The 111,721-nt window shown below is 65.4% G+C and carries 102 protein-coding genes and 2 pseudogenes (1 of these 104 only partly in view); 45 read left to right on the plus strand and 59 right to left on the minus strand.

The window, feature by feature from the left end; genetic code table 11:
* Window positions 1-23 precede the first annotated feature (23 nt).
* Window positions 24-461, plus strand: coding sequence for a CBS domain-containing protein (locus tag ARADN35_RS0105805; RefSeq protein ID WP_010460036.1), 438 nt, complete (start codon window positions 24-26; stop codon window positions 459-461).
* Window positions 462-688: 227 nt separating this feature from the next.
* Here ARADN35_RS0105805 and ARADN35_RS0105810 read toward each other — a convergent pair whose 3' ends face one another.
* From ARADN35_RS0105810 to ARADN35_RS0105825, 4 genes are all read right to left on the minus strand, one after another.
* Window positions 689-1,522 carry an ABC transporter ATP-binding protein gene (locus ARADN35_RS0105810; RefSeq protein ID WP_010460037.1) on the minus strand — a complete coding sequence of 278 codons (834 nt, stop codon included), beginning with the start codon at window positions 1,520-1,522 and terminating at the stop codon, window positions 689-691.
* A complete protein-coding gene (gene ntrB, locus ARADN35_RS0105815) occupies window positions 1,519-2,493 on the minus strand; it encodes a nitrate ABC transporter permease (RefSeq protein ID WP_029413442.1) in 975 nt (324 codons plus the stop codon). The genes ARADN35_RS0105810 and ntrB overlap by 4 nt, the downstream gene beginning before the upstream one ends.
* Before the next feature lie 36 nt (window positions 2,494-2,529).
* Entirely contained in the window at window positions 2,530-3,774 is a 1,245-nt protein-coding gene (locus ARADN35_RS0105820; protein ID WP_010460041.1) for a CmpA/NrtA family ABC transporter substrate-binding protein, read from the minus strand.
* Window positions 3,775-4,362: 588 nt separating this feature from the next.
* Complete coding sequence (locus ARADN35_RS0105825; RefSeq protein WP_029413446.1) at window positions 4,363-4,989, minus strand: ANTAR domain-containing response regulator; 627 nt, start codon at window positions 4,987-4,989, stop codon at window positions 4,363-4,365.
* A 206-nt stretch (window positions 4,990-5,195) separates the two neighbouring features.
* Between ARADN35_RS0105825 and ARADN35_RS0105830 the strand changes: the two genes are divergently transcribed.
* Both ARADN35_RS0105830 and tsaD read left to right on the plus strand, forming a co-directional pair.
* Window positions 5,196-6,362, plus strand: coding sequence for a branched-chain amino acid ABC transporter substrate-binding protein (locus tag ARADN35_RS0105830; protein ID WP_010460044.1), 1,167 nt, complete (start codon window positions 5,196-5,198; stop codon window positions 6,360-6,362).
* Between the two features lie 106 nt (window positions 6,363-6,468).
* Window positions 6,469-7,515, plus strand: coding sequence for a tRNA (adenosine(37)-N6)-threonylcarbamoyltransferase complex transferase subunit TsaD (gene tsaD / locus ARADN35_RS0105835; RefSeq protein WP_010460046.1), 1,047 nt, complete (start codon window positions 6,469-6,471; stop codon window positions 7,513-7,515).
* Between the two features lie 72 nt (window positions 7,516-7,587).
* Here tsaD and ARADN35_RS0105840 read toward each other — a convergent pair whose 3' ends face one another.
* From ARADN35_RS0105840 to ARADN35_RS0105865, 6 genes are all read right to left on the minus strand, one after another.
* A complete protein-coding gene (locus ARADN35_RS0105840) occupies window positions 7,588-9,039 on the minus strand; it encodes an aldehyde dehydrogenase (protein WP_010460048.1) in 1,452 nt (483 codons plus the stop codon).
* Window positions 9,040-9,089: 50 nt separating this feature from the next.
* A complete protein-coding gene (locus ARADN35_RS0105845) occupies window positions 9,090-9,800 on the minus strand; it encodes an ABC transporter ATP-binding protein (RefSeq protein ID WP_010460051.1) in 711 nt (236 codons plus the stop codon).
* Window positions 9,797-10,561, minus strand: coding sequence for an ABC transporter ATP-binding protein (locus tag ARADN35_RS0105850; protein WP_010460053.1), 765 nt, complete (start codon window positions 10,559-10,561; stop codon window positions 9,797-9,799). The genes ARADN35_RS0105845 and ARADN35_RS0105850 overlap by 4 nt, the downstream gene beginning before the upstream one ends.
* Window positions 10,554-11,492, minus strand: a complete 939-nt coding sequence (locus ARADN35_RS0105855) for a branched-chain amino acid ABC transporter permease (RefSeq protein WP_010460055.1) — start codon at window positions 11,490-11,492, stop codon at window positions 10,554-10,556. The genes ARADN35_RS0105850 and ARADN35_RS0105855 overlap by 8 nt, the downstream gene beginning before the upstream one ends.
* Window positions 11,493-11,642: 150 nt before the next feature.
* Window positions 11,643-12,521 (minus strand): branched-chain amino acid ABC transporter permease, encoded by an 879-nt coding sequence (locus tag ARADN35_RS0105860; RefSeq protein WP_007857639.1) that lies wholly within the window; start codon window positions 12,519-12,521, stop codon window positions 11,643-11,645.
* Window positions 12,522-12,527: 6 nt separating this feature from the next.
* Window positions 12,528-13,745, minus strand: a complete 1,218-nt coding sequence (locus ARADN35_RS0105865) for an amino acid ABC transporter substrate-binding protein (protein ID WP_010460062.1) — start codon at window positions 13,743-13,745, stop codon at window positions 12,528-12,530.
* Window positions 13,746-13,966: 221 nt separating this feature from the next.
* On the opposite strand from ARADN35_RS0105865, the gene ARADN35_RS0105870 reads away from it, so the two are divergent.
* Entirely contained in the window at window positions 13,967-14,938 is a 972-nt protein-coding gene (locus ARADN35_RS0105870; protein WP_010460065.1) for an AraC-like ligand-binding domain-containing protein, read from the plus strand.
* 164 nt (window positions 14,939-15,102) lie between these two features.
* Here the strand turns inward: ARADN35_RS0105870 and ARADN35_RS0105875 are convergent, their stop codons facing one another.
* Entirely contained in the window at window positions 15,103-15,492 is a 390-nt protein-coding gene (locus ARADN35_RS0105875; RefSeq protein ID WP_010460066.1) for an Hsp20/alpha crystallin family protein, read from the minus strand.
* Between the two features lie 92 nt (window positions 15,493-15,584).
* Between ARADN35_RS0105875 and ARADN35_RS0105880 the strand changes: the two genes are divergently transcribed.
* From ARADN35_RS0105880 to ARADN35_RS27220, 9 genes and pseudogenes are all read left to right on the plus strand, one after another.
* Complete coding sequence (locus ARADN35_RS0105880) at window positions 15,585-16,940, plus strand: branched-chain amino acid ABC transporter substrate-binding protein (protein WP_029413452.1); 1,356 nt, start codon at window positions 15,585-15,587, stop codon at window positions 16,938-16,940.
* A gap of 131 nt (window positions 16,941-17,071) precedes the next feature.
* Window positions 17,072-18,073 carry an LLM class flavin-dependent oxidoreductase gene (locus tag ARADN35_RS0105885; protein ID WP_029413456.1) on the plus strand — a complete coding sequence of 334 codons (1,002 nt, stop codon included), beginning with the start codon at window positions 17,072-17,074 and terminating at the stop codon, window positions 18,071-18,073.
* A gap of 39 nt (window positions 18,074-18,112) precedes the next feature.
* Window positions 18,113-19,471 (plus strand): LLM class flavin-dependent oxidoreductase, encoded by a 1,359-nt coding sequence (locus tag ARADN35_RS0105890; protein ID WP_010460072.1) that lies wholly within the window; start codon window positions 18,113-18,115, stop codon window positions 19,469-19,471.
* Window positions 19,471-20,676, plus strand: coding sequence for a M20 aminoacylase family protein (locus ARADN35_RS0105895; RefSeq protein WP_010460074.1), 1,206 nt, complete (start codon window positions 19,471-19,473; stop codon window positions 20,674-20,676). Before ARADN35_RS0105890 ends, ARADN35_RS0105895 begins: the two co-directional genes overlap by 1 nt.
* Before the next feature lie 27 nt (window positions 20,677-20,703).
* On the plus strand, window positions 20,704-21,291 hold the full coding sequence (locus ARADN35_RS0105900; RefSeq protein WP_010460076.1) for a GNAT family N-acetyltransferase: 588 nt from the start codon (window positions 20,704-20,706) through the stop codon (window positions 21,289-21,291).
* A 77-nt stretch (window positions 21,292-21,368) separates the two neighbouring features.
* A complete protein-coding gene (locus tag ARADN35_RS28670) occupies window positions 21,369-23,261 on the plus strand; it encodes an amino acid ABC transporter permease/ATP-binding protein (RefSeq protein ID WP_010460078.1) in 1,893 nt (630 codons plus the stop codon).
* A gap of 161 nt (window positions 23,262-23,422) precedes the next feature.
* Window positions 23,423-24,358 carry an ABC transporter substrate-binding protein gene (locus ARADN35_RS0105915; protein WP_010460082.1) on the plus strand — a complete coding sequence of 312 codons (936 nt, stop codon included), beginning with the start codon at window positions 23,423-23,425 and terminating at the stop codon, window positions 24,356-24,358.
* Between the two features lie 24 nt (window positions 24,359-24,382).
* Window positions 24,383-25,327: an ABC transporter substrate-binding protein gene (locus ARADN35_RS0105920; RefSeq protein WP_010460083.1), complete on the plus strand. Its 945-nt coding sequence runs from the start codon at window positions 24,383-24,385 to the stop codon at window positions 25,325-25,327.
* Window positions 25,328-25,329: 2 nt separating this feature from the next.
* A pseudogene (locus tag ARADN35_RS27220) lies at window positions 25,330-26,046 on the plus strand (LLM class flavin-dependent oxidoreductase); the annotation flags it as partial.
* Window positions 26,047-26,367: 321 nt separating this feature from the next.
* On the opposite strand, the gene mltB reads toward ARADN35_RS27220, so the two are convergent.
* From mltB to ARADN35_RS0105945, 4 genes are all read right to left on the minus strand, one after another.
* Window positions 26,368-27,327, minus strand: a complete 960-nt coding sequence (gene mltB, locus ARADN35_RS0105930) for a lytic murein transglycosylase B (RefSeq protein ID WP_010460088.1) — start codon at window positions 27,325-27,327, stop codon at window positions 26,368-26,370.
* Between the two features lie 253 nt (window positions 27,328-27,580).
* The gene (locus tag ARADN35_RS0105935) at window positions 27,581-29,608 is read right to left on the minus strand and encodes a transglutaminase TgpA family protein (protein ID WP_010460091.1); all 2,028 of its coding nucleotides are present in this window, start codon (window positions 29,606-29,608) and stop codon (window positions 27,581-27,583) included.
* Between the two features lie 112 nt (window positions 29,609-29,720).
* A complete protein-coding gene (locus ARADN35_RS0105940; RefSeq protein WP_010460093.1) occupies window positions 29,721-30,764 on the minus strand; it encodes a DUF58 domain-containing protein in 1,044 nt (347 codons plus the stop codon).
* A 3-nt stretch (window positions 30,765-30,767) separates the two neighbouring features.
* A complete protein-coding gene (locus tag ARADN35_RS0105945; protein WP_010460095.1) occupies window positions 30,768-31,688 on the minus strand; it encodes an AAA family ATPase in 921 nt (306 codons plus the stop codon).
* A gap of 101 nt (window positions 31,689-31,789) precedes the next feature.
* Between ARADN35_RS0105945 and ARADN35_RS0105950 the strand changes: the two genes are divergently transcribed.
* The 8 genes and pseudogenes from ARADN35_RS0105950 to ARADN35_RS0105985 all read left to right on the plus strand — a co-directional run bounded on the left by ARADN35_RS0105950 (window position 31,790) and on the right by ARADN35_RS0105985 (window position 41,178).
* On the plus strand, window positions 31,790-32,695 hold the full coding sequence (locus tag ARADN35_RS0105950) for a histone deacetylase family protein (protein WP_050812458.1): 906 nt from the start codon (window positions 31,790-31,792) through the stop codon (window positions 32,693-32,695).
* 140 nt (window positions 32,696-32,835) lie between these two features.
* The gene (locus tag ARADN35_RS0105955) at window positions 32,836-33,627 is read left to right on the plus strand and encodes an enoyl-CoA hydratase (RefSeq protein WP_010460099.1); all 792 of its coding nucleotides are present in this window, start codon (window positions 32,836-32,838) and stop codon (window positions 33,625-33,627) included.
* Window positions 33,628-33,632: 5 nt separating this feature from the next.
* Window positions 33,633-34,967 (plus strand): annotated as a pseudogene (locus tag ARADN35_RS25965) (mechanosensitive ion channel family protein).
* Between the two features lie 221 nt (window positions 34,968-35,188).
* The gene (locus ARADN35_RS0105965) at window positions 35,189-35,938 is read left to right on the plus strand and encodes an electron transfer flavoprotein subunit beta/FixA family protein (protein ID WP_010460101.1); all 750 of its coding nucleotides are present in this window, start codon (window positions 35,189-35,191) and stop codon (window positions 35,936-35,938) included.
* A complete protein-coding gene (locus tag ARADN35_RS0105970) occupies window positions 35,939-36,871 on the plus strand; it encodes an electron transfer flavoprotein subunit alpha/FixB family protein (RefSeq protein WP_010460103.1) in 933 nt (310 codons plus the stop codon).
* Window positions 36,872-36,941: 70 nt separating this feature from the next.
* Window positions 36,942-38,732 (plus strand): acyl-CoA dehydrogenase, encoded by a 1,791-nt coding sequence (locus ARADN35_RS0105975; protein ID WP_010460105.1) that lies wholly within the window; start codon window positions 36,942-36,944, stop codon window positions 38,730-38,732.
* Window positions 38,733-38,877: 145 nt separating this feature from the next.
* A complete protein-coding gene (locus ARADN35_RS0105980) occupies window positions 38,878-39,831 on the plus strand; it encodes an NAD(P)H-dependent flavin oxidoreductase (RefSeq protein ID WP_010460107.1) in 954 nt (317 codons plus the stop codon).
* A 213-nt stretch (window positions 39,832-40,044) separates the two neighbouring features.
* Window positions 40,045-41,178, plus strand: a complete 1,134-nt coding sequence (locus ARADN35_RS0105985; RefSeq protein WP_010460109.1) for an ABC transporter substrate-binding protein — start codon at window positions 40,045-40,047, stop codon at window positions 41,176-41,178.
* 116 nt (window positions 41,179-41,294) lie between these two features.
* Here the strand turns inward: ARADN35_RS0105985 and ARADN35_RS0105990 are convergent, their stop codons facing one another.
* Genes ARADN35_RS0105990 through ARADN35_RS0106000 form a run of 3 tightly spaced genes read right to left on the minus strand, consistent with a single transcriptional unit; the run spans window position 41,295 to window position 44,268 of the window.
* Complete coding sequence (locus ARADN35_RS0105990) at window positions 41,295-42,305, minus strand: cytochrome d ubiquinol oxidase subunit II (protein WP_010460110.1); 1,011 nt, start codon at window positions 42,303-42,305, stop codon at window positions 41,295-41,297.
* Window positions 42,306-42,316: 11 nt separating this feature from the next.
* The gene (locus ARADN35_RS0105995) at window positions 42,317-43,684 is read right to left on the minus strand and encodes a cytochrome ubiquinol oxidase subunit I (protein ID WP_010460113.1); all 1,368 of its coding nucleotides are present in this window, start codon (window positions 43,682-43,684) and stop codon (window positions 42,317-42,319) included.
* 2 nt (window positions 43,685-43,686) lie between these two features.
* Window positions 43,687-44,268, minus strand: a complete 582-nt coding sequence (locus ARADN35_RS0106000; RefSeq protein WP_010460115.1) for a GbsR/MarR family transcriptional regulator — start codon at window positions 44,266-44,268, stop codon at window positions 43,687-43,689.
* 187 nt (window positions 44,269-44,455) lie between these two features.
* Here ARADN35_RS0106000 and ARADN35_RS0106005 point away from each other — a divergent pair, with 187 nt between their 5' ends.
* On the plus strand, window positions 44,456-45,583 hold the full coding sequence (locus ARADN35_RS0106005; protein WP_029413470.1) for an acyltransferase family protein: 1,128 nt from the start codon (window positions 44,456-44,458) through the stop codon (window positions 45,581-45,583).
* Window positions 45,584-45,737: 154 nt separating this feature from the next.
* Here the strand turns inward: ARADN35_RS0106005 and ARADN35_RS0106010 are convergent, their stop codons facing one another.
* From ARADN35_RS0106010 to mdlC, 4 genes are all read right to left on the minus strand, one after another.
* On the minus strand, window positions 45,738-46,118 hold the full coding sequence (locus ARADN35_RS0106010) for a hypothetical protein (RefSeq protein ID WP_010460118.1): 381 nt from the start codon (window positions 46,116-46,118) through the stop codon (window positions 45,738-45,740).
* 178 nt (window positions 46,119-46,296) lie between these two features.
* Window positions 46,297-46,710, minus strand: a complete 414-nt coding sequence (gene rnk / locus ARADN35_RS0106015; protein WP_010460120.1) for a nucleoside diphosphate kinase regulator — start codon at window positions 46,708-46,710, stop codon at window positions 46,297-46,299.
* A 72-nt stretch (window positions 46,711-46,782) separates the two neighbouring features.
* Window positions 46,783-47,784 (minus strand): Bug family tripartite tricarboxylate transporter substrate binding protein, encoded by a 1,002-nt coding sequence (locus tag ARADN35_RS0106020; RefSeq protein ID WP_010460122.1) that lies wholly within the window; start codon window positions 47,782-47,784, stop codon window positions 46,783-46,785.
* Between the two features lie 94 nt (window positions 47,785-47,878).
* Window positions 47,879-49,504: a benzoylformate decarboxylase gene (gene mdlC / locus ARADN35_RS0106025; RefSeq protein WP_010460124.1), complete on the minus strand. Its 1,626-nt coding sequence runs from the start codon at window positions 49,502-49,504 to the stop codon at window positions 47,879-47,881.
* An 89-nt stretch (window positions 49,505-49,593) separates the two neighbouring features.
* On the opposite strand from mdlC, the gene ARADN35_RS0106030 reads away from it, so the two are divergent.
* The 5 genes from ARADN35_RS0106030 to ARADN35_RS0106050 all read left to right on the plus strand — a co-directional run bounded on the left by ARADN35_RS0106030 (window position 49,594) and on the right by ARADN35_RS0106050 (window position 54,275).
* Window positions 49,594-50,493, plus strand: a complete 900-nt coding sequence (locus tag ARADN35_RS0106030) for a LysR family transcriptional regulator (protein WP_010460126.1) — start codon at window positions 49,594-49,596, stop codon at window positions 50,491-50,493.
* Window positions 50,494-50,557: 64 nt separating this feature from the next.
* Entirely contained in the window at window positions 50,558-51,745 is a 1,188-nt protein-coding gene (locus ARADN35_RS0106035) for a PA0069 family radical SAM protein (RefSeq protein WP_010460128.1), read from the plus strand.
* Window positions 51,746-51,955: 210 nt separating this feature from the next.
* Window positions 51,956-52,654: an HAD-IA family hydrolase gene (locus ARADN35_RS0106040; protein WP_010460130.1), complete on the plus strand. Its 699-nt coding sequence runs from the start codon at window positions 51,956-51,958 to the stop codon at window positions 52,652-52,654.
* Window positions 52,651-53,874: an amidohydrolase gene (locus ARADN35_RS0106045; protein ID WP_010460132.1), complete on the plus strand. Its 1,224-nt coding sequence runs from the start codon at window positions 52,651-52,653 to the stop codon at window positions 53,872-53,874. The genes ARADN35_RS0106040 and ARADN35_RS0106045 overlap by 4 nt, the downstream gene beginning before the upstream one ends.
* A 47-nt stretch (window positions 53,875-53,921) precedes the next feature.
* Window positions 53,922-54,275: a cupin domain-containing protein gene (locus tag ARADN35_RS0106050; protein WP_010460134.1), complete on the plus strand. Its 354-nt coding sequence runs from the start codon at window positions 53,922-53,924 to the stop codon at window positions 54,273-54,275.
* Between the two features lie 115 nt (window positions 54,276-54,390).
* Here the strand turns inward: ARADN35_RS0106050 and ARADN35_RS0106055 are convergent, their stop codons facing one another.
* Window positions 54,391-54,987 carry a LysE family translocator gene (locus ARADN35_RS0106055; protein WP_029413480.1) on the minus strand — a complete coding sequence of 199 codons (597 nt, stop codon included), beginning with the start codon at window positions 54,985-54,987 and terminating at the stop codon, window positions 54,391-54,393.
* 16 nt (window positions 54,988-55,003) lie between these two features.
* Window positions 55,004-56,200 carry an aminotransferase class V-fold PLP-dependent enzyme gene (locus tag ARADN35_RS0106060; protein ID WP_010460137.1) on the minus strand — a complete coding sequence of 399 codons (1,197 nt, stop codon included), beginning with the start codon at window positions 56,198-56,200 and terminating at the stop codon, window positions 55,004-55,006.
* 76 nt (window positions 56,201-56,276) lie between these two features.
* On the opposite strand from ARADN35_RS0106060, the gene ARADN35_RS0106065 reads away from it, so the two are divergent.
* The gene (locus ARADN35_RS0106065) at window positions 56,277-57,083 is read left to right on the plus strand and encodes a helix-turn-helix domain-containing protein (protein WP_010460139.1); all 807 of its coding nucleotides are present in this window, start codon (window positions 56,277-56,279) and stop codon (window positions 57,081-57,083) included.
* Window positions 57,084-57,325: 242 nt separating this feature from the next.
* On the opposite strand, the gene ARADN35_RS0106070 is transcribed toward ARADN35_RS0106065, so the two are convergent.
* Window positions 57,326-57,622: a GNAT family N-acetyltransferase gene (locus ARADN35_RS0106070; RefSeq protein WP_341864654.1), complete on the minus strand. Its 297-nt coding sequence runs from the start codon at window positions 57,620-57,622 to the stop codon at window positions 57,326-57,328.
* Window positions 57,623-57,893: 271 nt separating this feature from the next.
* Entirely contained in the window at window positions 57,894-58,808 is a 915-nt protein-coding gene (locus ARADN35_RS0106075) for a LysR family transcriptional regulator (RefSeq protein ID WP_010460142.1), read from the minus strand.
* Window positions 58,809-58,894: 86 nt separating this feature from the next.
* Between ARADN35_RS0106075 and ARADN35_RS0106080 the strand changes: the two genes are divergently transcribed.
* Both ARADN35_RS0106080 and ARADN35_RS28190 read left to right on the plus strand, forming a co-directional pair.
* Window positions 58,895-59,638 carry a sulfite exporter TauE/SafE family protein gene (locus tag ARADN35_RS0106080; RefSeq protein ID WP_029413485.1) on the plus strand — a complete coding sequence of 248 codons (744 nt, stop codon included), beginning with the start codon at window positions 58,895-58,897 and terminating at the stop codon, window positions 59,636-59,638.
* A 7-nt stretch (window positions 59,639-59,645) separates the two neighbouring features.
* Window positions 59,646-59,816 (plus strand): hypothetical protein, encoded by a 171-nt coding sequence (locus ARADN35_RS28190; protein ID WP_010460146.1) that lies wholly within the window; start codon window positions 59,646-59,648, stop codon window positions 59,814-59,816.
* Between the two features lie 59 nt (window positions 59,817-59,875).
* Here ARADN35_RS28190 and ARADN35_RS0106090 read toward each other — a convergent pair whose 3' ends face one another.
* The 7 genes from ARADN35_RS0106090 to ARADN35_RS0106120 form a co-directional block, all read right to left on the minus strand.
* Window positions 59,876-61,060, minus strand: coding sequence for an NAD(P)/FAD-dependent oxidoreductase (locus ARADN35_RS0106090; protein ID WP_029413486.1), 1,185 nt, complete (start codon window positions 61,058-61,060; stop codon window positions 59,876-59,878).
* Complete coding sequence (locus ARADN35_RS0106095) at window positions 61,057-62,445, minus strand: FAD/NAD(P)-dependent oxidoreductase (RefSeq protein ID WP_010460149.1); 1,389 nt, start codon at window positions 62,443-62,445, stop codon at window positions 61,057-61,059. The genes ARADN35_RS0106090 and ARADN35_RS0106095 overlap by 4 nt, the downstream gene beginning before the upstream one ends.
* Entirely contained in the window at window positions 62,442-62,828 is a 387-nt protein-coding gene (locus ARADN35_RS0106100; protein ID WP_010460151.1) for a (2Fe-2S)-binding protein, read from the minus strand. The genes ARADN35_RS0106095 and ARADN35_RS0106100 overlap by 4 nt, the downstream gene beginning before the upstream one ends.
* A 78-nt stretch (window positions 62,829-62,906) precedes the next feature.
* On the minus strand, window positions 62,907-63,401 hold the full coding sequence (locus ARADN35_RS0106105; protein WP_010460153.1) for an Lrp/AsnC family transcriptional regulator: 495 nt from the start codon (window positions 63,399-63,401) through the stop codon (window positions 62,907-62,909).
* A gap of 96 nt (window positions 63,402-63,497) precedes the next feature.
* Window positions 63,498-64,901: an aspartate aminotransferase family protein gene (locus ARADN35_RS0106110; RefSeq protein ID WP_010460155.1), complete on the minus strand. Its 1,404-nt coding sequence runs from the start codon at window positions 64,899-64,901 to the stop codon at window positions 63,498-63,500.
* A 229-nt stretch (window positions 64,902-65,130) separates the two neighbouring features.
* Complete coding sequence (locus ARADN35_RS0106115; protein WP_029413487.1) at window positions 65,131-66,084, minus strand: 2-hydroxyacid dehydrogenase; 954 nt, start codon at window positions 66,082-66,084, stop codon at window positions 65,131-65,133.
* A gap of 66 nt (window positions 66,085-66,150) precedes the next feature.
* Window positions 66,151-67,047 carry a GNAT family N-acetyltransferase gene (locus ARADN35_RS0106120; RefSeq protein ID WP_035197303.1) on the minus strand — a complete coding sequence of 299 codons (897 nt, stop codon included), beginning with the start codon at window positions 67,045-67,047 and terminating at the stop codon, window positions 66,151-66,153.
* Window positions 67,048-67,316: 269 nt separating this feature from the next.
* On the opposite strand from ARADN35_RS0106120, the gene ARADN35_RS0106125 reads away from it, so the two are divergent.
* From ARADN35_RS0106125 to ARADN35_RS0106165, 9 genes are all read left to right on the plus strand, one after another.
* Window positions 67,317-68,798, plus strand: a complete 1,482-nt coding sequence (locus ARADN35_RS0106125) for an aldehyde dehydrogenase family protein (RefSeq protein ID WP_029413492.1) — start codon at window positions 67,317-67,319, stop codon at window positions 68,796-68,798.
* Between the two features lie 211 nt (window positions 68,799-69,009).
* Window positions 69,010-69,675, plus strand: coding sequence for a haloacid dehalogenase type II (locus ARADN35_RS0106130; RefSeq protein WP_010460163.1), 666 nt, complete (start codon window positions 69,010-69,012; stop codon window positions 69,673-69,675).
* Between the two features lie 34 nt (window positions 69,676-69,709).
* Window positions 69,710-71,002 (plus strand): NAD(P)/FAD-dependent oxidoreductase, encoded by a 1,293-nt coding sequence (locus tag ARADN35_RS0106135; RefSeq protein WP_010460164.1) that lies wholly within the window; start codon window positions 69,710-69,712, stop codon window positions 71,000-71,002.
* A 93-nt stretch (window positions 71,003-71,095) separates the two neighbouring features.
* Entirely contained in the window at window positions 71,096-72,715 is a 1,620-nt protein-coding gene (locus ARADN35_RS0106140) for an ABC transporter substrate-binding protein (protein WP_010460167.1), read from the plus strand.
* 36 nt (window positions 72,716-72,751) lie between these two features.
* Window positions 72,752-73,708 (plus strand): ABC transporter permease, encoded by a 957-nt coding sequence (locus ARADN35_RS0106145; RefSeq protein WP_010460169.1) that lies wholly within the window; start codon window positions 72,752-72,754, stop codon window positions 73,706-73,708.
* 25 nt (window positions 73,709-73,733) lie between these two features.
* Complete coding sequence (locus tag ARADN35_RS0106150) at window positions 73,734-74,615, plus strand: ABC transporter permease (protein ID WP_010460171.1); 882 nt, start codon at window positions 73,734-73,736, stop codon at window positions 74,613-74,615.
* A 10-nt stretch (window positions 74,616-74,625) separates the two neighbouring features.
* Window positions 74,626-76,272 carry an ABC transporter ATP-binding protein gene (locus tag ARADN35_RS0106155; RefSeq protein ID WP_010460173.1) on the plus strand — a complete coding sequence of 549 codons (1,647 nt, stop codon included), beginning with the start codon at window positions 74,626-74,628 and terminating at the stop codon, window positions 76,270-76,272.
* 32 nt (window positions 76,273-76,304) lie between these two features.
* Complete coding sequence (locus ARADN35_RS0106160; RefSeq protein ID WP_010460175.1) at window positions 76,305-77,393, plus strand: tartrate dehydrogenase; 1,089 nt, start codon at window positions 76,305-76,307, stop codon at window positions 77,391-77,393.
* A 95-nt stretch (window positions 77,394-77,488) separates the two neighbouring features.
* Window positions 77,489-78,958: an NAD-dependent succinate-semialdehyde dehydrogenase gene (locus tag ARADN35_RS0106165; RefSeq protein ID WP_010460177.1), complete on the plus strand. Its 1,470-nt coding sequence runs from the start codon at window positions 77,489-77,491 to the stop codon at window positions 78,956-78,958.
* A gap of 28 nt (window positions 78,959-78,986) precedes the next feature.
* Here ARADN35_RS0106165 and ARADN35_RS0106170 read toward each other — a convergent pair whose 3' ends face one another.
* The 11 genes from ARADN35_RS0106170 to ARADN35_RS0106220 all read right to left on the minus strand — a co-directional run bounded on the left by ARADN35_RS0106170 (window position 78,987) and on the right by ARADN35_RS0106220 (window position 89,601).
* Window positions 78,987-80,747 carry a phosphoethanolamine transferase gene (locus tag ARADN35_RS0106170; RefSeq protein ID WP_010460178.1) on the minus strand — a complete coding sequence of 587 codons (1,761 nt, stop codon included), beginning with the start codon at window positions 80,745-80,747 and terminating at the stop codon, window positions 78,987-78,989.
* A 131-nt stretch (window positions 80,748-80,878) separates the two neighbouring features.
* Window positions 80,879-81,733: an S-formylglutathione hydrolase gene (gene fghA / locus ARADN35_RS0106175; protein ID WP_010460180.1), complete on the minus strand. Its 855-nt coding sequence runs from the start codon at window positions 81,731-81,733 to the stop codon at window positions 80,879-80,881.
* A 90-nt stretch (window positions 81,734-81,823) separates the two neighbouring features.
* Window positions 81,824-82,939: an S-(hydroxymethyl)glutathione dehydrogenase/class III alcohol dehydrogenase gene (locus tag ARADN35_RS0106180; RefSeq protein WP_010460181.1), complete on the minus strand. Its 1,116-nt coding sequence runs from the start codon at window positions 82,937-82,939 to the stop codon at window positions 81,824-81,826.
* A 39-nt stretch (window positions 82,940-82,978) separates the two neighbouring features.
* Complete coding sequence (locus ARADN35_RS0106185) at window positions 82,979-83,245, minus strand: metal/formaldehyde-sensitive transcriptional repressor (protein WP_010460183.1); 267 nt, start codon at window positions 83,243-83,245, stop codon at window positions 82,979-82,981.
* 274 nt (window positions 83,246-83,519) lie between these two features.
* A complete protein-coding gene (locus ARADN35_RS0106190) occupies window positions 83,520-84,830 on the minus strand; it encodes a citrate synthase (protein ID WP_010460185.1) in 1,311 nt (436 codons plus the stop codon).
* A 63-nt stretch (window positions 84,831-84,893) separates the two neighbouring features.
* Entirely contained in the window at window positions 84,894-85,220 is a 327-nt protein-coding gene (locus tag ARADN35_RS0106195; protein WP_010460187.1) for an FAD assembly factor SdhE, read from the minus strand.
* 31 nt (window positions 85,221-85,251) lie between these two features.
* Window positions 85,252-85,956, minus strand: a complete 705-nt coding sequence (locus tag ARADN35_RS0106200; RefSeq protein WP_010460189.1) for a succinate dehydrogenase iron-sulfur subunit — start codon at window positions 85,954-85,956, stop codon at window positions 85,252-85,254.
* Between the two features lie 25 nt (window positions 85,957-85,981).
* Window positions 85,982-87,790 (minus strand): succinate dehydrogenase flavoprotein subunit, encoded by a 1,809-nt coding sequence (gene sdhA / locus ARADN35_RS0106205; protein WP_010460190.1) that lies wholly within the window; start codon window positions 87,788-87,790, stop codon window positions 85,982-85,984.
* 25 nt (window positions 87,791-87,815) lie between these two features.
* The gene (sdhD, locus tag ARADN35_RS0106210) at window positions 87,816-88,181 is read right to left on the minus strand and encodes a succinate dehydrogenase, hydrophobic membrane anchor protein (protein WP_010460192.1); all 366 of its coding nucleotides are present in this window, start codon (window positions 88,179-88,181) and stop codon (window positions 87,816-87,818) included.
* A 63-nt stretch (window positions 88,182-88,244) separates the two neighbouring features.
* Window positions 88,245-88,679 (minus strand): succinate dehydrogenase, cytochrome b556 subunit, encoded by a 435-nt coding sequence (gene sdhC / locus ARADN35_RS0106215; protein ID WP_010460194.1) that lies wholly within the window; start codon window positions 88,677-88,679, stop codon window positions 88,245-88,247.
* Window positions 88,680-88,812: 133 nt separating this feature from the next.
* The gene (locus ARADN35_RS0106220; protein ID WP_010460196.1) at window positions 88,813-89,601 is read right to left on the minus strand and encodes a GntR family transcriptional regulator; all 789 of its coding nucleotides are present in this window, start codon (window positions 89,599-89,601) and stop codon (window positions 88,813-88,815) included.
* A gap of 215 nt (window positions 89,602-89,816) precedes the next feature.
* Between ARADN35_RS0106220 and ARADN35_RS0106225 the strand changes: the two genes are divergently transcribed.
* The 5 genes from ARADN35_RS0106225 (at window position 89,817) to ARADN35_RS0106245 (ending at window position 98,016) form a co-directional block, all read left to right on the plus strand.
* A complete protein-coding gene (locus ARADN35_RS0106225) occupies window positions 89,817-90,803 on the plus strand; it encodes a malate dehydrogenase (protein WP_010460198.1) in 987 nt (328 codons plus the stop codon).
* Window positions 90,804-90,817: 14 nt separating this feature from the next.
* Window positions 90,818-91,885: an HpcH/HpaI aldolase/citrate lyase family protein gene (locus ARADN35_RS0106230; protein WP_010460200.1), complete on the plus strand. Its 1,068-nt coding sequence runs from the start codon at window positions 90,818-90,820 to the stop codon at window positions 91,883-91,885.
* Between the two features lie 32 nt (window positions 91,886-91,917).
* Window positions 91,918-92,547 (plus strand): hypothetical protein, encoded by a 630-nt coding sequence (locus tag ARADN35_RS0106235; protein ID WP_010460202.1) that lies wholly within the window; start codon window positions 91,918-91,920, stop codon window positions 92,545-92,547.
* A gap of 127 nt (window positions 92,548-92,674) precedes the next feature.
* Window positions 92,675-95,260, plus strand: a complete 2,586-nt coding sequence (gene acnB, locus ARADN35_RS0106240) for a bifunctional aconitate hydratase 2/2-methylisocitrate dehydratase (RefSeq protein ID WP_010460204.1) — start codon at window positions 92,675-92,677, stop codon at window positions 95,258-95,260.
* A gap of 191 nt (window positions 95,261-95,451) precedes the next feature.
* On the plus strand, window positions 95,452-98,016 hold the full coding sequence (locus tag ARADN35_RS0106245) for an ankyrin repeat domain-containing protein (RefSeq protein ID WP_010460205.1): 2,565 nt from the start codon (window positions 95,452-95,454) through the stop codon (window positions 98,014-98,016).
* Window positions 98,017-98,182: 166 nt separating this feature from the next.
* Here the strand turns inward: ARADN35_RS0106245 and ARADN35_RS0106250 are convergent, their stop codons facing one another.
* The 7 genes from ARADN35_RS0106250 to cyoA form a co-directional block, all read right to left on the minus strand.
* A complete protein-coding gene (locus tag ARADN35_RS0106250; RefSeq protein WP_010460207.1) occupies window positions 98,183-98,740 on the minus strand; it encodes a response regulator transcription factor in 558 nt (185 codons plus the stop codon).
* Between the two features lie 4 nt (window positions 98,741-98,744).
* Window positions 98,745-100,073, minus strand: a complete 1,329-nt coding sequence (locus tag ARADN35_RS0106255) for an ATP-binding protein (protein ID WP_010460209.1) — start codon at window positions 100,071-100,073, stop codon at window positions 98,745-98,747.
* The gene (locus ARADN35_RS0106260) at window positions 100,054-100,872 is read right to left on the minus strand and encodes an SURF1 family protein (RefSeq protein ID WP_010460210.1); all 819 of its coding nucleotides are present in this window, start codon (window positions 100,870-100,872) and stop codon (window positions 100,054-100,056) included. Before ARADN35_RS0106260 ends, ARADN35_RS0106255 begins: the two co-directional genes overlap by 20 nt.
* Window positions 100,873-100,880: 8 nt before the next feature.
* Complete coding sequence (gene cyoD, locus ARADN35_RS0106265; RefSeq protein WP_010460212.1) at window positions 100,881-101,306, minus strand: cytochrome o ubiquinol oxidase subunit IV; 426 nt, start codon at window positions 101,304-101,306, stop codon at window positions 100,881-100,883.
* Window positions 101,307-101,942, minus strand: coding sequence for a cytochrome o ubiquinol oxidase subunit III (gene cyoC, locus ARADN35_RS0106270; RefSeq protein ID WP_010460214.1), 636 nt, complete (start codon window positions 101,940-101,942; stop codon window positions 101,307-101,309).
* Window positions 101,935-103,938, minus strand: coding sequence for a cytochrome o ubiquinol oxidase subunit I (gene cyoB / locus ARADN35_RS0106275; protein WP_010460216.1), 2,004 nt, complete (start codon window positions 103,936-103,938; stop codon window positions 101,935-101,937). The genes cyoC and cyoB overlap by 8 nt, the downstream gene beginning before the upstream one ends.
* 65 nt (window positions 103,939-104,003) lie before the next feature.
* Complete coding sequence (cyoA, locus tag ARADN35_RS0106280; RefSeq protein ID WP_029413509.1) at window positions 104,004-105,059, minus strand: ubiquinol oxidase subunit II; 1,056 nt, start codon at window positions 105,057-105,059, stop codon at window positions 104,004-104,006.
* Between the two features lie 250 nt (window positions 105,060-105,309).
* Here cyoA and ARADN35_RS0106285 point away from each other — a divergent pair, with 250 nt between their 5' ends.
* On the plus strand, window positions 105,310-106,650 hold the full coding sequence (locus ARADN35_RS0106285) for an MFS transporter (RefSeq protein WP_010460220.1): 1,341 nt from the start codon (window positions 105,310-105,312) through the stop codon (window positions 106,648-106,650).
* A 127-nt stretch (window positions 106,651-106,777) separates the two neighbouring features.
* Here ARADN35_RS0106285 and tolA read toward each other — a convergent pair whose 3' ends face one another.
* The 8 genes from tolA to ribBA all read right to left on the minus strand — a co-directional run.
* The gene (gene tolA / locus ARADN35_RS0106290) at window positions 106,778-107,746 is read right to left on the minus strand and encodes a cell envelope integrity protein TolA (RefSeq protein WP_010460221.1); all 969 of its coding nucleotides are present in this window, start codon (window positions 107,744-107,746) and stop codon (window positions 106,778-106,780) included.
* A gap of 30 nt (window positions 107,747-107,776) precedes the next feature.
* Window positions 107,777-108,205 carry an ExbD/TolR family protein gene (locus tag ARADN35_RS0106295; protein WP_010460224.1) on the minus strand — a complete coding sequence of 143 codons (429 nt, stop codon included), beginning with the start codon at window positions 108,203-108,205 and terminating at the stop codon, window positions 107,777-107,779.
* Between the two features lie 4 nt (window positions 108,206-108,209).
* Window positions 108,210-108,926, minus strand: coding sequence for a protein TolQ (tolQ, locus tag ARADN35_RS0106300; protein WP_010460227.1), 717 nt, complete (start codon window positions 108,924-108,926; stop codon window positions 108,210-108,212).
* Window positions 108,923-109,342 (minus strand): tol-pal system-associated acyl-CoA thioesterase, encoded by a 420-nt coding sequence (ybgC, locus tag ARADN35_RS0106305; protein ID WP_010460229.1) that lies wholly within the window; start codon window positions 109,340-109,342, stop codon window positions 108,923-108,925. Before ybgC ends, tolQ begins: the two co-directional genes overlap by 4 nt.
* Before the next feature lie 6 nt (window positions 109,343-109,348).
* Window positions 109,349-110,545, minus strand: coding sequence for a pyridoxal phosphate-dependent aminotransferase (locus ARADN35_RS0106310; RefSeq protein ID WP_010460231.1), 1,197 nt, complete (start codon window positions 110,543-110,545; stop codon window positions 109,349-109,351).
* Between the two features lie 105 nt (window positions 110,546-110,650).
* Window positions 110,651-111,208 carry a transcription antitermination factor NusB gene (gene nusB / locus ARADN35_RS0106315; protein ID WP_010460233.1) on the minus strand — a complete coding sequence of 186 codons (558 nt, stop codon included), beginning with the start codon at window positions 111,206-111,208 and terminating at the stop codon, window positions 110,651-110,653.
* Window positions 111,205-111,669 (minus strand): 6,7-dimethyl-8-ribityllumazine synthase, encoded by a 465-nt coding sequence (gene ribH / locus ARADN35_RS0106320; RefSeq protein ID WP_010460235.1) that lies wholly within the window; start codon window positions 111,667-111,669, stop codon window positions 111,205-111,207. Before ribH ends, nusB begins: the two co-directional genes overlap by 4 nt.
* Window positions 111,670-111,683: 14 nt before the next feature.
* On the minus strand, window positions 111,684-111,721 hold the 3' end of the coding sequence (ribBA, locus tag ARADN35_RS0106325) for a bifunctional 3,4-dihydroxy-2-butanone-4-phosphate synthase/GTP cyclohydrolase II (RefSeq protein WP_010460237.1). 1,084 nt of this gene lie beyond the right edge of the window; only the last 38 of its 1,122 coding nucleotides appear in the window; its start codon lies off the right edge, out of view; the stop codon is at window positions 111,684-111,686.

Consider the following 111,721-nt stretch of genomic DNA (forward strand, 5'->3'; position numbering starts at 1 on the left):
CAGGTATACAGAGGGAGGTTCCCATGACCATCGTCGCCAAGATTCTTCAGTCCAAACCGGACGCCATCGTCCACACCATTGCCCCCGGCGCCTCGGTATTTGAGGCGCTCAAGCTCATGGCCGACAAGGGCATCGGCGCGTTGCTGGCGGTGGAGGGCGAGTCCATCGCCGGCATCTTTACCGAGCGCGACTACGCGCGAAAGATTGCCCTCATGGGGCGTACCTCCGCCGTCACGCAGGTCCGTGACGTGATGACCACCTCCGTGCTGTTTGTGCGGCCCGACCAGACCAGCGAGCAGTGCATGCAGATCATGAGCAACAACCGCCTGCGCCACCTGCCGGTGGTCGAGGGTGGCAAGCTCGTGGGCATGATCTCCATTGGCGATCTGGTCAAGGACATCATTTCCGAGCAGAAATTCATCATCGAGCAGCTGGAGCACTACATCACTGGAACTCACTAAGGACAACCCCCTGAGGCGCTGCGCGCCTTCCCCCTTCTCTCGCGCTGCGCGCGGGAAGGGGGACGCCCCCAGCCCGGCGGGGCGGCCCTTGCGCGGGGACAGTGGCTTGGGTTGTGCGCGTTCTGCGGGCGGTTTTCTTTGGCGCAACGCTGAAAAAAAAAGGGCTCTGACCGATCTGGTCAGAGCCCTTTTGTTTTGGGTGTCCGGGTCGCGGCCGACCCGGCCGCTCAAGCGGCTTTTTCGACATGCCCCTGGCGGGTGTAGAGGAAGTCGATCACTGCCTTGCGGTAGTGCACGTACTGCGGGTCTTCGGCCAGTTCCACACGGCGGCGGGGGCGGGCCAGGTTGACGGCCAGCACCTCGCCAATCGTGGCAGCGGGGCCGTTGGTCATCATCACGATCTTGTCGGACAGCAGCACGGCCTCGTCCACGTCGTGCGTCACCATCACCACGGTGCTCTGGGTGCGTGCCACGATCTCCAGCAGTTCATCTTGCAGCTTGGCGCGGGTCAATGCGTCCAGCGCACCAAAGGGCTCGTCCATCAGCAACACCTGGGGCTCCATGCTCAGCGCACGGGCAATGCCCACGCGCTGCTTCATGCCGCCCGAGATCTCGCCGGGGCGCTTTTGCCCCGCCGGCGTGAGGCCCACCAGCGCCAGCGCGGTATCGGTGCGGGCCTTGAGCTGGGCCTTGGTTTCCTTGCCGCCAAAAACGCGCTCCACGGCCAGATAGATGTTGTCAAAGCAGGTGAGCCAGGGCAGCAGCGAGTGGTTCTGGAACACCACGGCGCGCTCCGGCCCCGGGCCCTTGATCTCCTTGTTGGCGCACAGCAGCGCACCGTTGGTGGGCGTGGTCAGGCCCGCGATCAGGTTCAGCAGGGTGGACTTGCCGCAGCCCGAGTGGCCAATCAGCGCCACGAATTCGCCCTTGGCAATCGTCAGGTTGATGTCGCGCAGCGCAGGGAACAGGCCCTTTGCCGTCTTGAAGGTCTGCTCGACGCCATGGATCTCGATGAACTTGGTGGTCATGGAGGGATGTGTGGATGCTGCGGTGGGGTTCATGCTTTCACCTCTTCAAACGTAAATGCAGTGGCCAGCTTGATGAGTGCAAACTCCAGCACCAGCCCGACGATGCCGATCACGAAGATCGCGATGATGATGTTCTTGACGTTCAGGTTGTTCCATTCGTCCCACACCCAAAAGCCAATGCCCACGCCGCCAGTCAGCATTTCGGCGGCCACGATCACGAGCCACGCCGTGCCCACGGCCAGGCGCACGCCGGTCAGCATGTAGGGCAGCACGGCGGGGAACAGGATCTTGGTGGCAATCTTCCACTCCGACAGGTTGAGCACGCGGGCCACGTTCATGTAGTCCTGCGGCACACGCTGCACGCCCACGGCGGTGTTGATGATCATGGGCCAGATGGAGCAGATGAAGATCGTCCAGATGGCGGCCGGGTTGGCGCCCTTGAACACCAAGAGGCCAATCGGCAGCCAGGCCAAGGGCGACACGGGGCGCAGCAGGCTGATCAGCGGGTTGAACATGCGCGACAGGAAGTTGAAGCGCCCGATCACGAAGCCGGCCGGAATGCCCACCAGCGCCGCCATGCCAAAGCCCACGGCCACGCGTTCGAGCGACATCAGCACGTTCCAGCCCACGCCCTGGTCGTTGGGGCCGTTGCGGTAGAACGGGTTGCTGAAGATTTCCAGCGCCTGCTTCCAGGTTTCCACCGGGCCGGGAATGCTGTTGCCCGTGGTGGCTGACACCACGGCCCACAGACCCACCAGCAAGCCCAGGCCACACAGCGGCGGCAGCACCGCCATCCAGAAGCTGCGCGAAAGCGCCGCCCAGTCGCGGCTGGCTGGGGCCGCGGCAGTAGCCACCGCTGGTGCGGGGGGCGCCAGCGGTGCAGGTTTTAGCTGTTTTTGGCTTCTGGCGCTTGCAGGTAAAGCGCTGGTAGCTACATTATTAATAGCATTCTGTGCAACCACGGGGGCTGCATCCAACGGGGAGTGAAAGACGGCACTGACCATGGTGTTCTCCTGTGCTGGGTGGACGGGGCAGGGCGCTTACGCCTTGATCTTGAAGCTGTCGGCGTACTTGGCGGGGTCTTTGCCGTCCCACACCACACCGTCCATGAACTTGCTGCTGCGCATCTCGGTCTTGGGCAACGGCGTCTTGGAGGCCGTTGCGGCCTGCTTGTAGACGTCGATGCGGTTCACGGCCTTGGCGACACCCAGGTAGTCGGGGTGGTCCTTCATCAGGCCCCAGCGCTTGTGCTGCGTGAGGAACCACATGCCGTCCGTGAGGTACGGGAAGTTCACCGTGCCTTCGTTGAAGAATTTCATGTGGTTGGGGTCGTCCCAGGTCTTGCCCATGCCGTCCTGGTAGCGGCCCAGGATGCGCTGGTTGATCGCATCGACACCCGTGTTCACGTAGGCCTTGCCGGCAATGGTCTCGGCCATCTTGTTCTTGTTGGCCAGGCCTTCGTCGATCCACTTGCTGGCCTCCAGGATGGCGGCTGTCACGGCGCGCGCCGTGTTGGGGTACTTCTGCACGAATTCGGACGTGGTGCCCAGCACCTTTTCGGGGTGGTCCTTCCAGATGTCCTGCGTGGTGGTGGCGGTCACTCCGATGCCGTCCATGATGGCGCGGTGGTTCCAGGGCTCGCCCACGCAGAAACCGTCCATGTTGCCCACGCGCATGTTGGCCACCATCTGGGGCGGCGGCACGGTGATGACCTTGGCGTCTTTCATCGGGTCGATGCCATGGGCCGCCAGCCAGTAGTACAGCCACATGGCGTGTGTGCCGGTGGGGAAGGTCTGCGCGAAGGTGTATTCGCGCTTCTCGCTGGCCATCAGCTTGGCCAGGCCCGCGCCGTTGACGGCGCCCTTGTCGGCGAGCTTTTTGGACAGCGTGATGGCCTGGCCGTTCTGGTTCAGGTTCATCAGCACGGCCATATCCTTCTTGGGGCCAGCCAGGCCCAGGTGCACACCGTAGACCAGGCCGTACAACACGTGGGCAAAGTCGAGCTCGCCATTCACCAGCTTGTCGCGCACACCGGCCCACGAGGCTTCCTTGGTGGGGATGATGGTCACGCCATATTTCTTGTCGATGCCCAGCACCGAGGCCATCACCACGCTGGCGCAGTCGGTCAGTGGGATGAAGCCGATCTTGACTTCCTTCTTCTCGGGGGCGTCCGAGCCCTGGGCGTGGACCAGTGCACGCAGGGCGGGACTCACGCCCACGGCGCCAACGGTAGCGGCCTGCAGCACGGTGCGGCGGTTGAGACTGGTTTTCAACAGATCGGTCATGGGGCATTTCCTCGCGTCGTTACAAAGCAAAAAAGGCGTCCTCCCCTGGGCTGGTTGCATTTGCAAACCGGCCGCGGAGAGGGACGCCTTTGTCCATGGCAAAGCCCATTGGGGGGCTTTGAGCCAGCACCGGCCCGCCATTGGGTCAGTGCTGTCAGTGGTGGGACCGTCATTGGTCTCGCCATGGGTTATGCAAGCAGCGTGCCAGCATGGATTGCGCCATCGTGGGGCGCAAAGTGCTATGAATTAAATAGCTGAATTTGCTTTATGAATAAGCGCTGGCGGTCTGTTGTTCGTCAGAACTGCCGCCATGCACGTTTGTGAATAAGTTGCACTGCCTTTGTGCGGCGCACCATCCGGGCCGGGTGCAGCCGGGGTGAAACAGGAGGGCGTGAAGGCGAGAGTGGGCGCGGGGCCTTGGAGGCTGCTGGGCAGTGCCGCACGGGCGGCAATGTGTGACAAACCGGCCTCCGGCAGTCCCGGCTTGCATCCTGCGCCCGGGGTCTTGGCCCCTGCAGGGCATCCGCAGCGTTCGCCATCTACCGATGGTGCACCAACGCGGTTCCTTGGGAAATCGTGAACAGGTGCTCAGCCCAGCAAGTCCATCACGTCGAGCATGCGCTGGGCCACGTCCACCAGCTTGAGGCCCTTGTCCATGGCGGTCTTGCGCAGCTTTTCGTAGGCGGCCTGTTCGCTCAGGCCCTGGCGCTGCATGAGCAGGCCCTTGGCGCGGTCGATGGTCTTGCGGTCCTTGAGCTCGGTCTTGGCATCGGCCAGCTCGGCGCGCAGGGCTTGTTCATGCTGAAAGCGCGCCATGGCCACGTCCAGGATGGGGCGAATGCGCTGGGGGGCCAGGCCCGCCACGATGTAGGCCGACACGCCCGCCGCCACCGCGTCCTTGACGTGCGAGGTGTCTTCATCGTTGGTGAACATCACGATAGGGCGGCGTTCATTGCGCGTGGCCATCACGACGTGTTCGAGGGCGTCGCGGGCTTCGCTTTCGGCGTCCACGATGATGAGGTCGGGCTGCAACTGGGCGATGCGCTCGCTCAGAAAAACGTCAGCGGGCAGCGTGGCCACCAGGTTGAAATTGTTTTCCAGCAGCCCGATGCGCAGCGCCCGCGACCGATCCGCCTGCAGCACGGCATGCTCGTCGGCGGGGTCGGCGACCGCCAGATCCGGGGCAACCACCACGATGCGCAAAGACTCGTTCATACCCTGGAGCATAAGCAATTTTTACGCCATAAATTGGTGCATCGAAGCGGTGCATGCCAAGGGTTCTTCGCCCAGGGCAGGCTTTTTCACCTTGCGGGGCCTGAAACTTGCTAATAGTTTGGCGATGGGCAGGGCATACCCGATAGCACCTCCCTGGCTGCGTCGCATATACATCTGCTCACATTGACCTATTCAAGAGGATTTGCATGAACAAGCACATTGACCGGCGCCATATCTCTGCCGGCTTGGCCCTGACCACCGTGGCGGTATCCGCGCTGCTGGTGTTGACAGGTTGCAGCAAGGTGCCCGACACCATCAAGATCGGTGTGGCGCAGCCGCTGAGCGGCCCGCTGGGCGCGCTGGGGCAGGATTTGCTCAACGGGGTGAACCTGGCCGTGGCAGAGCTCAACAAGGGCGGCTACAGCGTGGACGGCAAACGCGTGACGCTGGAGGTGGTGTCGGTGGATGACAAGGCCGATGCCGCCACCGGCAAGACCGTGGCGCAGCAGCTGGTGGACTCGGGCGTGGTGGCCGTGATCGGGCATCTGAATTCAGGGGTGAGCATCGAGACCGCGCCGATCTATGCGGCCAAGGACATCCCCCAGATCGCCATCTCGACCAATCCCAAATTCACCCAGATGGGTTTTCCCACCACCTTCCGCATGGTGGCCAACGACACCCTGCAGGCACGCGCCATCGGCTCGTTTGCTGCGACGCAGCTGGGCGCCGCCCGCTACGCCGCGCTGGACGATGGCACGCCCTATGGCAAAGGCCTGGCCGACGGGGCCGCTGCGCAGCTCAAGGCCGAGAAAAAAGAGGTGGTGGTGCGCAAGTCGTTTGACGACAAGACCACGGCATTCGACGAACTCGCGGGCGAACTGAAGGCCGCCAAGGTGGAGGTGATCGTCTCCACCCTCAACGACTTCCAGGCCCTGGCACTGCTGGAGTCGCTGCGCAAGGTGGGCCACACCAAGGTCAGCCTGCTGGGCGGCGACACCATCAAGACCACCGACATGGCCAAGGGCGCCGGCATTGTCGAGGGGCTGTATGCTACGTCGCCCGTGCTCGAAGCCAAAGAGTTCACCACCGGCAAGCCCTTCCTTGAAAAGTACATCGAGGCCTACAAGAAGCCGCCCGCCTACGGCGGCCACTACAGCTATGACAGCACCTACGTGCTGACCGCGGCCATCCAGAAGGCCAAGTCTGCCGACCCCAAAGAGATCACCAAGGCCATGCACGGCATCAACGGCTATGCCCCCGTGATCGGCACCATGAGCTGGGACGAAAAGGGCGAGCAGCGCTACGGTGCCGTGGGCGTGTACGAACTGCGCAGCGGCAGCTGGGAGCTGCGCATGCGTTCGGACCGCTGGTAGCCGGCCGGTTCTTCAGGCGGCATGGCTTTGAACAACCCCTGCTGGCCAGCGCCAGCAGGGGTTTTTGCATCAGGCCCTGCGCGAGGCCGGGTTTTACACTCGGGGCATGAGCTTGCTGATACTCGGTATTGAATCTTCGTGCGACGAAACGGGCGTGGCACTGGTCCGTTCGACGGGCCATGCCGTGCCCACATTGCTGGCGCATGCGCTGCACAGCCAGATCGAGATGCACCAGGCCTACGGTGGCGTGGTGCCCGAGCTGGCCAGCCGCGACCACATCCGCCGCGTGCTGCCGCTGGCCACGCAGGTGCTCACCGAATCCGGCCAGACGCTGGCGGATGTGGATGTCGTGGCCTACACGCGTGGCCCAGGCCTGGCCGGTGCGCTCCTGGTGGGCGCAGGGGTGGCCTGCGCACTGGGGGCGGCGCTGGACAAGCCGGTGCTGGGCGTGCACCACCTGGAGGGGCATTTGCTCTCGCCCTTCCTGAGCGCCGACCCGCCCGAGTTCCCCTTCGTGGCCCTGCTGGTCTCTGGCGGGCACACCCAGTTGATGCGGGTGGATGGGGTGGGCCGCTACGAGATCCTGGGCGAAACCATCGACGATGCCGCCGGTGAAGCGTTTGACAAGTCCGCCAAGCTCATGGGCCTGGGCTACCCCGGCGGGCCAGCGCTCTCACGTCTGGCCGAGCAGGGCGACCCGGCGGCCTTCAAGTTGCCGCGCCCGCTGCTGCACAGCGGCAACCTTGATTTTTCTTTTGCCGGGCTCAAGACGGCGGTGCTGACGCAGGCCAAAAAGCTGGGTGACGAGCTGCAAGTGCGCAAGGCCGACTTGGCCGCCAGCACCGAGGCGGCGATTGTGGATGTGCTGGTGAAGAAGACGCTTACGGCGTTGAAGCAGACGGGCTTGAAGCGGGTGGTGGTGGCGGGTGGCGTGGGGGCCAATCGGCACTTGCGGGCGCAGCTGAATGCCGCCTGTGCCGCCGCCAAGGTGCGGGTGCATTACCCGGAGCTGCACCTGTGCACGGACAACGGCGCGATGATTGCCATGGCGGCGGCAATGCGGTTGCAGGCGGGGCAGCAGGAGGCCAGCAGCAACTATGCGTTTGATGTGAAGCCACGGTGGCCGTTGGATGCGATTACGGTTGCTGGGTGACTGGATTGCGATTAAAAATGGCCTCCAGCGCTTGATGAATAAGCGCCAGAGCCCAAAAGAACTACCAAAAAATCAGAACGGATAGTGCCGCGCCGTCGTCTGCACCGTAATCCATCGCAGCTCCGTAAACTCCCGCACCCCCGCCATCCCCCCAAACCGCCCGTACCCCGAACTCTTCACCCCCCCGAACGGCATCTGCCCTTCGTCGTGCACCGTGGGGCCGTTGATATGGCAGATCCCCGACTCAATGCGCGCCGCCACATTCCACGCCTTCGCCACATCGCGGCTGAACACGGCGGATGACAGGCCGAACTCGTTGTCGTTGGCGCAGGCAATCGCCTCCTCGACGCCGTTCACGCGCACCACGGGCTTGACCGGGCCGAACGACTCCTCGCGGTAGATGTCCATCTCCGCCGTCACATGGTCCAGGATGGTGGCGGCCATCAGCGTGTTCTCGCTCTTGCCGCCGCACACCAGCTTGGCGCCCTTGGCCAGCGCATCGTCAATGAGCGCATTGCAGCGGTGCACCGTGGCCATGTCCACCACCGACCCCAGCACCACCGGGCCCTTGCGCGGGTCGCCTAGGGGCAGTGCCTTGGCGCGCTCGCCCAGCTTGGCCACGAACTCGTCGGCCACGGCGTTGTCCACGATGATGCGTTCGGTGGACATGCAGATCTGGCCCGAGTTGGCGAACGATCCGAACACGGTGCCCGCCACCGCGGCATCCACATCCGCATCGTCCAGCACCACCAGCGGGGCCTTGCCGCCGAGCTCCAGCACCGTGGGCTTGAGGTACTTGGCGCAGGTCTGCGCGACGATGCGGCCGACCTTGGTCGACCCCGTGAAGTTCACGCGGCGCACGGCCGGGTGGGCCACGATGGCCTCGACCACGGCGCCGGCATCGGCCGGGGCATTGGTCACGAAATTCACCACGCCCGGGGGCAGGCCGGCCTCCTGCAGGGCCTCGATGATCAGGCCGTGCGTGGCGGGGCTCAGTTCCGAGCCTTTGAGGATCACCGTGTTGCCGCAGGCCAGCGGCGTGGCGATGGCGCGCACGCCGAGGATGATGGGCGCGTTCCACGGTGCGATGCCCAGCACCACGCCCGCGGCCTGGCGCACGCCCATGGCCAGGCTGCCGGGCACGTCGGACGGTATCACCTCGCCGGCGATCTGCGTGGTCAGGGCCGCGGCCTCCTGCAGCAGGCCGGCGGCCAGGTGCACGTTGAAGCCGGCCCACAGGCCCGAGGCGCCGGTCTCGGCGGCCATGGCAGCGGCAAAGGCCTCGCCCTTGGCTTCGAGCGCATGCGCGGCCTTGAGCAGCAGCGCACGGCGCGCATTGGGCCCCAGGGCCGACCAGGCCGGGAAGGCCTTGGCGGCTGCGTCTGCTGCGGCTTTGGCATCGGCCACGGTGGCGGCGGGCGCGGTGGTGGCCACGGAGCCGTCGAGCGGGTTGCGGCGCTCGAAAGTCGCGCCGCCGGTGGCTTGCACGCGCTCGCCGTTGATCAGCATGGAAATGGCAGTCATGGGAAAAGTCTCCTGGACAACAAGAAAAAAAGAGGGGGATAGGGCTGCGGCTAGGCTACGCCGAGGTAGGCCTGCCGCACTGCATCCGATTGCAACAAGGTCGCGGCCTCACCGGACGCCACGATGCGTCCGCGCTCCAGCACATAGCCGCGCTGCGCCACTTGCAGCGCCTTGCGCACGTTCTGTTCCACCATGAGCACGGTGACGCCCTGGGCCGCGATGCGCTGCACGATGGTGAGCAGTTCGTCCACCATGCGCGGTGCCAGCCCCAACGAGGGCTCGTCCAGCATCAACAGGCGCGGGCCGCTCATCATGGCGCGGGCCACGGCCACCATCTGCTGCTCGCCACCGCTCATGGTGCCGGCCAGTTGCTGAGCACGCTCCTTGAGGCGCGGGAAGTCCTCAAACGCCTGCGCCAGCCGCATAGCGCGCACCCGGGAGGGCACCAGCCAGCCGCCCAGCTCCAGGTTCTCGGTCACCGTCATCTGCGGGAATAGTTGGCGGCCCTCGGCCACCAGGGCCAGGCCGCGCTGCACGCAGGCCGTCGCATTGAGGGCCGGCACGGCCTGGCCGTCGAGCTGCACCGTACCCTGGCGCGGCAGCAGGCCGGCCAGCGCCTTGAGCAGCGTGGTCTTGCCGGCGCCGTTGGGGCCGACGATCACCGTGATGCCGGGCTGGGCTTCGAGCGACAGGTCCTGCAGCACCTGAAAGCCGTTGTAGCCCGTGGTCAGACCCTGTACCGTGAGGTGTGCGCCGCTCATGCCGTGGCTCCTTCGGGTGTTGCCTGTGTGCCCATCTCATCGCCCAGGTAGGCCTCGATGACCTCCTTGTTGCGCACCACCTCGGCGGGCGTACCGTCTGCGATCTTGCGGCCCTGGTGCAGCACCAGGACGCGCTCCACGTACTTGAGCAGGGTGGTCACCGCATGCTCGATCCACACCACGGTCAGCCCCCAGTCGTCGCGCAGGCGGCGGATGCGCTGGGCCATGGCGTCGACCTCGGCCTCGGTCAGACCGGCGGCCACCTCGTCGAGCAGCAAGAGGCGCGGGCGCGTGCCCAGCGCCATGCCGATCTCCAGCAGCCGCTGCTGCGAGGGCGTCACGTCGGCGGCAGGCCGCTCGGCCAGGATGGAGAGGCCCAGCATGGCCAGGATCTCGTCCTCATTGCGCAGGCCCGCAGGCCCCTGGCGGTGGCGGCCTGCGAATTGCATGCCGAAGCGCACGTTGTCGCGCACCGTCATGTCCGGGAATACGCGCGGCGTCTGAAAGGTGCGCGCGATGCCGTGGGCTGCATAGTGGTGCGGCCCTTTGCCGGTCAGGTTGTCGGCACCGCAGTGCAGCGTGCCCGAGGTCGGTGGCTGCACGCCCGAGATGGCGTTGAAGAACGTGGTCTTGCCCGCGCCATTGGGGCCGATGATGCCGATGAGCTCGCCGGCATGCAGGCTGGCGCTCACGCCGTCCACGGCGGTCAGCCCGCCAAAGCGCACGGTCACGCTGTCGATGGTCAGCAAGGCTTCAGACATGGCCGGCCTCCGCTGCAGGCGTGGCCGCCCGCTTGCGCTGCCACAGCGTGGCCAGCCCGTTGGGCAGGTACATCACGCACAGGATCAGCAGCAGGCCCAGCACCATCATGTAGCCATAGGGCAGCTGCAGGCGCAGCGTCTCGGCCAGCAGGCTGAAGACGATGGCCGCGAGCACCGGCCCGCCGATGCTGGCCGCGCCGCCGATCAGCGCGATCAGCACCGTCTGGAAGCCGATGAAGGGACTGAACACGGCGGCCGGCTCGATGTAGGTCCAGCGCACGGCCATGGCCGCGCCCACGGCGCCTGCAAACGCGGCTGTAATGCCGAAGCCCGCGATCTTGGCCAGGCGCGTGTCCACGCCCAGGGTCTGGGCACGCTGCTCGTCGGCACCGATGCCCGAGAGCGCCAGGCCGAAGCGGCTGCGCTGGATGGCGATGGCCGTGGCGATGGCCGCCGCCGCGATCAGCAGCACCGTGAGGTACACCGTCTCGTTGCTGGGCGCCACCGTGAGCACACGGCCCACGGTGCCCGAGACCTGCTTTTCGACAAAGGTCACCGCGTGGCGGATGAGCTCCGTCATGCCGAAGGTCAGCACCGCGAAATAGGTGCCGCGCAGGTGCAGCACGGCGGCCCCCATGACCACGGCCACCACGGCGGCGATCAGCGCGCCGGCCACGATCACCAACGGCCAGGGCAGCACTTCCAGCAATGTGGCGCTGGCATAGGCGCCGATGCCGAAGAAGGCCGAGGTTGCCAGCGAGAGGTAGCGCGTGGCGCCGCAGAACAGCGACCAGCTGGTGGCCAGCGCGATGTACATCAGGCAGCTGAGCAGCACCGAGGCCACGAACTCGGACACCAGCCAGGGCAGGGTGCCGACCACGGCCGTGCCCGCTGCCAGCGCGAGCCATGGTCTGGAAGATGGATTTTTCATGAAGTTATCTTTTGTGTTCAGCCCCGTAATGGGCGATCAAATCCGGCGCGGTCCAACTCAGTGCCACCGTGGAACTGGCTTTGCCAGGCCAGGGGTGGCGTCCCCCTCCCGAAGGAGAGGGGGAAGACGCGAAGCGGCTCAGGGGGTGTCTCATTTCTTTGAGAAGAGGCCGTTGGGGCGCCAGATCAGCACGCCGATGAACACCGCATAGCTCAGCAGCATCTTGAGAGAGGGGCTGCTGAAGTGCATGCCCAGGGCCTCGACCACACCCAGCAGCAGGCCGCCGGCCAGGCTGCCCGCCAGGCTGCCGAAGCCGCCCAGCGTGATCACGATCAGCGCCGTCACGGTATAGGGCTCGCCCATCGAGGGGGAAATCTCGTAGGTCATCGACAGCAGGGCCCCCGCCACGCCCGACAGGCCCAGGCCAATGCCGAACATCATGGGGTGCAGGCGCCGGGTGTTGATGCCCACCAGTTGCGCGCCCGTGGGCGACTGCATCAGCGCCCGCACGGCCTTGCCCAGCAAGGTGAGCTTGAGCAGCGCGATCAGCGCGGCCGACAGCGCCAGCGCCACGCCGAACAGCACCAGCTTGTTCTCGGTGAAGCGCATGCCCGCCACCTGCACCGGGTCGGCCAGGTACTCGTAGCCGCGCAGGTCGCCGCCCCAGATCAGCAGGGCGGTGTTCTGCACCAGGAACATCAGGCCGAAGCCCACCATCAGGCTGCGCGCCTCGAACACGTCCACGTTCGGCGCGCGCGCCGCCAGGCGCTTGAAGCACAGCGCATGCACCGCCACCCCCAGCACGAACAGCGCGATGAAGGCGATGGGCATCAGCAGCAGCGGCGACCAGCCCCAGGCGGTGTGCGCCCACCAGGTGATGAAGGCGCCGAGCATCAGGAACTCGCCATGCGAGATGTTCATGATGCGCATCAGCCCGTACTGCAGATTCAGGCCCATGGCCACCAGCGCATAGATGCCGCCGGTAATGAGGCCACTGGCGACCAGTTCGGCCCAGGAGGTCAGGGACATTCCGTGTTACTTCCAGGCAGGCTTGTTGGTGTTCAATTGCGCCGTGGCGCGGTCCTTGGGCCACACCACCTCGAAGTCGCTGCCCTGCCACTGGCTCACCGTGCCGGGGATGGACGCGTTCTCGCTGCCCGCAAAGCGGATGCCGCCCAGGATGGTCTTGAACTCGTTCTTGGCGATGTGCTCGCGCAGCGCCTTGCGGTCCAGGCCCACCTTCTCCACGGCCTGCTGCAGTATCTGCAGGCCCGCCCAGGCATGGCCGCTGGCCCAGCGGTCGGGCTCCTTGTTGAACTTCTTCACGTGGGCATCGAAGTAGGCCTTGGCCTCGGGGCTGGTCTTCACGCTCCACGAGCCCATGCCGATCACGCCCTCGGTGTTGGCCTGCATCACGTTCTTGTACAACTGGAAGGCCGTGCCCACCGAGGCGTAGAAGAACTTGGGGTTCAGCCCCACCTCGCGCGCTTGGCGGCTGGCCAGGATGGTGTCGGGCGGGTAGGTGATGCCGATGAAGGCATCGGGGTTCAGGTCCTTGATGCCGCGCAGCACGGGCGCCAGGTCCTTCACGCCCAGCGGGTAGCTCTTCCTCTCCACCACCTGGATGCTGGTCTTCTTGAGCGCGCTGTTCAGCGCCGCGAAGTTCTCGAGGCCGAACAGGTCGTCCATGTAGACGATGGCCACCGACCTCACGCCGTTGGCCACCAGCATGTCCACCAGCGCGCCCATCATCTTGTCGGGCTGCTGCAGCAGCGAGAAGAAGTAGGGCAGGTTCATGTCGATCAGCTTTCGCGACAGGGCTGTGGGCGCCAGCAGCGGGTAGCCGAAGCGGTTGGCCAGCGGCGCGATGGCGAAGTTGGCGCCCGAGCCCCAGGGCGGCAGGATCAGGTCCACCTTGTCGCTGCCCATGAGCTTTTCGAAGGTGCGCACGCAGGTCTCGGTCTCGCTGCGGTCGTCGTAGCCGATGAGCTCGATGGGGCGTTTCGCGCCCTTGATGCTCAGGCCACCCGTCGCGTTCACCTGTTCGGCCCACAGCAGGTAGTTGGGCTCCTGGCTGACCTGGGCACCTGCGGCCCAGGGGCCCGTGCGGGCAATCGCGTAGCCGATGCGCACGGGGTCGCTGCCGCTGCCTTGTGCGAGCAGCTGCGGCGCCACGGCCAGCGCGCCCACGGTGGCGGCGGCCCCCTTGATCCATTGGCGCTTGGAGGGTTGGGACGGTGAATGCGTTGTCATTGTGTGTCTCCTCGGATGGGAGGCCCGCGCAGTGCAGGCCGTACCCGGATCGTAGGAAGACGCCGCCTGGCACGCTGCGCTGAGCGTGCACAAAAGCCTTGTCCCAGCGTGCACGGCGCAGGGGGTTTACCCGGATTTCCGTGCCCGCCGCAGGAATAGCGGCGCGGCCGATAATCCCGCTGAGACAGGCGGCACCGTCTGCATGACGACTGGAGACACCCATGGCCCACCCTCTGACCGAGGTATCGACCGACACCGTGCCACCGCGCGACCGCCTGCACCTGTGGGGCGATGCGGTGTGGCGCCTCATTGGCGGGCTGGAGTCCGATGCCTTCGGCGACGAGGCCTTCGCGGGCCACATCACCTCGGGCCAGGCGGGCTACGTGAACCTGTGCCAGCTCGACGTGAGCCGCCACCGTGTGGTGCGCACCCCGAGCCTCATCCGCAGCAGCGACCGGGCCTACATCAAGGTGGTGGCGCAGCTCGAGGGGCGCGCCTGCTTCGAGCAGAACGGCCGCCAGGTGTGGCTGTCGCCCGGCGAGTGGAGCGTGTACGACACCACGCGCGCCTACGCCGTGAGCAACCCCGAGGCCGTGCGCCAGATGGTGCTGATGATCCCCAAGGAACAACTGCCCGAGCGCAAGCTCAAGCTCGACGACCTGATGGTGCAGCGCTTCTCCGGCACGTCGGGCGTGTCGCGCCTGGCGTGGGACACCATGCGCGCGGCGTTCGCCGAGCTGCCCAGCATGTCCGACGCCGCTGCCGACGGCGTGGCCGACGTGATCACGCACCTGGTGCAGCTGTCGCTGCTGGAGCGCAACGGCCAGCACAGCGCCGTGTCGCAGCGCGAGGCCCTGCGCGACCGCATCGGCCAGTTCATCGACCGCCACCTGGGCGACCCCGAACTCACCATCGACCGCATGGCGCAGGCGCTCAACTGCAGCAAGCGGCACCTGTACAACGCAGTGGCCGACGACGAGGAAACGCTGGCCGCCATGATCCAGCGGCGGCGGCTGGAGGCCTGCCTGCGCGACCTGCGCAGCAGCGCGCAGGCGCAGCGGTCAGTGACGGACATCGCGCTGTCCTGGGGCTTTTCGAACAGCGCGCATTTCAGCCGCGTGTTCCGCACCCATGTGGGCTGCAGCCCCAGCGAGTACCGTGCGCGGGCCCGGGTTCCTGCACTGCCACACTGAGCGCGCTCCCGGGCCGCTGCGCAGGCCTGTCGGCAGGTCGTTTCATAAGAAAAAGCGCCCCTACCGCTTGCGGTAAGGGCGCTTCCAGCTATTGAATCAATAGCATCGTGCGGGGTGCTGTCGGCCCGCCCTGTGCGGGCGGGCGACTGTGCAAGCGCAGCCGTTTACTGAATGCTCAGCGACGTGGCCCGGCTCACGGGCTCCAGGCGGGCCAGCGTCAGGGTCAGCACGCCGTTTTCCAGCTTGGCGGAGCTGTTGGCGGCATCGATGTCGGTGGCCAGCTCCCAGGCGCGCTGCACTTGGCGGGGCGCGCCTTCTACGCTTTGCAGGCGAACCTGGTTGCCTTCGATGCTGATGGACAGCTGCTCGCGGGCGAGGCCGGGTACATCCAGCTGCAAGGTGGTGGTCTTTTCGTCCTGGGTCACGGTGCAGCCGGCAGAGGTGGCAGCAGCAGGTGCGGCCAGTGCGCCCATCAGAAAACGCTGCAGCGCGAGGTCTGCAGAACGGGGGGATTGGGCGTAAGCGGCACGGCGGATCACGGGGGCGAAGATCATGGGTAACTCCTATAAACTGCGCGGCTCTCGACGTGGTCGCCGCATGCCAAGGAGTTGTGTGCGGCCGGGTTGCTTTTCAAGGGAAAAATGGCATGAATAAATTGCGTTCCGTGGGCTTGAAAACAGCCACAGCGGCATTACGTCAACCGGTTTTAGCGGCCGCCACAGCGCTGGTGTGCGCTCTGATGCCTTTGTCTGCCAGCCATGCCCAGGGCGCGCCAGGCGTCACTGCAGGCACAGCCCAGACGCAGGCCAAACCGGTCAAGGTGGCCCTCATCGAAAGCCTGTCGGGGGCCTTTGCCAACACCGGCGAGGCCGTGTACCGCAACGTGTACTGGGCCATGGAGCGTGTGAATGCGCGCGGTGGCGTGCAGCTGCCCGCCAGCAGCGGCGGCCCCCGCCCGCTGGCGCTGGAGCGCTACGACAGCAAGGGCCAGAACGAAGAAGCCTTGTCGGCACTGCGCGCGGCCATCGACGACGGCGCGCAGGTCATCCTGCAGGGCAATTCGTCGGCCACGGCGGCCGTGCTGATCGAGGCGATCAACAAGCACAACGAGCGCGAGCCGAACAAGCGCGTGATCTTTTTGAACTACTCGGCGGTGGACCCCATCCTCACCAACGAGAAATGCAGCTTCTGGCACTTTCGCTTCGACGCGCATGCCGATATGCGCATGGCCGCGCTCATGGAAGTGATGCGCGAAGACAAGGCCTTGAAGAGCGTCTACCTCATCGGCCAGGACTACAGCTTCGGCCAGGCCGTGCTGCGCGAGGCGAAGAAGCAACTGGCCGCTCAGCGCCCCGACGTGGCCGTGGTGGGCGACGAACTGCACCCCATCGGCCGCGTGAAGGACTTCGCGCCCTATGCGGTGAAGATCAAGACCAGCGGCGCGCAGGCCGTGGTCACCGGCAACTGGGGGAACGACCTCACGCTGCTGGTGAAGGCCGCACGCGAAGTGGGCTACGAAGGCAGCTTCTACACTTTCTACGGCAACGCCCTGGGTGCGCCCGCCGCCATCGGCGATGCCGGCATCGGCAAGGTGGTGGCCGTGGCCGACTGGCTGCCCAACGTGCCGGGCGCGCAGAGCGAGGCGTTCTACCAGTCGTTCCGCACGCGCTTTCCCAAGCCGCAGGACGATTACGTGCACATGCGCATGCAGCTCATGGTCGAGGCGCTGGCCCAGTCCATCGAGCGCGCGGGCAGTACCGACGCCGTGGCTGTGGCGCGGCAGATGGAGAGCGCCACCGTGCAGCTGTCGGGCCAGGGCGGCAGCATGCGCGCGGCTGACCACCAGTTTCAGCAGGCGCTGGTGGTGGGTGTGATGGACAAGAAGGGCGCGCCCGGGGTGAAGTTCGACGTGGAAGGCTCGGGCTACGGCTTTCGCGTGGTGCGGCAGATCTCCGCCGCCAAGGCCCAGCAGCCGCACAGCTGCACAATGCAGCGGCCCTGACCCATGGCGTGGGCGGTAGGCGGCGCAGCGCGCGCCGCATATCGATATGAAAAGTTAGCGCAACCGGTGCAGGCCGTCGGGCCACAGAATTTGTCGCATTGATCACCCATGCGCGAATCGCTGCCTCCACCGTGTCCTACGCCCTCTCTCTGCTCGACAAAAGTCCCATCCCCGAAGGGGCCACGGCGGCCGAGGCGCTGCAGCGCACCGTAGCGCTGGCCCAGCGCGCCGAGCAACTGGGCTACCGCCGCTTCTGGGTGGCCGAGCACCATGGCAACCCGGGCCTGGCCGGCTCGGCGCCGGAAGTGCTGGCGGCGCACCTGCTGGCGCGTACGTCGCGCATCCGCATCGGCTCTGGCGGTGTGATGCTGCAGCACTACAGCCCGTTCAAGGTGGCCGAGGCGTTCAAGGTGCTCGCGTCGCTGGCCCCCGGCCGTGTGGACCTGGGCGTGGGCAAGGCGCCCGGCGGCCTGCCGCTGTCCACGCGGGCGCTGCAGGTGCTGCACGATAAATCCAGGCCATCTGACTTCGGCGCGCGCTTTGCGGAGCTGGACGCCTTTCTGCACGGCACGCTGGAACCTGAGCACGCGCTGGCGGGTGCTGTGGCCTACCCCGCACCGCCCAGCCTGCCCGAGCGCCACCTGCTCGGCGGCAGCCCCGACAGCGCGGCGTTGGCGGCGCGCCATGGCTGGCACTTCACGTACGCGGGCCATTTCAACGGCGACCCCGTCAACATCGAACGCACGGTGCGCGTGTACCACGAGGCCGCGGGCCGGGCCCCCTCGCTGGCGCTCTATGCGCTCGTGGCCCCCACGCAAGCGCAGGCCGACAGCCTGGTGGGCGCATTGCGCGTCTTCAAGCTGCATTTGTCCACCGGGCAGAGCGTGAACCTGCCCAGCGCCCAGGCCGCCGCGGAGTTTGCGCGCCAGGCCGGCGTGGCGGACTACCGGCTCGAAGAAACCCGGCCCCATGTGATCGCCGGCTCGCCCGAGCATGTGCGCGAGCAGCTCGATGCGCTCAGCGAGCGCTACGGCATCGAAGAGTTCGTGGTCGACACGCCCGTCACAGGCTTTGCCGAGCGCCTGGCCTCGATCGAGCTGCTGGCGGGCGCCTATGCCACCGCCGAGGCCTGACCCGCCGGCCGCCCCTCCTTTTTCCCAGGAACAGACACCATGAGCAACACCCCATCCCCCATCCGCTTCGGCGTCATGCTGCACGGCGCGGGCGGCCACATGAATTCGTGGAAGCACCCCGCAGGCCCCGCGGACGCGAGCGTCAACCTCGACTTCTACATCGAGACCACGAAAAAGGCCGAAGCCAACGGCATCGCCTTCGCCTTCGTGGCCGACGGGCTGTTCATCAACGCGAAGTCCATCCCGCATTTTTTGAATCGCTTCGAGCCCATCTCCATCCTGTCGGCGCTGGCCGTGGCGACGTCGAAAATCGGGCTGGCCGGCACCATCTCCACCTCGTACAGCGAGCCATTCACGGTGGCGCGGCAGTTCGCGTCGCTGGACCTCATCAGCAAGGGGCGCGCCGGCTGGAACGTGGTGACCACGCCGCTGGAGGGCACGGCCAGCAACTACAGCCGCAGCCACCCCGACCATGCGCTGCGCTACGAGATCGCCGACGAATACCTGCAGGTGACGCAAGGCCTGTGGGACAGCTGGGACGAAGACGCCGTGGTGCGCAACCGTGCCACCGGCCAGTTCTTCGACCCGGCCAAGCTGCACACGCTGGACCACAAGGGCCGCTTCTTCCAGGTGGCGGGGCCGCTCAATATCGGCCGGTCGCCGCAGGGGCAGTCGGTGATCTTTCAGGCGGGTTCTTCGGATGCGGGCATTGGCCTTGCAGGCAAGTACGCCGATGCGGTGTTCACCCACTCGCCGTCGGTGGAGGAAACGCGCAGCTTTCTGCGCAAGGTCAAGGCCAGCGCCGTGGTGCATGGCCGCCAGGCCGACGATGTGAAGATCTTCCCCGGCATCGGGCCCGTGGTGGGCGCCACGCAGGAAGAGGCGGACGCCAAGTACCAGGCCATCCGCGAGCTGCTCACGGTCGATGAAGCGCTGGCTTACCTGGGCCGCTACTTCGACCACCACGACTTCAGCCAGTACCCGCTGGACGAGCCCTTTCCGGACCTGGGCGAGATCGGGCGCAACAGTTTTCGCTCCACCACCGACCGCATCAAGGCCGATGCCAAGGCTCACGGCCTGACCCTGCGCCAGGTGGCGCTGGAGGCCGCCACGCCGCGCTCGCAGTTCGTCGGCACCGGCGAGCGTGTGGCCGACGAGATCATCCGCTGGGTGGACGAGGGCGCGGCCGATGGCTTCATCCTGGGCTTCCCCGTGCTGTCGCAGGGGCTTGATGATTTCATCACCCATGTGATCCCGGTGCTGGAGGCGCGGGGCCGCTACCAGCGCACGCTGCCGGGCCACACGCTACGCGACCATCTGGGTCTGCCGCGCAAGGCCAGCCGGTATGCGCAGGCCGGTACGGACGCAGCCACGGCGCCAGAGAAGAAGGTCGCGTGATGGGCGCAGCATTGCCAGCAGCGGCTTCGGCGCATGACGTGCAGCGGGTGAAAAGTGTGGAAGAGGGCATTGCCGCCTTCATCCACGAGTTCCAGGCATTGCGCCGGGACCTGCACCAGCACCCCGAGCTGTCGTTCCAGGAGCACCGCACCTCGGCCATTGTGGCCGAGCGCCTGGCGTCCTGGGGCTACGCGGTAACCACCGGCATCGCGGGCACCGGCCTGGTGGGCACGCTGCGCAAAGGGCAGGGCACCAAGACCCTGGGCATCCGTGCCGACATGGATGCACTGCCCATCACCGAGGCCACGGGCCTGCCCTATGCCAGCCAGAACGCCGGTGTGATGCACGCCTGTGGACACGACGGGCACACCACGGTGCTGCTCGCGGCCGCGCGTTTCCTGGCCGAGTCGGGCCGCTTCGACGGCACGCTGAATCTGATCTTCCAGCCCGCCGAGGAGAACGGCGGCGGTGCACAGCACATGATCGCCGACGGCCTGTTCGAGCGCTTTCCGTGCGACGCGGTGTTCGGCCTGCACAACTGGCCCTGCGCGGGCGAGGGGCACTTTGGTTGCGTCACGGGGCCTGCCATGGCCTCGGTGGACCAGATCACCATCACCGTGCGCGGCAAGGGCGGCCACGGCGCCGCGCCGCACGAGACGGTGGACCCGGTGGTGGCCAGCGCGCACATCATCACCGCGCTGCAGACAGTGGTCTCCCGCAATGTCGATCCGCTGGACATGGGAGTGGTCACGGTGGGCTCCATCCATGGCGGCAACGCGCCCAACGTGGTGCCCGAGAGTGTGGAACTGAAGCTCACCGCACGGGCCTTCAAGCCCGAGGTGCGCGCAGTCTTGCAAGAGCGCATTCCGGCCATCGCCCGAGCGCAGGCCGAGAGCTTTGGTGCCACGGCCGATGTGTTGTACAGGCCCGGCTACCCGGCCGTGCTGAACCATGAGGCCGAGACGGAGCTGGCACGCAGTGTGGCCATCGACACCTTCGGCGCAGCCCGCGTGGACGCCGGCTTTCGCCCGCGCACGGCCAGCGAGGACTTCGCGTTCATGCTGCTCAAGCGCCCTGGCAGCTACGTGTTCGTGGGCAATGGCGATGGGGCGTCGCTGCACAGCCCGTACTACGACTTCAACGACGCCATCCTGGCGCCCTCGGCCACGTACTGGGTGCGGCTGGCCGAGCGGTTTCTGGACTGAGATTCCTTTCACGAGAAAGCCCTCCCCATGAGTGACAGCTTCATCTACACCTCGCCTGCCGATCCCCTGGCCCGCCCGCTCATCGACGAGCTGTCGCACGAGTACGAGTCGCGCTACGGCGAGTTCTACGACCGCGAGGGCGGGCAGCGCGAGATGGAGAAGTACCCGCCTGAGCTGTTCACGCCGGAGCACGGCGGCAGCTTCGTGCTGCTGCTGCGCGGCGGGCAGGCCATTGGCGGCGGCGCTTTCAAGCGCCACAGCGACGCGCACACGGCGGAGCTCAAGCGCGTGTGGACGCATTCGGCCCACCGCCGCCAGGGCCTCGCCGCCAAGGTGCTGCGGGAGCTCGAAGCGCAGGCGCTGCGCCAGGGCTATGCGCGGCTGTACCTCACCACCGGCTTTCGCCAGCCCGAGGCCGTCGGGCTGTATCTGGGCCATGGGTACACGGCGCTGTTCGACACATCGCTGCCGCACGAGACGTACCGCCATCTGCCGTTCGAGAAGACTCTGCGCGCCGTGGACGGCCTGGAGTCCCCCGCCACGTTGACGACGGCGCCCGCTACACCGCACGCCCTGGGCGCGGGGCGCGCCGCGGTCGTGGCGCAAGCGGCCTGAAAGCCGCCACGGACACCGGCCCCGCCTGCCCCTGCTTTTTTTCCACGAACCCCGACAGCCTGCGAGACCTCACCACCATGTCCACCTCCACCACCCTGGACGCCGCTGCCGGTCTGCCGCTGGGCCCCGGCCATGCCGCACCCCCTGGTGCCCATAGCCATGGGCCCGGCGCGCCTGCCCTCACACCCTCGTCCTCCCCGGTCCCTGCCCCGGTGAAAGGCGACTATTCACACTACAAAGTCGTGCCCGCGCGCTACCGGGCACGGGCGGCCGGCACGGTGTTTGCCGCCGTGGTCATCGCGCTGGTGCTGTATTCGGTGTTCACCAACCCGCGCTGGGGATGGAGCATCTTCGGCGAGTATTTCTTCTCGGAGCCCGTGCTGGTGGGCCTGGGCCGCACGCTGCTGCTGACCGCACTGGGGGCGCTGTTCGGCTTCACCCTGGGCACGGCCCTGGCGCTGGCCCGCGTGTCGCGCTCGCCACTGCTGGCGGGGCTGTCGTGGACCTTCATCTGGATCTTCCGGTCCATCCCGGTCATCGTGCTGCTGCTCATCATCAACAACCTGGGCTACCTGTACGAGACTGTGAGCCTGGGCGTGCCTTTCACCGGCTGGACGTTCTTCTCATACCCCACCACGCAGCTCATCAGCCCGTTCGTGGCGGCGCTGATCGGCCTCACGCTGAACCAGGCGGCCTTTGCATCGGAGATCGTGCGTGGCGGCATTTTGTCGGTGGACCAGGGGCAGTTGGAAGCCGCTGCCGCCCTGGGTTTGCCGCGCCGCCGCCAGGCGTTTCGCATCGTGCTGCCGCAGGCGATGCGGTCCATATTGCCCGCGGGCTTCAACGACATCATCGGGCTGGCCAAGGGCACGTCCAATGTGTACATCCTGGCCCTGCCCGAGCTGTTCTACACCATCCAGATCATCTACCGCCGCAACCTGGAGGTGATCCCGCTGCTGATGGTGGCCACCGTGTGGTACCTGGTGATCCTTACGGTGCTGTCGCTGCTGCAGTACTACATCGAGCGGCATTTTTCCAAGGGCGCGCTGCGCAGCCCGCCGCCGTCGATCTTCAGCGGCATTGCGCAGCGCCTGTGGCCTGCGCGGCGCGTGGCTGTCCAGGCAGATGCTGCAGTCGCGGCACCTGCAGCAGTGCCTGCTCCTGAACCCGCGGTTGCCAAAGTGCCGCGCTGGACGGGCGAGCGCAACCGCGGTGGCGAGGTCACCATCCACGGCGTGTCCAAGAGCTACGGAGCCCTGCGCGTGCTCAAGGACGTGACCCTGACCGTGCAGCCCGGCGCCGTCACGGTGATCCTGGGCCAGTCGGGCTCGGGCAAGTCGACCTTGCTGCGTACCATCAACCACCTGGAGCGCGTGGACGATGGCTTCATCGCCATCGATGGCGAGCTGATCGGCTACCGCCAGGACGCGGACACCCTGTTCGAGCTGGGCGAGAAGGACATCCTCAAACGCCGGGTGGACGTGGGCATGGTGTTCCAGAACTTCAACCTGTTCCCGCACCTCACGGTGCTGGAGAACATCGTCGAAGCACCGGTCACCGTGCGCAAGCTGCCGCGTGCAGACGCCGAGGCCCTGGCGCTGGAGCTGCTGGCGCGCGTGGGCCTGTCCGACAAGGCGCACAGCTATCCGCGGCAGCTCTCCGGCGGTCAGCAGCAGCGCGTGGCGATTGCCCGGGCACTGGCGCTCAAGCCCAAGGTGCTGCTGTTCGACGAGCCCACCTCTGCGCTGGACCCCGAGCTGGTGGGCGAGGTGCTCGATGTCATCAAGGAGCTGGCGCGTACCGGCACCACGCTCATCATCGTGACGCACGAGATCGGCTTTGCCCGTGAGGTGGCCGACACGGTGGTCTTCATGGAGCAGGGCCGCGTGCTGGAGACCGGCACCCCCGCCAAGGTGTTCGGCCAGCCCGACCACCCCCGCACGGCGGAGTTCCTGGCCAAGGTGCTCTGAGCGCCTGCCTCACTTTCCCCCACCCGAAGCGGCCTTCACGCTTCAGCCAGCCTGTAGCCTAGGCCGGGCTGCGGCATGGGCGCCGCTGTGATCTGCCCGATTTTTTGCTTCTTCCTTTGCCTGTTTTCCTGACCCATCCATTTCATCTACGGAGCCGATCCATGACCCTTGTGAACCGAACCCTCGCAGCCCTGGCACTGGCCGCTGCGTCCATCGCCGCACTGGCGCCCATCCACGCGGCTGCGCAGGCCATCGACCTGAGTCCCGAGCAGCCCACGCGTCCGCGTTCGCAGAAGGTGGATGAGGCGATCAAGCTCGTCGCCAAGGATTTCAAGTTCGCCAAGGACGGCGTGCTCACCGTGGGCACCACCACGGGCCGGCTGCCGTTTGGCGCCTATGCCACCGACAACAAGACGCCCGTGGGCAACGCGCCGGACATCGCGCAGCTGGTGGCCGACAGCCTGGGGCGCAAGCTGGAGCTGGTGTCCGTCGCCTGGGCTGACTGGCCGCTGGGCCTGCAGTCGGGCAAGTTCGACGTGGTGATCTCCAACGTCACCGTGACCGAAGAACGCAAGGAGAAGTTCGACTTCTCCACCTACCGCAATGACCAGCTGGGCGTGTACGTGAAGGCCGACAGCAAGATCACGTCCGTGAAGGAGCCCAAGGATGTGGCGGGCCTGAAGGTGGTGGTCGGCGCGAGCACCAACCAGGAGCAGATCCTGCTGCGCTGGAACCAGCAGAACATCGCCGCGGGCCTCAAGCCCGTGGACATCCAGTACTACGACGACGATGTGGTGCTGTACCTGGCGTTGGCTTCGGGCCGCGCCGACGCGTACCTCGCACCCAACGGCATCGCCGCCCACAACGCGCGCGATGGCAAGACGAAACTGGTGGGCACCTTCTCGGGCGGCTGGCCGCAGGCGGCCGAGATTGCCGTGACCTCGCGCAAGGGCTCGGGCATTGCCGACGCGATCACGGCGGCGCTGAACGCGCAGATCAAGAACGGCAACTACGCCAAGGCGCTCGAGCGCTGGAACCTGCAGTCCGAGGCCATCCAGGTCTCGCGCACCAACCCTCCCGGCCTGCCCAAGAAGTAAGGCTGCGGCCTTCAAGGACTGTTCATGACTCTCCATTCCCTATCGCGCCGCAGCGTGGTGGCCCTGGCCTCGGCGTGCGCGCTGTCCTGCGCGTGGACCGTGGCCAGTGCTGCCACTGCGTTTGATTTCAGCCCTGAGCAAAAAAGCCGCATCCGCGCCGAGAAAGACGCGGCGGCCGTGCAGGCCATTCCGAAGAGCTTCAAGTTCGTGAAGGAGGGCGTCTTCACCGTGGCGATCGCGCCGTTTGCGCCGCCCATCGCCACCTATGCCAGCGACGCCAAGACGGTGGTGGGGTTCGATCCGGACTATGCGCAGCTGATTGCCGACGCGCTCGGGCTCAAGCTCGAACTGCTGCCGATTGCCTGGGCGGACTGGCCGCTCGGTCTCACGTCGGGCAAGTACGACGCGGTGATTTCCAACGTGGGCGTGACGGAGCTGCGCAAGGAGAAGTACGACTTCTCCACCTACCGCCTGGGGCTGCACGGCTTCTACGTACGGGCCGACAGCAAGATCACCTCCATCAAGGAGCCCAAGGACATTGCCGGGCTGAAGATCATCACCGGCTCGGGCACCAACCAGGAGCGCATCCTGCTGGAGTGGAACAAGCAGAACATCGCCGCAGGCCTCAAGCCCGTGGAGCCCGTGTACTTCGACGACGACGCCGCGCGGCTGCTGGGCGTGGTGTCGGGCCGGGCCGACGCCAATTTCAACCCCAACGCGCCGCAGGCCTACCACGCGGCCAAGGACGGCAAGATCAAGCTCGTAGGCACGGTGAACGCGGGCTGGCCGCTCAAGTCCGAGGTGGCCATCACCACGCGCAAGGGCTCGGGCCTGGCCGATGCGCTGACGCTGGCGACCAACGGGCTCATCAAGAATGGCAAGTACACGCAGGCGCTGCAGCGCTGGAGTTTGCTGGAGGAGGCTTTGCCCAAGTCCGAAACCAATCCCCCAGGACTGCCGAAGTTTTGACCATGGCCATCGCGCATCTCGCATTCCTGACCCCTGGCAACTATGCCGAGGACAGCCCACTGCAAGGGCTGGAAGACACGCTGCGGCTGTTCGAGCACGGGGAAGCCCTGGGCTACCAGGGCGCGTGGGTGCGCCAGCGGCATTTGGAGCGGGCGGTGTCGTCAGCGGCCACGCTGCTGGCCGCCGCCACGCAGCGCACACGGCGCATCGCGTTGGGCACGGCGGTGATCCAGATGGGGTATGAGAACCCTTTTCGGTTGGCCGAGGACCTGGCCACGGTGGATGTGCTGTCGCGCGGGCGCCTGCAGGTGGGGCTGAGTGCGGGGGCGCCGCCATACGGACCGCTGCTGGGTGGGCGCTTGTTCGATGGCGATGCGCAGGCCATCGATTTTTCTCACGCGCGGGTGGAGCGGCTGCGCAGCAACCTGCGCGGTGATTTTTTCGGCGACGACGAATTTTTCGTGGAGTCGCCCGCAGGCCGCCAGCGCCCGCGGGTGCAGCCGCATGCGGCAGGGCTGGTGGAGCGCCTGTGGTACGGCGGCGGGTCGCTGAAGTCTGCGCAGTGGGCGGGCGTGCAGGGCTACCACCTGCTGATCGGCAACCTCAACCGCGGTGAGCAGACCGACGATTTCTTTGCGGCGCAGCGCAGCCAGCTCGAACTGTTCCACGCGAACTGGTCGGCGCCGTACGCGCCGCGCGTGGCGCTGGGCCGGGTCATCGTGCCGCTCGACAGTGCCGACGCCGCCACGCGTGCCCGCTACCGTGCCTGGGCTGCGCTCAGGGTGCCGCGCACTTTGGGACCGCAGGGCGACCGCCGCACGCTGTTCGCGCGCGACCTGGTGGGCACGTCGGACGAGATTCTGGAGAGCCTGCGCCAGGACCCCATCGTGCCCAGGGTGCAGGCGCTGCGGCTGGAGCTGCCGTACGACTTCAGCGTCGAAGACTATGCGCAGATCCTAAGCGACACCGCGCGGTACATTGCACCGGAACTCGGCTGGTCACCGGCTGATGCGGGGCCCGGGGCCCGGGGCCCCTGGCGGTCACTGCCCGGCGCGTGCGGCCGACACTTCGCGGCCCAGCTCGATCACGGCCATCGCGTAGTAGCTCGACCAGTTGTAGCGGGTGATGGCGTAGAAGTTTTCGGTGCCTGCCACGTAGCTGGCGGCATCACCGCCGTTTTGCAGTTCGATCAAGGCCAGGGGGCCGGTGTGCTGCGCGCCCGCAGCGTCCAGCACCGCGCCCTTGGCTTGCATGCTGGCCACGCTGAAGGTGGGCAGGATGTCGGGGGCCATCAGGTCATCGAGCTGCAGGCGTGCGGTGTCGAACTGCACGCCGAAGTGCGTGGGCATGCCCGGCGTCCAGCCGTGGCCGCGAAAGTAGTTGGCCACCGAGCCGATGGCGTCGGCCGGGCTCTTGAACAGATCCACGCGGCCGTCGCCATCGAAGTCGATGGCATAGCGCACCCAACTGGACGGCATGAACTGCCCCAGGCCCATGGCACCGGCGTAGCTGCCGCGGGGCTCGAACGGGTCGGTGTTGCTGCGGTTGGTGAGGCTCAGGAACTGCTCCAGCTCGCGGCGGAAAAATTCGGTGCGCTCTTTGGCGCGCGGATGGGCTGACGGGAAATCAAACGCCAGCGTGGCCAGCGCGTCCATCACACGGAAGGTGCCCATCTGCTGCCCGTAGATGGTCTCTACGCCGATGATGCCGACGATGATCTCGGCGGGCACGCCGTACTCGCGCTCAGCCCGCTCCAGCGTCGCCTGGTTCTCCTGCCAGAACCGCTGGCCGGCGCGGATGCGGATGGGGTCGATGAAGCGGCTGCGGTACACCCGCCAGTTCTTGGCTGTGCCTTTGGGCGGCGGCAGCATGAGCTGTGGGACCTGTGGCAGGAAGTGCGCCTGTCCAATGGCCTGGCGCACCCACTCGCGGTCCAGGTCGCGGCGTGCGGCCAGATCGTCGGCAAACTGCAGCGCCTCGGTGCGCGATGCGTAGAGCACCGCTGGCTTTTGCTTTGTGGTGGCGGTTTTAGAGGGTTTTTGGGGGCTTGCGCTTACTGGTATTGCGAAAAATGCTATTAAAAATATAGCAACCGTGGTCCATGGAGCTGTCTTCGTCATTTCGGGTGTTCGTTACTTTGTTGTGTCCCTGCGCCTCGAAACCGGCGCGACCCAGGCCAGGGCCGCCGCGCAAGGGCAGCCCCGTCGCGCCAGCGGCGTCCCCCTTCCCGGCGAAGCCGCTCAGGGGGATGATTCATCTCTTTGGCCAGGGCAAGGTGCGGAACTCGCGCCGCAGGGCACCCAGTTCAGAGTCGGGGTGGGGGGCGTAGCGCAGTCGCTCCAGCCGCAGCAGCCAGTCTGCTACTTCAGCGGCCGGCGCCCCGAATTGTGCACGCACCTGTTCTGCCATTGCGCGCGGGGGCAGGGTTTCTGGCAGTAGCAGGCCGGCGCGCGCCAGGCGTTGGCGCGTGCGGGCCAGCAGTCGCAGCCAGGGGTCGTGCTGGCTGCGTTCCCACAGGCTCCAGCCCATGCCGCCCAGTGCAGCCGCGATGACCAGGGTGCCCAGCACGGTAGTGAGGTCCTGCCAGCTGGGAGATTCAAACCCCAGCGCTTTGAGCAGGTCCATCTGGCGGCTCTGGGTGTAATTGAGCACCCACTGGTTCCAGCCATTGTTGACGGCTTCCCACACGGCCCGCAGGTTCTGCACCATGCCGGGGCTGAGGGTGCCCAGGGCGCTGGCGAACGCGCCTTGGGGTGCACGCAGGCGCTGGAACTGGCCCACGCGCCCCGGCGAGACGGCGCCTGTAGGGTCCACGCGCACCCAGCCGCGCTCTTCCATCCAGACTTCGGCCCAGGCATGGGCATCGGCATTGCGCACGGTCCAATAGCCATCCACCGGGTTGCGCTCACCCCCCTGGTAGCCCGTGACGATGCGTGCGGGCACATCCATGGCGCGCATCAGCACCACGAAGGCCGAGGCAATGTGCTCGCAGAAGCCCTCCTTGCGGTCAAACCAGAATTCGTCGGCGGTGTGTTCGCCAAAAACGCCTGGATCCAGGGAGTAGTTGTAGCCGCCCGTGCGCAGGCGCTCCAGCACCGCATTGACGAGCGTGCCGGTGCTGGCATTGGCCAGCGCGGGGTCGGCACGCATCTGCGCGGCCAGCGCCAGGGTGCGGGGGTTGAAGCCGGGCGGCAGCTCGGTGTACACCCGCAACTGGCGAACGGATTGCTGGGGGCCATGGCGGTACTCGGGGTAGCTCACGGCCTGGTAGCGCAGCGCCTCGGTAATGGGGCGTGTGGTCATCCACTGCAGGTCCTGGGTCATGTAGGCCTGCATTTGATTGGGCAGCTGTGGCGCCTCGGGCGTCGCCTCCAACACCATCAGCCAGGGTTGCCGCTGGGGTTCAAGCGTCACTTCGTAGCGCACCGCGGGGCCGCTGACCTGCAGGTTGGCCGGCAGGGCCGCGCGTGCGGCCCAGGCGCTGTCTTCGCGGAAGGGCTCGGCCTGCCATTGCCGGCCATCGAACGCCGTCATGACGGGGCCGCGAAAGTACAGCATTGATTGCTCCGGCACGTCGGTAGCCGCGCCCTCGAAGCGCAGGCGGATCGCAACGCGTTCGTCGAGCGCGATCTCGGCCATCTCGCCGATCTTCATGGTGCCCGACAGGCCGCTGCGCCCGGTGAGGTTCTCACTGGGCATGCCCCACAGCGGCGACATGCGCGGAAACAGCATGAACAGCGCCACCATGATGGGCGCCCCCAGCAGCGCCATGGCGCCCGCCATGCGGAAGGTCTGCGCCAGGGGCGGGCGCCCCACTGGCATGTGGGCATTGACCAGCGCCATGAGCAGGCCCAGCAGCGCCACCAGCATGGCGGCGGCGGTCAGCAGCGACTGCGAGAAGAAGAAATTGCTGAGCATCGTGAAGAAGCCCAGGAAGAACACCACCATCGCGTCGCGGCGCGCGCGCAGCTCCAGCATCTTGAGCGCGAGCAGCATGACGATGAGGGTAACGCCCGCATCCCGCCCGAGGATGGTGCGGTGCGTGAACAGCGTGCCCGCTACCGCCACTATCAGCAGGGCGGCCACGGTCCAGCGACTGGGCAGCGGGCGCCCCACCCAGGCCAGCCAGCCGCGCCACAGCAGCAGGCCGCTGGCCAGCAGGCTGGTCCACACTGGCAGGTTGGACACCTGCGGCGCGATGACCCACACGATCACGAACAGCAGAAAGAGCGTGTCGCGGGCGTCGCGCGGCAGGGAAACAAGGGTCTGGCGCAGGTTCATGGCAAAGGTTCACGCCCGGCTGGTGGGGATTGGTGTGCTATTGAAAATATAGCTATTGACGCATTGCTGGTAAGCGCTAAGTGCCAATTTGATGCGAATTTTGACGAGAGAATCAGCACAGTGCCAGCGCTTCCAGGCAATTTCTTCGGTGTGCGGCCCCCGTGTGCGGGGCGATCTCCACACCCGGCAGGCGCAGGCCATAGTCCAGCCCCAGCCGGTCGGCCTGCAGCACCCAGGCGGTCAGGCGCGAGATGCGGGCTTCATGGTCGGGCAGCGCCGCGCGGGCGAGGTCCAGCCACAGCTCGTGCCGCTGGGCCTGCTGGGCGTCGCGGCTCACCAGGTCGTCCGTGCCGGTGCCCAGCGATTTGGCGGCCTTCTTCCAGACCACCAGCTTGAGCGGATCACCCCGGCGGTAGGCGCGCACGCCGTCGAATTCGCCAATGCCCTGGGATTGCGCGTTGCCCGTGCCGCCCGCGCGGGGTTCGCCAGGGGGCAGGGGCGGTGCGGGGGTCTCGGGCGCAGGGTAGACCAGCACCTGGGCGGCGGGGCGCCAGTAGGTCCAGACGCGGAAGGTGCCGAGCGGAAAGCGCGTCTCGGCGGTCAATGTGGGCACACGGTGCAGGCCCCGGCGCGGCGGCCTGAAGGCCACCTGCACGCTGGACTGCCCCTGCGCAGGCACGTCGGTCCAGGCCCAGTGGTGCGCCTCTTTGCCCGTGCCGTGCACCGACAGCGCAATGCCGTAGCGCGGGGTCTTGCGTTCGCTGGACAGCTGGATGTCAAACGCCGTGCTGGTGCCCATGAAGTGCGGCTCGGGGGCCTTCAGGTGCAGCGTGAGGCCACGCAGGTTGGCGTGGCAGATGTGCATGCCCACCACGGCGCTGCCCGCCAGCAAAAAGGTGAGCAGGTAGCCCAGGTTGAGCTGGTAATTGATGGACGCAACCAGCAGCACGATCAGCGTCAATGCCAGCATCCAGCCCGAGCCCGTGGGCAGGATGTAGACATTGCGCTGGGTGAGCGCGAGCGTGTCGCTCAGCGGCAACCGCGCCTGCCACCAGCGCTGGAAGCGGCGGCGCAGTGGCGCAAAGGGATTCAGCCGGGCAGCCAGGCTGCGCCAGCGGGCAGTGGGTGACAGGGAGAGCGGGGCAGCGGATTCCATGGATCAGGGCAAGGGCACCGCTTCGACCATCGCTCGGACTTGCTCCACCGCGCCGCGCCCGGCGTCGCCCACGGGCACCAGGCGGTGGGCGATGGTCTGGGGCAGCACGGCCTGCACGTCGTCGGGGGCCACATAGTCGCGCCCGCTGATGAGGGCCTGCGCCTTGGCCGCACGCACCAGCGCAATGCCCGCGCGGGGCGACAGGCCCTGCAAAAACCACCGGCCCGAGCGCGTGGCGGCAATCAGGTCCTGCACATAGTTGAGCAGCGGGTCGGCCGTGTGGATGGCCTGCACCTGGCGCTGCAACTCGGCCAGCTCCTCGTCGGACAACAAGGGCAGCATGGTGTCCACCATGTCCCGCCGGTCGGCGCCCGCCAGCAGCACGCGTTCGGCCGCGCGGTCGGGGTAGCCGATGGAGATGCGCATCAAAAAACGGTCCAGCTGCGATTCGGGCAGCGCAAAGGTGCCCAGCTGGTCGTGGGGGTTCTGGGTGGCAATCACGAAGAACGGGTGGGGCAGGGCGCGTGTTTCGCCTTCCACCGATACCTGTTTTTCTTCCATGGCTTCCAGCAGCGCACTCTGCGTCTTGGGGCTGGCGCGGTTGATTTCATCGGCCAGCAACACCTGGGCGAACACCGGGCCGGGGTGGAACACGAAGGCCTCCTTGCCGCGTTCGTACACCGATACGCCGGTCAGGTCGCTGGGCATCAGGTCGGCGGTGAACTGCACGCGCGAGAACTGCAGGCCAAACGTGCGCGAAAGGGCGTGGGCCAGGGTGGTCTTGCCCACCCCCGGCACGTCTTCGATCAGCAGGTGCCCACCCGCCAGCAGGCAGGCCACGCAGTCCTGGACCTGGGCCTGTTTGCCCACGATCACCGTGTTAAGCTGATCCAGAAGTGATTTGATTTTGTGCTGTGCGTTCATGGCACGACGTTATCCGAAAAACCGAGAAAAATGCGACACGCGGGGACAAGACTGTGAGCAAGACGGGCTATTTCACCCATCGGGATTGTTGGAAGCACGAGATGGGCCCGGGTCACCCCGAATGCCCCGAACGGCTGGATGCGATTGAAGACCGCTTGCTGATCACCGGAGTGGGCGATGCCTTGGAGCGCTATGACGCCCCCGAGGCCTCGCTGGCGGATATTGAATTGGCCCACGGCCGCATGCACATCGCGGCACTGCGCGGCATGTCCGACCGGCTCAATGAAGAGCTGATGGCCGGTGGCCCCAACTACGCGCAGATCGACACCGACACCTCCATCAATGCCCACACCTGGAAGGCGTCGCTGCGCGCCGCCGGGGCAGCGCTGGCCGCCACCGACGCGGTGATGGCGGGCGAGGTGGAAAACGCGTTCTGCTCGGTGCGCCCCCCCGGCCACCATGCCTGCCGCGACAAGGCCATGGGGTTCTGCTTCTTCAACAACGTCGCCGTGGCGGCCAAGTACGCGCTGCAGCGCTACAACCTGCAGCGCGTGGCGGTGGTGGATTTTGATGTGCACCACGGCAATGGCACCGAGGACATCCTGGCGGGCGACCCCCGGGCGCTGATGGTCAGCATCTTCCAGCACCCGTTCTACCCCTACAGCGGCGACCACGATCCCGCGCCCAACATGGTCAATGTGCCCGTGCCTGCCTACACACGGGGCATGGACATCCGCGAAATCATCGAGATGATGTGGATGCCCCGGCTGGAGGCCTTCAAGCCCGAGATGATTTTTGTGAGTGCGGGCTTTGACGGCCACCGCGAGGACGACATGGGCCAGCTGGGCCTGACCGAGCAGGACTATGCCTGGATCACCCAGCGCGTGAAGGATGTGGCGCGCCGCTATTCCCAAGGCCGCATCGTGTCGTGCCTGGAGGGCGGCTATGTGATGGGACCGCTGGCACGCAGTGTGGAGGCGCATTTGCGGGTCCTGGCTGATCTTTGACTCCCCCTGAGCCGCCTGCGGCGTCTTCCCCCTGAAGGGGACGCCACCCGTGGCCTAGCGGAGCCAGCTCCACGGTGGCACTGGCCTCATGCGCGCCTGTTTCAAACGCCCCTCGCATTGCTGTGCACAGGAGAAACAACATGACGATTCCAAATTCTGACGAGCTGCTGCTGATCACCCGTGATACGCGCGGTGTGGTCACCCTCACTTTGAACGACCCTGCACGCTTCAATGCGTTGGGCTCTGAAATGCTGACAGCCTTGCAACAGGCGCTGGACGACACGGGCCGCGACGAATCTGTGCGCGTGGTGGTGCTGGCCGCAGCGGGCAAGGCCTTCTGTGCGGGGCACAACCTCAAGGACATGGCGGCGAACCCGGAGCTGGCGTACTACCAAAAGCTGTTTGCGCAATGCAGCCGCATGATGCTGACCATCCACAAGTTGCCCGTGCCCGTGATCGCGCGCGTGCAAGGCATGGCGACGGCGGCGGGCTGCCAGCTGGTGGCGCAGTGCGACCTGGCCGTGGCGGTCGACAGCGCGAGTTTTGCCACCAGTGGCATCCACTACGGCCTGTTCTGCGCAACGCCGAGCGTGCCGCTCGTGCGCAATGTGCCCGCCAAGCGGGCGATGGAAATGTTGCTCACCGGCGATTTCATCGATGCGCCCACCGCGCTGGCGCAGGGCCTGGTGAACCGTGTGGTGCCCGCCGACGCGCTGGATGCCGAGGTCGAAAAGCTGGTGGAGTCCATCCTGCAAAAGCCCCGTGTGGCCGTGGCCATGGGCAAGGCGCTGGTGTACCAGCAGCGTGAGCTGGGCATGGACGCGGCCTACCAGTTGGCAGGCCAGGCCATGGCCACCAACATGATGGACGACGCCGCGCAGGAGGGCGCGCGTGCCTTCGCCGAAAAGCGCCAGCCCACCTGGAAGCGCTGAGAGCCATGGCGACGACAGAAATTTCCATGCTCGAAGATGTGGGCCGCTGGGCCGAAGCGTTCCTTCGGCCCACGGTGCTGGTGGAATTGGCCGCCCTGGCCGCCTGCCTGGGGCTGGCCTGGTTGCTGGTGTCGCTGCTGCAGCGTGGACTGCACCGGGGTGACCCGCGCTCCATCCTGTTCGGCGCGCGGATTGTCGATGGCGCACTGTTTCCACTCGCGCTGCTGAGCCTCGCCTATGTGGCGCGAACCGTGCTGCTGCAATGGATTCCGCTGGCCGTGTTCAAGGTTGCCGTGCCGGTGCTGGTGTCCCTGGTGGTCATCCGCATCGGGGTGAAGGTGTTGCAGGTGGCATACCCGGAGGCTGCCTGGGTGCGGCCCATCGAGCGCTCTATCTCCTGGCTGGCCTGGCTGGGCATGGTGCTTTGGGTCACGGGGTTGTTGCCGCTGGTGCTCGATGAGCTGGACCAGATCCACTAGAAGGTAGGGGGCGCCACCCTGTCGGTGCGCACCATGATCGAAGGGGCACTGACGGCTGCTGCCGTGTTGCTGATCGCGCTGTGGATTTCTGCAGCCATCGAGTCGCGCCTGCTGCGCTCTGCCACCGGGGCCGAGCTTTCACTGCGCAAGGCGGTGAGCAATGCCGTGCGGGCGCTGCTGATTTTTGTCGGGCTCATCATGGCCCTGTCGGCCGTGGGCATTGACCTGACCGCGCTGTCGGTGCTGGGTGGTGCCGTGGGCGTGGGCATTGGCTTTGGCCTGCAGAAGCTGGCGTCCAACTACGTGAGCGGCTTTGTGATTCTGGCCGAGCGCAGCATGCGCATTGGCGACAACGTGCGGGTGGACAACTTCGAGGGGCGCATCACCGACATCAACGCGCGCTACACCGTGGTGCGCTCGTCCACGGGGCGCGAGTCCATCGTGCCCAACGAGATGCTGATCATCCAGCGGGTGGAGAACCTGTCGCTGGCAGACCCCCGGGTGTGGCTGTCCACCGTGGTGAGCGTGGGCTATGAAAGTGATGTGGATCTGGTCATCCGCCTGCTGGGCGAGGCAGCCCTTGCCAGCAGCCGCGTGCTGCGCGATCCGGCCCCCAGTGTGGCCTTGTCGGCGTTTGGTGCCGACGGGCTGGAGTTCACCGTGGGTTTCTGGATTGCCGATCCCGAGAACGGCTCGCTGGGCCTGCGTTCGGAGATCAACCGTGCCATCCTGAGTGCGCTGCGCACCCACAAGATCGATATCCCGTACCCGCAGCGGGTCATGCATGTGCAGGTCGAAGGGCCGTTTCCCGCCGCGATGCAGGGCGCGGCTGTGGGCCGGGCGGCATCCGGCACAGAGTAAGCCGTATCGCCCCTTGCCATGCTCCCGCCGGGTGCCCCAGGCGACAGCAAACTCTAGACAGATGCGGTGCTCACTCGCCTATAATCCACAAAAAGCACGATCGTTCGTTTTTTTTGATTGTGTGGTCTGTGTCCTGGCCCCGTAGCGCTTTCGTTGCAGTGCGGCATAGAATGTTCTAGTTTACGTAAACGTCAATTCAACCAACTCTAGGAGCCGCAGCAATGAAGGTCTTGGTCCCTGTCAAGCGCGTGGTGGACTACAACGTGAAAGTCCGAGTCAAGTCGGACAACACGGGTGTGGACATCGCCAACGTGAAGATGAGCATGAACCCCTTTGACGAAATCGCCGTCGAAGAGGCCGTGCGCCTGAAAGAAAAAGGCCTGGTGACCGAAGTCATCGCTGTCTCGTGTGGCGTGGCCCAGTGCCAGGAAACCCTGCGCACCGCCATGGCCATTGGCGCCGACCGCGCCATCCTGGTGGAAACCGACGTCGAGTTGCAGCCTCTCGCCGTGGCCAAGATCCTGAAGGCCCTGGTGGACAAGGAGCAGCCCGGCCTTGTGATCCTGGGCAAGCAAGCCATTGATGACGACGCCAACCAGACCGGCCAGATGCTGGCGGCCCTGGCCGACCTGCCCCAGGCAACGTTTGCCAACAAGGTGGAACTGTCGGCCGACAAGGTCAACGTGACCCGCGAAGTGGACGGCGGCCTGGAAACCCTGGCCTTGACCCTGCCTGCGGTCATTACCACCGACTTGCGCTTGAACGAGCCCCGCTACGTCACCTTGCCCAACATCATGAAGGCCAAGAAGAAGCAGCTGGACACCTTCAAGCCCGAAGACCTCGGCGTGGATGTGGCTCCCCGCCTCAAGACCCTCAAAGTCACCGAGCCCGCCAAGCGCGGCGCGGGCGTCAAGGTGGCCGACGTGGCCGCCCTGGTCGAGAAACTCAAGAACGAAGCGAAGGTGATCTAAATGTCGGTACTCGTTATTGCTGAACACGACAACGCCTCCATCAAGGGCGCAACCCTCAACACCGTGACGGCTGCCGTGGCCTGTGGTGGCGACGTGCATGTGCTGGTGGCCGGCCACAACGCGGGCGCTGCCGCAGCCGCCGCGGGCCAGATCGCTGGCGTTGCCAAGGTCATCCATGCAGACGCGCCTGGCCTCGAACACGGCCTGGCCGAAAACGTGGCGGCACAAGTGCTGGCCATTGCTTCCAGCTACAGCCACATCCTCTTTCCTGCCACGGCCAGCGGCAAGAACATCGCCCCCCGCGTGGCGGCCAAGCTCGACGTGGCTCAGATCAGCGACATCACCAAGGTGATTGCTGCCGACACCTTCGAGCGCCCCATCTACGCTGGCAATGCCATCGCCACGGTGCAAAGCGCCGATAGCGTGAAGATCATCACCGTGCGCACCACCGGCTTTGACGCCGCAGCCGCCACCGGTGGCTCTGCCGCCGTCGAAACCGCTGCCGCTACCGCTGATGCAGGCAAGAGCACCTTCGTGGGCAGCGAAATCGCCAAGAGCGACCGCCCCGAACTGACCGCCGCCAAGATCATTGTCTCGGGTGGCCGGGCGCTGGGCAGCAAGGAAAAGTTCGACGAAATCATGACTCCGCTGGCCGACAAGCTGGGTGCCGCCCTGGGCGCCAGCCGCGCAGCAGTGGACGCCGGCTACGCCCCCAACGACTGGCAAGTGGGCCAGACCGGCAAGATCGTGGCGCCCCAGCTGTACATCGCAGCGGGTATCTCGGGCGCGATCCAGCATTTGGCCGGCATGAAGGACTCCAAGGTGATCGTGGCGATCAACAAGGATCCCGAAGCCCCGATCTTCAGCGTGGCCGACTATGGCCTGGAAGCCGACCTGTTCACGGCGGTGCCAGAGCTGGTCAAGGCCCTGTAAGAACACCCCTGTGCATACAAAGGCATCGCTTGCGATGCCTTTTTTTTGACGAAATTTCCCGGAGACATCCATGAGTTACACCGCACCCCTCAAGGACATGCTGTTCGCCATCGAGCACCTGGCCAACATTGAACAGATCGCCCAAATCCCCGGCTTTGAAGACGCAGGGCTGGACACGGCTGCCGCCGTGCTGGAAGAGTGCGCCAAGTTCAATGAAGGGGTGCTGTCTCCGCTCAACTTTGAGGGTGACAAGAACCCATCGAGCTGGAAAGACGGTGTCGTCACCACCACCCCCGGCTTCAAGGAAGCCTTCCGCCAGTACGGTGAAGGCGGCTGGCAGGGGTTGCAGCACCCGGCCGACTTTGGCGGCCAAGGCCTGCCCAAGACCATTGGCGCGGCCTGCATCGAGATGACCAACAGCGCCAACATGAGCTTTGCACTGTGCCCGCTGCTGACCGACGGCGCCATCGAGGCGCTGCTCACGGCCGGCAGCGACGAGCTCAAGGCCACCTACCTTGAAAAGCTGGTGACCGGCGAGTGGACCGGCACCATGAACCTGACCGAACCCCAGGCGGGCTCGGACCTGGCCCTGGTGCGCACGCGCGCAGAGCCCCAAGCCGACGGCAGCTACAAGGTCTTCGGCACCAAGATCTTCATCACCTACGGTGAACACGACATGGCCGAGAACATCGTCCACCTGGTGCTGGCCCGTGTGGCGGGCGCGCCTGAAGGCGTGAAGGGCATCAGCCTGTTCGTCGTGCCCAAGTTCCTGGTCAACCAGGACGGCACTCTGGGCGCGCGCAACGACGCGCACTGCGTGAGCATCGAGCACAAGCTGGGCATCAAGGCATCGCCGACGGCGGTGCTGCAGTTCGGCGACCACGGTGGTGCGGTGGGCTATCTGGTCGGCGAGGAAAACCGCGGCCTCGAATACATGTTCATCATGATGAACGCCGCGCGCTACGCCGTGGGCATGCAGGGCATCGCGATCTCCGAGCGCGCCTACCAGAAGGCCGTGCAGTACGCCAAGGACCGCGTGCAGAGCCGCCCGGTGGACGGCTCCATTGCCGCCAGCGCTGCCATCATTCACCACCCCGATGTGAAGCGCATGCTCATGACCATGCGCGCCACGGTGGAAGGCTGCCGCGCCATGGCCACCGTGGCAGCTGCCGCGTTCGACGCCGCGCACCACCACCCGGATGCCGACACGCGCAAGCAGAACCAGGCGTTCTATGAATTCATGGTGCCGCTGGTCAAGGGCTACAGCACCGAGACCAGCCTGGAAGTGACCAGCCTGGGCGTGCAGGTGCACGGCGGCATGGGCTTCATTGAAGAAACCGGCGCCGCGCAGTACTACCGTGATGCCAAGATCTTGACCATCTACGAAGGCACCACCGCCATCCAGGCCAACGACCTGGTGGGCCGCAAGACGGCACGCGATGGCGGCCAGGTGGCCAAGGGCATCGCCGCGCAGATCGAGAAGACTGAAAGCGAACTGCTGGCCAGCGGCACCCCAGCCGCCCTGGCCGTGGCCAAGCGCCTGACTGCCGCACGCAAGGCGCTGCTCGACGTGATCGACTTTGTGGCCGGTGGCACCAAGGCCCAGCCCAACGCCGTGTTCGCGGGCAGCGTGCCCTACCTGATGCTGGCAGGCAATGTGGTCGCGGGCTGGCAACTGGCGCGCAGCCTGCTGGTGGCGCAGGAACTGTTGCAAAAGGGACAGGACGCAGCCTTCATGCGCGCAAAAATCACCACGGCCCAGTTTTATGCCGACCACATCCTGGTGAAGGCCCCCGGTCTGCGCGACAGCATTGTGGAAGGGGCCGCCAGTGTGACCGAGCTGGCGCTGGAAGCGTTCTGAGGGCCGCAGCCGCCAGCCGTTGAGGAGTGAGGCAAGGCCTGTACAGGGTACAGGCTTTTGCTATAAAAATAATAGCTACTTGCGCTTGTTGAATAAGCGCTAGAGGCTTATTTCAATCGAAAACCTGTTCCTGGAAGTTGTTGCCATGTCCAAACTGCCTCCCGTTTTGCAGAACCTCTCGCTCCCCGTCATCGGGTCGCCGCTGTTCATCATCAGCAACCCCAAGCTCGTGATCGAGCAGTGCAAGGCCGGCGTGGTGGGTTCCATGCCCGCGCTCAATGCCCGCCCAGCCGAGTTGCTCGACGAATGGCTGGCCGAGATCACCGAGACGCTGGCCGCCTACAACAAGGCGAATCCGGACAAGCCCGCCGCGCCCTTTGCCATCAACCAGATCGTGCACAAGAGCAATGACCGCCTCGAGCACGACATGCAGGTCTGCGCCAAGTACAAGGTGCCGATCATCATCACCAGCCTGGGCGCGCGCGAGGACGTGAACCAGGCCGTGCACGCTTGGGGCGGCGTGGTGCTGCACGACATCATCAACAACAAGTTCGCGCACAAGGCCATCGAGAAGGGCGCCGACGGCCTGATCGCCGTGGCCGCCGGTGCAGGGGGCCATGCGGGCGTAAAGAGCCCGTTCGCGCTGATCCAGGAGATCCGCCAGTGGTTCGACGGCCCCATCGCGCTCAGTGGCTCCATCGCCAGCGGTGATGCGGTGCTGGCGGCACAGGCCATGGGCGCAGATTTTGGCTACATCGGCTCGGCCTTCATCGCCACACACGAAGCGCGTGCCAGCGATGATTACAAGCAGGCCATCGTTGCGGGCAGCTCCGACGATATCGTCTACAGCAACCTGTTCACCGGCGTGCACGGCAACTACCTGGCCCCATCGATCCGCGCGGCTGGCATGGACCCCGACAACCTGCCCGAATCGGACCCGAGCAAGATGAACTTTGGCGGCGACGCCAAGAAAGCCTGGAAGGACATCTGGGGCTGCGGCCAGGGCATTGGCGCCGTCAATGCCGTCACCAGCACGGCCGAGCTGGTCGCCAAGTTGCGCACCGAATACGAGGCGGCCCGGGCACGGCTGAAGCTCTGACCCACGGCTCGTTGCGTTTCCCCCTTCATCGCCCGCATCGCGCCTTCATGTGCGTGTTGCGGGCGAAGCCATTTGTAGGCTGGGCGCGACAGGGCAAACCCCCAATAGACGGTTTGGTTGCGGATGATGATGATGGTTTATAACCAGAAATCCACTCCGGGCTGTGCCGATCGGTGGGGCGCTGGGCAACTTTTTGAAAGCTGGGGGCCTGTGATGTTTCGTCCGTTTTTGGTGCTGTTGTTGGCCCTTGGCGCCAGTGGGCTGGTGCAGGCCCGCAACGAGGGCGTGACCGCCGATGAAATTCGCCTCGGGGCATCGGCTGTGCTGTCGGGCCCGCTGGGGCCCCAGACTGCCCAATACGGCGAAGGTTCGCGGCTCATGTTCGACGCGGTGAACGCTCAGGGCGGCGTGCATGGCCGCATGATCCGCTACACCACACTCGACGACGGTTTCGACCCGCAAAAAGCGGTGGAGAACACGCGCCAGCTGGTGGAAGCCGACAAGGTTTTCATGATCTACAACAGCACCGGCACGGCGCAGACGGCGGCCATCCTGCCGCTGATCAAGGAGCACCGCACGTTGCTGTTTGGTCCGGTCACCGGGGCCTCGGTGTTTCGCGAAACCCTCAACCCCTATGTCTTTCACGTGCGTGCAGGTTATGCGAGCGAGGCAGGAAAAATCGTCTCGCAGCTGCGCCAGCAGGGCATGAGCCGCGTGGCCGTGTTCTACCAGGATGACGGGCTGGGCAAGACCTTGCTGGCAGAGCTCAAGAAAGCCTCCGACGAGGAAAAACTGGCCTTCGTGGCAGAAATCAAGGTAGACCCCAAGCAGCCCGACTTTGTCGCCGCGGCCCGGGCCACCGAAGCTGCCCAGCCCCAGGCAGTGATCGTGGCGACCGCAGGAACCACGTTCACCAGCTACATCAAGGCTGTGCAATCAACAGCGGCGCGGCCTGCGTACTACGGATTCTCCGTGGCCAGCATGGACGTGATCCACCGCGAACTCAAGGACAAGGCGCGCGGCATCATCCTGGCGCAGATCATGCCGTCGCTGCGCAGCACCACGGTGCCCGTGGTGGCCGAATACCTGGCCCTTCTGCGCGCCAAGTCACCAAGCGCCCAGCCTTCGGCCTCGCAGTTCGAGGGATTCGTGCATGCCCGGCTGCTGGTGGAGGGATTGCGCCGCACCGGGCGCAACCTGACCACGGAGTCCTTTATCAAGACGATGGAAGATGCCGGTGAAATATCCTTTGGGCGCTTTAACGTCAAATACTCGCCCAAGAGCCACAACGGCTCCACCTATGTGGAGCTGGCGATCGTGGATGCCGAGGGTAGCTTGAGATATTGAGCCCCCTTGGAGCCTGTTCACGATCTCGCAAGGGATTTCGTTCCAGCCCTCCGGGCAGCGCTCGTCACACAGGCTGGGGCGGGATGTGGCACCGTGTCAGCCGGATTGCGCGCCGCTCACAACCCATATGTCAGCTCCCGCGCCTTGCCCCAGAACACCCGGTACATGAAGATGGTGTAGAGAATGATCGCGGGCAGCGTGATGGCCATGCCGATGCCGATCACCACCAGCGATTCGGTGGCGCTGGCGGCTTGCCACACGGTCAGGCGGTCGATCACGATGTAGGGATAGATGCTGTAGGCCAAGCCCAGGAAGGCCAGCACAAAGATCAACACGGTGGCCCCGAACACGATCCAGCCGTAGCCCGCCTGCACTACCCGTGGTGTGCCCAGTACGTGGCGGATGGCAAAGAAGGCCGCCACGCAGGCCAGCGGGATGGGCAGCAGCGCAAACAGCTCGGGCAGCACAAACCACTTGGCGAACACGGTGGGGCTGACCAGCGGTGTGGCCAGCGAGATGCCCATGAGCGCAAACCCCATGGGCCACAGTGCCCCCTGGCCCCACCGGGCGGCCTTGCGCTGCAGATCGCCATCGGTCTTCATGAGGAGCCAGCCTGCGCCGAGCATCGCGTAGGCCGCAGGCAGGGTGATGGCAATGCCAGCTGAAAACAGCAGGCCCCAGGTGTCATTCTGAAAACCGGTGATGTACGCTCCCAGCATCCAACCCTGGGCCAGAGTGGTCGCCAGCGAGCCTGCCGCAAACAGGCGGTTCCAGGTGGTCTTGTGCGTGTCGCGGGCTTTCACGCGAAAGTCGAACGCCACACCGCGCAGTATCAGGCCCACCAGCATGACCGCCACGGGCAGGTACAGCGCCGACAGCACCACGCCGTGCGCTGTCGGGAAACAGATCAGCAGCACGCCCACGCCCAGCACCAGCCAGGTCTCGTTGGCGTCCCAGAAGGGGCCGATGCTGGACACCATCACGTCCTTCTCGGCGTCGCTGGCGAAAGGCAGCAGGATACCCACGCCCAGGTCGTAGCCGTCGAGGATCACATAGGCCAGCAGGGCCAGGCCCATCACGGCCATGAAGATCAGGGGCAGGGCGGTGGTCCAGTTCAGTGTATCCATGGGGACCTTCCTTAAGCGGTGCGAGGGGCCGGCGCGGGGTGGGGCACTGCAGGCGTGGGCATGGCCGGGTGTTCGGCCATGTAGTTGATCACGCCCACATAGGCCACCAGCAGCAGCCCATAGACGATGAGGTAGGCGGCCAGCGTGCTGGCCACCAAGGCGGGCGCATGTGGGGCCACGGCGTCGGCGGTCTTGAACAGGCCATAGACCAGATAGGGCTGGCGGCCGATTTCGGTCACGTACCACCCGGCCAGCGTGGCCACCCAGCCCGAAAACGCCATACCCACCAGCGTGACGAGCAGGGGCCGGGGCAGGGTGGCCAGGTCTTGCTTTCGGCGGCGATACAGCACAAAAGCACCCACCCAGGCCACGGCCAGCATCAGCATGCCCACGCCCACCATCACGCGGAACCCCCAGAACACGGGCGCCACCGGCGGATGGGCGCCGGGGAACTCGTTCAACCCTTTCAGCTCCGCGTCGATGTCATGCGCCAGGATCAGGCTGGCAGCCTTGGGGATCTGCAGGGCGTAGTCCGTGCGGCCTTCCTTTTCGTTGGGCAGGCCGAACAGCGTCAGGGGCGCGCCCTTCTCGGTATGCCAGATGCCTTCGATGGCGGCGATCTTGGCCGGCTGGTGTTCCAGCGTGTTCAGGCCATGCAGGTCGCCCATGAAGATCTGCAGCGGGATCACCATGGCCACTGCGGTGATGGCCGTGCGCAGTGCCTTGCGCGTGCCTTCGTTGGCCACGCCCTTGATGAGCTGCCAGGCACTCACCCCGGCGATCAGAAATCCTGCGGTGAGGGCCGATGCCAGCAGCTTGTGGCCCAGCCGGTAGGGAAAGGACGGGTTGAACACAATCGCCAGCCAGTCCACGGCGTGGAACTTGCCGTCGATGATTTGGTAGCCCACGGGCGTTTGCATCCATGAGTTCAGGCTCAGGATCCAGAAGGCTGACAGCGTGGTGCCAAAGGCCACCATCAGCGTGGCAATCAGGTGCACTCGCTCGGACACGCGCCCCCGGCCAAACAGCATGATGCCCAGGAACGTGGCTTCCAGGAAGAAGGCCGTGAGCACCTCATAGCCCAGCAGCGGTCCGGCAATATTGCCCACATGCTCCATGAAGCCCGGCCAGTTGGTACCGAACTGAAAGCTCATCGTGATGCCCGACACGACACCCATGGCAAAGGTCAGCGCAAACACCTTGGTCCAGAAGTAGTAAGCCTGCTCCCAGCCCTGTGCGGCCGGTGTGCCCCGTGTGGCCGTGTGGCGCAGCCGAAAGAACACCAGAAACCAGCACAGCGCGATCGTGACGGTGGGGAACAGGATGTGAAAGCTGATGTTGGCCGCGAACTGGATGCGCGACAGTGTGAATGCATCCATGCTCAGCCGCCCTTGCCGGTCGCGCTGCCGCCCTTGCCGGTGAGCCGGTCCTTGAACTCGAGCACGCGGGTCACGGCTGTGCCCATGCCCATGAGCTGCATCGCCGTCTCGGGCGCCAGGCGCTGTACATCGTCAAACCAGGTCATGAGCCGGTCGATGAGTTCGTGCATCTCGCGCATACGCTCCTGGGCGTGGCGTTCCTCATCGGAGGAGGGTTCTTCGAGCAGCGCCATGCGCAGCATCGACAAGGTGGGTTCGATTTCGCGGCGGCGGCGTTCTTCAGCCAGCACGCGGAAGATCTCCCACACATCCTTGGGAGCCTCGAAATATTCGCGCCGGTCACCCGGCTGGTGGCTCAGTTTTACCAACCTCCAGGCCTGCAGTTCCTTGAGCCCCATGCTCACGTTGGAGCGCGAGAACTCCAGCGTTTCGGCGATCTCGTCCGCATTGAGCGGGCGCGGCGACAGGAAGATGAGGGCGTACATCTGCCCCACGGTGCGGTTGATTCCCCAGCGGCTGCCCATTTCGCCGAAGTGGGCCACGAACTGGCGGTTCAGGGGGGGAAGGGTTTTGACATAGGTCATGGAGGCGTATTGTGCGCCAATTTACTGAATTTTCAGTATTTACTGAAAATTCAGTAAATTATGGAGTGCATCGCATTGACAAGGCGGAGACACGAAGGGCATGCAAAAAACCCCCTGACAGAGGACAATACCGGGTTTGCCCCAGGGTCATGCCGCGCCCTGGCTGGTTGAGTCCATCCACAACAACATGTCTTCCCCCACCTCCCGCACACCGCTGATCGACATGATCAAAGGCATGGCGTGCGCCACCATCGTCTGGCACCACCTGGCCTTTTACGGCCCGATGTCAGACATCGCCCATCCGCTGGCGCCCACATTGATGGCCTGGCTGTATGACTACGGTCGCATGGCCGTGCAGGTGTTTCTGGTGCTGGGCGGCTACCTGGCCGCCGCCAGCCTGGCGCCACAGGGTGTGGCACGTTTTGACCATGCGGGCAATGCCATTGCCAAACGGTTTGTCCGGTTGGTGGTGCCTTATGCCGTGGCATTGCTCCTGTCGGTGGTGGTGTCCGCGCTGGTCCGGCACTGGATGGAGCACCCTTCGGTGCCTGAGCAGCCCACGCTGTCCCAATTGGTGGCGAACGCCTTGCTGCTGCAGGACATTGTGGGTGAAGACGCGTTGTCCGCAGGGGTCTGGTACGTGGCCATCGACTTCCAGTTGTTTGCGTTGACCGTGCTGCTGCTTGCGGGCGTCAAGGCGCTGCCAGGGGCCTGGGCGCGGCGGCATGCGGCTGCCCTGGCCCAGGTGCTTGTGGTGGCGGGCACGGCGGCTTCGTTGTGGGTGTTCAACCGCATGGGGGCCCTTGACATGTGGGCGCTGTATTTTTTTGGAGCCTACGGGCTGGGCATGCTGGCGTATTGGGCCGTGCGGGCGCCCCATGGGCACCAGGCGCAGGGTTGGCTGGCGGCCACGGTGCTGCTGGGTGGTGCCGCGCTGGCGATGGATTTCCGGGGCCGCATTGCTGTGGCCGTTGTCACGGCGCTCTGCCTGGTCGCCGCCATGCGCTCCGAGCGTGTGCGGTCATGGACAGGGATTGCGCCACTGGTGCAACTGGGACAGATGTCCTACTCGGTCTTCCTGGTGCATTTCTCGGTGTGCCTGCTGGTCAACGCAGTTGTTAGCCAGTTGTGGCCGGACTCGCCGGTGCTCAATGCGCTGGGCATGCTGCTGGCCTTTGCTCTCTCGCTCGCAGCGGGGCGACTCTTGTACCTGCGGGTGGAGCGGCATGTGCCGTCGTGGGCCACGGCCCTGCGCTGGCAGGCGGGACTGGTGGGCACGGGTTTGTTGGTGGCGGTCTCGAACAACTGGGCCTAGCATTCGGACCATTCCCCGGAGGCGCTGCGCACCATCTCCCATTCTCCCGAATGGCTCCGACATTGGGGAAGGAGGGCGCAGCCAGTGCGGCGGGGCGGCCCTTGGACGTGTTCACACCGTGGGCCGCAAAGGGGCGGTAAAACCGGAGTACGCGTCAGGTAGGCGGCAAGCGCTCGCGGCGTTTGCGTTGCTGGTCCAGAAACCAGGCCATGAAGGGCAGTAACAGCATCGATCCTGGAATCACCCAGATGAACAGGTAGGGGCTGACGGAAGACGCCGACCGCATCACATCGCGCAAATGGGCGCGTTCCGTGGCGTCCCAGTTGCCCTGGCGCCGCTGCTGCACGAGCCACACCACAGAACCTTTCATTGTCGCCATCTCGCGTTTGAGACGGCTTTTTTCGCGGCTGTTCCCGGCGAGGAAGGAGCAGAACCACTCGGGGGCCCGTTCCATCCGCCGCTGGAATGCGAGGGTGGAATCCGGATCGAACGTTTCAGGCAGCGCGGTGGGATCTGGAGGGGGCGGCGTGGTCATGGCGGGTGCCATTGTCGCGGCACATGGCACTGCGCGCTACCCCCCACCTGCGAAACCGGCGCTTTCCTGGCCAGGGCCGCCGAGCAAGGGCTGCCCCGCGGCGAGGGCGGCGTATCCCTGGGCTCAGCGTAGCGATGCGGGAGCGAGGGGAAGGTCCGTACGGCCTCAGGGGACAAATTCAGCGGTGCAGCTCGCCCGCACTTTCAGGCTGGTACAAGATGTCTTTCACCCGCACCGTCATCGACTTGCCGCCTGGCCCGGGCCAGGCCAGTTCATCGCCCACCGCCAGGCCCAGCAAGGCGCTGCCCACGGGCGCAAAGATCGAGAGCCTGTCCGTGCTGCCATCCATGTCGCGCGGGTAGACCAGCGTCAGGCAGAACTCCTTGCCGGTCTCCAGAATCGAGAACTGCACGGTGGAGTTCATCGTGACCACATGGGGCGGAATTTCTTCGGGCGCCACCACGTCTGCCCGGTCCAGCTCTGCCTGCAACTCGGCCTTGCCCGGAAAGACGCTGGCCGGAATCGCGGCCAGCAGGGCCTCGATGCGGTCAACGTCGAGCGACGACAGGATGATCTGGGGCTTGCGCGCCATGGCGGTACCTCGGTAGGTGGTTGCAAAGCGCGGGACTGTAGACCATCGCGAATCTCGCACTGCCGTGCGCGGTCAATCTCCCTGGATGTTGCGCGCCTTGATCAGTGCGCCAAACCGCGCGCTGTCGATGGAGGCCCGTGCGTTGAAGTCGGCGGGCGACATGGGGGCGGGTACCCCGCCCAGCGCCGCGATGCGGTCCTTGACGGCCTGCGTGCCCAGCACCTTGTTGATCTCCCGGTTCAGGCGTGTGACCACGTCGGGCGGAGTGCCCGCGGGTGCATAAAAGCCAAACCAGGTGTCTGCGTCAAAGCCCTTCAGGCCCACTTCGTCCAGTGTGGGAACGTCGGGGAACAGGGGCGAACGCCTGGCGCTGCCCACGGCCAGCAGCCGGAGCTTGCCCGCCTTCACGTGTTGCAGGCCGATGCCGGGGTCGAACATGAAGTCCAGCTGACCCCCCAGCAGGTCCTGCATGGCGGGTGCCGCGCCCCGGTAAGGCACATGCACCGCAAACAGATTGGCCTGGGCCTTGAGCATCTCTGCTGCCAGGTGGGGCGAGCTGCCATTGCCCGGGGTGCCAAAGCTCAGCTTGCCAGGGTTGGCCTTCAAATGGGCCAGAAACTCCTGGATGGTGTTGACCGGCAGCGAGGGCCTCACCTCCAGAAACACCAGCACCCGCGCTGCGGCGGCCACGGGTGTCAGGTCCTTGACCGGATCAAACGGCATCTTGGGATACAGGTGCGGGTTGACCGACACCATGCCGCCCGAGCTCATGAGCAAGGTATAGCCATCGGCCGGGGACTTGGCCACGGCCTCCCCGCCGATGTTGCCGCCCGCACCGCCACGGTTTTCCACCACCACCGGCTGGCCCAACGCGGCCTGCAGGGGCTGGGTGACGGCGCGCGCAATCTGGTCGGCTGCGCCCCCGGCGGGGAAATTGACGATGACCTTGATCGGCTTGCTGGGCCAGGTGTCTGCCATGGCTGCGGTGGTGAGCAGCAGGCTGGCGGCGGCGCATGCCAGCGCGCTCAGCAGGTGGCGGGTGGTTGGGGCGGGCGGGTTGTGTACGGTTTGCATGTTTGTCTCCGGTCAAGGTGAGTGCCCGGGTGTGCCGGGTCTGGTGTGTCGGGGTGATGCGGTGAGCAGGGAGGGTCGGGTCGTGTGGGGGCTTTCAGGCCACATCCACCTCGACCAGGATGGCGTGCTGGCTGGCCAGCGCGTCGCGCAGCACCTGGTGCAGCAAGGCGGGGTCGCTCACGCGCACGGCCTCGCAGCCCTGGCCACGGGCGAGCGCAAGGAAGTCGAGGTCTGGCAGGTCTGTGCCTTCGAGCTTGTCGCCTTCGTGGAATCCGAAGGTGGGCGCGAACTCCTGCAGCGCCGCGTAGCGCCGGTTCTTGAGGATGATGAAGGTGATGGGTAGCTTGAGCTGCGCCGCACTCCACAGGGCCTGAATGGAGTACATCGCCGAACCGTCGCCCAGCAGCCCGATCACCTTTTTGTCCGGTTTGGCCAGTGCCACACCCACGGCGGCGGGCATGCCATAGCCCAGGCCACCGCTGCACATCGTGTAGAAGGTTTCGCTCTGCACAATGGGCAGGTAGGCCTGCATGGCCGCGCGCGAGCTGGGGGCTTCTTCCACCACGATGGACGCCGCGTCGCGCACCTCGGCCAGTGACTGCATCACATACGGAACGCTCATCAGCGGCCCCAAGGGTTCCACGCGCGGTCGCGCCGGGCGGGGTGGGGGCAGGGCGCGCGGCGGTGGTGCCGGGCGTGCCAGCAGGTCCAGCACCCCCAGGCGGATGCCGCCCACGGCCGAGGTGCCTTCGGGCGTCCAGGCGGCGGTGCCGGGGTCTTCGATCAGTTGCACAAGTTGTGCACCGGGTGGCACATGGGGGCCAAACCCCTCCACGTGGTATGTGAAGGCAGCGGCACCCAGCGCAAACACGAGGTCATGGCCCGCGAGCAACGACACGATCTTCTCGCGCATGGGGGGCAGCACCCCGGCGAACAGACGGTGGTCCTGCGGAAAACCACATCGGCCCGCCATGGGGGCAATCCACACGGCTGCGTGGTGCCGCTCGGCCAACTGCACCACGGCATCCCACGCGTGGTCGCGGTCCGCTGCCGCACCCACCACCAGCACGGGGCGCTGTGCGGTGTCCAGCGCGTTGCCAATGGCGTCTAGTACGCGGGGCTCGGGTCGCGTTTCGGTGCTGACCGTGCGGGCCTTCAGCGGCTCGCAAGGCTTGTCCCAATCGTCGGCAGGGATGGAGACCAGCACCGGCCCGCGCGGCTGCTGCATGGCGATGTAGTAGGCCCGGGCAATGGCCAGCGGCACGTCTTCGGCGCGGGCGGGCTCCACGCTCCACTTCACATAGGGCTTGGGCAACTCGGTGGCCTGGCCCGAGAACAGGAATGGGTCGAACGGCAGGATGGACCGGGCCTGCTGCCCGGCGGTGATCACCATGGGCGTGCGGTTCTTGTGCGCCGTGAAGATGTTGCCCATGGCATGCCCCACACCGGCCGCCGAATGCAGGTTCACAAACGCGGCGTTGTGTGTGGCCTGCGCATAGCCATCGGCCATGCCCACCACCACCGATTCCTGCAGGCCCAGGATGTAGCGGAAGTCCCTGGGGAAATCGAGGAACAGCGGCAACTCGGTGGAGCCCGGGTTGCCAAAGATGGTGTTGATCTGGAATCCACGCAGCAGGTCGAGCACCACCTCGCGTACCGAAGGGCGGACGGATGCTGGGCGCTTGGCGGTTGCGGCTTTTTGAGGAGAGGCCTGGTGCATGGCGGGGGTGTTGCGTGATGAAGGCCTTGATCTTCGGCCTGCATGCTCTATCCATCAATACAATGAAATGACTAAGCAGTATTCAATCAATGCATATCAAGGACATCGACCTCAATCTGCTGCGGCTGTTCGATGCGGTCTACCGCACGCGCAACGTGAGCCGGGCCGCCGAAATGCTGGACCTGACCCAGCCAGCCGCCAGCCAGGCGCTGACGCGGCTGCGGTTGCTGATCAAAGACCCGCTCTTTGTGCGCGCGGGCGGCGGCGTGCAGCCCACCCCCAAGGCCGACCGGCTGGCTGACGCCGTGCGCAGCGCGCTCGGTTTGCTGGAAGAGGCCCTCAACGAGTCGGCCCTGTTCGACCCCCTGCAGTCGCGCAAGGTGTTCCGCATCCACATGAGCGATATCGGCGAGGGGCGATTTCTGCCTGTCCTGATGGCCGCCCTGCAGGCCCAGGCGCCGGGTGTGCGGCTGGAGACGCAGCCCGCGCCGCGCAGTGACATTGCGCCCCTGCTCGACAGCGGCCGCATCGACTTTGCGTTCGGTTTCCTGCCCACCGTGAAAGACACCCAGCGCGTGGAGCTGCTCCGGGACCGCTACATCGTGCTTCTGCGCGCGGGCCATCCGTTCACCCAGCGCCGGCGCAGCGGGCCCACCTTGCTCCAGGATCTGCGGCAACTGGAGTTTGTGGCGGTGCGCACCCACTCGGACACCCTGCGCATCCTGGAGATGCAACAGCTGCAAGACCGCCTGCGCCTGACCACCGAGCATTTCATGGCGCTGCCCTCCATCGTGCGCGGCACGGACCTGGCTGTGGTCATGCCCCGCAACATCGCCCAGACCTTTGCTGCCGACGCGGGCTACACCATCATCGAGCCCGCGCTGCCGCTGCGTGACTTCACGGTGTCGCTGCACTGGAGCCGCCGTTTTGAAAGCGACCCCGGCAACCAGTGGATGCGCGGGTTGATCGAAAAACTCTTCAGGGAGTAGGGCTGCGGCCCTTCCTGGCTCGGCGCGTGCATGGCGAGTTAAATAACTGTATATTTATACAGTTATGAAGCACAGCTCCGCCACCGATCCTGACCTGCCAGAAGGGCCGGTGGAAATACGCATACCGGTCCAGGCCATCCGTGGCAGGGGTGCTGCCACAGCGATGCCGCACCGGTTCACGCGCGATGTGCGGGAGGTAGTGGACGATGGCTGGGGGCGCGTTGGCCAGGACGCTGGCGGGCAGGGAAATGGTGATGATGATGCTGGTGAGGACTGCGCGCCGGCGCCCGCCACCACGGTGCATCTGGAGACCGCGCGCAGTGCCATCTGCGCCAACGATTCGCCCGATATCTTTTTCGAGCTGTCCGTCAATCCTTACCGGGGCTGCGAGCACGGCTGCATTTACTGCTACGCACGGCCTACGCACAGTTACCTTAATTTCTCGCCGGGGCTCGACTTTGAAACGCAGATCGTGGCCAAGCACAACATTGCCGAGGTGCTGCGCAGCGAGCTGAGCGCACCGCGCTACGTGCCCCGTCTGATCAACATCGGCTCGGCCACCGATTGCTACCAGCCTGTGGAGCGCGAACTGAAGCTCACCCGCAGCCTCATCGAGGTGATGCGCGACGCACGCCACCCGTTTTCGCTCATCACCAAATCCAGCGGCGTGGAGCGCGACCTGGATTTGCTCGCCCCCTTGGCCGAGCAGCGCCTGGCGGCGGTGTACGTCACCATCACCACGCTCGATGCCGCCCTGGCCCGCCGCATGGAGCCGCGCGCCGCAGCGCCCCACCGGCGCCTGCGCACCATCCGTGCGTTGGCCGAGGCGGGTGTGCCCGTGGGCGTGAGTGTGGCGCCGCAAATCCCCTTCATCACCGAAGACATGGAACAGGTGCTGGAGGCCGCTCGCGATGCGGGAGCGCGCACCGCCTTCTACACCGTGCTGCGCCTGCCGTGGGAGCTGGACACCCTGTTTCGCGAATGGCTCACGGTGCACTACCCGCAGCGCGCCGCCCGCGTGATGGCGCGCGTGCAAGACCTGCACAACCTCACGGACGCGCAGCGTGGTGCAGGCAAGGCCTACAACAGCGACTTTGCCTCCCGCATGAAAGGCAGCGGCCTGTGGGCCGATCTGGTGCGCCAGCGTTTTGCCGCCACCTGCCGCCGCCTGGGCCTGAACCGGGAGCGTGAAGGCCTGGACCTGGGCCAGTTCAGGCCCGGGCTGCTGCGAGGGCAGGGCAGCCTTTTTTAGAAGCCTGCTTCCCCTGCACCACCAAGGTGACGCCACGCCTTGCCCTGGTGCCCTTCTCACAATCTGCGCAGCAGGCCCCCCAAAACGCAATTCGCTGCTGCGGGACCCCGCTGGTTCGGTGCCCGCTGGCGGGCACACGCTCCTAAGCTTCTTACACCCCGATGTGGCGCTGGCCGCGTCGACAAAAGTTTGCTTATTTGAGGAGTACCCATGGCCTTGCGTGATTTCGAAGTGCTGACCTTTGATGTGGTTGGCACCCTGATCGACTTTGAAGGTGGCATGCTGGCCTACCTGCGCCAGGCGGTCCCCGCCAGCCCTGTGACCGATGAGCAGTTTTTGGCCGCCTACCGCGCCGCCCGCAAAAGCCCCGACACTGACTGGTACCCCAACGACCTGGTGCGCTGCTGGCACGCCATCGCCCCGCAGTTGGGCCTGCCCGACAGCAACGCGCTGGCCGAAGGCTTTCGCGACTCGGTCGCGCAGTGGCCCGCGTTCCCCGATTCCATCGAAGCCCTGGCCCGCCTGCACAAGCGCTTCAAACTTGTGACCATGACCAACGCGCAAACCTGGGCGTTGCAGCACTTCCAGAAAACACTGGGCTCGCCGTTTGACCTGCTGCTCAGCTGCGACGACGCCCTGTGCGAAAAACCCGATGCCCGCTACTTTGCCTACGCCCGTGGCCGCTACGAAGGCGCCTGGGGCTACAACCAGGCCGACAATTTGCACGTGGCGCAAAGCCAGTACCACGACATCGGCATCTCCAAGAAGCTCGGTATCACCACCTGCTGGATCGAACGCCGCCACGGCCTGGCCAGCTCCGGCGGCACCATCGAGTCCGAGCACACCGTGCCCGACTACCACTTCCACACCCTGGCCCAACTGGCGGACGCCGTGGAAGCGGGCCAATGACCCAGGCACTGGATGTGGCCGCGCTGGCCGAGCCTGTGGCAGACCTGCTGCCCGATCTGGTCGCCCTGCGGCAAGACCTGCACGCCCACCCCGAGCTGGCCTACGAAGAGCGCCGCACCGCAGGCATCGTGGCGCAATCGCTGCGCCTGCTGGGCCTGCAGGTGGCCGAAGGCGTGGGCGGCACCGGCGTCGTGGGCACGCTGCATTGCGGCGGTGCCGGTGCGGGCCCCAGCGTAGGTTTGCGGGCCGACATGGACGCCCTGCCCATGGTGGAACTGGGCCAGCACGCCTACACCAGTCGCCACCCTGGCACACACCACGGCTGCGGGCACGATGGCCACACCAGCATGCTCATCGGTGCGGCGCGCCAGCTGGCCCGCACCCACCAGGCGCTGGGCTTGTGTGGCACGGTGCACTTCATCTTCCAGCCTGCCGAAGAGGGCAAGGCGGGGGCCGCCCGCATGATCGAAGACGGCCTGTTCGATCGCTTTGCATGCGACAGCGTCTATGCCTTGCACAACTGGCCCGATCTGCCCCTGGGCCACGCGCAAACGCGCCCCGGCCCCATCATGGCAGCGGCCGACCGGTTTGACATCACCGTGCGCGGAAAGGGCGGCCATGCGGCCCAGCCCCACCACACCCCCGACGCCATCCTGGCCGCCAGCCAATTGGTGGCGCAGCTCAACACCATCGTGGCCCGGCGCATCGATCCCAGCGAATCGGCCGTGCTGTCCGTCACGCGCATCGAAGGCGGCCACAGCCACAACGTGCTGCCCGCCGAGGTGCAGATCACCGGCACCGTGCGCAGCTTTGATGCCGCTGCGCAAGACCGCATCGAAGCCGCCCTGCGCGCCACCGCCCAGGGCGTGGCCCTGGCCAGCGGCACCGAGGTGCAGGTCAGCTACCAGCGCTACTACCCCGCCACCATCAACACCGCCGCCGAGGCCGCGCTGGCGCTGCAAGCTGCCCAGGCCTTGGGCCTGCAGGCGAAGGTGGCGCCCCGCGCTGCCTTCACATCGGAGGACTTCGCCTTCATGCTGCAGCGCAAGCCCGGTGCCTACCTGTGGCTGGGCCAGGGCCGCGCGAGCCCCGGTCCCGAGGGCGAACGCGCCCTGCACCACCCCCGCTACGACTTCAACGACGACGCGCTGCCCCTGGGGGTGCGCTGGTTTTGCGAAATCGCCGCCCGCGCCCTGGCGGCGCAGCCCACGTCCCGCTAACCCTGCTTTGCACGGTTTGCCAGCCTCAGTTTTTTCAGACACCCGCCATGAGCATCACCATTCTTCAAAACACCGCCACCGTCAACGGCCTGCAAACGCAGGGTGGCCCTGCACGCCCCATCACCCAGCCACCGTGCGCCTTCAGCGGCCTCGACATCGACCTGCCCGGTGTGGGCGCCCACCAAACCGGCATCTGGGAATGCACCCCTGGCCGGTTCGAACGCCAGTTGCCCAACGCCGAAGTCATGCACATCGTCAGCGGTGCCTGCACCTTCACCCCCACCGGCGGCGAGCCGCAGCACATCCAGGCGGGCGACACGCTGTTCTTCCCCGCCCACACCACGGGCGAATGGCACATCACCCAAACCCTGCGCAAGGTGTTCTTCATCGTGGCGCAGTAGGCGGCACGCTGGATGCAAAAAATCAAGATAAATTGGCCACTAGCGCTTGTTTGTGAAGCGCTATTAGCTATTAAATAAATAGCAATTTGATGAGGCACCACAAAGTATGCGGCGCTCACGCCAACCACATCGGGATGACCGATGCAGCGAGTAGCCCACCCAAAATTGCGTTGGCGGCATGCCAATGGCGCTTTGTCCGAAGCAGCCTTGCGAACGCAAGTCCGGCAACGCACCAGATCGACAGCGATACCGCCGCTGCCAAACCGAAGGTTGCGCCAAGCAGTACAGCCTGCTGAACCGGATGCACCGATAGCGCAGCGAAGGAAGCGGCCGCACCTGAGGCCATGGCCCAGGCCTTCGGATTCACCCAGAGCAAGCCCGCTCCCCCCACAAAGCCCAGTGGAATCGCCATGTGGATATCGCGATGGGGTGGCCCACTTCTTCCAATCTTCCACGCGAGCCAAAGCAGGTAAGCGGTCCCGATGATCTTCATCGCCAGTTGCAACCCAGGAGCGGCCAACAGCAGCCCCGACAAACCCGCTCCGGCCACGGACGCTAGCGCTGCCAAACCGGCACTGATTCCGGCCATCAGCGGAATGGAGCGGCGAAAGCCGAACTGCACCCCTGAGGTGGTTGCCAACGTGGTCGCACCTCCTGGCGTGATGGTGGATGTCAAAGCAAACAGGGCGAGGGGGAAGACTGAGTCGTTCATCATGCTGTTGCCAGTCTCACTGGGCGGGCGCTAGCTGCGCGAGCGCAGTTGCCAACCGCTCCAAGTCGTGCGCATCGTTGTAGACGTGGGGCGAGACGCGCACGGTGTCGCCGCGAACCGCCACATGAATCTGTTGCTGCATCAGGTGCTGGCGGCAGGCTTCGGGGTCCATGCCAGCGGGCAATTTCACACCGAAAAGGTTTGCGCAGCGTTCGGCATCGTCAGTGACCTCAAACCCAAGCGTGCGCAGGCGTTCGACGGACTGGCGCTCGATGTGCAGCAAGTAGTCACGAACCCGGCCGGGCTGCCAGTCGATCAACAAGCGGCACGCCGCTTCCAGCATGGCTATCAAGATGGGGTTGGCGCGCAGACTCGTGTCGAAGCGCCGCATCCCCTGCGCGTAGCCATCTTCATAGTCGACCAGGCGTGCAAAATTCTCGCTCCCTGCGCGCATCAACCAGCTCTCCTCCAGCGGGTTGCCATCGGCGAACCGGTCGCTGAAAACCGCGAAGCCGAGTCCGTAGTTCGACAGCATCGACTTGTAGCTGTGCACCACCAAAGCATCGGGTTGAACGCGCTGCACGTCCAATGGCATCGCCCCTACCGTCTGGGTTGCGTCAATAACGAATGCAGCGCCCACCTCTCGACAACGCTGCCCGATTCTTTGCAGATCGAAGAGCGTCCCGTCGATCCAGTGTGCAGGCTCGACGGCGACGAGCACTGTGTCAGCGTCGATTGCGTCGATGACGGCGTTGTTCCAGCGTGCGGCCCGGCTCGTGCCCATTGATGGCGAAGACCATGGCGCCGCAGGTGCCAGGACCGTGCGCATTTCGATGTTGTCAGAGCGCCAGTTGCGCCAGGCGTAGACATTGCTGGGGAACATATCGCCGAGCATGACGACGTTCTGCCCCGATCTCGGGCGCAGATTCTTGGCGACCATGGCCATGGCATGGGCCGCCGTGGGGATGAAAGCAATGCGTTCCGGGTCCGCGTTGACCAGTTGGGCACACAATGCGCGCGTTCGCTCGGCGGGCTCAAAGAAGTCTTTGGACGTCAACCTGATGGGCGAGGCGCGCGCGGTGAGTGCCGCAGCGCCGGCCTGCTCCACGGGCCGCGGCAATGGGCCCATGAATGCGCTGTTCAGATAACAATGGTCCTCGGGGATCGAGAACAGGGCTCGCTGGCAGAGCAGGGGCGGGGAGGTTGATTGCATAGGTCCAAGGTGGGTGGTTGTTTGCTGCGGCCTATGATCGTCGGATGGTCTTTGCACATCTATCAGGAAATTTCAGATGAAGCCGGGCGAAGTCAGGTTGGACTTCGGCTGGGGATGGGTCTCATTGTTTCCGTCGGTTCCCTACTCGATTCGCGACCAGTCGGGCTTGTATGTCCTCGGTCTGGCATTCGAGCGGCAAAGGGGGGTCCATGCCTTGGGGGGGAGTCGGCGTCAGGACTTCGACGCATGGCCAGGCGAGCTGGCTGTCACGTCCCCCAATGTGGAGATGTTCTCGGAGTCGGGAATGGGTGGCGAGTACCTTGCCTTGCACATACAGAGCGTCGCATCGGGCGTTGAGTCCGAGATTCCGCTGACGGTGCCGCGTGCCGTATTGCGCGGAGACCCGTGGGCTGTGCGACTGGGTGGGCAGTTGCGCCGCACGATGCTGGCGCCACACCCCCAGCCACAACTCATTGAGGAGCAGGCGATGAAACTGCTGGACCATGGGCTGTCGCTTCTCAAACTCCCGCGTCGGCAGGATGGGCGCTACGACGATGATCGACATGCGCATTCACGGGTGCTGGAGTACATCGAAGAAACCATTGATGGCCCGTTGAGCCTGGACGAGATTGCGCAGGTCGCCGGGATGCCGGTGCTGCGCTTTCTGCGCAGTTTTTCGAGTGCTGTTGGAAGCACACCGCACGCTTACATCACTGAGAGAAGAATGCAACATGCCCGCGCGCTTCTGAGCGCCACTGCCAGCCCCATTGCGGACATTGCAGCTGGCTGCGGGTTTTCGCACCAGTCGCATCTTGGGGCCGTGCTCAAGGACCGGTTGGGTCTGAGCCCCCGTCAGTACCGGCTCCTTGCCGGATGCGCCTGAAGTCACCTAGTCACGGTTGTGCTGATGCCAATCTCGCTGTGTCGGTGATGCTCAGCCACAGGCGCTTGGCAAACTACTGCGCAGGCTGGCCCGGCGATCCCCGTGGAGGTAGCGGTGAAAAATCAAACAAAATTGGCCTCTGGCGCTTATTCATCAAGCGCTATTTGCTATCTATTTAATAGCATTTATGGCTATTCTGCGAGCGCAGTCGTGATCCTGATGCCCCACTGCCCGGGGGCTGATCAAACCAGCACGTCGCGGATGGATGCGTCCCTATCAAACTGTGCCTTGGCAAATGGGCACAGCGGAACCACCTTCGTGCCCGTCGTCCGGGCCCACTGGACCAGCGCGCCCAGCAACGCGCGCCCCACTCCCTGTCCGCTGAGCGAAGGGTCCACCTCGGTGTGGTCCACGATGACCATCGTTGCGTTGGTGCGGCTATAAGTCATCTCGGCAAGGCGCTGACTGTCCTTCTCCAGATAGAAGGCTCCTTTGGCGTCGTGCTCCTGGTGTTTGATGGTGTGTTCCATGGCTTTCATGTGGACAGGGTGGGTGTTGTGTGGCCTGGCGGAGGGACGAAAAAAGCAAGCTCTATGGTCCCCTGCGCCGTTCGATCAAATCGGCCCGGTCCATGAACTCGAAATGATTGCCGCAGTATCCGTACGAGCTTTCGCTCAGCGGATTCGAGTATGGCGCAAATGACTGCGGTGATTGGCCATTGCAGAGCACCTGAAATGCATTTTTGGTCACCACTGGAACCTTGTTTTTCTTTCGTCATGCACATCGTCTTCTGGCTCGCAGAGATCCGGGTCAAGAACTCGCAAGTGCTTCGGCGAGCGCACTGACACCGGTGAGCTCGGCGCCTTGCGGTGTCATGCAGATGAGCAGTTTCCTTCGGGCCCACGTGTCAGACAGCGCAGCAATTCGGGTTTTCTTTGGATCGCTGAAGCGCGACGCTGCGCTCTCCGGAACCACCGCTGCACCCACACCGGCTGCCACCATGTGTGCAATGGCATCAAAGCCGCCAAGCCTAACGCGGTGGCGCGGGACACGGCCACTGCGGCTTGCCTGGGATGCGAGGAAGCGGCTGAGCCCGCTGTCGCGGGACAGGCCCACCAGCGGATGCTGCAGCAGCTCGCCAAAAGCTAGGGAACGCTGCGAGCCCCAGGGCCCGCGCCGGGGCAGCAGTGCCACAAGGCGGTCGTCCTTCCAGGGCTGCACAACAAGCCCCGATGTGTCTACATAGTCCGCCAGGATGCCGAGGTCTGCCGTTCCACGGCGCAGCGCATCCAGCGCGGCATCGCTGGAAAGCTCTTGCACATCGACATCCAGCTCGGGGTTGCTGACCAGGAAATGCCCGAGTGCGCGTGGCAGGGCCTCCGACATCGCTGCGGTATTGCAAAGCAGGCGCACGGTGCCGCGCAAGCCGTTGCCAAAGCTCGCCATCTCGACGTGCAGGGACTCCAGCTCCGCCAGCACCCGGCTGGCGTGGCGTGCAAAGGCCCGGCCTGCGTCGGTGGGCACCGCACCGGCTTTCGAACGGTCCAGCAGACGGGCTCCAGTGGCCGCCTCCAGTGCCTTGAGGCGTGCACTGGCCGCTGCGAGCGACAAATTCACCGCTTCGGCGGCCGAGGTGATGGTGCCGTGCTCCACCACCGCCGAGAAGAGGTGCAGGTCGAAAGGATCCACGCGGTAGTCTGTGGTGCGGCGGGCGGCGGTAACCATGGTCGTCGTCTTCCTCTTGAAAAGCCGAAGGATAGGCGGTGATCTACTGAATGGACAAGGCACCGTGCGGCCGACACCATGCCGCCATGGAAACCAATCAGGTGCTGCTCGTGGTCGTGGTGTTCGCCCTGGCGGGCGGTGTGAAAGGCATTACCGGCATGGGACTGCCGACGGTGGCCGTGAGTCTGCTGGGGCTGTGGATGGCGCCAGCGCAGGCGACGGCGCTGCTGGTGCTTCCATCACTGGCGACCAACATCGCGCAGTGTCGGGGGCCGCACCTGTGGCCACTTGCCCGGCGCCTGTGGCCGGGATGGGCCGCGATCGTGGCGGTCACGGCCTTCACGCCTGGCCTCGGCGCGGGAGGGGCCGGTGGCTCTGCCGGCCGTTGGCTGGGCGCCGTGCTGGTCTGTTATGGGTTGTGGGGCCTGTGGCGGCCCACCTTGCCGGACCTTTCGGGATGGGGGCGCTGGGCCGGCGCAGTGGTGGGGGCTGCAACGGGGTTCGTCACTTCGCAAACCTCCGTCTTCGCGGTGCCCTGGGTTCCCTACCTGCAATCTCTGCGTCTGCAGAAGGACGAAATGGTGCAGGCCCTGGGTCTTTCATTCACCGTGGCGACCTTGGCGTTGGGGGCGCGGTTGCATGCGTCAACGCAGGCCGAATGGTGGTCGGTGTCGATGGGGGGGGCACTGTGCGGCGCATTGATGGGGGCGTTTGCTGGTTTGAAATTCGGCGAGGTGTTGCGGGGTCGGCTCGCGGGGCCGGCTTTCCAGAAAACGCTGTTCCTGGTCTTTACTGCACTCGGGGTGGCCAACCTCGTGCAGGCCGGATGAGGCGGGCATGAGCCCCGTTGCCAATTTGCAGGCGGCTGCCGCCCTGCTAGAGCGGGCGTATCGGTTGGCGCTGGTGCTTCAGAACGTCCAACCGTGCGATAGTGAAAATGCAGGGTTCGTTGCTGCAGAACTTGTCGAGGTGCTGGACGAGGCACGCGTTGCGCTGCTCAAGGCCTGAGTGACGGGCGGGACGGGGTGTGAAGCAACGGCTGGGGCTGAGCTGCCCCCACGTCAATTTCAAGCTGCTTTCACGGCCTCTGTCCTCTGCGCCCCGGCGCGGCCAATCGAATAAGGCGAGAGCGGAATCTCCGTGTACCCCGTCGCCATCAACTCCGCCATGGTCTCGCCCACGCCGGGGCTGATGGCAAAGCCTTCGCCATTGAAGCCGAACGCGTAGTGCAGCCCGGGCACTTTGGCGCTAGGGCCCATGATGGGTTGCCAGTCGGGGGTGTAGCCCTCGATGCCGCTCCATACGCGGATGAGTTGCACCTGCTCGAAAGCCGGCACAAAGCGGCGCAGTTCGCGCAGCTGGCGCAGGATGTTGTCCGGCCTGGCGTAGGCGCGGATGCGGTCGGCATAGGCCGGGCCTTTGAGTCCACCGCCAAACACGATGTTGCCGCGCGAAATCTGGCGGAAGTACAGGCCTTCGTGCTCGATGGGTGACGACAGGCCGATGGACGGGCCGATGGCGTAGGGCAGAGGTTCGGTCACGCCCATCTGGGGGCCGCGTGGTTCCAGGTAGACGCCTTCGCCAAACTGCTCGGCCATGCGGTTGGACCAGGCGCCACAGGCCACCAGCATTTGCGCTGCGCGGTAGCGGCGGCCGTCGGCGGTGTGGGCGGTAAAGCCGTGGCCATCGTGTTCCACCTTCAGTACCTCGGCATGCTCCACGATGTTCGCCCCGGCGCGGCGGGCGGCGCGGGCAAAAGCGGGGCCCGCCAGGCGCGGGTTGGCGTGGCCGTCTTCGGGCGAGTAAGAGCCCGCCACCACGCCCGGCGCAAAGATGCCCCAGCGCGTGCGCAGTTGCTCGGCGGTGACCATCTCCAGGTGCAGGCCGTGGGGCCTCACGTCGTGCGTGTGCTTTTCGATGATGGCGGCCTGCTTTTCGGTGTAGCACACGCGCAGGTGGCCATAGGGCACAAACTCGGCGTCTTCTCCCAGCAGCTCGCGGAGGCGGCCCCACACGGCGCGGGCGCGGTTGGCCAGGGGCAGCTGGTGCAGCTCGCGGCCCTGGCGACGCACGTTGCCAAAGTTGGTGCCGCTGGCCTGCCGGCCCACTAGCTCGCGCTCCAGCAGCGTGACGGACTTGCCATGCTGGCGCAGGAAGAAGGCGGTGGTGGTGCCCATGAGGCCGCCGCCCAGCACCAATACATCGCTCTCTTGCGTGTTGGATGGGCTCGGATGAGGGTGTGCGCTGCTCATGGCTGCACCTCGCGGGTGTTCATCATCAGGGGTTTGACGGGCGCTTGCGAGCGCAGGCGGCCCACCTGTTCAATGGGAATGCGGCAGGTGTGAGCGATGACCTCGGCTGCCGCGTGACCACAAAAGCGCCCCTGGCAGCGGCCCATGCCCACGCGGCTGAAGGCCTTGGCGCGGTTGACTTCCTGGCTGTCCAGTTCGGTCACGCAACGGCGCAGCTCTCCCGCCGTCACCGATTCGCAGCGGCACACCATCGCGTCGTCGGGCAGGGTGGCGGCTTGTTGGTGTGGCCAGGGAAAGGCGTGCACCAGCCCCTGGCGAAAGCGGTCCATCTGGGCCAGGGTGCCACGCAGGTGGGGGGCCTGAGCGCGGAAGGCGGCCTGGCCTGCAGCATGGCTTACGTCGCTCAATGCGGCCAGCGCAGCCAGGCGGCCAGCAGCCTCAGCCCCATCGGCGCCCAGGATGCGCGTGCCATCGCCCGCCAGGTACACGCCCTTGGTGGTGCTGCGGCCATCTTCGTCAATGCGGGGCAGCCACTGGCGGCTGAGGGGTTCAAACGCGAATTCGCACTGGGCCAGATCGGCCAGTTGGGTCTCGGGCCGCAGGTGCCAGCCCAGGCCCACGGCATCGCATTCAAAGCGCCGTGGCTGACCCTGGGCAGTGCGCACCGTGACGGCCTGCACGCCCAGGGCGTCGTCGCCGTCGATCTGCACGGGGGTGGCGCCTTGCAGCACGGGCACACCTGCGGCGCGCAGGCTGCGGATCAAACCCAGCCCGCGCAGCGCCAGGGTGGGCCGGGCCAGCAGGCCGATGAGGGCTTTCCAGGGCTTGCGTGCCGGTGCGGTGTCGAGCACGGCGGCCACTTTGGCGCCAGCCTGCACGTACTGCGAGGCCACCAGATACAGCAGCGGCCCGCTGCCCATGAAGACGACCTGTGAGCCAATGGCGCAGGCCTGCGCCTTGAGCGCAATTTGCGATGCACCCAGGCTGTAGCAGCCCGCGCGGTGCCAGCCGGGCACGGGCATGAGCCGGTCGGTGGCGCCGGAGCAGATGAGCAGCGCGTCATACGCCAGCGTGGCGGGCTCGCCGTTGCTCACCACATGCAGCTCGCCTGCCGTGTGGTTCCAGGCCAGGGTGTCGGGCCGGTAGTCGATGTGGGGGCGCAGGGCATCAAAGCTGCTGTGCAGGGCCTGGGCCTTGTCGGCCTCGGTGCCATAGAGTTTGCTGTACGGGCGCTTGAAGCCATCGGGCTGGCGGCGGTAGATCTGGCCGCCGTCGCGGCGGCCTTCGTCCACCACGGTGGGGCGCAGGCCGGCTTCGACCACGGCCTGGGCGGCGCGCACGCCGGCGGGGCCGGTGCCTACGATGACGATGCGGGGGGCTGTCATGGGGTGTTCCCGGTGGACACAGGCTGGCCGTGGCGGGCCAGGGATTCCCGCAAGTCCCGGGTCATGGGCCAGTGCAGCGCCGGGGGGCGCGTCAGCACGGCCATGCCTGCCGTGGCGGGCGTGGAGCAGGCGCGCAGTCGCTCGCCGCCCGGGGTCCACACCCAGCAGTCCTGGCAAGCGCCCATCAGGCAAAAGCCTGCGCGCGGGCCGTCGCCAAACTCGCTGTCGCGGGCACGGCGGCCATTGCACATCAGGGCGACCAGCAGGGTGTCGCCCTCGAGAGCGGTGCAGGGCTGGCCGTCAATGGCGAGGGGGATGGCGGGCCGGTCGGCCTCGGCCAGCCGCACAAAGCGCGGTGGTGGGGTGTGGGCGGGTGCAGACATGGGTAGGTGTGCCAGTGGGGCAGCGCTGGATCAGGGCTTCAGGTCATCCGTGCATTCACGAATCAGCGCATCAGTGCATCAGCGCTGGTGCGGAAACAGGCGTTCGATGGGGCAGTGCGTTTTGATGAAGGGCGACTTGATGACGATGTAGCTGAAGTACTTGGAGATGCCCAGGTTGCGCTCCAGCAGGTCTTCGATCACTTCCTGGTAGTGGTTCACGCCACGGGTCAGAAAACGCAGCAGGTAGTCGTAGCCGCCGCTCACCAGATGGCATTCGAGCACCTCGTCCACCTCGCGCAGCGCGGCTTCGAAGCGGGCAAAGTCCTCGCGGCGGTGGTCGGACAGGGTCACCTCGGTGAACACGGTGAGCGTGTCGCCCAGTTTTTCCAGCCGCAGGTGCGCGCCGTAGCCTGCGATGTAGCCCGCCTGCTCCAGCCGCTTGACGCGGATGAGGCAGGGGCTGGGCGACAGGCCGACTGCGTCGGCCAGGTCCACATTGGTCATTCGCCCGTTCTTTTGCAGCTGCGCCAGGATGCGCAAATCCAGGCGGTCGATCTTGAAGGCTTCGTTCATCATGGTGTGCGGGGGCGTGAAGAAGAAAATGCTTCCATTCTGCGGCTGCGCAGGGGGCTGTTGCGATGTGGTTTACACCTGCAATGGGGCGCCAGGTCAGTCCTTCAATGCGGCACGCACGTCGGGTGCGGCCAGCACGTCGTCCAGCGTCTTCTTGAGGCGCTCGAACATCAGGCCAAAGTCCGCTTCGGTGAACGTCAGGGCCGGGGCAAAGCCCAGGATGTTGTCGCCAAACGCGCGGAACACGATACCGTTGCGATAGCTGGTGGCCGCCATGCGGCCGGGCAGGTCCAGTGCGGGGTCAAAACCAGCCTTGGTGGTCTTGTTGCTGACCAGCTCCAGCGCACCCAGGAGGCCCCGGTGGCGCGAGTCGCCCACCAGCGGATGGGCCAGCAGGTCGTCGAGACCCTGGCCAAAGGCGCGGGCCACGCGCTGTCCGTTGGCCAGCACGCCCCCTTCTTCATACAGGCGCAGCACCTCCAGCGCCACCGCCGCGCTCACGGGGTGCGCCGAGTAGGTGGCGCCGTGGCCGATGGGCGCGCCCTTGGGGGCACCATCGGCAATGGCGGCATAGACCTTGTCGCTCATCAGCGTCGCGCCCATGGGAACGTAGCCGGAGGTCAGGCCCTTGGCCACGGTCATCAGGTCGGGGTCCACACCTTCGGCGTCGCACGCAAACATGGGGCCGGTGCGGCCAAAGCCGGTGATGACCTCGTCCACCACGAACAGGATGTCGAGCGCGCGGGTGGCATCACGCATGGCCTTGAGCCAGCCCTTGGGCGGCACGATGACGCCGCCCGAGCCCTGGATGGGCTCGCAGAAGAAGGCCGCCACGTTCTCGGCGCCCAGCTCGGCCACCTTGGCCTTCAGGGCCGCGACCGACGCATCGATAATGGCCTGGCCATCGGCCGGGTTGGCGGCGCGGTAGGGGTTGGGCGAGGGAATGTAGTGCTGCGTGGGCAGCGGAAGGTCAAACCCGCGATGGAACACGGGCAGTGCCGTGAGGCCTGCGCCGGTGGACGACGAGCCGTGGTAGCCGCGCTCCAGCGCGATGAAGTGCTTCTTGGCGGGTTTGCCAATGGCGTTGTAGTACTGCACGATGAAGCGCACCGCAGCGTCCACCGCTTCCGAGCCTCCCAGCGTGAGGTACACGTGCTGCAGCGATGCGGGAGAAATCTGCACCAGCTTGTCGGCCAGGCGAATGGCGGGTTCGCTGCTGAAGTGGAAGTAGCCGGTGGCGTAAGGCAGCTTGCGCATTTGCTCGGCTGCGGCCTGCACCACACTCTCTTGTCCATAGCCCACGTTCACGCACCACAGGCCCGCGAAGGCATCGAGCAGCTGGTGGCCCTTGCCGTCGGTCAGCCAGATACCCTGCGCGGCGGTGAGGATGTTGGGGCCGCGTTCTTCATGCGTGCGCCAGGGGGCCACGGGGTGAATGAGGTGGGCACGGTCCAGCGCGTCCAGCGCGGCAATCTGGGGAAGGGCTTCGGAGTGGGTCATGGCGGTATCCGTTGGTGGCAAAGTGCAAGGGACAAAAAGGGCGGAGGCCACAGGTGCCGCTGCACCTGCTCATGGGACCAAGGTTAGGGGGATTGCCGGGCAACGTGGTGCTGCTTTGGGGGCCTTGCGCACAGCACGCTGCGGTTGTTGGGGGCTGTACAGCACATCGTTTGGTGGTTACCGCCGTGGTGCACGGAGCTGCTGCATGCGCAGGGTGGTGGCCCCCTTTTCAGTAGCCCCGCGTGCGGTCCACCAGCCCTGTCATGGGCGTGCCTGCGTGAAAGCGGTGCAGGTTGTCGATGACCACGGCGGCTGCACTCAGCGGTTGCGTCATGCTGGCGATGTGTGGGGTGATCTGCACGTGGGGGTGGCGCCACACCGGGTGCGACGCGGGCAAGGGTTCCGGGTCGGTCACGTCAAGCACTGCCTCGGCCAGTTGGCCCGTGGCCAGGGCGGCCAGCAGGTCGGAGGTGACAAGCTGCGGGCCGCGCCCCACATGCACGAGGGATGTGCCTGGAGGCAGGCGACTGAACAGGTCGGCGTTCAGGAATCCCCGGGTCGAATCGGTCAGCGGCAGCAGGCACACCAGGATGTCGAGCTTTTCCAGAAATTCTGGCAGCTCGTCATTGCCTGCATAGCAGCCAATGCCCTCGAGGTGGTGGCGCGAGCGGCTCCAGCCCGCGCAGGCAAAGCCCATGCCCTGGAGTTGCTGCAGCACCGCCTGGCCCAGCGAGCCCAGGCCCAGCACGCCCACGCGGCGCTGGCTGGCGGGGCGCACGGGCAGCGGGCGCCATTCGCCGCGCTGCTGCTGGCGGCGGTACTGGGGCATGTCGCGGTGCAGGTCCAGCACCGCACGGGTCACGTACTCGACCATGCCCTGGACGATGCCCGGCTCCACCATGCGCACAACGGGCAAGTGGGTGGGCAGTGCATTGAAATTGAACTGGTCCACTCCTGCGCCTGAAGAGAACAGCACCTCCAGGTGGGGGAAGCGTTCTGCCAGTTGCTCGGGCGGTTCCCAAGCTGCCAGAAACCGGACTTTGGCCGGGTCGCCAATGTCGGGCCAGATGCGAAAGTCGATCTCTGGGGCGCGTTCGCGAAAGACATCCGCCCACTGCTGGCCACGCACCGGGTCAGACTTGTAGAGAAAGGTGGCCGGAGGGAGGGGGGCTGTGGAGCTCATGCGCGAAAAAGGAGTGGAGCGTAGGTGGCCTGGCCGTGTGGCGGGTGGAATGTGGCCCGGGAGCGGTCAGCCCACGGCCTGGGTCACGATGGCAAAGAGCCGGGAGGCACCTTCCGGGTGCTGCAGGGGCGTGCCACGCACCATGGTGGTGGGCGCGTCTACACGCAGCAGTCCAATGCTCTCCAGCCATTCGGCCAGGCCGGAGTCAAAGTCAATGTCGATGCGGGTGAAGTGCCCGGCGTTCATGCCCGCCAGGTGGGCGATGAGGGCTTTGGCGCTGTCGGCATCGGGGGCCACCACGGGGCCGATCGCGTGCCCGCGACCAAAGCGGCGCAGCATCGCAAAACCTTTCTGGGTGCCATCGTGGTCCAGCACCACGCAGGCGTCTGCCTGCGCCAGCAGGTCGTCGATGAGGGCGGGACGCGGCATGCCACGGGCCTCGGCGTCCAGCTGGTGCAGGGCATGCGCCTCGTTCAGGCCTGCTGGGCGCAGGCGCCAACCGGCAGGCAGCCCGATCAGCGGCGTGGGTTGCGCCACGCCCTGGTGCTGGCGGACTTCCCCAATGCGCACAAAGCCCAGCCGTTCATACAGGCCCCGGCCCTCGGCCGTGGCGTGCAGCAGCACCGTGCAATCGTCCAGGCCATCGAGCAGGGCCGTCATCAGCCGGTGGCCGATGCGGCGCCCCTGGCACGCGGGCGTCACGATGACCAGGCCCATCGTGGCGTGCCGCTCGCCCCAGCGCCAGCGCTGGGCTGTGGCGATGATCTGCCCGTCGCGCTCGGCCACCAGGCCTTCGGCGTGCGCAAACACCTGCTCCCAGTCGATCGGGCGATGGGGCCAGCGCAGTTCTGCCGACAGCGCCTGGGTGTGGGGGAGATCGGCTTCGGTCATGGGGCGCAGCAGCACGCCGTCGTCGGTCGCCGTGGCGTTTTCGAGGGCCGGAAAAGGGGACTTCAAGCGCATGAACAGCAACCTTGTGTCATTGAAATTGCTGTCTATCTTGGACGACAACGCGCCTGCACACCAGCGCGAATAAGGGTTTGCCAGCAACTTGCAAGCTTTGCCTGTGTGGCCCGTGGCTTTTGCAATTCGCTGCGGCGCAAGAGGCTCTTACGGCCACAAATGCTGGGGCTTACTGCCTAGCATCAATGACAGTTTTCGCCAGTGCGTTCACGCGCCTGGTGACGGGTTTTTTGCCTCCAAGTTTGCTCATCTTCCTCTTCGGTGCCTGTATGCAGTTATTTGATCCCCGCTCCATTGCCGTCACCAGCGGCCACTTCATCGGTGGCCGTGTGGTGCCCGACACCGCGCGCCTGAGCGTGCTGCGCCCTTCGGACGGGCAAGAGCACGCCGGCCTGCCACTGGCCGACGCCAGCACCGTGGATGCCGCTGTGCAGAACGCCTGGCAGGCTTGGCGCAGCAGTGACTGGGCGCGGCGTGCCCCGCGCGAGCGGGCCCGGGTGATGCGGCGCTGGGCCGACTTGATCGAGGCCGACGGGGAGCACCTAGCCACGCTGGAGGCCGTGTGCTCCACCCGTCCTGTGCGCGATGCCATGGCGTGGGATGTGCCGTTCACGGCCGAGGGGCTGCGGTTCTTTTCAGAATACGCCGATAAGCTGGGGGGCGAAGTGGCAGCCACGCGCCATGACCACCTGGGCATGGTGGTGGCCGAGCCCTATGGAGTGGTGGGTGCCATTACCCCGTGGAATTTCCCCCTGGTCATGGTGTCGTGGAAGGTGGGCGCCGCCCTGGCAGCAGGCAACGCCGTGGTGCTCAAGCCCTCAGAAATGACGCCGTATTCCGTCATCCGCCTGGCGGAGCTGGCCATCGAGGCCGGGGTGCCCGCTGGCATCTTCAACATCGTGCAGGGCGATGGCCGCACCACTGGTGACGCCCTCACGCGCCACCCGCTGATCGCCAAGATGACGTTCACGGGCTCCACCCGCACGGGGGCCGCCATCATGGCCAGTTGTGCCCTGCAGGGCCCCAAGCCTGTGACCTTGGAGCTGGGTGGCAAAAGCCCGCAGCTGGTGTTTGACGATGCGCCCGATGTAGACCGCCTGGCGGGCATGGTGGCAGGGGCTATCACGGGAAATGCGGGTCAGGTATGTGTGGCTGGCTCGCGCCTGATCGTGCAGCGTGGCATCGCAGAGGCGCTGGTTGATCGCATTGCGCAGCGCTTTTCGGCGCTGCGGCCCGGCGCGACCTGGGATGCGCAGGCCACCTTGCCGCCCATCATCTCCGCGCCGCAGGCCGCACGGATTCTGGACATCGTGGAGCGCGCGCGGGATGCGGGTGCACAACTGCGCTGCGGCGGGGGGCTGTTTGACGGCGGTCCCGGTGGAGCGTATTTTCAGCCCACCTTGGTGGAAGGCGTGACGGCCACCAACCCCGCGGTGCAGGAGGAAATCTTCGGCCCCGTGCTGACCGTGCAGACCTTTGACACCGAAGAGGAGGGCCTGTCGCTGGCCGCGCACGAGCACTATGGTCTTGCAGCGGGTGTACACACCGCAGACCTCGGCCGTGCCCTGCGTGCCATGCGCAGCCTCTCGACAGGCACGGTGTGGATCAACCGCTATGGCCGCAGCGCGGATTTTGTGATTCCGACGGGCGGGTACCACCAGTCGGGCATTGGCAAGGACCTGGGGCGCCAGGCGGTGGAAGCCAATCTGCGCTTCAAAAGTGTGCTGATCGACTTTGCTGCGGCGCACTAATGGTGCGGAGGTGCACGCATGCAGTGCACACCGCACGGCATGCCGCAGGCCCCCACGCAATGCGCAACTTTCTCGCGTGGACGCCCCCCATTTCCCAACATGTTCTGCGCGCTTGCGTGCTCCAATGAATTTGTAATAACTCTGTCGCAAACGGTGATTAAACGATGCGACCCGCCACGGTCGGTGACCGTTCCAACAAGGATTCGAGACCATGACTTTCCGCCCCAAGTACGTGACCTTTGACTGCTACGGCACGCTCACCCGCTTTCGCATGGGCGAGATGACGCGCGAGCTGTTTGCCGACCGCATCCCGGCCGAGCGCATGGAGCAGTTCATTGCCGACTTCACGGCCTACCGGTTTGATGAAGTGCTGGGCGACTGGCAGCCCTACGAGGTGGTGCTCAAGAACGCCGTGCGCCGCCTCTGCAAGAAATGGAAGATTCAATACTTCGACGCCGACGGTCAAAAATACTACGACGCCGTTCCCACCTGGGACCCGCATGCCGATGTGCCCGCCGGCCTGGCCAAGGTGGCCAAGGAGATCCCTCTGGTCATCCTCTCCAACGCTGCGGACGCACAGATCCAGAAGAACGTGGCCATGCTGGGCGCACCGTTTCACCGCGTGTACACCGCGCAGCAGGCCCAGGCCTACAAGCCCCGCCTCAAGGCTTTTGAATACATGCTCGATTCGCTCGGATGCAACCCCGAGGACGTGCTGCATGTGTCCTCCAGCCTGCGCTACGACCTCATGTCGGCCGACGACATCGGCATCAAGAACAAGGTGTTTGTGAACCGTGGCCACGGCCCCGGCAACCCGGCTTACGGCTACACCGAGATCCAGGACATCGGCGGCCTGCCCGGTGTTGTGGGCCTTTGATCCCTGGCGCGAAACCACGAACCCACGGCACACCATGAAGCTCGACTCCTACTGGAACGACTCGCTGCCCGCATTGCCTGGCGCGGCGGCCCCGGCGCTGCCTGCGCAGGTCGATGTGGCCATTGTGGGTGGCGGCTTCACGGGGCTGTCTGCGGCCCTGGCGCTGGCCCGGCGGGGTGCCCGTGTGGTGGTGCTGGAAGCCGGCGCCACGGTGGCCCCCGAGGCCTCAGGCCGCAATGGCGGCCATGTGAACAATGGCCTGGCGGTGGACTATGCCGATGTGGCTGCCAGGGTGGGTGTTGACCAGGCCCGCGCCTGGTACCACGCCTACGACGACGCGGTGGATACCGTGGCCCGCCTGGTGCGCGAGGAAGGCATTGACTGCGACTTTCTGCGACACGGCAAGCTCAAGCTGGCCACCAAGGCCTACCAGATGGACGCACTGCACCGCAGCGCCGAGCGCCTGGTGGCCGACGGTGTGGACACCGACGTGCAGGTGCTTGACGCGGCGCGCGTGCAGGCCGAAGTGCAGAGCGAGCGTTTCATGGGCGGGCTGCTGTACAAGCGCAGCGCGCAGATGCACATGGGGCGCTTTGCCCAGGGCCTGGCCCAGGCCGCACAGCGCCATGGGGCGCAGGTCCACACCGATACGCGGGTGAACCGCGTGGAACGTGTGCAGGGGCAGGTGCACCGCCTGCACACCGACCGTGGCGTGGTGCGGGCCAACCAGGTGCTGTTGGCCACAGGTGCATCCCGCCACGGCGGCTACGGCAGCTTTGGCTGGCTGCGGCGGCGCATCGTGCCGATTGGCAGCTTCATCGTGGTGACCGAGCCTCTGGGTGCCGACCGTGCCAGCGCCTTGTTGGCAGAGCGCCGCACCTACACCACCATTGCGAACATCCACCATTACTTTCGCCTCACGGCCGACCACCGCCTGGTATTTGGCGGTCGTGCACGGTTTGCCATCTCCAGCCCGCAGTCCGATGCCGCCAGTGGCGAGGTCCTGCGTGCAGGCCTGGCTGCCACGTTCCCTCAGTTGGGCAAGGTGCGGCTGGACTACTGCTGGGGTGGCCTGGTGGACATGACCCAGGACCGCCTGCCACATGCGGGTGAACGCGATGGCCTGTTTTATTCCATGGGCTACAGCGGCCATGGAACGCAGATGTCCGTCCACATGGGCCAGTGCATGGCCGACGTGATGGCGGGTGATGCCAGTGCCAACCCCTGGAAGGGCCGCGACTGGCCTGCCATTCCCGGTCACTTCGGGCCCCCCTGGTTCCTGCCCGCGGTGGGCCTGTATTTCCGGCTCAAAGACCGGTTGGCTTGACGGCGAGACGACCGAAAGAGCCCACATCCGTTTGATTTTTTGACGACAACGATCCCACGACCCCCTCCCTTTTTTTCAACCAGGAGCATGACCATGAGCGATAGCCACAAACAGTTCCAGAAACTTGTCGGTCCCAGCGAGAGCCTTCGCGTGATGGACTCGCTCAAGCGGGGGGCTACCCGGCGTGACGTGCTGGCCATGCTGACCGCTTGTGGCATGCAGGCCACGGTGGCTGGCAGCATGGCCGGGTTGGCCACATCGGCCCATGCCCAGACGCCCCGGCGCGGTGGACGCATTCGCGTGGCGGGCGCCACGGCCGCTGCCACCGACACGCTGGACCCGGCCAAGCAGTCCAACCAGACCGACTACTCGCGCGGCAACATGCTCTACAACGGCCTGACCGCGCTGGATGGTTCGCTCACGCCCCAGCCCGCGCTGGCCGAATCTTTCAACACGCAGGATGCCAAGACCTGGGTGTTCACCCTGCGCAAGGGCGTGGTGTTCCATGATGGCAAGGCCTTGTCGCCCGCCGACGTGGTGTTCTCCATCCTGCGCCACAAGGACCCGGCCACCGCGTCCAAGGCCAAGGTGCTGGCCGACCAGATCGAGGCCGTGCGCGCCAGCGGCCCCAACGAAGTGACTGTCGTGCTGTCGGCCCCCAACTCCGACCTGCCGGTGATCCTGGGTACTTTCCACTTCCACATCGTCAAGGAGGGCACCACCGACTTCAATGCTGGCATTGGCACGGGGCCCTACAAGCTCAAGGAGTTCAAACCGGGCGTGCGCTCGCTGGTGGTGCGCAACGATGCCTACTGGAAGCCTGGCAAACCGTACCTGGATGAAATCGAGTTCGTGGGCATTGGCGACGAAACGGCCCGCGTGAATGCGTTGCTTTCTGGGGGCATGGACCTCGTGGCATCGGTCAATCCGCGCTCGGTGGCGCGTGTCAAGGGCACACCCGGTTTTGGCATCTTCACGACGCAGTCGGGCCAGTATTCCGACCTCATCATGCGCAAGGATATGGGCCCCGGCATGAACCCTGATTTTGCGCAGGCCATGAAGTTCCTGTTCGACCGCGAGCAGATGAAGAAGACCATTGCGCTCGACTACGCAGTGCTGGGCAACGACCAGCCCATCGACCCCACCAACCGTTTCTACTTCAAGGACCTGCCGCAGCGCCCCTTCGACCTGGACAAGGCGAAGTTCCATCTGCAAAAGTCTGGCGTGACGGGCAAGGTGCCCATGGTGACTTCGCCCGCCGCGATGTACTCGGTGGAGATTGCGCTGCTGCTGCAACAAGCCGGGCAGCGAATCGGGCTCGACATCGATGTCAAGCGCATGCCCGCCGATGGCTACTGGTCCAACCATTGGCTGAACAGCCCCGTCGGCTTTGGCAACGTCAATCCCCGTCCCAGTGCCGACACCATCCTCACGCAGTTCTTCAAGTCGGACGCCGCCTGGAACGAGTCGCGCTGGAAGAGCGCTCAGTTCGATCAGTTGCTGCTCGCTTCCCGCGCCGAAACGGACCTGACCAAACGCAAGCAGATGTATGCCGACATGCAGACCATGATCCACACCGAAGCGGGTATCGGCATCCCGCTGTTCCTGGCCAGCATTGACGGGCACAGCTCCAAGCTCAAGGGGCTCGCACCCATTCCGCTGGGCGGCCTGATGGGCTACGCTTTCGCCGAGCACGTCTGGCTCGATGCTTGACGCGCCGGGCTGGCAATCTGCAACGGAAGGTTTTGCATGAACCGCGTGATTTTCTCGCTGCTGGCCAAGCGCCTGCTCATTGCGCTGTTGTCGCTGCTGGCGGTGTCGGTGATCGTGTTCTCGATCACCGCCGTACTGCCGGGCGACGCCGCGCAAGAGCAGCTTGGCCAGGAAGCGACCCCAGAGGCCCTGGCTGCGTTGCGTGCGCAGATGGGGCTCGATGTGCCCGCCCCCGAGCGCTACCTCAAGTGGCTCTGGGGTGCGGTGCGCGGTGACCTGGGGCAGTCCGTGACCACGCAGATGCCCGTGGCCGACCTGGTGGGCAGCCGGTTGCCCAATTCGCTGCTGCTGGCTGCGGTGACCGCGCTGTTTTCCGTGCCCATCGCCCTGTTGTTCGGTATCTCGTCCGCAGTCTGGCGGGGTTCGTGGTTGGACCGCATAGCGTCGAGCCTGTCGGTGGCGGTAGTGTCGGTGCCCGAGTTTCTGGTGGCCACGCTGGCGGTGCTGGTGTTTGCGGTGCAGCTGCGCTGGCTGCCCGCGCTTTCGTATGTGAGCGACATCGAATCGGTGGGGCAGATGCTGCGCGCCTTTGCCATGCCAGTGCTCAGCCTGTGCTGCGTGATCGTGGCGCAGATGATGCGCATGACGCGTGCGGCGGTTATCGACCAGCTCGAAGCCCCCTATATCGAGATGGTGCGCCTCAAGGGTGCTTCGCCCCTGCGGATGGTGCTGGCGCATGCGCTGCCCAACGCGGTGGGCCCCATTGCGAATGCGGTGGCGCTGTCGCTGTCGTACCTGCTGGGTGGTGTGATCGTGATCGAGACCATCTTCAACTACCCCGGCATCGCCAAGCTCATGGTGGATGGTGTCACCCAGCGCGACATGCCGCTGGTGCAGACCTGCGCCATGATTTTCTGCACCGGCTACCTGCTGCTGGTCACGCTGGCCGATGTGTGCGGCATTGTGGCCAACCCGCGTCTGCGCCACCGCTGATGCTCAACGACTGGGGACTTTTCTGATGGATACGCTTCCTCCTTCTTCTGGCGCCCCCGCGCTGGTGCATGTGCCGCTGCGGGGCGGGGTGCTGCACTGGTTGGCCGGTTTTGGTTTCTCCGGCCTGGTGGGGCTGGCCATTCTGGTGTTCTGGCTGTTCGCAGCGCTGGCGGGCCCTGCGCTGCTGCCCGCGCACCTGGTCAACCTGCAGGCCTCGGTCGTCTACGCGCCCATGGATGCCATGCACTGGCTGGGCACCGACTATCTGGGGCGCGACATGCTCGTGCGCGTGGTGCAGGGGGCCCGCTACACGGTGGGCGTGGCCTTGGTGGCCACCCTCATCGCCAGCGGCACGGGCACGGTACTGGCACTGCTGGCGGCGGCCAGCGGCACGGTGCTTGATGCTGTCCTGAGCCGATTGCTCGATACCCTGACTTCCATCCCGAGCAAGATGTTTGCGCTGGTGCTGGTGGCAGGGTTTGGATCATCGATTGGCATGTTGGTGTTCACCGCTGCGCTCATCTACGTGCCTGGCGCTTTTCGCATTGCCCGTTCGCTGGCCGTGAACATCAATGCCCTGGACTATGTGACCGTGGCCCGCACGCGGGGTGAGGGCACGCTCTACATCATGCTGCGCGAGATCCTGCCCAACATCCTGGGGCCCATGCTGGCCGACCTGGGCCTGCGCTTTGTGTACGTGGTGCTGCTGCTGGCCAGCCTGAGTTTTCTGGGCCTGGGCATCCAGCCCCCCGAGGCCGACTGGGGCTCGCTGGTGCGTGAAAACATCGGGGCCTTGCCCGAGGGCAGTGCGTCGGTGATCGCACCGGCCATGGCCATTGCCAGCCTCACGATTGCGGTCAATCTGGTGATCGACAACCTGCCGGGCCGTGCCGCCCGTGAACGCTAAGGAGCTATAGATGGGTGCTTCGGTCATCGTAGAAGGTCTGCACATCACGGCGGGGGATCAGACTCTGGTCGATCACTTGAGCTTTGTCATTCAACCCGGCGAGGTGCTGGCGCTGATTGGCGAGTCGGGCTCGGGCAAGACCACCACGGCCCTGGCCTTGATGGGCTATGCCCGGCGCGGCTGTGCCATTTCGGGCGGCAGCGTCCGCATTGGTGACACCGATGTGCTGAAGCTTTCGGCCGCGGGGCAACGGGCCTTGCGCGGCCGCACCGTGTCGTACATCGCGCAAAGCGCGGCGGCCTCGTTCAACCCCTCGCGCACCATCATGGACCAGGTGGTGGAGCCTGCGCGCATCCATGCCACCCTGTCCCGCGCTGAGGCTGAGGCCAAGGCGGTGCAACTGTTTCGTGAACTGGCGCTGCCCGACCCCGACACCATTGGCCAGCGCTACCCGCACCAGGTCTCGGGCGGGCAGCTGCAGCGGCTCATGGCGGCCATGGCACTGATCACCGACCCCGAGGTGGTGGTTCTGGACGAGCCCACCACGGCGCTCGACGTGACCACGCAGATCGAAGTGCTGCGCGCCTTTCGCCGCGTGGTGCGCGAGCGCCGCGCCACGGCGGTGTACGTGAGCCATGACCTGGCCGTGGTGGCGCAGATGGCCGACCACATCCTGGTGCTGCGCGGCGGCAAGGCGCAAGAGGTCAACACCACGGCACGCATCCTGTCCGAACCCGCGCACGAATACACCCAGAGCCTGCTGGCGGCCGCCCGTCCGGCACCCCGTGCCGCCGAGCACTGCAAGGGCGAGGGCGAGCTGCTGCTGGAGGTGCGCGAGCTTTCCGCCGGTTACGGCACTGTGGACTCCAAGGGGCAGCCCGCCACGCTGATCCTGGAGGACATCAACTTCAAGCTCTACCGGGGCCAGGCCGTTGGCGTGATTGGCGAATCCGGCTCGGGCAAGACCACGCTGGCCCGTGCCATCGCCGGGCTGATTGCTCCGTGCAAGGGCAGCATGCTGTTCAACGGGCGTGAGCTGCTGCCCGACCTGCGCCAGCGCAGCAAGGAAGAGCTGCGGCAGGTCCAGATCGTCTTCCAGATGGCGGACACGGCGCTGAACCCGTCGCAGACCGTTGAACGCATCTTGGCGCGCCCGCTGCAGTTCTACAAGGGGCTGAAAGGGCCTGCGCTGCAGCGCCGCATCCACGAGCTGCTGGACCTGGTGCGCCTGCCGCACTCGGTGGCACAACGCCTGCCTGGCGGCTTGTCGGGCGGGCAGAAGCAGCGGGTGAACCTGGCGCGTGCCCTGGCGGCTGAGCCCGACCTGATCCTGTGCGACGAGGTGACGTCGGCGCTGGACACCGTGGTGGGCGCGGCCGTGCTCGACCTGATGGCCGACCTGCGGCGCGAACTGGGCGTGTCGTACCTCTTCATCAGCCACGATCTGCACACCGTGCGGTCGGTGTGCGACGAGATCATCGTCATGCAGCACGGCCGCAAGCTGGACCAGGTGGCGCGTGCCGACTTTGACCGGGGTCCCCACCATCCGTATTACGAGCTGCTGGCCGCCTCGGTGCCTGAGCTGCGCCAGGGCTGGCTGGAAGAGCGCGACGTGCCGCGCCCTGTGGAGGCACCCACCCTGGCGGTGGCCGCCTGAATGCTTCATTGAGAACGAAGAAGGAAAAATCCATGATCCCCGCGTTCCGCATTGCAGTCATTGCCGGAGACGGCATAGGCAAGGAAGTGATGCCCGAAGGCCTGCGCGTGGTGCAAGCCGCCGCAGCACGCTTTGGCTTCGAACTCGAATGCCACACCTTCGAATGGGCCAGCTGCGACTACTACGCCACCCACGGCCAGATGATGCCCGACGACTGGAAAGCCCAGCTCTCGGGCATGGACGCCATCTTCTTTGGCGCCGTGGGCTGGCCCGCCACCGTGCCCGACCATGTGTCCCTGTGGGGGTCTCTCCTCAAATTCCGCCGCGAGTTCGACCAGTACATCAACCTGCGCCCCGTGCGCCTGTTCGAGGGCGTGCCCTGCCCCCTGGCCGGCCGCAAGCCCGGCGACATCGACTACTACGTGGTGCGCGAGAACACCGAGGGCGAGTACACGTCCCTGGGCGGCATCATGTACGAAGGCACCGACCGCGAGATCGTGATCCAGGAATCGGTCTACTCCCGCCACGGGGCCAACCGCCTCTTGAAGTTCGCCTTCGATCTGGCCCAGAGCCGCCCCAAGAAACACGTCACCCTGGCCACCAAGAGCAACGGCATCGCCATCAGCATGCCCTGGTGGGATCAGAGGGCGGACGATGTGGCCAAGGACTACCCCGAGGTCACGCTGGACAAGCAGCACATCGACATCCTCACCGCCCGCTTTGTGCTGCAGCCGGGCCGCTTTGACGTGGTGGCCGCCACCAACCTGTTTGGCGACATCCTCTCCGACCTGGGTCCGGCCACCACCGGCACCATTGGCCTGGCGCCATCGGCCAACCTGAACCCCGAGCGCCACTTCCCCAGCCTGTTCGAGCCCGTGCATGGCTCGGCGCCGGACATCTACGGCAAGAACATCGCCAACCCGATTGCCATGATCTGGTCCGGCGCGCTGATGCTGGACTTCCTCACCCAGGGCCAGGGGGCGGGCAGGTTGGCGCACGATGCCATCGTGGCGGCGATTGAAGACACCCTCAAGAGCGGGCCGCGCACGCCGGACCTGGGGGGCACGGCCAGCACCACGCAGGTGGGACAGGCCATTGCACAGCGGGTGGCCAACGGCTAGGCCGGTGGTGCGCCATTGCTCCTAAAAATATAGCTACTCGCGCATGATGGATAAGCGCTAGAAGCCATTTTTGTTCAAATTTTTACCTTCCCGCCATGTCCCTGACCCTCACCCGTTCCGACTTGATCCGCAGCGCCAACTTCATCGCTGGCGAATGGACCGTGGCCACCGGCGCCCGGCTTGACGTGACCGACCCCGCCACCGGCGACACCATCGCTTCCGTGCCCGACTCCGGTGCTGCCGAGGCGCTGGCGGCCCTGGACGCTGCACACGCCGCATTCCCCGCGTGGCGCAAGGTGCCTGCCAAGCAGCGTGCCGCCATCATCAAGCGCTGGAACGACCTGGTGCTGGCCCACCAGGACGACCTGGGCAAGCTCATCTCGCGCGAGCAGGGCAAACCCCTGGCCGAGGGCAAGGGCGAAGTGGCCTATGCGGCCAGCTACATCGAATGGTTTGGCGAAGAGGCCACGCGCATGAACGGCGAGGTCATTCCCGCCCCGGTGCCGGGCCGCCGCATGTTTGCGCTCAAGGAGCCCGTGGGCGTGGTGGCGGCCATCACGCCCTGGAACTTTCCGGCGGCGATGATCGCGCGCAAGATCGCCCCGGCCTTGGCGGCCGGCTGCACCGTGGTGTGCAAGCCCGCTGAAGACACCCCGCTGACTTCGCTGGCCCTGGTGCTGCTGGCGCACGAGGCCGGGGTGCCGCCGGGTGTGCTCAACATCGTCACCGCTTCACGCCAGAACACGCCCGCCGTGGTGGATGTGTGGCTCGACGACAGCCGCGTGCGCAAGATCACCTTCACGGGCTCCACCCCTGTGGGCAAGCATCTGGCGCGCCGCAGTGCGGACACGCTCAAGAAGCTGTCGCTAGAACTGGGTGGCAATGCGCCCTTCATTGTGTTTGACGACGCGGATGTGGATGCGGCCGTGGACGGTTTCATGGCCGCCAAGTTCAGGAACGGCGGCCAGACCTGCGTGTGCCCCAACCGGGTGTTTGTGCAGCGCAATGTGTTCGATGCGTTTGCCACCCGGCTCACGGCCCGCGTGGCGGCGCTGAAGGTGGGCCCGGCGAGCGACCCGGCCTCCCAGATCGGCCCCATGATCAACGACCGCGCGGTGGAGAAGATCGAGCGCCATGTGAATGACGCCGTGGCCAAGGGGGCGAAGGTTTTCACGGGTGGCAAGCGCCTGGCCGAACTCGGTGCTACCTACTACGCACCCACCGTGCTCACCGGCGCGGACGCCACCATGGCCTGTGCCTGCGAAGAGACTTTTGGCCCCGTGGCACCGCTGACCGTGTTTGACGACGAGGCCGAAGTCATCGCCGCCGCCAACGACACGCCGTTTGGCCTGGCGGCCTACTTCTACAGCCAGAACGTGCGCCGCATCTGGCGCGTGGCAGACGCGCTGGAGTCCGGCATCGTGGGCATCAACGAAGGGGCGCTGGCCGCAGAGGCCGCGCCGTTTGGCGGGGTGAAGGAGTCGGGCTATGGGCGCGAAGGCTCAACGCATGGGCTGGACGACTACCTGCACACCAAATATGTCTGCCAGGGACAGCTCGATTGACGTTCGTCGGGCGTTGCAGAACCGGTTTTCAAGCGGGCTGTGCAATGGGTTTTGCAACGGGCTTGGCGGCCGCTTCAGCCGCCAAGCCGCGGCACAGGGCGAGCATGTCCAGGTCGGGGTTGTAGGCGCCCGTTTTTACATCCATGAGGCCCAGTACCGAGTGAAAGTAGTGGTCGTGCGTGACGCGCCGTTCGGCCAGGTCCCGCTGCAGGCAGGCCGTGGGTGCGCCTGTGCGCGCCTGCATGGCAGGCGACAGCCAGGTGATCCAGGGCACATGTTTTTGCACGTCGGGCGCAATGCTGTAGGGCAGGCCGTGCAGGTAGAGGTTGTTCTCGCCCAGTGATTCGCCGTGGTCTGCTACATAAACCATAGCTGTCTGCGCTTTATCTTCATGCGCTGAGAGCCATTTGAGCACCGAGTCGAGGAAAAAGTCCGTCTCGAGGATGCTGTTGTCATAGGCGTTCACCACCTGCTGGCGCTCGCATTCCTGCAACGCGGTCGAGGTGCACTCGGGCAGGAATTTCTTGAGGTCCTGCGCAGAGCGTTTGGAATACGCCGGTCCGTGGCTGCCGATCTGGTGCAGCACCACCACGGTGCCGCGCTGGCGTTGTTCGGCGGGCAGTGCGGCTATGCGCGCATCCAGGTCTTTCAGCATCACGCGGTCCAGGCATTCGCCGCTGGTGGGGCACAGGGCGGGGTCTTTCAGCGTGGATGTGTTGACGTCGCCAAGGCGGTCGCACACGCCCTTGCAGCCGGACTGGTTGTCCACCCACAGCACGGCCAGGCCCGCATGGTGCAGCACGTCGATCAGGCTCTCGAAGTTGGCGGCGCGCGCCTCGTAGCCCGTGCGACCCAGGTGCGAGAACATGCAGGGCACGGATGCGGCGGTGCTGGTGCCGCACGACCAGGCGTTGCGGGCGCTGATGAGGTCGGCGCGGGCCGCGAGCAGCGGTGTGGTGTTGCGTTCGTAGCCGTTGATGCCGAAGTTGCCGCTGCGACCGGTTTCGCCCAGCACCAGCACCAGCAGCGGGGGCTTGGCCTGGCCTGCATAGCTGGCGCCCAGCTGCGCATCGCGCCCCAGGGGCAGCAGCTTGCTGGTGTCCATGCGCAGGGGCTTGGTGGCGATGTTGCCCAGCGCGTACACGCTGTTGAGCGGGTTGATGAGGTAGCGCAGCTTGGTGTGGTTGCGCATGGTGGAGGCGAAGTCCTGGAACACCAGCAGCAGGCACACCACGATGATGGCGATGGAGCCCGCCAGCAGCAGCCCGTTGTGCGCCGCGTGGCGCAGCGGGCTCAGCCGCTGCACGCGGCGGCGCAGCAGCCACAAGAGCGGAGGCACCGCCAGCGCCAGCACGGTGGCCAGCATGCGTGCGTTGAGCAGGTCGCCTGCCTCGTGCACATCGGTTTGCAGCACGTTGGTGAGCATGCTGGCGTCGATGGCCACCCCGTAGGCCAGCATGAAATACGCGCCGAACGCAGCCATGACCACCAGCACGGCGGCGGCAGGCTTGAGCGTCCAGCGCCAGGCCAGCAGGGTGAGCAGTGCGGCATTGCCGGCGGCCACGATGAGCGCAAACGCGATCGCAAAGCCCCAGCCGCGCAGGCTGCCCTGGCCGGGCAACTGCGCCACTTCGCGCCACAGCGGCACGTTGCAGGCCGTGGCCAGCCAGGTGCTGATGAGCACCACCACCCAGGCGGGGTGCAGGGCGCGTGTTGCGGTGGAAGCAGGCTGGGGCGGGGCGCCCGTGGCCAGGTGGGGAAGCAGCAGGCGCTGCAGGATCAAAGGCATGGGGCGCACTGTGGCGCCCGAGGCTTAAGGCCGCATTAACATTTGCTCAGAATTGGGGGAACTGAGGCCCCGCAGAGCCCTGCCGCCCTTGAAGGGGGCCCGATCTGCCGGCTGTTGGTGGGCCAGCCAGCCTATGCCAAGGCAGCAGCGTGGTGCTGCAGGTGGTCGGCCACGAAGCTCTGCACAAAGTAGTAGCCGTGGTCGTAGCCCGCGTGGCGGCGCAGGCTGAGTGGCTGGCCGATGGCCTGGCAGGCGGCTTCGAACAGGTGCGGATGCAGTTGCTCGGCCAGAAACTTGTCGGAGAGGCCCTGGTCGATGAGGATGCCCGCAGGGTAGGGCGCGACCGGCTGGTGCTGCATGAGCACCGTGGCGTCGTGCTCGATCCATCCCGTGCGGTCTGCGCCCAGGTAGCCTGTGAAGGCTTTCTCGCCCCACGGACACTGGGTGGGCGCGCAGATGGGGGCAAAGGCCGACAGGCTCTGGAATCGGCCCGGATGGCGCAGCGCCAGCGTGAGCGCGCCATGCCCGCCCATCGAGTGGCCGGTGATACCCAGGCGGGTGCCGTCGATGGGCAATTGGGCCGAGACCAGCGGCAGCAGCTCCTTCAGAAGGTAGCTCTCCATGCGCCAGTGGGTGCGCCACGGCGTTTGCGTGGCGTCCAGATAGAAGCCCGCGCCCACGCCGAAGTCCCAGCTGTCGGCCTCGCCCGGCGCGTTGGCCCCGCGCGGGCTGGTGTCGGGTGCGATGAGTGCGAGGCCCAGTTCGGCGGCCAGGCGCTGGGCGCCGGCCTTGACCATGAAGGTTTCTTCGGTGCAGGTCAGCCCCGCCAGGAAGAGCAGGGCGGGCACGGGACCTTGCTGCGCCTGCGGGGGCAGGAACACCGAGAACTTCATCGGCAGCCCGATCTCGGTGGAGGCGTGCTGGTAGAAGCGCTGCTCGCCGCCGAAGCAGGCGTGGCTGCTGAGGAGTTCCAGGGAGGTGGTCATGGTGGGTGCTCTGAAATGAATAGCTGTTGGCGCTTGTTGTACAAGCGCTGGAGGCTGTTTTTGCCTCAAACGCCCGTCCGCTGTGCAGGTTCAGGCCGCGTACTTGACCACGGAGCGGATGGACTTGCCTTCGTGCATCAAATCAAACGCTTCGTTGATGTCCTTGAGGCCCATGGTGTGGGTCACGAAGGGCTCCAACTGGATCTTGCCCGCCATCGCGTCTTCGACCATGCCGGGCAGCTCGCTGCGGCCCTTGACGCCGCCAAACGCCGTGCCCAGCCACTTGCGGCCGGTGACGAGCTGGAAGGGGCGGGTGCTGATCTCTTGCCCCGCCCCGGCCACGCCGATGATGACCGACTGGCCCCAGCCGCGGTGCGCGCATTCCAGCGCCGCGCGCATCACGTTGACGTTGCCGATGCACTCAAAGCTGTGGTCCACGCCCCAGGTGGTCATCTCGACGATGACCTGCTGGATCGGCTTGTCGAAGTCCTTCGGGTTCACGCAGTCGGTGGCGCCAAAGGTGCGGGCCAGGTCGAACTTGGAGGGGTTGGTGTCCACGGCGATGATGCGGCCCGCCTTGGCCAGCTTGGCACCCTGGATCACGGCCAGACCAATGCCGCCGAGGCCAAACACGGCCACCGTGTCGCCCTCTTGCACCTTGGCGGTGTTCTTCACCGCGCCCAGGCCCGTGGTCACGCCGCAGCCCAGCAGGCAGACCTGCTCGGGGTTGGCCTGGGGGTTGATCTTGGCGAGCGACACCTCGGCCACCACGGTGTATTCGCTGAAGGTGCTGCAGCCCATGTAGTGGTAGATCGGCTGGCCGTTGTAGCTGAAACGGGTGGTGCCGTCGGGCATCACGCCCTTGCCCTGCGTTGCGCGCACGGCCACGCACAGGTTGGTCTTGCCGCTCTTGCAGAACAGGCATTCGCCGCATTCGGCGGTGTACAGCGGAATCACATGGTCGCCCGGCTTCACGCTGGTCACGCCTTCGCCCACTTCCACCACGATGCCGGCGCCTTCATGGCCCAGCACGACGGGGAACAGGCCTTCGGGGTCGTCACCGCTGAGCGTGAAGGCGTCGGTGTGGCACACACCGGTGTCGGTGATCTTGATGAGCACTTCGCCCTTCTTGGGGGGGGCCACGTCGATTTCGACGATCTGCAGGGGTTCTCCGGCTTTGAAGGCGACGGCGGCGCGGGATTTCATGGGGTGGTCCTTTCAGTCAATCGGTAGGGGGTGGGCTGCCTATTTGAGGTACGAGCGCAGTAGCGACAGTGTTTCGTCCACGGCCTGCTGCGATGGCGCAGGCTTTTCCGCCAGGATCTCGCGCACATGGCTGTCCAGCAGGTCGGCCATCAGCCCGTGCACGGCGCCGCGCATGGCGGCGAGCTGCTGCAGGATGGGGGCGCATTCGCTGCCGGCTTCCACGGCACGCTCCAGTGCCTCGGCCTGGCCTTTGATGCGGCGCAATCGGGTGACGGCGCGTTGCTTGTCTTCAGCGGTGTGGGGCATGGGGAACAGGGGTGTCAGGCTGGCGCTCGGCGCTTGTTGTCTGCGGGTGTTGAGTGTACTGGGGTGTAGTATAGATCGATGGTGCTCATAGATAAAGCGCTAGCGGCCATAAATTCCTATTTACTAGGGGGTAGTATGGATTGATCTGGTCCTTGAGACTGACTCCCAGGGGCCGCAAAATTGCCCACTGCGAGCCGATTCGCCATGAAAAAAGCCCGCAGGCACTGCCTGCGGGCTTTGTGGGTGCGGTGGACGGCGCGGGGCGCCGTGCCGATCAGCGCTTGGCCAGTGGCGGCACGTCGCGGCGCTCGGAGCCGGTGAACAGCTGGCGTGGGCGGCCGATCTTGTACTCGGGGTCGCCGATCATTTCGTTGAGCTGGGCGATCCAGCCCACGGTGCGGGCCAGGCTGAAGATGCCGGTGAACAGGTTCACAGGGATGCCGATGGCGCGCTGCACGATGCCGGAGTAGAAGTCCACGTTCGGGTAGAGCTTGCGCTGCACGAAGTAGTCGTCTTCCAGGGCGATCTTTTCCAGTTCCTTGGCCAGCTTGAACAGGGGGTCGTTTTCCAGGCCCAGTTCGGCCAGCACTTCATTGCAAGTCTCTTGCATGAGCTTGGCACGCGGGTCGTAGTTCTTGTACACGCGGTGGCCAAAGCCCATCAGCTTGACGCCGGAGTTCTTGTCCTTGACCTGCTTGATGAAGTCGCCGATCTTTTCCACGCCGCCTTGGGCCTGGATGTCGTACAGCATGTTCAGGGCAGCTTCGTTGGCGCCACCGTGGGCGGGGCCCCACAGGCAGGCCACGCCAGCTGCGATGGCGGCAAACGGGTTGGTGCCGGACGAGCCGCACAGGCGCACGGTGGAGGTCGATGCGTTCTGCTCGTGGTCTGCGTGCAGGATGAAGATGCGGTCCAGCGCGCGTTCCAGCACGGGGTTGACCTTGTACTCTTCGCAGGGCGTGCCGAACATCATGCGCAGGAAGTTGCCGGCGTAGGACAGGTTGTTCTGCGGGTACATGTAGGGCTGGCCCACACCGTACTTGTATGCCATGGCCACCAGGGTGGGCATCTTGGCGATCAGGCGGATGGCTGCGATCTCGCGGTGCTGCGGATTGTTGATGTCCGTGCTGTCGTGGTAGAAGGCCGACAGGGCGCCGACCAGGCCGGTCAGCACCGCCATCGGGTGCGCGTCACGGCGGAAGCCACGCAGGAAGAACTGCATCTGCTCGTTGACCATGGTGTGGTTGGTCACGCGGCTGGTGAAGTCGGTCTTCTGGGCTTCGTTGGGCAGGTCACCGTACAGCAGCAGGTGGCAGGTTTCCAGGAAGTCGCAGTTTTGCGCCAACTGCTCAATGGGGTAGCCGCGGTACAGCAGTTCGCCCTTGTCGCCATCGATGTACGTGATGGCCGACTGGGTGGCTGCCGTCGACAGGAAGCCCGGGTCGTAGGTGAACATGCCCGTCTGCGCATACAGCTTGCGGATGTCGATGACGTCCGGGCCGATGGTGCCCTGGTAGACCGGCAGGTCCACGCTGGGGCCGCCGTTACTGAACGACAGGGTGGCTTTGTTGTCAGCTAGCTTCATTGTTACTTTCCTTGGGTGGGTTGCCGATGATGATCCGGTCTTGGGGCATGCAGACGGGGGGTATCAGGCGTGAACCGCCAGAGCACCGCCACTTTGTCGGAGCATGCCAAGCACTTCGCGCGCTTCTTCCGTGTCTTGCTCGCCTGCGGGCTCACGCCGCCGCAGCAGCAGGTCCAGCAGGTCGTTGTCCGCCAGGTCCATGAGCTCGCGCATGCCCTGCGCATGGCGCTGGGTCAGCATGGGCTCGTAGCGGGCGAAGAACTGTTCGATGAACAGATCGTTCTCCAGCAGGCCGCGCCGGCAGCGCCAGTGCAGCTTGCTCAATTCACGCTCGTCCAGCAGCGGCGAGGCTGCTGCTGGGGCAAGGGATATGGTGAAAAGGTTTTCCATGGCTGGCCTGGCGTTGCAGTGCAGATCGGGGTCAGACGGCGCGGCGCACCATCAGTTCCTTGATCTTGCCGATGGCCTTGGTGGGGTTCAGGCCCTTGGGGCACACGTCCACACAGTTCATGATGGTGTGGCAGCGGAACAGGCGGTACGGGTCTTCCAGATTGTCCAAGCGCTGGGCCGTGGCGTCATCGCGGCTGTCGGCGATGAAGCGGTAGGCCTGCAGCAGGCCGGCAGGGCCCACGAACTTGTCAGGGTTCCACCAGAAGCTGGGGCAGCTCGTGGAGCAGCTGGCGCACAGAATGCACTCGTACAGGCCGTTGAGCTCGTCGCGCTCTTCGGGGGACTGCAGGCGTTCGCGGTCCGGGGCCAGTTCTTCGTTGATCAGGTAGGGCTTGATCGAGTTGTACTGCTTGAAGAACTGCGTCATGTCCACGATCAGGTCGCGGATGACTGGCAGGCCGGGCAGGGGCTTCAGAACAATGGTGCCCTTCAGGGTGTTCATGTTCGTCAGGCAGGCCAGACCGTTCTTGCCGTTGATGTTCATGGCGTCCGAGCCGCAGACGCCTTCGCGGCACGAGCGGCGGAACGACAGCGTGGGGTCTTGTTCCTTGAGCTTGACCAGTGCGTCCAGCAGCATGCGCTCATGGCCGTCGAGTTCGATCTCGATGGTCTGCATGTAGGGCTTGGCGTCCTTGTCCGGGTCGTAGCGGTAGATTTGGAATGTGCGTTTTTGCATGGTTCTTCTCTCGTGGGGCTACTGTTTAGAACGTACGGACCTTGGGGGGCACGCTGTCCACCGTCAGGGGCTTGAGGTTGACCGGCTTGTAATCGAGGCGGCTGCCTTCGCTGTACCACAGGGTGTGCTTCATCCACTCCTTGTCATTGCGGCCCAGCGGGAACTCTGCATGGTCTGCAGGGTGCTCGTAGTCATACACAGTGTGGGCGCCACGGCATTCCTTGCGGGCAGCGGCCGAGACCATGGTGGCCTGCGCGACTTCGATCAGGTTGTCTACTTCCAGTGCTTCGATGCGGGCGGTGTTGAACACCTTGGACTTGTCCTTCAGGGTCACGCTGCCCACGCGGCTGCGGATCTCGGCGATCTTCTGCACGCCTTCGTCCATGCTGACCTGGGTGCGGAACACGCCAGCGTGCTGCTGCATGGTGGCGCGGATGTCGCCCGCCAGGTTCTGTGCGTAGATGCCTTCGTTCGACTTGTCGAGCTGGTTCAGGCGCTCCAGGGTGCGGTCGGCCGCATCCTTGGGCAGGGGCTTGTGTTCCTTGTTCTTGTTGTTGAACTCGACGATGTGGCGGCCAGCGGCCTTGCCAAACACCAGCAGGTCCAGCAGCGAGTTGGTGCCCAGGCGGTTGGCACCGTGCACCGACACGCAGGCGCATTCGCCCACCGCGTACAGGCCGTTCACCACGGAGTTGTTGATGCCATTGGCCTGCGTTACCACCTGGCCATTGATGTTGGTCGGCACGCCGCCCATCTGGTAGTGGATGGTGGGCACGACGGGGATCGGTTCCTTGGTGATGTCCACATTGGCGAAGTTGACGCCAATCTCGTACACCGACGGCAGGCGCTTGTGGATGGTGTCCGCGCCCAGGTGGTCGAGCTTGAGCAGCACGTAGTCCTTGTTGGGACCGCAGCCACGGCCTTCCTTGATTTCCTGGTCCATCGAGCGGGACACGAAGTCGCGCGGTGCCAGGTCCTTCAGGGTGGGCGCGTAGCGCTCCATGAAGCGCTCGCCATTGCTGTTGAGCAGGATGGCGCCTTCGCCACGGCAGCCTTCGGTCAGCAGCACGCCAGCGCCGGCCACGCCGGTGGGGTGGAACTGCCAGAATTCCATGTCCTGCAGCGCGATGCCAGCACGTGCCGCCATGCCCAGGCCGTCACCGGTGTTGATGAAGGCGTTGGTCGATGCCGCAAAGATGCGGCCCGCACCGCCGGTGGCCAGCAGCACGGTCTTGGCTTCCAGGATGTACAGGTCGCCAGTTTCCATTTCCAGGGCGGTCACGCCCACCACGTCGCCGTCGGCGTCGCGGATCAGGTCCAGGGCCATCCATTCGACGAAGAAATTCGTCTTGGCCTTCACGTTCTGCTGGTACAGAGTGTGCAGCATGGCGTGGCCGGTGCGGTCAGCGGCGGCGCAAGCGCGTTGCACGGGCTTTTCGCCGTAATTGGCCGTGTGGCCGCCAAAGGGGCGCTGGTAGATGGTGCCGTCGGGGTTGCGGTCGAACGGCATGCCGAAGTGTTCCAGCTCATACACGACCTTGGGTGCTTCGCGGCACATGAACTCGATGGCGTCCTGGTCGCCCAGCCAGTCGGAGCCCTTGATGGTGTCGTAGAAGTGGTAGTGCCAGTTGTCCTCGGACATGTTGCCCAGGGATGCGCTCACGCCGCCCTGTGCCGCCACGGTGTGCGAACGGGTGGGGAACACCTTGGACAGCGAGGCCACGTTCAGGCCTGCGCGGGAGAGTTCAAGCGCGGCACGCATGCCGGAGCCGCCTGCGCCGACGATGACGACGTCGAACTTGCGCTTGGTGATGTTAGCGTTGGTGTAGCTCATTATTTTTTGCCTTCAGTCGTGGGATTCAGAGACGCCACAGAACCTGGATACCCCAGCCAGCACAGCCGACCAGCCAGACGATGCTGAACACCTGCAGCGCCAGGCGCAGGCCCACGGGCTTGATGTAGTCCATCAAGACTTCACGCAGGCCGATCCAGGCGTGCCAGGCCAGCGCAATGATCACGGAGAAGGTCAACACCTTCATCCACTGGGCCGAGAAGATGCCGGCCCATTTGTCGTAGCCGATGGGGCCCTTGGAAAAAATGACCTGGGCCAGCAGGGCCAGGGTGAACAGGGCCATCAGAATGGCCGTGACGCGCTGGCTGAGCCAGTCGCGCAGGCCATAGTGGGCGCCGACGACGACGCGCTTGGAACCGTAATTGACGGACATGGGAATTTCCTCTCGTTCTTCGGTGGACACTGCCTGGCAGCAGCCACCGTTTTTATGGGTTGATCAGTACAGGCCGAAGAGCTTGGCGCCCAGCACCAGGGCCAGCGTGATGCTGATCGCGAGCACCGCCAGGGCCGAGGTCTTGCCGAATTCCTTGTTCACTGCGCTGTGGCTCACATCCATCCACAAGTGGCGCAGGCCGGCGGTGAAGTGGTGCAGGTAGGACCAGATCAATGCCAGTGCCACCAGCTTGATGAACCAGCCGGGCACGAAGCCGATGCCGATATTGAAGGCCGCCGTGAACCTGGCGAACGAGATTTCGGACGACACCGAGGTGTCGAACATCCAGATGATGAAAGGCAGCAGCAGGAACATGATCAGCCCGCTGCCGCGGTGCAGGATCGAAACCCACGCTGCAGGCGTCATGCGGTAGGTGGTCAGGTCCTTGAAGGCATTGATGTTGCGGAATTCAGGCCGTTTTTTGGCGAGTTCTGTCATGTTGTGTGCTTTCGTGGATGTAACTGCTTTGTAATTTGAAGATGCAAAGAACGCAAAATTCTATTGCAACGCAACAAGAAGAGTTTGCTCTAGCCCCAATGTTCTACGTTTCCGCTCGGTTGCCAGGGTGGTGTCAGCTCAATTCGTTACGGTAGTGGTGGGTGTCGGTCAGGTACAGGCCGCGCCGTAACTCCATCGGAACGTCGTTGTAGGTGTAGGCAATGCGTTCCACGCTCAGCAGCGGCGTGGCCTGCGGGATCTGCAGCATGGCCGCCTGTTCGGCGTCAGGCAGCACGGCGCGTATTTTCTCCTCGGCGCGCACCATGCGCACGCCGAAATCGAGCTCGAACATGGCGTACGTGGGGCCCTGGTAGTTCGCCAGCTGGTCTGCCGTCAGCCCTTTGAAAGCCTGGCCGGGCAGCCAGATGTCCTCGAGGATGGTGGGCACGCCCGCAAACGATAGAACCCGCCGTGCCTGGACCACCGGATCGGCACTGCGCAGCGCCAGCGCACGCGCCACGTCGGCGCTGGCACGCATGCGCCGGCAGTCGATCACCTGGCGCTGTGCGGGACCCTCCACGCGGACGTCGCCGGTGTCGGGCATGAGCTTGAGGAAGCGGTACTGCACATGCTGCTCGGCATGGGTGGCCACGAAGGTCCCCTTGCCCTGGCGCCGCATCACGAGGTTTTCGGCCGCCAACTCGTCGATGGCCTTGCGCACCGTGCCCTGGCTCACCCGAAAGCGGGCGGCCAGCTCCATCTCGCTGGGGATCGATTCACCGGGTTTCCATTCACCCTGCTGCAGGCTCTGCAGGATGAGCCCCTTGATTTGCTGGTACAGCGGGCTGAACGCGGGCGTGGCAGAGCCTGCGCCCGCCGAAGGCTGCGCAGGGTTGTCGGCGTTGAGCGGAAGCGAGGACATGGCGATCGGGAAAAAGGCGGGCCGCACACGAGGTGATGTGCGGGCTGTGTCAGGGTGTCAATCATATCTTATATAAGACATAAGACAAATTGACCGAGGTGCTCAATCAGCGGTACACTCCAAGGCTGTTTTGCGGGGCACGGGCTGCTGGTAACAGGCGCTGGTGCTTGCGTTGCACTCACACCTGTTTTCCTCACTTCCCTGGAGTTTTCACCATGAGCAAGAAGCCTGTTCGCGTCGCCGTCACCGGTGCCGCTGGTCAAATCGGTTACGCCCTGCTGTTCCGCATCGCCTCCGGCGAAATGCTCGGCAAGGACCAGCCCGTCATCCTGCAATTGCTCGAAGTGCCGGTTGAAGGCCCCCAGAAAGCGCTCAAGGGCGTGATGATGGAGCTGGATGACTGTGCATTCCCCCTGCTCGTTGGCATGGAAGCCCACAGCGACCCCATGACCGCGTTCAAGGATGCCGACTATGCCCTGCTGGTGGGTTCGCGCCCACGTGGCCCCGGCATGGAACGCGCCGAGCTGCTGGCCGTCAACGGCGCCATCTTCACGGCACAAGGCAAGGCACTGAACGCCGTGGCCTCGCGCAACGTGAAGGTGCTGGTGGTGGGCAACCCTGCCAACACCAATGCCTACATCGCCATGAAGTCGGCACCTGACCTGCCACGCAAGAACTTCACCGCCATGCTGCGCCTGGACCACAACCGCGCTGCCAGCCAAGTCGCTGCCAAGACCGGCAAGGCCGTGGCCGACATCGAAAAGCTGACCGTCTGGGGCAACCACTCGCCCACGATGTACGCCGACTACCGCTTCGCAACCATCAACGGCGAAAGCGTCGCCAAGATGATCAACGACCAGGAATGGAACGCCAACACCTTCCTGCCCACCGTGGGCAAGCGCGGTGCCGCCATCATCGAAGCCCGTGGCCTGTCTTCGGCTGCCTCGGCTGCCAACGCCGCCATCGACCACATGCGCGACTGGGCCCTGGGCACCAACGGCAAGTGGGTCACCATGGGCATCCCATCGGACGGCCAGTACGGCATTCCGAAGGACACCATGTTCGGTTTCCCTGTCACCTGCGAAAACGGCGAATACAAGATCGTTGAAGGTCTGGAAATCGACGCTTTCTCGCAAGAGCGCATCAACATCACGCTGGCTGAGCTGCAAGGCGAGCAAGACGGCGTCAAGCACCTGCTGTAAGCCAGGTGAGCGCAATGCAGCCGACGCTACAGGCATCGGGCCTTCGGGCCGCCCGGGTCCCCGCGCAGGGGCAGGGCGCTGCGCCACCCCATCCCCGCGATGTGCTGCTGGGCGCCCAGGCGCAGACAGGCTTTCTGCCGGTCTGTGACCACTACAGCGGCGTGGAAGCGCGCATGCGCAAGAGCCTGCAACTGCAGGCCGAAATGATGCAGGAGTTCGGTACCTGCGTCTTTGATGTCACCCTCGATTGTGAAGACGGCGCTCCCGTTGGGCTGGAGTCCGACCACGCGCGGCTGGTTGCCAATCTGGCGCTGGGGGCTGCACCGGGCGCCCGAGTGGCCGCACGGGTCCACGCGGTGGACCACCCGGCTTTTGCCAATGATGTCGCCACGATAGCGGGCGAAGCGGGTCACAGGCTCAGCCACCTCATGGTGCCCAAGGTGGAGTCGGTGGACGATGTGCTGCAGGTGGAACGCGCGCTGGAGCAAGCATCAGCGGGCCAGGTGCCGATCCACGTCCTCATCGAATCCCCTGCGGCGGTGCACCGTGCTTTCGAGATTGCCGCCCACCCCCGTGTGCAGAGCCTGAGTTTTGGCCTCATGGACTTTGTGTCGGCCCATGGTGGCGCCATCCCTGCGCAGGGCATGACTTCGGCGGGACAGTTTTCGCACCCGCTGGTGGTGCGTGCCAAGCTGGAGATTGCTGCCGCCTGCCATGCCCATGGCAAGGTGCCATCGCACTGTGTGGTGACGGAATTTGCCGATACGGCGGCCATGCAAGGCGCTGCCAGCCGGGCCGCGCGCGAGCTGGGCTACACCCGGATGTGGAGCATCCACCCCGCGCAGATCCGACCCATCCTGCAGGCGTTTGCGCCCCAGCAGGATGACATTGAAATTGCTTCAAAAATAATAGCTTTTGCCGCTGATTCTGATTGGGCTCCCATCAGTTTTGAGGGCGCTTTGCATGACCGTGCCAGTTATCGCTTTTACTGGCAGATGCTGGAGCGTGCCCACCGTACCGGGCGCGCACTTCCTCTCGCCGTCCGCCATTGGTTTGGCGCGTCGGCCTCCGTTCCGTTGTGAACATTCCTGAACTCTTCGACGCTGGACCTTCCATGAAATCTTTTATCGCCTCTGCCCTGATGCTGCTGGCTCCGGCCCTTGCCATGGCGCAAACCCCCGCCAAGACCGAACCCAAGGCAGAGACCAAGGCCGCTGCAAAACCTGCGGCGAAGTCCGCCCCAAAGGCTGAAGCGAAGTCTGCCAAGACGGCGGACAAGGCCTCTGCCACCAAAAAATCCACCGAGGCCAAAACGGAAGGCACCAGCAGCCGCACCCAGCTCAAGAGCGCAACCAACCAGGTGGCAGCCGGCATCATCGCCGCAGAGGCTGCTCTTTCGCCTGCTGAGCTGGCCATCGCCGAACGCGTGCATGTGGGCCGCATCCCCTGTGAGCTGGGGGCCTTCGTCACTGTCACGGCCGAGCCCGCAAGCCCCGGTCACTTCCATGTGGAAGGCAAGGGCTTCAAGTATTTCATGGCCCCGGTGACCACCACCACGGGCACGGTGCGCCTGGAGGACCAGAAGGGCGGCGCGGTCTGGCTGCAGATCGCCAACAAGTCCATGTTGATGAACCAAAAGCTGGGCCAGCGCCTGGCCGACGAATGCATGAGCCCGCAGCAACTGGTGGTGGCTGAGGCCATCAAGAAGAACCCGCCTGTGAGCGTGCTGGAACCCCTGAAGTAAGCAGTCGCCTGGCGCGGCACCACCGAAGAAAAAACCGCACAACCTTTGCGCACGCAGGCGGCCCGGCCGTTGAAATCGCCACCGCACTGCGCGCCGCCCCACTTTAGAACGCAACCGGAGAAAAATGATGTTGAAAGCCTACCGTGACCATGTGGCCGAGCGCGCTGCCCTCGGCATTCCACCCCTGCCGTTGAGCGCCAAGCAGACTGCGGAACTGATCGAGCTGCTCAAGAACCCGCCTGCCGGTGAAGAAGCCACGCTGGTGGACCTGATCACGCACCGCGTTCCCGCCGGTGTGGACGACGCCGCCAAGGTCAAGGCCAGCTACCTGGCTTCCGTGGCCCACGGTACCGAGGTGTGCACGCTGATTGGCCGCGAGCGCGCCACGCAGCTGCTGGGCACCATGCTGGGTGGCTACAACCTCACCCCCCTGATCGACTTGCTGGACGATGCGGCCGTGGCCTCTGTCGCCGCCGAAGCGCTCAAGAAGACGCTCCTGATGTTCGATCAGTTCCATGATGTCAAGGAAAAGGCCGACAAGGGCAACACCTTCGCCAAGTCCGTGCTGCAAAGCTGGGCCGATGCCGAGTGGTTCACCAGCCGCCCCGAAGTGCCCCAGAGCATCAAGCTCACCGTGCTCAAGGTCACCGGCGAAACCAACACCGACGACCTGTCGCCCGCCCCCGACGCCTGGAGCCGCCCCGACATCCCGCTGCATGCCCTGGCCATGCTCAAGAACAAGCGCGACGGCATCACCCCCGAAGAAGATGGCAAGCGCGGTCCCGTGAAGTTCATCGAAGACCTGCGTGCCAAGGGCAATCTCGTGGCCTATGTGGGTGACGTGGTTGGTACGGGTTCGAGCCGCAAGTCCGCCACCAACAGTGTGCTGTGGTTCACGGGCGAAGACATCCCGTTCGTGCCCAACAAGCGCTTCGGCGGCGTGTGCCTGGGCAGCAAGATTGCCCCCATCTTCTACAACACCATGGAAGACGCCGGCGCACTGCCCATCGAGCTGGACGTGAGCCAGATGAACATGGGCGACGAGATCGAACTGCTGCCCTACGCTGGCAAGGCGCTCAAGGATGGCAACGTCATCGCCGAATTCGAAGTCAAGAGCGAAGTGCTGTTTGACGAAGTGCGCGCTGGCGGCCGCATTCCGCTGATCATTGGCCGTGGCTTGACCACCAAGGCCCGCGAGGCCCTGGGCCTGCCTCCTTCGACGCTCTTCCGCCTGCCGCAAGTGCCTGCCGCCACCGGCAAGGGCTTCACGCTGGCGCAGAAGATGGTCGGCCGCGCCTGCGGCCTGCCCGAAGGCCTGGGCGTGGTGCCCGGCACGTACTGCGAACCACGCATGACCTCGGTCGGCTCGCAGGACACCACCGGCCCCATGACCCGCGACGAACTGAAGGACCTGGCCTGCCTGGGCTTCAGCTCCGACCTGGTGATGCAGTCCTTCTGCCACACGGCCGCCTACCCCAAGCCCGTGGACGTGAAGATGCACCACGAGCTGCCCGACTTCATCAGCACGCGCGGCGGCATCTCGCTCAAGCCCGGCGACGGCATCATCCACAGCTGGCTCAACCGCATGCTGTTGCCCGACACCGTGGGCACCGGCGGCGACTCGCACACCCGCTTCCCCATTGGCATCAGCTTCCCCGCCGGCTCCGGCCTGGTGGCGTTCGCTGCCGCCACGGGCGTGATGCCCCTCGATATGCCTGAATCGGTGCTGGTGCGCTTCAAGGGCAAGATGCAGCCCGGCGTCACGCTGCGCGACCTGGTGCACGCGATCCCGCTGTACGCCATCAAGGCCGGCCACCTCACCGTGGCCAAGCAGGGCAAGAAGAACATCTTCTCGGGCCGCATCCTGGAAATCGAAGGCCTGCCGGACATGAAGGTCGAGCAGGCGTTCGAGCTGTCCGACGCATCGGCCGAGCGCTCTGCTGCCGGCTGCACCGTGCGCCTGAACAAGGAACCCGTGATCGAGTACATCAACTCGAACATCGTGCTGCTCAAGAACATGATCGCCCAGGGCTATGCTGACCCACGCACCATCGGCCGCCGCATCAAGGCCATGGAAGCCTGGCTGGCCAACCCCCAGCTGCTTGAACCCGATGACAACGCCGACTACGCTGCCATCATCGAGATCGACCTGGCCGAGATCACCGAACCCATCGTCTGCTGCCCCAACGACCCCGATGACGCCAAGACGCTGTCGGACGTGGCCGGTGCCGCGATCGACGAAGTGTTCATCGGTTCGTGCATGACCAACATCGGCCACTTCCGCGCAGCCTCCAAGCTGCTCGAAGGCAAGAAGGACATCCCCGTCAAGCTGTGGATGGCCCCGCCCACGAAGATGGACGCGCACCAGCTCACCGAAGAAGGCCACTATGGCGTGTTCGGCGCGGCCGGTGCTCGCATGGAAATGCCCGGCTGCTCGCTGTGCATGGGCAACCAGGCCCAGGTGAAGGAGGGCGCCACCGTGATGTCCACCAGCACGCGCAACTTCCCCAACCGCTTGGGCAAGAACACCAACGTCTATCTGGGCTCGGCTGAACTCTCGGCCATCTGCTCCAAGCTGGGCCGCATTCCTTCCAAGGAAGAGTACCTGGCCGACATCGGTGTCATCAACCAGAACGGCGACAAGATCTACCAATACCTGAACTTCGACAAGATCGCCGAGTTCAAGGACGTGGCGGATGGCGTGACCGCCTGATCTTTTCCGTGCGGGATTGATCAATCCAGAAAAGCGGCTCCTCGGGGCCGCTTTTTTCATGGTGTTGCACACGCGCCTCGCCGTCTGTCTTGTCACGTCTTTGCTGCGGAAATGACATTTATTTGTCATGCAAATGACATGATTGGCTCCCATGCTTTGCCCATAACAACAAAAGAAATGGAGGGACATCCATGGCAAGAGAGAACAACCCCGAAAAGGCAGACACGTTGGGCAAGCGCTTGGGGATGCTGTTGTTCAGCGCGCTCTTCGCGCTGGCCTTTGGCCTGGGGGGATACTTCGCGGGGCTTCAGCCCCTGGTGCAAACACTCCGTGCGGCGCTGGAGGTGCACAGCTGGCAACCGGTGGTGGCACAGGTGCTGGGCTCCGAGCTCAAGCGCCATACGTCCAGCGATGGCACCACCTACCAGGTGCACGCCCGTTACCGCTACGAATTCGGGGGGCGGCAGTACGAAGGCACCCGGGTGGGACTCGACTCCGAAGTCGGTGCCGACAACATCGGCGACTGGCACCAGCGCTGGCACGGGCTGCTGCAAAGCGCCCAGTCCCGTGGGCAGCCCATCACCATCATGGTCAACCCGCAGGTGCCCTCGCAGGCCCTCATCGACCCGTCCATCCGCTGGGCGCTGCAGATGTTCCGCGTGCCCTTTGCCCTGGTCTTCACCGGCGTGGGGCTGGCGGCGGCCTGGATGTTCCTGCACACCCTGCTGCGCCTGGTAAAGGGGGCGGAAGACGTGGAGGAGGGCGCCTCGCCCACGCCCCAGCCAAAGGCCTCTGCCGGCACCTCGGCGGGCGCCGCCTGGTTTTTCACGCTCTTCTGGTGTGGCATCGCCTTCCCCATGGCTGGCATGCTCTGGACCAGTGGCAGCGCCCCCTGGTACGCCAAGGCCTTCATTTCGATCTTCGTCATGGTTGGCCTGGGGCTGGTGGCCTTGTCGGTGCGCCAGACCCACCTGGCCTGGCGCTATGCCGGTGCGGCCCTCAGCGTGCAGCCCGCACGGCCGCGCGCAGGGCACCCGGTCGAGGTCGCGCTGCTGCTGCCCGAGCGGGCCGCCACCCACCAGCAGGAGCAAAGTCCGCAGCTGCGCCTGGCGCAGTACCGCGTGGACGAGTCAAGCTCGGGCTCGCCCGAGCGCTGCGTGGAATCCTTCACAGAGTCGGCGCGCTTGCAGCCCGCGGCCGATGGGGGGCTGCGGCTGGTGGCACGCTTCGATGTTCCTGCCGATGCCCCCCCGCACGGCGCGCAACGCTCGGGCGAGCGCGTGGACTGGCGCCTGGAGCTGCTGCACAGCCCTGGCGGCACGGCGGAGCTGACCTATGACTTGCCCGTGCAGGCCGCACCGCAAACCTTTGCCAGCGAACTGCCCGACCGCTTTGACCGGCGCGCTGCCTGGAAGCTGGTGACGCCGATTGCACCCCTCAGCGAGCACGGGGAGGAAAGCGAAGACTCGTTGCCTCTGCCCCCTTCTGTCACGCTGCAGGAAGCGCCCCACGCCTGGCACTACGCATTCAGCCAGACCGGCTGGCGCTGGGCCGCTGGCCTGGTGCTCGCTGGGCTGGCGCTGGAGGCCGCCATCAACGGCCGCCTGGGTACCCATGGGCTGGTACTGCCGCGCTCCTTCATGGCGGCTACGGCGTGGTGGGTCTTGGTGGCCTTTGCCCTGCATGCCGCCACACGCCGCTGGGCGCTGTCCGTGCAGGACAACGGCATCACTGTGCACCGGCACTCGTGGCTGTGGACCCGCACCCAGACGCTGCCGGGCCAGGCCAGCCAAAGTTTCGTGCACAAGCTGCTGTACGCGACCGGCAGTGGTGCCAGCGAGCACCCTTATTCCGCGGTGTATGCCCGCGGAGCCGACGGCACTCTTGTGCGGATCACGCCCGGCCTCAGTGGTGGCGGTGCCGCCACCGCCGTGGGCCAATCCATCGCCCAAGCCTGGGCGCACCGCCGGGTCCATTTCAGCCCCGGGGCACAACGGCGCGTGCGGACTGGGCAGTCGCGCCCGGCTTGGGGTGCACTGCTGCTGGCCGCTGTGCTCGCAGGGTGGATTGGGGGGCCACCGCTTGCAGGCCTGGCACGCCCAGCACCGGCCGGGAAAGTGGCTGCGCCCGCTGCCCCAACGCCACCCACCTCTTATTCCGCTTTAGACGGCCCGCTGCTCGACGCACAGAACGCGGATGATGCCCGGGCCCTGAGCGCAGCCCTGGCCGCAGGCGCCAACCCCAACCTGCTCGCACCCAGCGGCTCGTCCCTGCTCATGCTGGCGGCCCATCGGGGGCAACTGGAGCACATCGAACTGCTGCTGCGTGCAGGCGCCCTACCTGACCTGCGCCAGACGCAGAAAGACAGCGAGCGTGGCGACACCGCACTGTTGCGAGCCTTCTACGGCGGCCACCTCGCTGCCGCCCAGCGCCTGGTGCAGGCCGGGGCCAGCCTGGCAGCCCGCAACCGGTGGGACTGGGGGCCGGTGCACATGGCGGCGCAGAGTGGTTGTGTCCCCTGTTTGCAGTGGTTGTCCGAGCAAGGGCAGTCTCTGGACGAGCCCGCGCCCGCAAGCCGGGGCGAGACGCCGGCGATGCTGGCCGCCGCCAAAGGGCGCATCCAGGCCCTGGAGTGGCTGGAGGTGCGGGGCGTAGACCTTTGGCGTCAGGACCCTTACGGCAAGAACGCGCTGGATTGGGCGCGGTTTGGCAAGCAGCAGGACGCGGAGCGCTGGCTGGTGCAGCGCCAGCGCTGACGTGAGCGCTGGCCTCAATCAAAAGGTGGTCGGGGGAGGGTCCCAGGCGGTTGAGTGCCGCTTCTGTGGTGTTTGCTATAAATTAAATAGCAAACAATGATTTCCTTCAAGCGCTGGCGGCCAATTTTGCTTGAAATCCTAGGACTGGCCCGGTTTCGGCAGCCGCCTAGCGGACCTGTTTTTTCTCCAGCTTGCGGGTGAGGGTGCGGCGGTGCATGCCCAGGCGCCTTGCTGCTTCCGAGAGGTTGAAACCGGTTTCGGCCAGCACTTCGTTGATGCGCTCCCATTCCAGCGTCTTGATCGAGCTGGAGCGGTTGGTCAGCTCCACCTCGGTGTTGCCCGCCTTCAGGCCAAACGCGGCCTCGATGTCGTCGGTATTGGACGGCTTGGCGAGGTAGTGGCAGGCGCCCAGTTTCACGGCCTCCACGGCGGTGGCGATGCTGGCAAATCCGGTCAGCACCACGATGAGCATGCCCTCGCTGGCGGCATGCAGCTTCTGCACGCAGGCCAGGCCCGACGCTTCCCCCTTGAGCTTGAGGTCCACCACCGCAAAGCCGGGCGTGTGCTGTGCGAGCAGGGTTTCGACCTCGGGCAGGCTGGCGGCCTGCAGCACGCGGTAGCCACGCCGTTCGAACGAACGGGCGAGCGTGCGGGCAAAGGCCTCGTCGTCTTCCACGATCAGGAGCAGGCGTTGCGCGGGTTCTTCTTCGTCGGTAGGGCTCATGGCGTCAGGCTTTGGCTTCAGGCAGTGTGATCGCCGCCAGCGGCAGCTCGATGGTCACTTCGGCGCCCCCTTCAGGACGGTTGCGCGCCGCCACGCTGCCACCCAGCGTGCGTGCCACGTTGAGCACAAGGTACAGGCCCAGCCCACCCCCGGGGCGGTTTTTGGAGGACTGGTAGGGCGTGCCCAGCTTGGCCAGCATGTCGGGGGCAAAGCCAGGCCCTGCGTCGGTCACCGTGATGCACAGTGCATCGGCGTTGCGGGTGATGGCCAGGCGCACCCAGCCGGGCGAGGCATCGCGTGCATTGTCCAGCACATTGAAAACCATCTGCTGTAGCGTGGTGTCCGACACCATGGGCGTATCCGCGCCGAAGTCGTTGTCGTAGATGAACTGTGGCATCGACCGGGTGCTGTGCCATTCTTCGGCCAGTGCATCGACGAAGGTGCGCACGGTGGTCTGCATGGAGGCTTCGCCACGTGTCTCCCCGGCCGAGAGCAGGATGCCGCTCACGATGCTCTTGCAGCGTTGCACCTGGGCCTGCATTTCGTCGATGTCTTCCTTTAGCGCGGGGTGGGCCGCAAGCTGCTTGTCGTGCTGCCAGTCTCCCAGGATCACGGCCAGCGTGGACAGCGGCGTGCCCAGCTCGTGGGCCGCGCCCGATGCCAGCAGGCCCATGCGCACGATGTGCTCTTCTTCCACGCGGCGCCTGCGTGCTGCGGCCAGGCGCGCATCGCGTTCGCGCAGGTTCAGGTTGATGCGGGTGATGAAGACCACCACCAGCGTGGCGTTGAGCACAAAGCAGACCAGCAACCCGATGACATACAGACTCGACAGCCCCTGGTGCAGGTCTTGCGGCAGCGCGAGGGGCATGTGGTGTGTGGCCAGCACCCCAAAACACAGCAGCGTGATGATCACGATGGACCAGATGTAGGCGCCGCGCAGCAGCACAGCTCCCAGCGTGATCTGCAGCAGGTACAGAAAGACGAACGGATTGCTGGTGCCACCGCTCAGGTACAGCTGCACCGTGAGCACCGCCACATCGATCAGCAAGGCCAGAAACAGCTCAACATTGCGCACCACCACACCGGTGCGCAGCCGCAGCAGGCTCACCACGTTGAACACCGCCAGGCAGCCCACCACCAGCAGCATCTCGCGCACGGGCAGCGTGAGGTTCAGGCTGTAGTGCGCCATCTCGATGGTGAACACCTGCCCGACGACGGCAATCCAGCGCAGTTCAATCAGCTGCTGCAGGTTCTTGATGCCTGCGGCGGCGTCGGCCGAGCGCGTGTTGCGCTGCGGTAGGGCTGCAGCGGTATCAGGGCGAAGGGTGGTCATCGGAGGTGGTGGTGTGGCCGGCAAGGCCGCGCAGGCGGCGCTCGTAGCGTGCCACATACCAGCCAGCGCCGGCAACCATGAGGGCGAGGCCATACCAGGTCAGCGCATACACGAGGTGGCTGTTGTGAAAACGGACCACGGTCATGCCGGCACGGGGCCACTTTGAGTCCGGTGCCGCGCTGTCCGTCGCCGTGCCTGTGGGGCCCGGAAGGCCCGCATCCACGAAGAAGGGCGCAGCCTGGGGCAGCTTCAGTGCCTGGCCAATGGCCGCTACATCGCGCGAATACCAGCGCTGTTGCAGGGGGTCGTTGCTCCGCAGAAATCCGCCTCCTGGCTCCGTCATGCGCAGCAAGCCCTGCACCGTGGTGGATCCGGGCACCGAAGTGGGCGGGGGCGCGGCAAGCCACTGTGCGCGCTGGTCCTGGGGCACGAAACCACGGTTCACCAGCACCTGGCTTCCGTCATCCTGCTGCAGGGGGGTCATGACCCAGAAGCCCGCTCCCAGCTCGGTCACAGCCTGGGTGAGCACGGTCTTGTCGCCCAGCCATTGGCCGTGCAGGGTGACGGGCAGGTATTCATGATCGGCGGCATTCACCCCGGGCCAGTCTTGGGAGGTGGGCGAGGGAGTGGGGGCTGCGTGCACACGCTGCTCGACGCGCTCCATCAGGGTGAGCTTCCACGTGCGGCGCTGAACCTGCCAGGTGCCCAGCGCCAGGAATCCCAGAAACAAAGCGATGCCCACCAGCGCGAGCACCGCCTGGCGCAGCCGCCGGGCCGTGGCGCCCGGGGCAGGGAGCATGCCAGGTGTCAAGGCCTGGAGTGCCCCGGCGCTTCATGCGCCGGGGGCGTGGGTGTGGGATGCTCGGGCATCATGTTCGCGTTCATGTGGAACATGACCCACAGCGTGCCGCTGATGGCGATGGCCACAAACACCACGGTGAAGATGGTGGACAGCAGGGTCCAGCCGCCTTCGGCTTTGCCGTTCATGTGCAGGAAACACACCATGTGCACCAGGATCTGGATCACGGCGAAACCGCCCAGCACCAGCACGGCGGTGTTGCGGTCGGCGATCACCTTGGCCATGACCAGCCAGAACGGGATGGCCGTAAGGATGATCGAGAGCACGAAGCCAACCATGTAGCCCGAGAAGGTGCTGTGTGGGCCGTCATCACCGTGGTGATCGTCGCCATGCCCATGGGCATCGTGTGCGTGTGTTGTGTGTTGTGCGCTCATTTACAGCACCCCCATCAGGTACACGAAAGTGAAGACACCGATCCAGACCACGTCCAGAAAATGCCAGAACATCGACAGGCACATCAGCCGGCGCGTGTTGGCAGGGATCAGGCCGTGTTTGCCGATCTGCACCATCAGCACCACCAGCCAGATCAGGCCGAAAGTGACGTGCAGCCCGTGGGTGCCCACCAGCGTGAAAAAGGCCGACAGGAAGGCGCTGCGCTGGGGCGTGGCGCCCTGGTGGATGAGGTGGGCGAACTCATAGAGTTCGAGGCCCAGGAAGCACAGGCCGAAGAAGCCTGTGACGGCCAGCCACAGCAGCGTGCCTTTCACATCCTTTTGCTGCTTGCGGAGCATGGCAAAGCCGAAGGTGATGGACGACAGCAGCAGGAAGGCCGTGTTGACGGCCACCAGCGTCAGATCGAACAGCTGAGCGCCGGTGGGGCCGGCCGCATAGCTGCGGCCCAGCACGCCGTAGGTGGCAAACAGGGCGGCGAAGATGAGGCAGTCGCTCATCAGGTACAGCCAGAAGCCCAGGGCGGTGCCGTTTTCGGGATGGGGCTCGTGCGCGAGGTGGTAGTCGCGCGGGGCCGGGGCGCTTGCGGCGGCGCCAGCGTTGAGGCGGAGTTCAGACATGGCGGGCCAATTGGAGTGTGCGGGCTTTTTCTGTGGCAATCACGTCGGATGCCGGGATGTAGAAGTCACGCTTGTAGTTGAACGTGTGGATGATCGAGGCCAGCAGCAGCATCGCAAACGACACGCCCGCGAGCAGCCACATGTGCCAGATCAGTGCAAAGCCGAAGGCCAGCGACAGGGCCGAGATCACGGCGCCCGAGCCAGTGTTGGCGGGCATGTGGATGGGCGCAAAGCCGGTGAGTGGGCGCTGGTAGCCGTGCTTCTTCATGTCCCACCACGCATCGATCTCGTGCACCACGGGGGTGAAGGCGAAGTTGTAGTCAGGCGGTGGCGACGAGGTGGCCCACTCCAGCGTGCGCGCATCCCACGGGTCGCCCGTGTGGTCGCGCAGCTGGTCGCGCTTGAGGTAGCTCACCACAATCTGGATCAGGAAGCAGGCAATGCCCGCAGCAATCATCGCGGCGCCGATGGCGGCGATCACGAACCAGATCTGGAGGGACTGGTCTTCAAAGTGGTTGGCACGGCGCGTGACGCCCATCAGGCCCAGCACATACAACGGGCCGAACGCCACCCAGAAACCTACCACCCACAGCCAGAAGGAGCGCACGCCCCAGGTGCGGTCGAGCTTGTAGCCAAAAGCCTTGGGGTACCAGTAGTTGATGCCGGCAAACAGGCCGAACAGCACGCCGCCGATGATCACGTTGTGGAAGTGGGCGATCAGGAACAGGCTGTTGTGCAGCACGAAGTCGGCCGGGGGCACGGCCAGCAGCACGCCGGTCATGCCACCGATGGCAAAGGTCACCATGAAGGCCACGGTCCACATCATGGGCAGCTCGAAACGGATGCGGCCCTTGTACATGGTGAACAGCCAGTTGAAGATCTTCGCGCCCGTGGGGATCGAGATGATCATCGTCGTGATGCCGAAGAAGGTGTTCACGCTCGCGCCCGAGCCCATCGTGAAGAAGTGGTGCAGCCACACCAGGTACGACAGGATGGTGATCACCACCGTGGCGTAGACCATCGAGGTGTAGCCGAACAGGCGCTTCTTGCAGAACGTGGCCACCACTTCGGAGAAGATGCCGAAGCAGGGCAGGATCAGGATGTACACCTCGGGGTGGCCCCAGATCCAGATCAGGTTCACGTACAGCATGGCGTTGCCGCCCAGGTCGTTCGTGAAGAAGTTGGTGCCAACATAGCGGTCCAGCGACATCAGCACCAGCGCGGCCGTGAGCACGGGGAACGAGGCCACGATCAGCGCGTTGGTGCACAGGGCGGTCCAGGTGAAGACGGGCATCCTCATCAGGTTCATGCCGGGTGCGCGCATCTTGATGATGGTGACGATCAGGTTGATGCCCGAGAGCGTGGTGCCCACCCCCGCAATCTGCAGGGCCCAGATGTAGTAATCGAGCCCCACGCCGGGGTCTTGCGCCCCCAGGTTGGACAAGGCCAGCCAGCCGGAGGTGGAGAACTCGCCCAGGAAGAGCGACACCATCACCAGGATGGCACCGGCTGTGGTCATCCAGAAGCTGAAGTTGTTGAGGAACGGGAAGGACACGTCGCGCGCGCCGATCTGCAGCGGCACGAGGTAGTTCATCAGGCCCGTGACCAGCGGCATGGCCACGAAGAAGATCATGATCACGCCATGGGCGGTGAAAATCTGGTCATAGTGGTGGGGCGGCAGATAGCCCATGTTGTCGCCAAAGGCCATGGCCTGCTGCAGGCGCATCATCACGGCGTCGGCAAAGCCGCGCAGCAGCATCACCAGCCCCAGGATCATGTACATGATCCCGATCTTCTTGTGGTCGATGCTGCAGATCCAGTCGCGCCACAGGGTGCCCCACAGGCGGAACTTGGTGATGGAGGCCATCACGGCCAGGCCACCCAGCACAGTGGCGATAAAGGTCCACAACACGATGGGCTCGTGTGCCATCGGTATGGAATCCCAGGTGATTCGGCCCAGGGCCCAATGGGGTGCGGTAACAGGTGCGGAGGACATAAGGAGTCTCTTTGATATGCCGGTGCCCGCGTGCGCGGCTGCCGGCATGGCAGGTCAAGGGCGGATCATTGGGCGGAGTTGGCGCGCGGCGCGTGGCGTGCTTCCAGGCTCGCCACCACCTGGGCGGCGTTCTGCGAGGTGCACACGTCCTGCGGCAGGTTCAGGCCCACAGCGCGCACATAGGCGTCGCCACCGTTCTCGTCGATGGCCATCATGTGGTGCATGCACATCTTGCCGTCCTCGACGCAGCGGTTCAGCACCTTGTCGTACAGGCCGTCTTCCACGCTGGCAAAGCGCTGCACGGGGTCCCGCTCGCTGGGCTTGGCCAGATCCATGTAGGTTTTGCGCGTGAGTGGCTTGCCTTCGGACTTGTTTCTGGCCACCCACTGCTCGAAGTCGCCCTGGCTTAGGCCGTGGAACTTGAAGGTCATGCCCGAGAAGCCCGTGCCGCTGTAGTGCGAGGACATTCCCTTGTACACGCCTGGTTGGTTGATCACGGCGTTCAGCTCGGTCTGCATGCCGGGCATCGCGTAGATCATGCCCGCCAGGTCCGGCACGTAGAACGCGTTCATCGTGGACGTGGCCGTGAGCTTGAACAGGATGGGGCGGTCGATCGGCGCGGCCAGTTCATTCACCGTGGCAATGCCCAGTTCGGGGTAGAAGAACAGCCACTTCCAGTCCATGGCCACCACCTGCACCTCCAGGGGAGTGGATTGGGCGTCCAGCGGTTTGGTGGCCGAGATGCGGTCCAGGGGGCGGTAGGGGTCGAGCTTGTGGGTGCCGATCCAGGTCAGTGCGCCCAGGGCGATGATGATCAAGAGCGGCACGGTCCAGATCACCAGCTCCAGCGTGGTGGAATGGTGCCAGTCGGGGTCGTAGTCGGCCTCGGTGTTGGCGGTGTTGTTCTGGCGGTATTTCCAGGCAAACCACAGGGTGAGAGCGATCACCGGCACGATGATGATCAGCATCAGCAGCGTGGCCTGGATGACCATGTGCCCTTGCTGGGCAGCGATGTCGCCGGCAGGATTGAGGACGACCGCCTTGCTGCAGCCGGCCAGGCTGCCCAGGGCAGCCATGGCGGCGAGCCAGGCAGGCACGCGGGGTAAAGGTAGTTTGGACATGGGGCAGGCGCAACCGAGGCGTTTAAGGGTAAACGCGGATAACGAAGTGCCGTCGAATGTAATAGCTCTAGCTTTTTTGTACATTGGACATTTTGTCCAAGGTCAACAATAGGTGCCCCATTTCGGTGCGCCTTCTCTTTTTGGTTCGGCGCCGTCCTGCATGCGCCATAGTGAAACTGCACTTGTCCCGAATCAAACTTGCGTGTAGAACCAGAATGTCTTATCCAAACAACGACAAGGAGCCCTGTTCATGAGCAGCCCCGCCTCTGCCACTTACCCTGCGGCCGGCTTTGAAGAAAGCCCCGCCTCTCTCTCGCGGGCTGATACCCATGAAGACGTGACCCCCAGCGAAATTGCGGTGGGTGTGATCATCGGACGGTCGTCCGAGTACTTCGATTTCTTCGTATTCGGGATCGCCTGCGTTCTCGTCTTCCCGCCTTTCCTGTTTCCGTTCCTGTCGCGCCTGGATGGCACGCTGATGTCGTTTGCGCTGTTGGCCGTTGCGTTTGTGGTCCGGCCCGTCGGCACGGCCATTTCCATGGCCATCCAGCGGCGCTGGGGCCGGGGCACCAAGCTGACCATTGCACTGTTCCTGTTGGGCGTGTGCACGGTCGGGATGGCGTTTTTGCCGGGCTACAAGGATGCTGGCCTGACCGCCGTGGTGGCGCTGCTGATTCTGCGCATTGGCCAGGGTCTGGCGCTCGGCGGCTCGTGGGACGGCCTGCCGTCGCTGCTGGCCATGTCGGCGCCCAAGGAACGCCGGGGCTGGTTTGCCATGATCGGGCAGCTGGGTGCGCCCGTCGGGTTTGTGCTGGCGGCGGGTCTGTTTGCCTATCTGTACAGCAGCCTCAGCGTGCAGGAATTTCTGGCCTGGGGCTGGCGCTATCCCTTTTTCGTGGCTTTTGCCGTGAACGTGGTGGCCCTGTTTGCCCGCCTGCGCCTGGTGGTGGGGCAGTCGTACGCCGAACTGCTGCAAGACCGTGAGCTGCAGCCTGTGCCCGTCAGCCGCGTGATGCGCGACGAAGGCAGCAATGTGCTGCTGGGTGCTTTTGCCGCGCTGGCCAGCTTTGCGCTGTTCCACCTGGTCACGGTGTTCCCGCTGTCGTGGATCACCCTGTACTCGGACCAGCCGGTGACCCAGATTCTGGGCGTGCAGATCGTGGGTGCCTTCCTAGCGGCCGGGGCCATCATGGTCTCGGGCTGGCTGTCAGACCACCTGGGCCGCCGCAAGCTGCTGGGCGGCATGGCGGTGCTGATCGGTGTGTTCAGTTTCATGGCCCCCGTGCTGCTCAACTCCGGTGAGGTGGGCAGCACCATGTTCCTGCTGCTGGGCTTTGTGCTGCTGGGGCTGTCGTACGGCCAGGCGTCTGGCACGGTCACGGCCAACTTTTCTCCCCAATACCGCTACACGGGCGCCGCCTTGTCGGCCGACCTGGCCTGGATCATTGGCGCTGCTTTTGCGCCCCTTGTCGCCCTGTACCTGTCGGCCCAGTTTGGATTGCTGGCCGTGACGGTGTACCTGCTGTCGGGTGTGGCCTGCACTCTTGGAGCGCTGAATTTGAACCGGCGCATGGAGCGCCGCGACCGGTAGGGGGGCAGATGTTATGCTATTAAATACATAGCTATCTGCGCTTGACTATCAAGCGCTAGAGGTCAAAAAAAGCCCAAAAAAGCGCCCGGTACTTCCGGGCGCTTTTTTTCGGGGCTTTGAACAGGCTCTAGTCCTGTGGCCTGAAACCAATGGTCAGGGAAGACGGCACGCGTCCATCCACATCGCGCGGCAGGGTCTCGGTCTTGTCCAGCGCGCGCAGCACGGCCTCGTCCCAGGCCTTGTTGCCGCTCGACTGCACGAGCCGTTTGCCCACGATGGTGCCGTCGGGCGAGAGGCGCACTTCCACCTCGGCACGCGGGTTGCCCGAGATCGCGTCGGGGTACACGATGTTGGGCTTGACCTTGGCCGCTACCTTGCCGCCGTAGCCGCCTGACGGGCCTGCACTGCGCTGGGCTGTGCCCGTGGCGGTTTCTCCCCCCGTCGCCCCTGCCATGCCCTGGATGCGGCGCAGGTTGGCTTCGCGCTGTTCTGCCAGCTGTTTGGCGTCGGCTTCGGATTTGCGCTTGGCGGCGTCGTCCGCCTTGCGCTTGTCTTCGGCCAGCTTCTTTTGCTTGTCCTGCTCGGCTTTCTTCTGCTCGGCCAGCTGTTTTTCGCGCTGTTCCTTTTCCTTGTCTTTTTCCTTTTGCAGGCGCTCTTTCTTCTCCTGCTCCAGGCGGTCGCGGCGCTCGTCTTCCTTGCGTTCGCGTTCACGCTTGTCGCGCTCTTGCTGCTGTTCGCGCGCCTTCTTTTCCTGTTCCAGGCGCTTTTTCTCGCGTTCGATGGCGATGTCGGCCTCGCGGGTGTCGGGCGGTTCCACAGCGCGCGGGGGCGGTGGTGGGGGCGGAGCAGGCGGACGCACTTCCGGTGGGGCGGGCGGTGGGGGCGGGGGCTCAACGGCACGCGCCGCCGCCTGCTGGGGCACCGCTGCCCACAGTTCGGCTTCCACCGCAGGCTGGTCGGCGCTGTTCTTCCAGTTCACGCCCCAGGTGAGTGCGCCGATGAGCACGACATGCACGAGCACCGCCAGCGTGATGGCACGCAAGCGTGCCGGGGGCCGGGGCGGGGAAAACTGGTCGCGGTCGTTGTGGGCGTGCATGGGCGTGAGAGCGGCTGGCGAGAGTTCGGTTCAACCGCCCTGTTTGACGGAAAGCCCTACGCGTTGCACACCCGCCTTTTGCAAGGCATCCATGGCCTTCACCACGTTTTCGTACTGCACGCCCTTGTCGGCGCTGATGACCACCGCACTGGCGCTGTCGGCCCCCTGGGCCTTCTGCCAACGGCTGGCGGCATCACCGATCTCGCGCTGGTTCAGGCTGCGTGTGGCTTCGGGCGTCTTGAACTGCAGCGATCCGTCCTTGTTGACGATGACCTGGGCCACCACCTTGGGCATGTTCTTGCCTTTGCCCACGCTGGGCACATCGACAACGCCCGGCGTCAGCATGGGCGCCGTCACCATGAAGATGATGAGCAGCACCAGCATGACGTCGATGAACGGGACCATGTTGATCTCGTTGATGGTGCGGCGGCCTCGGCCGCGGGATGCCATGGCGGGCATGGTGTCAGTGCCCCGAGGCCGTGTGGCCGGTGGTGGGCGCTGGCTGGGCGCCCAGGTTGCGCTGAAGAATGTTGGAGAACTCTTCGATGAAGGTCTCCTGGTGCGTGGCCACCCTGTCAATGTCGCGGGCAAAGCGGTTGTAGGCGATCACGGCCGGGATGGCCGCGAACAGGCCAATGGCGGTGGCCACCAGGGCTTCCGCGATGCCGGGGGCCACCGTGGCCAGCGTGACCTGCTCCATGCCCGCAAAGCCGGTGAACGCATGCATGATGCCCCACACGGTGCCAAACAGGCCCACATACGGCGAGACCGAGCCCACCGAAGCCAGGAACGACAGGCTCGACTCCACCACATCCATCTCGCGCTGGAAGCTCGCGCGCATGGCGCGGCGTGCGCCGTCGAGCAGGGTGCCGGGGTCCACGATGCGGCGCTCACGCAGTTTTTGGTATTCACGCATGCCGCTGGCGAAGATGCGCTCCATGGGGCCTGCCTGCCTGGAGTTTTGTGCGGCACTGGCGTACAGGTCATTGAGGCTGGTGCCGGACCAGAACTCGCGCTCGAAGTCTTCGTTCAAGGTCTTGACGCGCTTGAGCGAAAACAGCTTGCGGAAGATGGCGGCCCAGCTGGCGACCGATACGCCGAGCAACAGCAGCATGACGAGTTGCACCACCCAGCTGGCGTGCAGCACCAGGGAGATGATGGACATGTTTTGGGAGTTCATGGTGTGAGTTGTTCCAGGAGGGGGCTCGGAATTCTTGCGGGGCGCATGGTGGCGGCATCGACCCATCCGATGCGGATGGTGCCTTCGGTCAGCAGCAACGGGGCTTGTTCGGTCATCTGCTCTGGTTTCAGGAGCGCACGCTGCACTATTGTCAACGATGCGCGGCCGGTGGCCTGCAGGGCTGCGGTAACAATCAGTTCATCGTCCAGCCGTGCGGGGCGGTGGTAGCGCAGCTGCGCATCGGTTACGACAAACATGCCGCCGGTTTGTTCCTTGAGCCGCTGTTGCCCCACGCCCAGCGAGCGCAGCCATTCAGTGCGCGCACGCTCAAAGAACTTGAGGTAGTTGGCATAGAACACGATGCCACCGGCATCGGTGTCCTCCCAGTAGACGCGAATCGGGAACTCGAACGCCATCGCGCGTTACCCCAGCACGCTGCGCAGCCGCGCCACCGACTCCTGCAGCTGCGCCATGGAATTGGCGGTGGAAAAACGGACAAAGCGTTCCGGCTCGGCGGTGCCAAAGTCGCGCCCTGGCGTTACCGCGATGTGCGCGCGGCGCATCAGCTCAAACGCAAAGTCCCAGCTGCAGTTCTTGCCAGAGGCGACGCCCAGGCGCTCGGCGGCTTGCGTGCAGTCCGCCCAGGCGTAGAAGGCCCCGTCGGGCATCACCGGCACTGAAAGGCCCAGCGATTGCAGGGCCGGGATGAAGTAGTCGCGCCGCGCCTTGAATTCGGCGCGGCGGCGTTCGTATTCGGCAATGCTCTCGGCCTCGAAGCAGGCCAGCGCCGCGTGTTGCGACACGGTGCTGGCGCAAATGAACAGGTTTTGTGCCAGCCGTTCGACCACCGGCACCATGGCCTCTGGCACCACCATCCAGCCCAGGCGCCAGCCGGTCATGTTGAAGTACTTGCTGAAGCTGTTGATGCTGATGATGTTCTCATCGATGGCCAGCGCCGTGTGGCCAAACTCTTCCTCGTACGACAGGCCCAGGTAGATCTCGTCGATCATCGTGATGCCGTCGTGTGCGCGCACCACCTCATGGATGCGGCGCAGCTCATCGGGCGCAATCGAGGTGCCCGTGGGGTTGGAGGGCGAGGCCAGCAACACCCCCCGCGTCTTCTCGCCCCAGGCCGCGCGCACCTTGTCGGCGCTCAGCTGGTAGCGCTCGGCCGCCGTGGTGGGCAGCAGCACGGCCTTGCCTTCTGCGGCGCTCACGAAATGGCGGTTGCAGGGGTAGCTCGGGTCGGGCATCAGGATCTCGTCGCCCGACTCGATGAGCGCGAGGCATGCGAGTTGCAGCGCGGCCGATGCGCCGGCCGTCACCACGATGCGGCGTGCGGGCACGTTCACGCCAAAGCGGCTCTGGTACCAGCCGCTGATGCGCTCGCGCAAGGCGTCCAGGCCCAATGCATTGGTGTATTGCGTGGCGCCGCTGTGCACGGCGCGGGCTGCGGCCTCCTGCACCAGCGGCGGGGCGGTGAAGTCCGGCTCGCCGATGTTCAGAAAAATCATCGGTTCGCGCGTGCCTGCCACCTCGCGGGCCAGGGCCTGCGCGGCCTTGGCCACTTCCATCACGTAGAACGGTTCGATGCGCTCGGCGCGCGTGGAAAACTTCATGGGAAGGTGTCCTGCCCGAGCGGGTCGGGTGTTGCTCGGAAACTCAAGGGGGAGGGCACCGGGCGTGGCGGCAGATGGCACGCTCCGGAGCGGGCGGCGGTGCGCTCAGGCTTCGTCAACGGGCGCGGAGGGCGCGGTGCCCGAGGCCTTGTCGGCGGCCACTTCCAGCGTGCGCAGTTTGGGGGCCAGGCCGTTGAGCACGGCATTCACGTACTTGTGGCCGTCGGTGCCGCCAAACTCTTTGGCAAGCTCAATGCATTCGTTGAGCACCACGCGCCAGGGCACATCCAGGCAGTGCTGAAACTCGTACACGCCGATCCACATCACCGCATGTTCGATGGGCGAAATCTCGGCCATCTTGCGGTCCAGCAGCGGGGTGATCAGCGCATCCAGGTCGGCGGCGGTGTTGATGCAGCCGTGCAGCAGCGCGTCGTAGTGCACCGAGTCGGCCTTGTGAAAGCCCGCCAGGTCGCGCGTGAATGCGTCGATGGCTTCGGGCGTGTTGCCGCCCACCAGGTGCTGGTACAGGGCCTGCAGCGCGAACTCGCGTGCGCGGCTGCGGTTGGACTTGGAGGCTGCCTTGCGCACGCCCGTGCTCTTGAGGCCGGTACGGACTTGCTTGGGAGGGCGTGCCGGCGACGGCGTGGGGGTGTTTTCGCTCATGACAGTTCGTCCAGCAGGTTGGCCATTTCCACCGCAACGCGGGCGGCATCGGTGCCTTTTTCGGTCTGGCGGGCGATGGCCTGCTCGAGGTTTTCGGTGGTGATGATGGCGTTGGCAATGGGGATCTGGTAGTCCAGCGACAGGCGGGTCACGCCCGCGCCGGATTCATTGGCCACCAGTTCGAAGTGGTAGGTCTCGCCACGGATGATGCAACCCAGCGCAATCAGTGCGTCGTACTCATCGCTTTCGGCCATGGCCTGCAAGGCCACGGGCACTTCCAGTGCGCCAGGCACCAGCACGTGCTTGATGTGCTTTTCTTGCACGCCCAGGGCCAGCAGCTCGGCACGGCATGCCGCGGCCAATGTGTTGGTGATGCTCTCGTTGAAGCGGGCCTGCACGATGCCGATGTGCAGTTTTTTGCCGTCCAGGCGGTCTGCGGTGCCTTTTTCTGCGCCAAACATAGTGGTATTGCTCTTTATTCTTTGGGGATGAAACCGGTGATTTCGAGGCCGT

Origin of the sequence: Acidovorax radicis N35 (genome assembly GCF_000204195.1) — a bacterium.
Classification (GTDB): domain Bacteria; phylum Pseudomonadota; class Gammaproteobacteria; order Burkholderiales; family Burkholderiaceae_C; genus Acidovorax; species Acidovorax radicis.

Excerpts from the sequence above, each read along its gene's own strand:
- ARADN35_RS0105805 (WP_010460036.1), top strand. The coding sequence starts at position 24 with ATGACCATCGTCGCCAAGATTCTTCAGTCCAAACCGGACGCCATCGTC.
- ARADN35_RS0105810 (WP_010460037.1), bottom strand. The coding sequence starts at position 1,522 with ATGAACCCCACCGCAGCATCCACACATCCCTCCATGACCACCAAGTTC.
- ntrB (WP_029413442.1), bottom strand. The coding sequence starts at position 2,493 with ATGGTCAGTGCCGTCTTTCACTCCCCGTTGGATGCAGCCCCCGTGGTT.
- ARADN35_RS0105820 (WP_010460041.1), bottom strand. The coding sequence starts at position 3,774 with ATGACCGATCTGTTGAAAACCAGTCTCAACCGCCGCACCGTGCTGCAG.
- ARADN35_RS0105825 (WP_029413446.1), bottom strand. The coding sequence starts at position 4,989 with ATGAACGAGTCTTTGCGCATCGTGGTGGTTGCCCCGGATCTGGCGGTC.
- ARADN35_RS0105830 (WP_010460044.1), top strand. The coding sequence starts at position 5,196 with ATGAACAAGCACATTGACCGGCGCCATATCTCTGCCGGCTTGGCCCTG.
- tsaD (WP_010460046.1), top strand. The coding sequence starts at position 6,469 with ATGAGCTTGCTGATACTCGGTATTGAATCTTCGTGCGACGAAACGGGC.
- ARADN35_RS0105840 (WP_010460048.1), bottom strand. The coding sequence starts at position 9,039 with ATGACTGCCATTTCCATGCTGATCAACGGCGAGCGCGTGCAAGCCACC.
- ARADN35_RS0105845 (WP_010460051.1), bottom strand. The coding sequence starts at position 9,800 with ATGAGCGGCGCACACCTCACGGTACAGGGTCTGACCACGGGCTACAAC.
- ARADN35_RS0105850 (WP_010460053.1), bottom strand. The coding sequence starts at position 10,561 with ATGTCTGAAGCCTTGCTGACCATCGACAGCGTGACCGTGCGCTTTGGC.
- ARADN35_RS0105855 (WP_010460055.1), bottom strand. The coding sequence starts at position 11,492 with ATGAAAAATCCATCTTCCAGACCATGGCTCGCGCTGGCAGCGGGCACG.
- ARADN35_RS0105860 (WP_007857639.1), bottom strand. The coding sequence starts at position 12,521 with ATGTCCCTGACCTCCTGGGCCGAACTGGTCGCCAGTGGCCTCATTACC.
- ARADN35_RS0105865 (WP_010460062.1), bottom strand. The coding sequence starts at position 13,745 with ATGACAACGCATTCACCGTCCCAACCCTCCAAGCGCCAATGGATCAAG.
- ARADN35_RS0105870 (WP_010460065.1), top strand. The coding sequence starts at position 13,967 with ATGGCCCACCCTCTGACCGAGGTATCGACCGACACCGTGCCACCGCGC.
- ARADN35_RS0105875 (WP_010460066.1), bottom strand. The coding sequence starts at position 15,492 with ATGATCTTCGCCCCCGTGATCCGCCGTGCCGCTTACGCCCAATCCCCC.
- ARADN35_RS0105880 (WP_029413452.1), top strand. The coding sequence starts at position 15,585 with ATGAATAAATTGCGTTCCGTGGGCTTGAAAACAGCCACAGCGGCATTA.
- ARADN35_RS0105890 (WP_010460072.1), top strand. The coding sequence starts at position 18,113 with ATGAGCAACACCCCATCCCCCATCCGCTTCGGCGTCATGCTGCACGGC.
- ARADN35_RS0105895 (WP_010460074.1), top strand. The coding sequence starts at position 19,471 with ATGGGCGCAGCATTGCCAGCAGCGGCTTCGGCGCATGACGTGCAGCGG.
- ARADN35_RS0105900 (WP_010460076.1), top strand. The coding sequence starts at position 20,704 with ATGAGTGACAGCTTCATCTACACCTCGCCTGCCGATCCCCTGGCCCGC.
- ARADN35_RS28670 (WP_010460078.1), top strand. The coding sequence starts at position 21,369 with ATGTCCACCTCCACCACCCTGGACGCCGCTGCCGGTCTGCCGCTGGGC.
- ARADN35_RS0105915 (WP_010460082.1), top strand. The coding sequence starts at position 23,423 with ATGACCCTTGTGAACCGAACCCTCGCAGCCCTGGCACTGGCCGCTGCG.
- ARADN35_RS0105920 (WP_010460083.1), top strand. The coding sequence starts at position 24,383 with ATGACTCTCCATTCCCTATCGCGCCGCAGCGTGGTGGCCCTGGCCTCG.
- ARADN35_RS0105935 (WP_010460091.1), bottom strand. The coding sequence starts at position 29,608 with ATGAACCTGCGCCAGACCCTTGTTTCCCTGCCGCGCGACGCCCGCGAC.
- ARADN35_RS0105940 (WP_010460093.1), bottom strand. The coding sequence starts at position 30,764 with ATGGAATCCGCTGCCCCGCTCTCCCTGTCACCCACTGCCCGCTGGCGC.
- ARADN35_RS0105945 (WP_010460095.1), bottom strand. The coding sequence starts at position 31,688 with ATGAACGCACAGCACAAAATCAAATCACTTCTGGATCAGCTTAACACG.
- ARADN35_RS0105950 (WP_050812458.1), top strand. The coding sequence starts at position 31,790 with ATGGGCCCGGGTCACCCCGAATGCCCCGAACGGCTGGATGCGATTGAA.
- ARADN35_RS0105955 (WP_010460099.1), top strand. The coding sequence starts at position 32,836 with ATGACGATTCCAAATTCTGACGAGCTGCTGCTGATCACCCGTGATACG.
- ARADN35_RS0105965 (WP_010460101.1), top strand. The coding sequence starts at position 35,189 with ATGAAGGTCTTGGTCCCTGTCAAGCGCGTGGTGGACTACAACGTGAAA.
- ARADN35_RS0105970 (WP_010460103.1), top strand. The coding sequence starts at position 35,939 with ATGTCGGTACTCGTTATTGCTGAACACGACAACGCCTCCATCAAGGGC.
- ARADN35_RS0105975 (WP_010460105.1), top strand. The coding sequence starts at position 36,942 with ATGAGTTACACCGCACCCCTCAAGGACATGCTGTTCGCCATCGAGCAC.
- ARADN35_RS0105980 (WP_010460107.1), top strand. The coding sequence starts at position 38,878 with ATGTCCAAACTGCCTCCCGTTTTGCAGAACCTCTCGCTCCCCGTCATC.
- ARADN35_RS0105985 (WP_010460109.1), top strand. The coding sequence starts at position 40,045 with ATGTTTCGTCCGTTTTTGGTGCTGTTGTTGGCCCTTGGCGCCAGTGGG.
- ARADN35_RS0105990 (WP_010460110.1), bottom strand. The coding sequence starts at position 42,305 with ATGGATACACTGAACTGGACCACCGCCCTGCCCCTGATCTTCATGGCC.
- ARADN35_RS0105995 (WP_010460113.1), bottom strand. The coding sequence starts at position 43,684 with ATGGATGCATTCACACTGTCGCGCATCCAGTTCGCGGCCAACATCAGC.
- ARADN35_RS0106000 (WP_010460115.1), bottom strand. The coding sequence starts at position 44,268 with ATGACCTATGTCAAAACCCTTCCCCCCCTGAACCGCCAGTTCGTGGCC.
- ARADN35_RS0106005 (WP_029413470.1), top strand. The coding sequence starts at position 44,456 with ATGTCTTCCCCCACCTCCCGCACACCGCTGATCGACATGATCAAAGGC.
- ARADN35_RS0106010 (WP_010460118.1), bottom strand. The coding sequence starts at position 46,118 with ATGACCACGCCGCCCCCTCCAGATCCCACCGCGCTGCCTGAAACGTTC.
- rnk (WP_010460120.1), bottom strand. The coding sequence starts at position 46,710 with ATGGCGCGCAAGCCCCAGATCATCCTGTCGTCGCTCGACGTTGACCGC.
- ARADN35_RS0106020 (WP_010460122.1), bottom strand. The coding sequence starts at position 47,784 with ATGCAAACCGTACACAACCCGCCCGCCCCAACCACCCGCCACCTGCTG.
- mdlC (WP_010460124.1), bottom strand. The coding sequence starts at position 49,504 with ATGCACCAGGCCTCTCCTCAAAAAGCCGCAACCGCCAAGCGCCCAGCA.
- ARADN35_RS0106030 (WP_010460126.1), top strand. The coding sequence starts at position 49,594 with ATGCATATCAAGGACATCGACCTCAATCTGCTGCGGCTGTTCGATGCG.
- ARADN35_RS0106035 (WP_010460128.1), top strand. The coding sequence starts at position 50,558 with ATGAAGCACAGCTCCGCCACCGATCCTGACCTGCCAGAAGGGCCGGTG.
- ARADN35_RS0106040 (WP_010460130.1), top strand. The coding sequence starts at position 51,956 with ATGGCCTTGCGTGATTTCGAAGTGCTGACCTTTGATGTGGTTGGCACC.
- ARADN35_RS0106045 (WP_010460132.1), top strand. The coding sequence starts at position 52,651 with ATGACCCAGGCACTGGATGTGGCCGCGCTGGCCGAGCCTGTGGCAGAC.
- ARADN35_RS0106050 (WP_010460134.1), top strand. The coding sequence starts at position 53,922 with ATGAGCATCACCATTCTTCAAAACACCGCCACCGTCAACGGCCTGCAA.
- ARADN35_RS0106055 (WP_029413480.1), bottom strand. The coding sequence starts at position 54,987 with ATGAACGACTCAGTCTTCCCCCTCGCCCTGTTTGCTTTGACATCCACC.
- ARADN35_RS0106060 (WP_010460137.1), bottom strand. The coding sequence starts at position 56,200 with ATGCAATCAACCTCCCCGCCCCTGCTCTGCCAGCGAGCCCTGTTCTCG.
- ARADN35_RS0106065 (WP_010460139.1), top strand. The coding sequence starts at position 56,277 with ATGAAGCCGGGCGAAGTCAGGTTGGACTTCGGCTGGGGATGGGTCTCA.
- ARADN35_RS0106070 (WP_341864654.1), bottom strand. The coding sequence starts at position 57,622 with ATGAAAGCCATGGAACACACCATCAAACACCAGGAGCACGACGCCAAA.
- ARADN35_RS0106075 (WP_010460142.1), bottom strand. The coding sequence starts at position 58,808 with ATGGTTACCGCCGCCCGCCGCACCACAGACTACCGCGTGGATCCTTTC.
- ARADN35_RS0106080 (WP_029413485.1), top strand. The coding sequence starts at position 58,895 with ATGGAAACCAATCAGGTGCTGCTCGTGGTCGTGGTGTTCGCCCTGGCG.
- ARADN35_RS28190 (WP_010460146.1), top strand. The coding sequence starts at position 59,646 with ATGAGCCCCGTTGCCAATTTGCAGGCGGCTGCCGCCCTGCTAGAGCGG.
- ARADN35_RS0106090 (WP_029413486.1), bottom strand. The coding sequence starts at position 61,060 with ATGAGCAGCGCACACCCTCATCCGAGCCCATCCAACACGCAAGAGAGC.
- ARADN35_RS0106095 (WP_010460149.1), bottom strand. The coding sequence starts at position 62,445 with ATGACAGCCCCCCGCATCGTCATCGTAGGCACCGGCCCCGCCGGCGTG.
- ARADN35_RS0106100 (WP_010460151.1), bottom strand. The coding sequence starts at position 62,828 with ATGTCTGCACCCGCCCACACCCCACCACCGCGCTTTGTGCGGCTGGCC.
- ARADN35_RS0106105 (WP_010460153.1), bottom strand. The coding sequence starts at position 63,401 with ATGAACGAAGCCTTCAAGATCGACCGCCTGGATTTGCGCATCCTGGCG.
- ARADN35_RS0106110 (WP_010460155.1), bottom strand. The coding sequence starts at position 64,901 with ATGACCCACTCCGAAGCCCTTCCCCAGATTGCCGCGCTGGACGCGCTG.
- ARADN35_RS0106115 (WP_029413487.1), bottom strand. The coding sequence starts at position 66,084 with ATGAGCTCCACAGCCCCCCTCCCTCCGGCCACCTTTCTCTACAAGTCT.
- ARADN35_RS0106120 (WP_035197303.1), bottom strand. The coding sequence starts at position 67,047 with ATGCGCTTGAAGTCCCCTTTTCCGGCCCTCGAAAACGCCACGGCGACC.
- ARADN35_RS0106125 (WP_029413492.1), top strand. The coding sequence starts at position 67,317 with ATGCAGTTATTTGATCCCCGCTCCATTGCCGTCACCAGCGGCCACTTC.
- ARADN35_RS0106130 (WP_010460163.1), top strand. The coding sequence starts at position 69,010 with ATGACTTTCCGCCCCAAGTACGTGACCTTTGACTGCTACGGCACGCTC.
- ARADN35_RS0106135 (WP_010460164.1), top strand. The coding sequence starts at position 69,710 with ATGAAGCTCGACTCCTACTGGAACGACTCGCTGCCCGCATTGCCTGGC.
- ARADN35_RS0106140 (WP_010460167.1), top strand. The coding sequence starts at position 71,096 with ATGAGCGATAGCCACAAACAGTTCCAGAAACTTGTCGGTCCCAGCGAG.
- ARADN35_RS0106145 (WP_010460169.1), top strand. The coding sequence starts at position 72,752 with ATGAACCGCGTGATTTTCTCGCTGCTGGCCAAGCGCCTGCTCATTGCG.
- ARADN35_RS0106150 (WP_010460171.1), top strand. The coding sequence starts at position 73,734 with ATGGATACGCTTCCTCCTTCTTCTGGCGCCCCCGCGCTGGTGCATGTG.
- ARADN35_RS0106155 (WP_010460173.1), top strand. The coding sequence starts at position 74,626 with ATGGGTGCTTCGGTCATCGTAGAAGGTCTGCACATCACGGCGGGGGAT.
- ARADN35_RS0106160 (WP_010460175.1), top strand. The coding sequence starts at position 76,305 with ATGATCCCCGCGTTCCGCATTGCAGTCATTGCCGGAGACGGCATAGGC.
- ARADN35_RS0106165 (WP_010460177.1), top strand. The coding sequence starts at position 77,489 with ATGTCCCTGACCCTCACCCGTTCCGACTTGATCCGCAGCGCCAACTTC.
- ARADN35_RS0106170 (WP_010460178.1), bottom strand. The coding sequence starts at position 80,747 with ATGCCTTTGATCCTGCAGCGCCTGCTGCTTCCCCACCTGGCCACGGGC.
- fghA (WP_010460180.1), bottom strand. The coding sequence starts at position 81,733 with ATGACCACCTCCCTGGAACTCCTCAGCAGCCACGCCTGCTTCGGCGGC.
- ARADN35_RS0106180 (WP_010460181.1), bottom strand. The coding sequence starts at position 82,939 with ATGAAATCCCGCGCCGCCGTCGCCTTCAAAGCCGGAGAACCCCTGCAG.
- ARADN35_RS0106185 (WP_010460183.1), bottom strand. The coding sequence starts at position 83,245 with ATGCCCCACACCGCTGAAGACAAGCAACGCGCCGTCACCCGATTGCGC.
- ARADN35_RS0106190 (WP_010460185.1), bottom strand. The coding sequence starts at position 84,830 with ATGAAGCTAGCTGACAACAAAGCCACCCTGTCGTTCAGTAACGGCGGC.
- ARADN35_RS0106195 (WP_010460187.1), bottom strand. The coding sequence starts at position 85,220 with ATGGAAAACCTTTTCACCATATCCCTTGCCCCAGCAGCAGCCTCGCCG.
- ARADN35_RS0106200 (WP_010460189.1), bottom strand. The coding sequence starts at position 85,956 with ATGCAAAAACGCACATTCCAAATCTACCGCTACGACCCGGACAAGGAC.
- sdhA (WP_010460190.1), bottom strand. The coding sequence starts at position 87,790 with ATGAGCTACACCAACGCTAACATCACCAAGCGCAAGTTCGACGTCGTC.
- sdhD (WP_010460192.1), bottom strand. The coding sequence starts at position 88,181 with ATGTCCGTCAATTACGGTTCCAAGCGCGTCGTCGTCGGCGCCCACTAT.
- sdhC (WP_010460194.1), bottom strand. The coding sequence starts at position 88,679 with ATGACAGAACTCGCCAAAAAACGGCCTGAATTCCGCAACATCAATGCC.
- ARADN35_RS0106220 (WP_010460196.1), bottom strand. The coding sequence starts at position 89,601 with ATGTCCTCGCTTCCGCTCAACGCCGACAACCCTGCGCAGCCTTCGGCG.
- ARADN35_RS0106225 (WP_010460198.1), top strand. The coding sequence starts at position 89,817 with ATGAGCAAGAAGCCTGTTCGCGTCGCCGTCACCGGTGCCGCTGGTCAA.
- ARADN35_RS0106230 (WP_010460200.1), top strand. The coding sequence starts at position 90,818 with ATGCAGCCGACGCTACAGGCATCGGGCCTTCGGGCCGCCCGGGTCCCC.
- ARADN35_RS0106235 (WP_010460202.1), top strand. The coding sequence starts at position 91,918 with ATGAAATCTTTTATCGCCTCTGCCCTGATGCTGCTGGCTCCGGCCCTT.
- acnB (WP_010460204.1), top strand. The coding sequence starts at position 92,675 with ATGTTGAAAGCCTACCGTGACCATGTGGCCGAGCGCGCTGCCCTCGGC.
- ARADN35_RS0106245 (WP_010460205.1), top strand. The coding sequence starts at position 95,452 with ATGGCAAGAGAGAACAACCCCGAAAAGGCAGACACGTTGGGCAAGCGC.
- ARADN35_RS0106250 (WP_010460207.1), bottom strand. The coding sequence starts at position 98,740 with ATGAGCCCTACCGACGAAGAAGAACCCGCGCAACGCCTGCTCCTGATC.
- ARADN35_RS0106255 (WP_010460209.1), bottom strand. The coding sequence starts at position 100,073 with ATGACCACCCTTCGCCCTGATACCGCTGCAGCCCTACCGCAGCGCAAC.
- ARADN35_RS0106260 (WP_010460210.1), bottom strand. The coding sequence starts at position 100,872 with ATGCTCCCTGCCCCGGGCGCCACGGCCCGGCGGCTGCGCCAGGCGGTG.
- cyoD (WP_010460212.1), bottom strand. The coding sequence starts at position 101,306 with ATGAGCGCACAACACACAACACACGCACACGATGCCCATGGGCATGGC.
- cyoC (WP_010460214.1), bottom strand. The coding sequence starts at position 101,942 with ATGTCTGAACTCCGCCTCAACGCTGGCGCCGCCGCAAGCGCCCCGGCC.
- cyoB (WP_010460216.1), bottom strand. The coding sequence starts at position 103,938 with ATGTCCTCCGCACCTGTTACCGCACCCCATTGGGCCCTGGGCCGAATC.
- cyoA (WP_029413509.1), bottom strand. The coding sequence starts at position 105,059 with ATGTCCAAACTACCTTTACCCCGCGTGCCTGCCTGGCTCGCCGCCATG.
- ARADN35_RS0106285 (WP_010460220.1), top strand. The coding sequence starts at position 105,310 with ATGAGCAGCCCCGCCTCTGCCACTTACCCTGCGGCCGGCTTTGAAGAA.
- tolA (WP_010460221.1), bottom strand. The coding sequence starts at position 107,746 with ATGCACGCCCACAACGACCGCGACCAGTTTTCCCCGCCCCGGCCCCCG.
- ARADN35_RS0106295 (WP_010460224.1), bottom strand. The coding sequence starts at position 108,205 with ATGCCCGCCATGGCATCCCGCGGCCGAGGCCGCCGCACCATCAACGAG.
- tolQ (WP_010460227.1), bottom strand. The coding sequence starts at position 108,926 with ATGAACTCCCAAAACATGTCCATCATCTCCCTGGTGCTGCACGCCAGC.
- ybgC (WP_010460229.1), bottom strand. The coding sequence starts at position 109,342 with ATGGCGTTCGAGTTCCCGATTCGCGTCTACTGGGAGGACACCGATGCC.
- ARADN35_RS0106310 (WP_010460231.1), bottom strand. The coding sequence starts at position 110,545 with ATGAAGTTTTCCACGCGCGCCGAGCGCATCGAACCGTTCTACGTGATG.
- nusB (WP_010460233.1), bottom strand. The coding sequence starts at position 111,208 with ATGAGCGAAAACACCCCCACGCCGTCGCCGGCACGCCCTCCCAAGCAA.
- ribH (WP_010460235.1), bottom strand. The coding sequence starts at position 111,669 with ATGTTTGGCGCAGAAAAAGGCACCGCAGACCGCCTGGACGGCAAAAAA.